Origin of the sequence: Rhizobium sp. Nf11,1 (genome assembly GCF_050587665.1) — a bacterium.
Classification (GTDB): domain Bacteria; phylum Pseudomonadota; class Alphaproteobacteria; order Rhizobiales; family Rhizobiaceae; genus Rhizobium.
This window is the reverse complement of record NZ_JBOBHU010000010.1, coordinates 111093-222734: the sequence shown is the minus strand read 5'-3', so window position 1 is coordinate 222734 and position 111642 is coordinate 111093. Positions and strand designations below refer to the sequence as shown.

The 111642-nt window shown below is 61.5% G+C and carries 113 protein-coding genes, 6 pseudogenes and 1 riboswitch (2 of these 120 running past the window's edge); of the genes and pseudogenes, 72 read left to right on the top strand and 47 right to left on the bottom strand.

The window, feature by feature from the left end; all coding sequences use genetic code 11:
- The 6 genes and pseudogenes from ACQ7C1_RS17215 to ACQ7C1_RS17190 all read left to right on the top strand — a co-directional run.
- Positions 1-1102: the 3' portion of an extensin family protein gene (locus ACQ7C1_RS17215; protein ID WP_430959140.1), read on the top strand. 245 nt of this gene lie to the left of the window's left edge; the window shows 1102 of its 1347 coding nt (coding positions 246-1347); its start codon lies off the left edge, out of view; its stop codon occupies positions 1100-1102.
- A gap of 116 nt (positions 1103-1218) precedes the next feature.
- Entirely contained in the window at positions 1219-1566 is a 348-nt protein-coding gene (locus ACQ7C1_RS17210; RefSeq protein ID WP_097600024.1) for a CAP-Gly domain protein, read from the top strand.
- Between the two features lie 101 nt (positions 1567-1667).
- Positions 1668-2288 (top strand): hypothetical protein, encoded by a 621-nt coding sequence (locus ACQ7C1_RS17205; RefSeq protein ID WP_430959139.1) that lies wholly within the window; start codon positions 1668-1670, stop codon positions 2286-2288.
- Positions 2289-2484: 196 nt separating this feature from the next.
- Entirely contained in the window at positions 2485-2880 is a 396-nt protein-coding gene (locus ACQ7C1_RS17200; RefSeq protein WP_097600022.1) for an Ohr family peroxiredoxin, read from the top strand.
- A gap of 107 nt (positions 2881-2987) precedes the next feature.
- Positions 2988-4058: a DUF3095 family protein gene (locus ACQ7C1_RS17195; RefSeq protein ID WP_430959138.1), complete on the top strand. Its 1071-nt coding sequence runs from the start codon at positions 2988-2990 to the stop codon at positions 4056-4058.
- 8 nt (positions 4059-4066) lie between these two features.
- A pseudogene (locus tag ACQ7C1_RS17190) lies at positions 4067-4440 on the top strand (epoxide hydrolase); the annotation flags it as partial.
- 21 nt (positions 4441-4461) lie between these two features.
- Here the strand turns inward: ACQ7C1_RS17190 and ACQ7C1_RS17185 are convergent.
- Both ACQ7C1_RS17185 and ACQ7C1_RS17180 read right to left on the bottom strand, forming a co-directional pair.
- Complete coding sequence (locus tag ACQ7C1_RS17185) at positions 4462-4875, bottom strand: NUDIX hydrolase (RefSeq protein WP_430959137.1); 414 nt, start codon at positions 4873-4875, stop codon at positions 4462-4464.
- A gap of 69 nt (positions 4876-4944) precedes the next feature.
- Positions 4945-5445, bottom strand: coding sequence for a MarR family winged helix-turn-helix transcriptional regulator (locus tag ACQ7C1_RS17180; protein ID WP_430959136.1), 501 nt, complete (start codon positions 5443-5445; stop codon positions 4945-4947).
- 245 nt (positions 5446-5690) lie between these two features.
- Between ACQ7C1_RS17180 and ACQ7C1_RS17175 the strand changes: the two genes are divergently transcribed.
- The 3 genes from ACQ7C1_RS17175 (at position 5691) to ACQ7C1_RS17165 (ending at position 8377) form a co-directional block, all read left to right on the top strand.
- Positions 5691-6086 (top strand): Rap1a/Tai family immunity protein, encoded by a 396-nt coding sequence (locus tag ACQ7C1_RS17175; RefSeq protein WP_430959135.1) that lies wholly within the window; start codon positions 5691-5693, stop codon positions 6084-6086.
- Between the two features lie 606 nt (positions 6087-6692).
- Entirely contained in the window at positions 6693-7652 is a 960-nt protein-coding gene (locus tag ACQ7C1_RS17170) for an acetylxylan esterase (RefSeq protein ID WP_430959134.1), read from the top strand.
- Positions 7649-8377 carry an esterase family protein gene (locus ACQ7C1_RS17165; protein ID WP_430959133.1) on the top strand — a complete coding sequence of 243 codons (729 nt, stop codon included), beginning with the start codon at positions 7649-7651 and terminating at the stop codon, positions 8375-8377. Before ACQ7C1_RS17170 ends, ACQ7C1_RS17165 begins: the two co-directional genes overlap by 4 nt.
- Positions 8378-8390: 13 nt before the next feature.
- On the opposite strand, the gene dhaK is transcribed toward ACQ7C1_RS17165, so the two are convergent.
- The 13 genes from dhaK to ACQ7C1_RS17100 form a co-directional block, all read right to left on the bottom strand.
- The gene (gene dhaK / locus ACQ7C1_RS17160) at positions 8391-9383 is read right to left on the bottom strand and encodes a dihydroxyacetone kinase subunit DhaK (protein ID WP_430959132.1); all 993 of its coding nucleotides are present in this window, start codon (positions 9381-9383) and stop codon (positions 8391-8393) included.
- A 51-nt stretch (positions 9384-9434) separates the two neighbouring features.
- The gene (locus tag ACQ7C1_RS17155; protein WP_097600013.1) at positions 9435-9848 is read right to left on the bottom strand and encodes a hypothetical protein; all 414 of its coding nucleotides are present in this window, start codon (positions 9846-9848) and stop codon (positions 9435-9437) included.
- A 1-nt stretch (position 9849) separates the two neighbouring features.
- Positions 9850-11415 (bottom strand): putative PEP-binding protein, encoded by a 1566-nt coding sequence (locus ACQ7C1_RS17150; RefSeq protein WP_430959131.1) that lies wholly within the window; start codon positions 11413-11415, stop codon positions 9850-9852.
- Positions 11399-11743: an HPr family phosphocarrier protein gene (locus ACQ7C1_RS17145; protein ID WP_097600011.1), complete on the bottom strand. Its 345-nt coding sequence runs from the start codon at positions 11741-11743 to the stop codon at positions 11399-11401. Before ACQ7C1_RS17145 ends, ACQ7C1_RS17150 begins: the two co-directional genes overlap by 17 nt.
- On the bottom strand, positions 11743-12141 hold the full coding sequence (dhaM, locus tag ACQ7C1_RS17140; protein WP_037175071.1) for a dihydroxyacetone kinase phosphoryl donor subunit DhaM: 399 nt from the start codon (positions 12139-12141) through the stop codon (positions 11743-11745). The genes ACQ7C1_RS17145 and dhaM overlap by 1 nt, the downstream gene beginning before the upstream one ends.
- A gap of 14 nt (positions 12142-12155) precedes the next feature.
- Positions 12156-12770 carry a dihydroxyacetone kinase subunit DhaL gene (dhaL, locus tag ACQ7C1_RS17135; RefSeq protein WP_097600010.1) on the bottom strand — a complete coding sequence of 205 codons (615 nt, stop codon included), beginning with the start codon at positions 12768-12770 and terminating at the stop codon, positions 12156-12158.
- A gap of 52 nt (positions 12771-12822) precedes the next feature.
- Positions 12823-14463, bottom strand: coding sequence for a dihydroxyacetone kinase subunit DhaK (locus ACQ7C1_RS17130; protein ID WP_430959130.1), 1641 nt, complete (start codon positions 14461-14463; stop codon positions 12823-12825).
- A gap of 52 nt (positions 14464-14515) precedes the next feature.
- Positions 14516-15523 (bottom strand): ABC transporter ATP-binding protein, encoded by a 1008-nt coding sequence (locus ACQ7C1_RS17125; RefSeq protein ID WP_430959129.1) that lies wholly within the window; start codon positions 15521-15523, stop codon positions 14516-14518.
- Positions 15516-16613 (bottom strand): ABC transporter ATP-binding protein, encoded by a 1098-nt coding sequence (locus ACQ7C1_RS17120; protein WP_430959128.1) that lies wholly within the window; start codon positions 16611-16613, stop codon positions 15516-15518. Before ACQ7C1_RS17120 ends, ACQ7C1_RS17125 begins: the two co-directional genes overlap by 8 nt.
- Positions 16614-16616: 3 nt before the next feature.
- Positions 16617-16835, bottom strand: coding sequence for a hypothetical protein (locus ACQ7C1_RS17115; RefSeq protein ID WP_085778512.1), 219 nt, complete (start codon positions 16833-16835; stop codon positions 16617-16619).
- Complete coding sequence (locus tag ACQ7C1_RS17110) at positions 16832-17785, bottom strand: carbohydrate ABC transporter permease (RefSeq protein WP_430959127.1); 954 nt, start codon at positions 17783-17785, stop codon at positions 16832-16834. Before ACQ7C1_RS17110 ends, ACQ7C1_RS17115 begins: the two co-directional genes overlap by 4 nt.
- Positions 17782-18750, bottom strand: a complete 969-nt coding sequence (locus tag ACQ7C1_RS17105; RefSeq protein WP_183704425.1) for a carbohydrate ABC transporter permease — start codon at positions 18748-18750, stop codon at positions 17782-17784. The genes ACQ7C1_RS17110 and ACQ7C1_RS17105 overlap by 4 nt, the downstream gene beginning before the upstream one ends.
- Before the next feature lie 116 nt (positions 18751-18866).
- The gene (locus ACQ7C1_RS17100) at positions 18867-20192 is read right to left on the bottom strand and encodes an ABC transporter substrate-binding protein (RefSeq protein WP_430959126.1); all 1326 of its coding nucleotides are present in this window, start codon (positions 20190-20192) and stop codon (positions 18867-18869) included.
- Between the two features lie 524 nt (positions 20193-20716).
- Between ACQ7C1_RS17100 and ACQ7C1_RS17095 the strand changes: the two genes are divergently transcribed.
- The 5 genes from ACQ7C1_RS17095 (at position 20717) to ACQ7C1_RS17075 (ending at position 27212) form a co-directional block, all read left to right on the top strand.
- Positions 20717-22162: an MFS transporter gene (locus ACQ7C1_RS17095; RefSeq protein ID WP_430959125.1), complete on the top strand. Its 1446-nt coding sequence runs from the start codon at positions 20717-20719 to the stop codon at positions 22160-22162.
- A gap of 130 nt (positions 22163-22292) precedes the next feature.
- On the top strand, positions 22293-23357 hold the full coding sequence (locus ACQ7C1_RS17090) for a sensor histidine kinase (protein WP_430959124.1): 1065 nt from the start codon (positions 22293-22295) through the stop codon (positions 23355-23357).
- Between the two features lie 271 nt (positions 23358-23628).
- On the top strand, positions 23629-24180 hold the full coding sequence (locus ACQ7C1_RS17085; protein WP_430959123.1) for a DUF924 family protein: 552 nt from the start codon (positions 23629-23631) through the stop codon (positions 24178-24180).
- 136 nt (positions 24181-24316) lie between these two features.
- Positions 24317-26833, top strand: coding sequence for a mechanosensitive ion channel family protein (locus ACQ7C1_RS17080; protein ID WP_430959122.1), 2517 nt, complete (start codon positions 24317-24319; stop codon positions 26831-26833).
- Between the two features lie 112 nt (positions 26834-26945).
- Positions 26946-27212, top strand: coding sequence for a hypothetical protein (locus ACQ7C1_RS17075; RefSeq protein ID WP_430959121.1), 267 nt, complete (start codon positions 26946-26948; stop codon positions 27210-27212).
- Between the two features lie 27 nt (positions 27213-27239).
- Here the strand turns inward: ACQ7C1_RS17075 and arsC are convergent, their stop codons facing one another.
- From arsC to ACQ7C1_RS17055, 4 genes are read right to left on the bottom strand one after another with little or no spacing between them, the layout of a single operon-like run.
- Positions 27240-27662 (bottom strand): arsenate reductase (glutaredoxin), encoded by a 423-nt coding sequence (gene arsC / locus ACQ7C1_RS17070; RefSeq protein ID WP_430959120.1) that lies wholly within the window; start codon positions 27660-27662, stop codon positions 27240-27242.
- A complete protein-coding gene (locus ACQ7C1_RS17065; RefSeq protein ID WP_285195685.1) occupies positions 27659-28360 on the bottom strand; it encodes an MIP/aquaporin family protein in 702 nt (233 codons plus the stop codon). Before ACQ7C1_RS17065 ends, arsC begins: the two co-directional genes overlap by 4 nt.
- Positions 28360-28890 (bottom strand): arsenate reductase ArsC, encoded by a 531-nt coding sequence (locus ACQ7C1_RS17060; protein ID WP_430959119.1) that lies wholly within the window; start codon positions 28888-28890, stop codon positions 28360-28362. Before ACQ7C1_RS17060 ends, ACQ7C1_RS17065 begins: the two co-directional genes overlap by 1 nt.
- Positions 28887-29243, bottom strand: coding sequence for an ArsR/SmtB family transcription factor (locus ACQ7C1_RS17055; RefSeq protein ID WP_430959118.1), 357 nt, complete (start codon positions 29241-29243; stop codon positions 28887-28889). Before ACQ7C1_RS17055 ends, ACQ7C1_RS17060 begins: the two co-directional genes overlap by 4 nt.
- A gap of 42 nt (positions 29244-29285) precedes the next feature.
- Between ACQ7C1_RS17055 and ACQ7C1_RS17050 the strand changes: the two are divergent.
- Positions 29286-29809 (top strand): annotated as a pseudogene (locus tag ACQ7C1_RS17050) (DUF6428 family protein).
- Positions 29810-29974: 165 nt separating this feature from the next.
- Here the strand turns inward: ACQ7C1_RS17050 and ACQ7C1_RS17045 are convergent.
- Positions 29975-30611: pseudogene (locus tag ACQ7C1_RS17045) on the bottom strand (squalene cyclase); the annotation flags it as partial.
- A 390-nt stretch (positions 30612-31001) separates the two neighbouring features.
- On the opposite strand from ACQ7C1_RS17045, the gene ACQ7C1_RS17040 reads away from it, so the two are divergent.
- Positions 31002-31832 (top strand): response regulator, encoded by an 831-nt coding sequence (locus ACQ7C1_RS17040; RefSeq protein ID WP_085778499.1) that lies wholly within the window; start codon positions 31002-31004, stop codon positions 31830-31832.
- A gap of 186 nt (positions 31833-32018) precedes the next feature.
- On the top strand, positions 32019-33350 hold the full coding sequence (locus ACQ7C1_RS17035) for a GGDEF domain-containing response regulator (RefSeq protein WP_221113936.1): 1332 nt from the start codon (positions 32019-32021) through the stop codon (positions 33348-33350).
- A gap of 30 nt (positions 33351-33380) precedes the next feature.
- Here ACQ7C1_RS17035 and ACQ7C1_RS17030 read toward each other — a convergent pair whose 3' ends face one another.
- Together ACQ7C1_RS17030 and ACQ7C1_RS17025 are read right to left on the bottom strand one after the other, a co-directional pair.
- Positions 33381-34400: a GlxA family transcriptional regulator gene (locus ACQ7C1_RS17030; RefSeq protein ID WP_041678677.1), complete on the bottom strand. Its 1020-nt coding sequence runs from the start codon at positions 34398-34400 to the stop codon at positions 33381-33383.
- A gap of 282 nt (positions 34401-34682) precedes the next feature.
- On the bottom strand, positions 34683-34883 hold the full coding sequence (locus ACQ7C1_RS17025; RefSeq protein WP_430959117.1) for a hypothetical protein: 201 nt from the start codon (positions 34881-34883) through the stop codon (positions 34683-34685).
- A 430-nt stretch (positions 34884-35313) separates the two neighbouring features.
- Between ACQ7C1_RS17025 and ACQ7C1_RS17020 the strand changes: the two are divergent.
- From ACQ7C1_RS17020 to ACQ7C1_RS17010, 3 genes and pseudogenes are all read left to right on the top strand, one after another.
- Positions 35314-35668: pseudogene (locus ACQ7C1_RS17020) on the top strand (DUF2955 domain-containing protein); the annotation flags it as partial.
- Between the two features lie 126 nt (positions 35669-35794).
- Complete coding sequence (locus ACQ7C1_RS17015; protein ID WP_430959116.1) at positions 35795-36028, top strand: DUF2171 domain-containing protein; 234 nt, start codon at positions 35795-35797, stop codon at positions 36026-36028.
- Between the two features lie 79 nt (positions 36029-36107).
- A complete protein-coding gene (locus tag ACQ7C1_RS17010) occupies positions 36108-36293 on the top strand; it encodes a DUF3008 family protein (RefSeq protein WP_085778495.1) in 186 nt (61 codons plus the stop codon).
- Positions 36294-36314: 21 nt separating this feature from the next.
- Here ACQ7C1_RS17010 and ACQ7C1_RS17005 read toward each other — a convergent pair whose 3' ends face one another.
- Entirely contained in the window at positions 36315-37034 is a 720-nt protein-coding gene (locus ACQ7C1_RS17005) for an MgtC/SapB family protein (RefSeq protein ID WP_430959115.1), read from the bottom strand.
- A 239-nt stretch (positions 37035-37273) separates the two neighbouring features.
- On the opposite strand from ACQ7C1_RS17005, the gene greA reads away from it, so the two are divergent.
- Both greA and ACQ7C1_RS16995 read left to right on the top strand, forming a co-directional pair.
- Positions 37274-37756, top strand: a complete 483-nt coding sequence (gene greA / locus ACQ7C1_RS17000; protein WP_430959114.1) for a transcription elongation factor GreA — start codon at positions 37274-37276, stop codon at positions 37754-37756.
- 129 nt (positions 37757-37885) lie between these two features.
- On the top strand, positions 37886-38245 hold the full coding sequence (locus ACQ7C1_RS16995) for a hypothetical protein (protein WP_430959113.1): 360 nt from the start codon (positions 37886-37888) through the stop codon (positions 38243-38245).
- 62 nt (positions 38246-38307) lie between these two features.
- Here ACQ7C1_RS16995 and ACQ7C1_RS16990 read toward each other — a convergent pair whose 3' ends face one another.
- Positions 38308-39201, bottom strand: coding sequence for a LysR family transcriptional regulator ArgP (locus ACQ7C1_RS16990; RefSeq protein ID WP_430959112.1), 894 nt, complete (start codon positions 39199-39201; stop codon positions 38308-38310).
- A 100-nt stretch (positions 39202-39301) separates the two neighbouring features.
- Between ACQ7C1_RS16990 and ACQ7C1_RS16985 the strand changes: the two genes are divergently transcribed.
- The gene (locus ACQ7C1_RS16985) at positions 39302-39910 is read left to right on the top strand and encodes a LysE/ArgO family amino acid transporter (RefSeq protein ID WP_430959111.1); all 609 of its coding nucleotides are present in this window, start codon (positions 39302-39304) and stop codon (positions 39908-39910) included.
- Between the two features lie 60 nt (positions 39911-39970).
- Here ACQ7C1_RS16985 and ACQ7C1_RS16980 read toward each other — a convergent pair whose 3' ends face one another.
- Positions 39971-40183, bottom strand: coding sequence for a hypothetical protein (locus ACQ7C1_RS16980; RefSeq protein WP_085778490.1), 213 nt, complete (start codon positions 40181-40183; stop codon positions 39971-39973).
- Between the two features lie 113 nt (positions 40184-40296).
- Between ACQ7C1_RS16980 and ACQ7C1_RS16975 the strand changes: the two genes are divergently transcribed.
- A complete protein-coding gene (locus tag ACQ7C1_RS16975) occupies positions 40297-41196 on the top strand; it encodes a LysR family transcriptional regulator (RefSeq protein ID WP_085778489.1) in 900 nt (299 codons plus the stop codon).
- A 98-nt stretch (positions 41197-41294) separates the two neighbouring features.
- A complete protein-coding gene (locus ACQ7C1_RS16970; protein ID WP_011425752.1) occupies positions 41295-41450 on the top strand; it encodes an entericidin A/B family lipoprotein in 156 nt (51 codons plus the stop codon).
- Between the two features lie 44 nt (positions 41451-41494).
- Here the strand turns inward: ACQ7C1_RS16970 and ACQ7C1_RS16965 are convergent, their stop codons facing one another.
- Both ACQ7C1_RS16965 and ACQ7C1_RS16960 read right to left on the bottom strand, forming a co-directional pair.
- Positions 41495-41842 carry a hypothetical protein gene (locus tag ACQ7C1_RS16965; protein WP_430959110.1) on the bottom strand — a complete coding sequence of 116 codons (348 nt, stop codon included), beginning with the start codon at positions 41840-41842 and terminating at the stop codon, positions 41495-41497.
- Between the two features lie 32 nt (positions 41843-41874).
- A complete protein-coding gene (locus ACQ7C1_RS16960) occupies positions 41875-42873 on the bottom strand; it encodes a glycine betaine ABC transporter substrate-binding protein (RefSeq protein WP_430959109.1) in 999 nt (332 codons plus the stop codon).
- Positions 42874-43515: 642 nt separating this feature from the next.
- Between ACQ7C1_RS16960 and ACQ7C1_RS16955 the strand changes: the two genes are divergently transcribed.
- Together ACQ7C1_RS16955 and ACQ7C1_RS16950 are read left to right on the top strand one after the other, a co-directional pair.
- The gene (locus ACQ7C1_RS16955; protein ID WP_430959163.1) at positions 43516-44970 is read left to right on the top strand and encodes a cobyric acid synthase; all 1455 of its coding nucleotides are present in this window, start codon (positions 43516-43518) and stop codon (positions 44968-44970) included.
- A 285-nt stretch (positions 44971-45255) separates the two neighbouring features.
- On the top strand, positions 45256-46461 hold the full coding sequence (locus ACQ7C1_RS16950) for an adenylate/guanylate cyclase domain-containing protein (RefSeq protein ID WP_430959108.1): 1206 nt from the start codon (positions 45256-45258) through the stop codon (positions 46459-46461).
- A gap of 70 nt (positions 46462-46531) precedes the next feature.
- Here the strand turns inward: ACQ7C1_RS16950 and ACQ7C1_RS16945 are convergent, their stop codons facing one another.
- The gene (locus ACQ7C1_RS16945; protein ID WP_430959107.1) at positions 46532-48322 is read right to left on the bottom strand and encodes a chloride channel protein; all 1791 of its coding nucleotides are present in this window, start codon (positions 48320-48322) and stop codon (positions 46532-46534) included.
- Positions 48323-48574: 252 nt separating this feature from the next.
- Positions 48575-48971: riboswitch (cobalamin riboswitch) on the top strand.
- Positions 48972-49372: 401 nt separating this feature from the next.
- Here ACQ7C1_RS16945 and cobU point away from each other — a divergent pair.
- Genes cobU through cobO form a run of 4 tightly spaced genes read left to right on the top strand, consistent with a single transcriptional unit; the run spans position 49373 to position 55782 of the window.
- Entirely contained in the window at positions 49373-49882 is a 510-nt protein-coding gene (cobU, locus tag ACQ7C1_RS16940) for a bifunctional adenosylcobinamide kinase/adenosylcobinamide-phosphate guanylyltransferase (RefSeq protein ID WP_430959106.1), read from the top strand.
- Positions 49883-49888: 6 nt separating this feature from the next.
- Positions 49889-50938, top strand: a complete 1050-nt coding sequence (cobW, locus tag ACQ7C1_RS16935; protein WP_430959105.1) for a cobalamin biosynthesis protein CobW — start codon at positions 49889-49891, stop codon at positions 50936-50938.
- 9 nt (positions 50939-50947) lie between these two features.
- Positions 50948-55153, top strand: a complete 4206-nt coding sequence (gene cobN, locus ACQ7C1_RS16930) for a cobaltochelatase subunit CobN (protein WP_430959104.1) — start codon at positions 50948-50950, stop codon at positions 55151-55153.
- The gene (cobO, locus tag ACQ7C1_RS16925) at positions 55150-55782 is read left to right on the top strand and encodes a cob(I)yrinic acid a,c-diamide adenosyltransferase (RefSeq protein ID WP_430959103.1); all 633 of its coding nucleotides are present in this window, start codon (positions 55150-55152) and stop codon (positions 55780-55782) included. The genes cobN and cobO overlap by 4 nt, the downstream gene beginning before the upstream one ends.
- 117 nt (positions 55783-55899) lie before the next feature.
- On the opposite strand, the gene ACQ7C1_RS16920 is transcribed toward cobO, so the two are convergent.
- The 3 genes from ACQ7C1_RS16920 to ACQ7C1_RS16910 all read right to left on the bottom strand — a co-directional run bounded on the left by ACQ7C1_RS16920 (position 55900) and on the right by ACQ7C1_RS16910 (position 57947).
- Positions 55900-56694, bottom strand: coding sequence for a helix-turn-helix domain-containing protein (locus tag ACQ7C1_RS16920; protein WP_430959102.1), 795 nt, complete (start codon positions 56692-56694; stop codon positions 55900-55902).
- Positions 56694-57059, bottom strand: a complete 366-nt coding sequence (locus ACQ7C1_RS16915) for a nuclear transport factor 2 family protein (RefSeq protein ID WP_430959101.1) — start codon at positions 57057-57059, stop codon at positions 56694-56696. Before ACQ7C1_RS16915 ends, ACQ7C1_RS16920 begins: the two co-directional genes overlap by 1 nt.
- A 102-nt stretch (positions 57060-57161) precedes the next feature.
- Positions 57162-57947: a TSUP family transporter gene (locus ACQ7C1_RS16910; protein ID WP_430959100.1), complete on the bottom strand. Its 786-nt coding sequence runs from the start codon at positions 57945-57947 to the stop codon at positions 57162-57164.
- 99 nt (positions 57948-58046) lie between these two features.
- On the opposite strand from ACQ7C1_RS16910, the gene ACQ7C1_RS16905 reads away from it, so the two are divergent.
- From ACQ7C1_RS16905 to ACQ7C1_RS16870, 8 genes are all read left to right on the top strand, one after another.
- Entirely contained in the window at positions 58047-58466 is a 420-nt protein-coding gene (locus tag ACQ7C1_RS16905) for a cobalamin biosynthesis protein (protein ID WP_430959099.1), read from the top strand.
- Positions 58467-58536: 70 nt separating this feature from the next.
- Positions 58537-59487 carry a nucleoside hydrolase gene (locus tag ACQ7C1_RS16900; RefSeq protein WP_430959098.1) on the top strand — a complete coding sequence of 317 codons (951 nt, stop codon included), beginning with the start codon at positions 58537-58539 and terminating at the stop codon, positions 59485-59487.
- Between the two features lie 321 nt (positions 59488-59808).
- Positions 59809-60648, top strand: a complete 840-nt coding sequence (gene cobA, locus ACQ7C1_RS16895; RefSeq protein WP_221113930.1) for a uroporphyrinogen-III C-methyltransferase — start codon at positions 59809-59811, stop codon at positions 60646-60648.
- Positions 60645-61952 (top strand): cobyrinate a,c-diamide synthase, encoded by a 1308-nt coding sequence (locus ACQ7C1_RS16890; RefSeq protein ID WP_430959097.1) that lies wholly within the window; start codon positions 60645-60647, stop codon positions 61950-61952. The genes cobA and ACQ7C1_RS16890 overlap by 4 nt, the downstream gene beginning before the upstream one ends.
- The gene (gene cobD / locus ACQ7C1_RS16885) at positions 61949-62968 is read left to right on the top strand and encodes a threonine-phosphate decarboxylase CobD (RefSeq protein ID WP_430959096.1); all 1020 of its coding nucleotides are present in this window, start codon (positions 61949-61951) and stop codon (positions 62966-62968) included. The genes ACQ7C1_RS16890 and cobD overlap by 4 nt, the downstream gene beginning before the upstream one ends.
- A complete protein-coding gene (cbiB, locus tag ACQ7C1_RS16880) occupies positions 62965-63945 on the top strand; it encodes an adenosylcobinamide-phosphate synthase CbiB (RefSeq protein ID WP_221113927.1) in 981 nt (326 codons plus the stop codon). Before cobD ends, cbiB begins: the two co-directional genes overlap by 4 nt.
- Before the next feature lie 93 nt (positions 63946-64038).
- Positions 64039-64242 carry an ECs_2282 family putative zinc-binding protein gene (locus ACQ7C1_RS16875; protein ID WP_221113926.1) on the top strand — a complete coding sequence of 68 codons (204 nt, stop codon included), beginning with the start codon at positions 64039-64041 and terminating at the stop codon, positions 64240-64242.
- Between the two features lie 153 nt (positions 64243-64395).
- Positions 64396-64824 carry a L,D-transpeptidase gene (locus ACQ7C1_RS16870; protein WP_221113925.1) on the top strand — a complete coding sequence of 143 codons (429 nt, stop codon included), beginning with the start codon at positions 64396-64398 and terminating at the stop codon, positions 64822-64824.
- Between the two features lie 78 nt (positions 64825-64902).
- On the opposite strand, the gene ACQ7C1_RS16865 is transcribed toward ACQ7C1_RS16870, so the two are convergent.
- On the bottom strand, positions 64903-65622 hold the full coding sequence (locus ACQ7C1_RS16865; protein WP_430959095.1) for a Crp/Fnr family transcriptional regulator: 720 nt from the start codon (positions 65620-65622) through the stop codon (positions 64903-64905).
- 291 nt (positions 65623-65913) lie between these two features.
- On the opposite strand from ACQ7C1_RS16865, the gene ACQ7C1_RS16860 reads away from it, so the two are divergent.
- From ACQ7C1_RS16860 to ACQ7C1_RS16830, 7 genes are all read left to right on the top strand, one after another.
- Complete coding sequence (locus ACQ7C1_RS16860; RefSeq protein WP_003540486.1) at positions 65914-66192, top strand: acyl carrier protein; 279 nt, start codon at positions 65914-65916, stop codon at positions 66190-66192.
- A 198-nt stretch (positions 66193-66390) separates the two neighbouring features.
- Positions 66391-66873 (top strand): 3-hydroxyacyl-ACP dehydratase FabZ family protein, encoded by a 483-nt coding sequence (locus ACQ7C1_RS16855; protein WP_221113923.1) that lies wholly within the window; start codon positions 66391-66393, stop codon positions 66871-66873.
- Positions 66870-68075, top strand: a complete 1206-nt coding sequence (locus ACQ7C1_RS16850; RefSeq protein WP_221113922.1) for a beta-ketoacyl-ACP synthase — start codon at positions 66870-66872, stop codon at positions 68073-68075. Before ACQ7C1_RS16855 ends, ACQ7C1_RS16850 begins: the two co-directional genes overlap by 4 nt.
- Positions 68076-68085: 10 nt before the next feature.
- Entirely contained in the window at positions 68086-69372 is a 1287-nt protein-coding gene (locus ACQ7C1_RS16845; protein WP_430959094.1) for a beta-ketoacyl-ACP synthase, read from the top strand.
- A gap of 56 nt (positions 69373-69428) precedes the next feature.
- Complete coding sequence (locus tag ACQ7C1_RS16840; RefSeq protein ID WP_221113920.1) at positions 69429-70457, top strand: zinc-binding dehydrogenase; 1029 nt, start codon at positions 69429-69431, stop codon at positions 70455-70457.
- Between the two features lie 6 nt (positions 70458-70463).
- Positions 70464-71399 carry a lipid A biosynthesis lauroyl acyltransferase gene (locus tag ACQ7C1_RS16835; RefSeq protein ID WP_430959093.1) on the top strand — a complete coding sequence of 312 codons (936 nt, stop codon included), beginning with the start codon at positions 70464-70466 and terminating at the stop codon, positions 71397-71399.
- 179 nt (positions 71400-71578) lie between these two features.
- Entirely contained in the window at positions 71579-72271 is a 693-nt protein-coding gene (locus ACQ7C1_RS16830) for a PAS domain-containing protein (RefSeq protein ID WP_198175447.1), read from the top strand.
- Between the two features lie 108 nt (positions 72272-72379).
- Here the strand turns inward: ACQ7C1_RS16830 and ACQ7C1_RS16825 are convergent, their stop codons facing one another.
- From ACQ7C1_RS16825 to ACQ7C1_RS16815, 3 genes are all read right to left on the bottom strand, one after another.
- A complete protein-coding gene (locus tag ACQ7C1_RS16825) occupies positions 72380-72739 on the bottom strand; it encodes a VOC family protein (protein ID WP_011425727.1) in 360 nt (119 codons plus the stop codon).
- Positions 72740-73138: an SRPBCC family protein gene (locus ACQ7C1_RS16820; RefSeq protein ID WP_430959092.1), complete on the bottom strand. Its 399-nt coding sequence runs from the start codon at positions 73136-73138 to the stop codon at positions 72740-72742.
- A 68-nt stretch (positions 73139-73206) separates the two neighbouring features.
- A complete protein-coding gene (locus ACQ7C1_RS16815; protein ID WP_430959091.1) occupies positions 73207-73998 on the bottom strand; it encodes a helix-turn-helix domain-containing protein in 792 nt (263 codons plus the stop codon).
- A 206-nt stretch (positions 73999-74204) separates the two neighbouring features.
- On the opposite strand from ACQ7C1_RS16815, the gene gndA reads away from it, so the two are divergent.
- The 4 genes from gndA (at position 74205) to ACQ7C1_RS16795 (ending at position 77544) form a co-directional block, all read left to right on the top strand.
- Positions 74205-75656 (top strand): NADP-dependent phosphogluconate dehydrogenase, encoded by a 1452-nt coding sequence (gene gndA / locus ACQ7C1_RS16810; RefSeq protein ID WP_430959090.1) that lies wholly within the window; start codon positions 74205-74207, stop codon positions 75654-75656.
- A 166-nt stretch (positions 75657-75822) separates the two neighbouring features.
- Positions 75823-76317, top strand: coding sequence for a GNAT family N-acetyltransferase (locus tag ACQ7C1_RS16805; RefSeq protein ID WP_430959089.1), 495 nt, complete (start codon positions 75823-75825; stop codon positions 76315-76317).
- 14 nt (positions 76318-76331) lie between these two features.
- On the top strand, positions 76332-76841 hold the full coding sequence (locus ACQ7C1_RS16800; protein WP_183704365.1) for a GNAT family N-acetyltransferase: 510 nt from the start codon (positions 76332-76334) through the stop codon (positions 76839-76841).
- Between the two features lie 85 nt (positions 76842-76926).
- Positions 76927-77544 carry a class I SAM-dependent methyltransferase gene (locus tag ACQ7C1_RS16795; RefSeq protein ID WP_430959088.1) on the top strand — a complete coding sequence of 206 codons (618 nt, stop codon included), beginning with the start codon at positions 76927-76929 and terminating at the stop codon, positions 77542-77544.
- A gap of 275 nt (positions 77545-77819) precedes the next feature.
- Here the strand turns inward: ACQ7C1_RS16795 and ACQ7C1_RS16790 are convergent.
- From ACQ7C1_RS16790 to ACQ7C1_RS16775, 4 genes and pseudogenes are all read right to left on the bottom strand, one after another.
- Positions 77820-78352: pseudogene (locus ACQ7C1_RS16790) on the bottom strand (AAA family ATPase).
- Between the two features lie 3 nt (positions 78353-78355).
- The gene (locus ACQ7C1_RS16785; RefSeq protein WP_430959087.1) at positions 78356-79432 is read right to left on the bottom strand and encodes a D-alanine--D-alanine ligase family protein; all 1077 of its coding nucleotides are present in this window, start codon (positions 79430-79432) and stop codon (positions 78356-78358) included.
- A gap of 33 nt (positions 79433-79465) precedes the next feature.
- Positions 79466-80080 carry a C39 family peptidase gene (locus ACQ7C1_RS16780; RefSeq protein WP_430959086.1) on the bottom strand — a complete coding sequence of 205 codons (615 nt, stop codon included), beginning with the start codon at positions 80078-80080 and terminating at the stop codon, positions 79466-79468.
- Positions 80081-80813: 733 nt separating this feature from the next.
- Complete coding sequence (locus ACQ7C1_RS16775; protein ID WP_430959085.1) at positions 80814-81857, bottom strand: LacI family transcriptional regulator; 1044 nt, start codon at positions 81855-81857, stop codon at positions 80814-80816.
- A gap of 453 nt (positions 81858-82310) precedes the next feature.
- On the opposite strand from ACQ7C1_RS16775, the gene ACQ7C1_RS16770 reads away from it, so the two are divergent.
- The 12 genes from ACQ7C1_RS16770 (at position 82311) to ACQ7C1_RS16715 (ending at position 97092) form a co-directional block, all read left to right on the top strand.
- Positions 82311-83543, top strand: coding sequence for an ABC transporter substrate-binding protein (locus ACQ7C1_RS16770; RefSeq protein ID WP_085778455.1), 1233 nt, complete (start codon positions 82311-82313; stop codon positions 83541-83543).
- A 151-nt stretch (positions 83544-83694) separates the two neighbouring features.
- Entirely contained in the window at positions 83695-84600 is a 906-nt protein-coding gene (locus ACQ7C1_RS16765) for a carbohydrate ABC transporter permease (protein ID WP_097599962.1), read from the top strand.
- Entirely contained in the window at positions 84593-85537 is a 945-nt protein-coding gene (locus ACQ7C1_RS16760; protein ID WP_183704355.1) for a carbohydrate ABC transporter permease, read from the top strand. Before ACQ7C1_RS16765 ends, ACQ7C1_RS16760 begins: the two co-directional genes overlap by 8 nt.
- A 4-nt stretch (positions 85538-85541) precedes the next feature.
- A complete protein-coding gene (locus tag ACQ7C1_RS16755; protein ID WP_430959084.1) occupies positions 85542-86648 on the top strand; it encodes an ABC transporter ATP-binding protein in 1107 nt (368 codons plus the stop codon).
- 231 nt (positions 86649-86879) lie between these two features.
- Positions 86880-89339: a beta-mannosidase gene (locus ACQ7C1_RS16750; protein ID WP_430959162.1), complete on the top strand. Its 2460-nt coding sequence runs from the start codon at positions 86880-86882 to the stop codon at positions 89337-89339.
- A gap of 39 nt (positions 89340-89378) precedes the next feature.
- Positions 89379-90140 carry a sugar phosphate isomerase/epimerase family protein gene (locus ACQ7C1_RS16745; RefSeq protein ID WP_430959083.1) on the top strand — a complete coding sequence of 254 codons (762 nt, stop codon included), beginning with the start codon at positions 89379-89381 and terminating at the stop codon, positions 90138-90140.
- Positions 90141-90148: 8 nt separating this feature from the next.
- The gene (locus ACQ7C1_RS16740; RefSeq protein WP_430959082.1) at positions 90149-91282 is read left to right on the top strand and encodes a Gfo/Idh/MocA family protein; all 1134 of its coding nucleotides are present in this window, start codon (positions 90149-90151) and stop codon (positions 91280-91282) included.
- Between the two features lie 307 nt (positions 91283-91589).
- On the top strand, positions 91590-92621 hold the full coding sequence (mgrA, locus tag ACQ7C1_RS16735) for an L-glyceraldehyde 3-phosphate reductase (RefSeq protein WP_430959081.1): 1032 nt from the start codon (positions 91590-91592) through the stop codon (positions 92619-92621).
- A gap of 113 nt (positions 92622-92734) precedes the next feature.
- On the top strand, positions 92735-94348 hold the full coding sequence (locus ACQ7C1_RS16730; RefSeq protein WP_430959080.1) for a glycoside hydrolase family 43 protein: 1614 nt from the start codon (positions 92735-92737) through the stop codon (positions 94346-94348).
- 556 nt (positions 94349-94904) lie between these two features.
- On the top strand, positions 94905-95831 hold the full coding sequence (locus ACQ7C1_RS16725; protein WP_430959079.1) for an ABC transporter ATP-binding protein: 927 nt from the start codon (positions 94905-94907) through the stop codon (positions 95829-95831).
- On the top strand, positions 95828-96589 hold the full coding sequence (locus tag ACQ7C1_RS16720) for an ABC transporter permease (RefSeq protein ID WP_064803152.1): 762 nt from the start codon (positions 95828-95830) through the stop codon (positions 96587-96589). Before ACQ7C1_RS16725 ends, ACQ7C1_RS16720 begins: the two co-directional genes overlap by 4 nt.
- 77 nt (positions 96590-96666) lie before the next feature.
- Complete coding sequence (locus ACQ7C1_RS16715) at positions 96667-97092, top strand: hypothetical protein (RefSeq protein WP_430959078.1); 426 nt, start codon at positions 96667-96669, stop codon at positions 97090-97092.
- A gap of 6 nt (positions 97093-97098) precedes the next feature.
- Here ACQ7C1_RS16715 and ACQ7C1_RS16710 read toward each other — a convergent pair whose 3' ends face one another.
- Together ACQ7C1_RS16710 and ACQ7C1_RS16705 are read right to left on the bottom strand one after the other, a co-directional pair.
- Positions 97099-97536 (bottom strand): EamA family transporter, encoded by a 438-nt coding sequence (locus tag ACQ7C1_RS16710; protein WP_430959077.1) that lies wholly within the window; start codon positions 97534-97536, stop codon positions 97099-97101.
- 78 nt (positions 97537-97614) lie between these two features.
- The gene (locus ACQ7C1_RS16705; protein ID WP_430959076.1) at positions 97615-97965 is read right to left on the bottom strand and encodes a hypothetical protein; all 351 of its coding nucleotides are present in this window, start codon (positions 97963-97965) and stop codon (positions 97615-97617) included.
- On the opposite strand from ACQ7C1_RS16705, the gene ACQ7C1_RS16700 reads away from it, so the two are divergent.
- Positions 97964-99247 carry an MFS transporter gene (locus ACQ7C1_RS16700; RefSeq protein ID WP_430959075.1) on the top strand — a complete coding sequence of 428 codons (1284 nt, stop codon included), beginning with the start codon at positions 97964-97966 and terminating at the stop codon, positions 99245-99247. The genes ACQ7C1_RS16705 and ACQ7C1_RS16700 overlap by 2 nt on opposite strands.
- A gap of 14 nt (positions 99248-99261) precedes the next feature.
- Here ACQ7C1_RS16700 and ACQ7C1_RS16695 read toward each other — a convergent pair whose 3' ends face one another.
- The 3 genes from ACQ7C1_RS16695 to ACQ7C1_RS16685 are packed head-to-tail and all read right to left on the bottom strand — an operon-like array spanning position 99262 to position 100970.
- Entirely contained in the window at positions 99262-99957 is a 696-nt protein-coding gene (locus ACQ7C1_RS16695) for a TIGR02281 family clan AA aspartic protease (protein WP_430959074.1), read from the bottom strand.
- On the bottom strand, positions 99954-100169 hold the full coding sequence (locus ACQ7C1_RS16690; RefSeq protein ID WP_430959073.1) for a DUF1289 domain-containing protein: 216 nt from the start codon (positions 100167-100169) through the stop codon (positions 99954-99956). The genes ACQ7C1_RS16695 and ACQ7C1_RS16690 overlap by 4 nt, the downstream gene beginning before the upstream one ends.
- A gap of 18 nt (positions 100170-100187) precedes the next feature.
- The gene (locus ACQ7C1_RS16685) at positions 100188-100970 is read right to left on the bottom strand and encodes an adenosylcobinamide-GDP ribazoletransferase (RefSeq protein ID WP_430959072.1); all 783 of its coding nucleotides are present in this window, start codon (positions 100968-100970) and stop codon (positions 100188-100190) included.
- A gap of 136 nt (positions 100971-101106) precedes the next feature.
- Here ACQ7C1_RS16685 and cobT point away from each other — a divergent pair, with 136 nt between their 5' ends.
- The gene (gene cobT / locus ACQ7C1_RS16680; RefSeq protein ID WP_085778438.1) at positions 101107-102123 is read left to right on the top strand and encodes a nicotinate-nucleotide--dimethylbenzimidazole phosphoribosyltransferase; all 1017 of its coding nucleotides are present in this window, start codon (positions 101107-101109) and stop codon (positions 102121-102123) included.
- Positions 102124-102258: 135 nt separating this feature from the next.
- Complete coding sequence (locus ACQ7C1_RS16675) at positions 102259-102648, top strand: diacylglycerol kinase (protein WP_430959071.1); 390 nt, start codon at positions 102259-102261, stop codon at positions 102646-102648.
- A gap of 15 nt (positions 102649-102663) precedes the next feature.
- On the opposite strand, the gene ACQ7C1_RS16670 is transcribed toward ACQ7C1_RS16675, so the two are convergent.
- The gene (locus ACQ7C1_RS16670) at positions 102664-104199 is read right to left on the bottom strand and encodes a sensor histidine kinase (protein WP_430959070.1); all 1536 of its coding nucleotides are present in this window, start codon (positions 104197-104199) and stop codon (positions 102664-102666) included.
- A 106-nt stretch (positions 104200-104305) separates the two neighbouring features.
- Here ACQ7C1_RS16670 and ACQ7C1_RS16665 point away from each other — a divergent pair, with 106 nt between their 5' ends.
- From ACQ7C1_RS16665 to ACQ7C1_RS16645, 5 genes and pseudogenes are all read left to right on the top strand, one after another.
- Positions 104306-104863, top strand: a complete 558-nt coding sequence (locus ACQ7C1_RS16665) for a thermonuclease family protein (protein ID WP_430959069.1) — start codon at positions 104306-104308, stop codon at positions 104861-104863.
- Positions 104864-104867: 4 nt separating this feature from the next.
- A complete protein-coding gene (locus ACQ7C1_RS16660; RefSeq protein WP_430959068.1) occupies positions 104868-105500 on the top strand; it encodes a uracil-DNA glycosylase family protein in 633 nt (210 codons plus the stop codon).
- 69 nt (positions 105501-105569) lie between these two features.
- Positions 105570-106058, top strand: a complete 489-nt coding sequence (locus tag ACQ7C1_RS16655; RefSeq protein WP_004678404.1) for an Lrp/AsnC family transcriptional regulator — start codon at positions 105570-105572, stop codon at positions 106056-106058.
- Positions 106059-106747: 689 nt separating this feature from the next.
- Positions 106748-107818: a porin gene (locus ACQ7C1_RS16650; protein WP_430959067.1), complete on the top strand. Its 1071-nt coding sequence runs from the start codon at positions 106748-106750 to the stop codon at positions 107816-107818.
- A 398-nt stretch (positions 107819-108216) separates the two neighbouring features.
- Positions 108217-109114: pseudogene (locus ACQ7C1_RS16645) on the top strand (LysR substrate-binding domain-containing protein).
- A 36-nt stretch (positions 109115-109150) separates the two neighbouring features.
- On the opposite strand, the gene ACQ7C1_RS16640 reads toward ACQ7C1_RS16645, so the two are convergent.
- Positions 109151-109834 carry a DNA alkylation repair protein gene (locus tag ACQ7C1_RS16640; RefSeq protein WP_430959066.1) on the bottom strand — a complete coding sequence of 228 codons (684 nt, stop codon included), beginning with the start codon at positions 109832-109834 and terminating at the stop codon, positions 109151-109153.
- Positions 109831-110700, bottom strand: coding sequence for an NAD(P)-dependent oxidoreductase (locus ACQ7C1_RS16635; protein WP_430959065.1), 870 nt, complete (start codon positions 110698-110700; stop codon positions 109831-109833). Before ACQ7C1_RS16635 ends, ACQ7C1_RS16640 begins: the two co-directional genes overlap by 4 nt.
- A gap of 164 nt (positions 110701-110864) precedes the next feature.
- Between ACQ7C1_RS16635 and ACQ7C1_RS16630 the strand changes: the two genes are divergently transcribed.
- Entirely contained in the window at positions 110865-111236 is a 372-nt protein-coding gene (locus tag ACQ7C1_RS16630) for a hypothetical protein (protein ID WP_430959064.1), read from the top strand.
- A 281-nt stretch (positions 111237-111517) separates the two neighbouring features.
- Positions 111518-111642 carry the 5' end (the start) of an ArsR/SmtB family transcription factor gene (locus ACQ7C1_RS16625; protein ID WP_430959063.1) on the top strand. Its footprint extends 199 nt past the window's final position, so only the first 125 of its 324 coding nucleotides appear in the window; its start codon is at positions 111518-111520; its stop codon lies off the right edge, out of view.

Genomic DNA, 111642 nt, shown 5'->3' with positions numbered 1-111642 from the left:
TACCAGCCAGAGTTCGGTCGATTATCTCGACACGCCGAATCTCGCCGGCGCCGGTCACACGGCAGAGGCGCCGCAGACACTGGCCGCGCCGGCAGGCCGCGGCCGCAAGCTGCCGATGATCGACAGCGATGAAGCGCTGGCGGCCGGCCAGCCGAACGGCAACTGGGGCGGGACGCAGAACCTCGCTGTCCCGTCCGGTGGCGTCAATATGGATGAAGAGCTCGGGGCCGAACCGGTCGTGGGGCTGGCGCAGGAACAACAGCAGCAGATCGCCGAGGGCAATGCCAGCGAACCGGTGGTCGACGGCATCGGCACCGACAATCCGGCTCAGATCAACCAGCCGATGCGCCAGCCGGCGCAGCGGTCAATGCCGCAGCCGGCAGCACAGGCCGAGATGAGCCGGACTCCCGCCTGGAACGACGGCAGCCCGGTCTTGGAGCCAACCCGCGTTCCCGAAGAGGACGAGAGCGAAGAAGTCGCGATGCTGCGGCCGAACAACCCGATGATGAGCGAGCCCGTCGCGCCGGTCGATCCGAGCGTCATGCCGGCTTCCGAGCTTGCCTGCCGGCGGGAGTTGAAGCGCATGGGCGTGCTGTTCGACGAGAAGCCGCCGATCTCGCAAGGGCCGGCCTGCCAGGTGCCCTATCCGGTATCGCTGAAGGGGCTTTCCGGCAATATCGGCGTCAAGCCGGCCGTGACGCTGAACTGCCAGGTGACGCTCGCCTTCGCCAAATGGGTGAAGAACGAGCTGGCGCCGTCGGCCCGCTTTCGCTACTGGAGCGGCATCAAGACGATTCAGCCGCTCGGCGGCTACTCCTGCCGGCGCATGAACAACAGCCGGCAGAGGTATAATCCGATGTCGGAACATGCCCGCGGCAACGCGATCGACGTCGGCAAGTTCGTGCTGAAGAACGGCCACGCGATCGACGTGCGCAAGAAGGGTCTGTTCTCCTATCGCGAGGGCCGGCTCCTGAAAGCGGTGCGCACCGACAGCTGCCGCTATTTCAATACCGTGCTCGGGCCGGGCAGCAACCCGGAACACTGGAACCACTTCCACTTCGATCTGCGTTCCCGCAAGAGCGGCAAGGTCTATTGCGATTAGGCGAAGGCGCGGCTGCCCGCCGCGGCAATTGGGCCCTGGTTCAAGAAAAGAGTTCATCCCAGCCGCCGGACGCGCTATGGACCGGCGAGGCGGATTGCTATTGGAAAGTCTGATCCATGAGCTATGAATTCCATGTCGGCCAGAAGGTCGTCTGCATCAACGATACCTTCAAGCATGTCAGCATCGACCAGCTCATTCGCAAAGGCGAGATCTACACGATCCGCTGGGTCGGCGAATATACCCACTATGTCGACGGCACCTTCATCGGCGTCAAGCTCGCTGAAATCCACCGAGGCAATGATGACGGCCCGGAAGGCTACGGCGCAGCCGACATGCCCTATCGCGCAACGCGGTTCCGGCCGCTGGTGAAGGACAAGATCGCCTCCCTGCGCAAGCTGCTCGCCCCGACACCGGATGCGCCGGTGGAGCCGAAGGAAAAGGTTCGGAACAAAGAGAACGTCTGAGCGCCGGTCTCACCTCAACGGCTCCAATGCTGCGGCGACATGATTGTGCCCTCTGGTCGCCTATGCGACAGTCGGCAGCGTGACACGCCGAGGAGGGGCCGGTGCGGACGATTCCGATGATCCTGGGGCTTTGTGCCGCCATCGCCATCAGTGTTGCAACAGCAGGAGTGGCGGCCGCCGATCCGCTCGTTTTCAGCTATCATGGATGGCGGGTCGATCTCACCAATGCCAGAGGTGCGGAGCCCGACAAGGAGATGGTCGCGGCCGTCAAAAGGCAGCTCGACATCGTCGAGCATGTCAATCTGAAGCCCGATGTCCTCGCCTTCATGCGGACGATTCCGATCTGGGCCAACGCCGCCGCCGCCGGCTTCGGTCCCGGCCATTACAGCAGCAAGACCGGCATCGACCTGCGGGTCAGGAGCCTCGATCCCGACAAACCGATCATCCTGCACGAGCTTCTGCACGCCTATAACGACCGGATGCTGCCCGGCGGATTCGGCAATGGTGATGTCGGGCAATTCTTCAACAACGGCCGCGGGCTTTGGCCCGGCGATTCCTACATGATGAGCAACGAGCGGGAATTCTTCGCTGTCACGGCGAGCGTGTACCTGTTCGGCGATATCGAACGGCCGCCCTATTCGCGCAGCCAGTTGCGACAGAAGCAGCCGCGATATTATCAGTGGCTCGCCACCCTGTTCGACGACGGCCGGCCGCGGTCTTGAGACCCTAACGCCAATCAGGGCGTTTTCCGGCTCAGCAACAACGCGCTCTTCCACGAGGCAGCCTTCCACCTGCGGTCAAAATAAATAAATCGTATCCGATTAAATCGGAATGGTGTTGACATCGATTTCCAACAGGCATATTAAGGCGCATCCGAATAAAGCGGATGCGATATAAATCCATCGAAAGGACAACATCATGACCGAGAAGCTTCTTTTCACTGGCAAGACCCACATCGCCGGCGGCCGCGAGGGTTATGCACGCAGCAGCGACGGCACGCTCGACATCAAGCTGCCGCAGCCGCATCCGGCGGCCGAGAACCTGTTCGGCGCCGCCTGGTCGGCCTGCTATATCGGCGCCATCGAGCTTGCCGCCTCGCAGCGCAAGATCGCGCTGCCCGCCGGTCCCGAGGTCGACGCCGAGATCACTCTCAATACCGACAACGGCTCCTTCTTCCTGCGTGCGCGCCTCAATGTCAGCCTGTCCGGTATCGAACGCGACGTCGCCGAGGAACTGATCGAGGCAGCCCATGGCATCTGCCCTTATTCCAAGGCGACGCACGGCAATATCGACGTCGAAACCCGGCTTGTCTGACCGGAAGGGCCGGCGCATTTCGCCGTCATCTTCGAAGCGGGGGTCTGCCGATTTGCGGCAGACCCGTTCCTGAACCAGCCTCTATCGACCGATCCGGAGAATATGCCATGATCGACAGCCATGCAGAGCCACACCGGGCCTATGACGAGTTTTCGCTCGTGGTCGACCCCGATGTCTACGAGCCGCTGCCCGATGATTGGCTGATCGGCATCACCGACGTCGTCAGTTCGACGGCGGCGATCGGTGCAGGGCGCTATGAAGACGTCAATTATGCCGGCGCCTCGATCATCGCGGCACTCGGCAATGCCTGGGGCTCGTTCGATTTCCCCTTCGTGTTTCGCGGGGACGGAGCGGCCTTCGCGTTGCCGCCGCACGGGATCATGGCCGCGACATCGGCCTTGCGGCAGGTCGCGAGTTTCGCCACGACTGATCTTCACCTCGACCTTCGTGTCGGACTGCTGAACGTGCGCGAGATCCGCGCCGCCGGTCGCGATGTGAAGATCGCGCACTATGCCGCCTCCGAGAGTGCGACTTATGCGATGTTTGCAGGCGGCGGCCTCAAATGGGCGGAGCAGCAGATCAAGAATGGCCGCTATCTGGTCAAGCCGGGGCGCTACGCAACGAGGCCGGACCTCACAGGCCTCAGCTGCGATTGGGCGCCGTTCCCGAGCCGGCAGGGCGAGATCCTGTCGCTGTTGGTCGAGCCTCGCGACCACACCAGCCCGGAGATTTTTGCGGCGCTGGCGAAGCGCGTGCTTGCTGTTTTCGATACTGCATCGCGCCGGTCTTATCCGATTTCGGCAGAGAGCGCGGTGCCGAGGGATGGCGCAAAGCAGGTCAGTGCGACAGCCTGGTCCGAAGTCGCCTCCAATTCGGATTTCCGCAAATTCGACGACGGCCTGCGCCTGACGCTGGACTGCACGCCGGAGGAGATCGACAGCGTCGAAGCCATTCTGGTCGCGGCAAGAGCGCGCGGTGAGATCGATTTCGGCCTGCACCGTCAGTCGCATGCGCTGATGACCTGCCTGGTGCCGTCGGGCCGCCCGGATTCGCACCTGCATTTCCTGGACGGAATGGGCGGCGGTTATGCGAAAGCGGCCGAGATGATGGAGGAGGGCGCGCTTGCAGCAATGGGGTCGCGCCAGCCTGAAAGTGCAGTCAGGGCAGCAGAGGCATAGCCCGACCGTGGATGCTCGACCACGACATCCGCAGCTACCGGATGATCGCGCGGGTGTTCGACGGAGAGGGCGAGGGGCTGACGAAGGACGATATTCTCGACAATGTCACGCTCTACTGGCTGACGAACACGGCAATCTCGTCGGTACGCTACGCGCATCATCCGACGGGAGGTTTCTTCGCCCCAGGGGCATCAAGATCCTGGTCGCCGTCAGTGCTTTTCCCGACGAGATCTACCAGGCGCCGCAGAGCTGGGCGGAGAAGGCCTATCCGAAGCTCATTCACTACAACAGGCTGGAGAAGGGCGGTCACTTCGCCGCATGGGAGCAGCCGATGGCTTTCGCTGCCGAACTCAGGACGGCATTCCGGCCGCTGCGGCAGTAGATCACGAAGCGCGCCGCGCTTTCAGTCCTTGCCGCTTCCTCGTATCGCGAGGCTTGAGAGGATGTCGCCGAGCTGGGACGGCGCCAGCTCGGTTTCCTGTTCGATCTCGGCGGCAGTGAACCATCCGAGTTCGGTATGTTCATCGCCGACGAGTTGCGGCAATCCCTGCCATTGATCGACGTGATAGACGTGAAAGGTGGCCGATGACTCAGGCGGAACTTGCGATACGAACTTTGCCGCTAGCCGCCACCGCTCCGGCGTGATGCCTATTTCCTCCATCAATTCCCGGCGCATCGCCGTCTCGGCGTCTTCGCCATCCTCGATATGGCCGCCGGGGAGGCTCCAGCGACCCGGATAGATCCTGCGCTCCGAATTACGCCTTGCGAGAAGCAGCATCCCATTGCGGCTCAAGGCACCCATCGCGATCTCGGGCATGTGGTCTCCTCGCTGCGGAAGAAAATGCGTCGCCGCAAGCATGTCACCAGCTTGTGACTGCTGTCGCCATCACGGCTTTTCCGGTTCGGCCTGCGCTCGCAACAGGTTGTCGCGCAACCTCGTCACCGATTGCCGTACGACGGGGAAATCATCGCCGAGGCCACTGGCGGCAATCAGCGTGCCGCCGGGGTCGACCTCGACGAGGAGATCGCGCCCAGCCGGCGTCAGGCTTACGCGGACCTGCCGTTCATCGGCGGGATCGCGATGGCGCGTTAGATAGCCTGCCGATTCCAGCTTCTTGAGGATCGGTGTCAGCGTGTTGGATTCGAGGAACAGTTTTTCCCCCAGCATGCTGACCGTCTGGCCGTCCTCCTCGGAAAGGGCGACCAGGGCGATATATTGCGTGTAGGTCAGGCCAAGCTCGTCCAGGATCGGCTTATAGGCGCGGCCGAAGGCGAGATTGGCGGAATAGACGGCGAAGCACAGGAAGTTCGAAAGCTTCTTGCCGCTCTCGCGGGGTTGCGGGGAGGCGGGCATGTCGGGTGCTTTTGTGTTTTTGGATGCGGGCATGGATCTATCCGTCCAGCTTGTTGAGTGCCGGTATCTATATATCGCATCCGATTAAATCGCAAGCCTCACGTGCCGGTTTCTGCGTGAAACAGCGCAACGGACGCTGCCGCCAGACAGCCTCGCAAGAGCGCTGGCGGTCGGGATCTGCAACTTTCGACTGCGGCAGAAAAGATGACACTTTTAAAGCTAATTTCCGACACCTTTCCGATCAAAGCTCCGCGCTATTGCGAGCTTCGGGAGGGATTATGTCGGGCATTCTTATCGCCACCTTGCTGGCCACGGTTTCAGCAAAGATTCCCTTGGACTTTTCAAGCGGTGACCTGCTTTATTCTGATTGCAGCGGCTCCCGGCAGTTCGTCGTCGGATATGTTGCCGGTTGGTTGGACAAGTGGAACCGGGACGATTATCTCGCCCGCCGTATTTTCACCGAAGTCGTTCCTGTCCCGAAAGCAATGGTGAACTCCGCTTATTTTTTCAATTCCGTCGGAGCAAACTTCTGTGTGCCGGTTGGAACCACCGCGGAATCGATCGGCAATACGCTGTGCACATTCCTCGAACAGAATCCCGGCATACGCGACGCCAGTGGTGACGAACTGATGACGACCTTGATCGCCTACAAATATCGCTGCCCCGCGCCGTAGGAGCCGCGGACTCGCACCGACTCGACGGGAATTTCGACCTCGCTCACAAAGTCCGGATCGCCCCGGCCGACAAGCATTCCGAGCACCTGCGGATGGGCATGCGTCGTTTCCGTCGTCGTCTGCACATCCGGATGTGCGTCGATCCACAAGACGCCGAGCGCTTTCATAGCGCTTGTTGAAATAGGCGATCGGCGCGAGATCGACGAGGCAATCGCCGCCGATGGTGAGAACCTTGGCCGGCTGGTGCTTTTCTATGGCCCGGCGGGCCGAGCGCGCCTGTTCGAGAACCGCTGTCTTCGCGAGAATACCGTCTTCAATCGTGAGGTCACGGCCATCCGGCGGAGGGACCGGAACACTTTCCTCAAGAGCCTCGGCGAGCGGAAGAAGCCAGGAGAGCAGTTGGGCGCTCAGATGATATTCGCTGAGATTGCCATCCTGCCATTGCGGCATGCGCAATCGAAGGGTCTTCGCGCTTGAACCCGTTATTGGCCATCCCGAGTTAGCGTTCTGTCAGGATATGGGAGCGCGGCGACCGATGCCAATGGCCGCTTCGGGATAGGAGCGGCAAGGCTTGCACGCCCGGCGCTTTCACGCGACAAAGCCCGGATGAGCATTCCCAAGACACATCCTTTCGCCTTCGACCCAACCTACGGCATGCGGCTCGAAGAGCTTCTGGCGATCGAACCGCCGGAGGAGCCTGCGGGCTTCGACGCGTTCTGGGAGGCGCGGTATTTGAAGGCGCTTGATGTCGATCCGCGGCCGGTGCTTTCCCGGAGCAAGCTCAGCCACCCCGACTGGCACGTGCTCGATCTCGTCTATCTCTCGACCGATGCGTTCAAGATCGGCGGCTGGCTGCTGTTGCCGCGCGAGGGGCAAGTGAAGCGAGGTCTCGTCGTCGGGCATGGGTATGGCGGGCGGGATCAGCCTGACTTCAATCTGCCGGTCGAGGAAACGGCGGTGATCTTTCCCTGCTGCCGGGGGCTGTCGCTGAGCAGGCATCCGCCGATTTCAGAGAACCCGTCCTGGCATGTGCTGCATGATATCGACAAGCGGGACGCCTATATTATCGGCGGCTGCGTCGAGGATATATGGCTTGCTGTCTCGACGCTCGTTGCGCTCTATCCTTGGCTCTCCGGCCATATCGGCTATAGCGGCATCAGCTTCGGCGCCGGCGTCGGGGCGATGGCGATCGCCTACGACGAGCGCATCGATCGCGGGCATCTGGCGCTTCCGAGCTTCGGCCACCAGCCGCTGCGACTGAAGCTGCCGAGTGTCGGCAGCGCGCAGTCGGTGCAGGAATATCAGGCCGACCACGGCAACGTGCTGGAGACGCTGCGCTTCTACGATGCAGCGACCGCGGCGCAACGGATCGACGTGCCGATGCTGACGGCGGTGGCGCTTTTCGATCCTGCCGTTGCGCCGCCCTGCCAGTTCGCTGTCGCAAATGCGATACGGAAATATAATGAAACCTTCATCCTGGACGCCGGTCATTTCGATTACCCTGGAGGCGCTGAACAAGAGGCGGCGCTTCGCGACAAGATCGGACAGTTCCTCAGGGTGACATGAACCGCGAATATCTCAGCTGGTACAGTCCGCGCCTGCATCGGGAGATGGAGATCTTGGTGTTCGGACATGCCGGCGCCAAGGTGTTGGTGTTTCCGACGCGGGAAGGGCGCTTCTTCGAATATGAGCAGCTCGGCCTGGTTGCGAGCCTCGCCGACAAGCTTTCGGCCGGTCATTTGCAGCTCTATTGCATCGAGGGACTGGCCGCCGACAGCCTCTATGGTTTCCACCATCATCCGGCCGAGCGCATTCGTCGGCATGCGGCGCTGGAAGATTACATCCTCCACGAGGTGCTGCCGCTGATGGCGGCGAAAAATCCGCACGATTGCACCATCGTGCATGGATGCAGCCTCGGCGCCTTCCAGGCGGCGAGCCTCGTCTTCCGCCACCCGCATCTCTTCCGCAAGCTCGTCGCCTTTTCCGGCCGCTACGACCTGACGACGAAGGTGGAAGTCTTCGGCGACCTGTTCGACGGCTACTACGACGACAGCGTCTACTTCCACACGCCGCCGCATTTTCTGCCAGGGCTCGGCACCGACTGGCGGCTCGACCGGCTACGCGAGATCGACATCGTGCTGACCATCGGCGATGCCGATCCCTTCCTCGGCAATAACCGCTATCTCAGCCGGCTGCTGGGCGAAAAGAACATTCGCCACCAACTGCATGTCTGGGACGGCCGCGCCCACAGCGCCGGGGCCTGGCGCAAGATGGCGCCGCTCTACATCTGATGTGGGAAGGCGGTCACGGCCAGCGCAAAGCCGCCGTCGCCACCGGTGCGTCCCAGAGCGCGATCTCCTCGTCGCTCAGTAAGGCGAGGGTGACGGACAGGCCCTGCATGTCGAGCGAGGTGACGTAGGTTCCGACAAGCGAGCGCTCGATCGGGACGGCTATCTCCTCGATGACACGGCGGGCAGAGGCATAGGCGAGGTAGAGTTCGGCAGGCGGCGTGCCGCCGAGGCCGTTGATGAAGAGCAGCGCCCGGGCACCCGGCGTGACCGTGATGTCGGCGATGATGGTCTCGCAAAGATGCCCGATGATGGCGTCCGCGGCGGTGAACGGCTGCCTGGCATGGCCGGGCTCACCGTGGATTCCGACGCCCATTTCCATCTCGTCGGATCCGAGCGAAAACGTCGTGCGCTCGGTCTGCGGCACCGTCACGCCGTTCAGCGCGACCCCCATCGAGCGGATGCGGGTGTTCAACCTCTCGCCAAGCTGCTTCAATTCGGCGAGCGGCATGCCGCGTTCAGCGGCGGCACCCAGAATCTTTTCGACAATCAGCGTCCCCGCAACGCCACGCCGGCCACGGCCTTCGCCTGTTCTCGACGTCTCGATATCGTCGCTGACGACGATCATGTCGAGGCCGTGGCGGTCACCGGCCATCTCGATCGCCATTTCGAAATTCATCAGGTCGCCATCATAGTTCTTGACCACGAGCAGGCAGCCGGCGCCGGTATCGGTCTCTTCGATGGCGGCAATGATCTGGGCGGGCGTCGGCGAGGTGAAGATGTGGCCGACGCAGGCGGCGTCCAGCATGCCCTGGCCAACGAAGCCAATATGCATCGGCTCGTGGCCGGCGCCGCCGCCTGATATCAGCGCCACCTTGCCTGATGTCAGTTGGCGGCGGCGGACGCATTTGCGCTCGGCCCCGAACACCACCAAGGCCTCATGGGCGCGCACAAAGCCTTCGACGCTTTCGGCGACCATGGTTTCCGCGGTGTTCATGAACTTCTTCATCAAGCCCCTCCCAAGGCCAAAAACATTACGCTACGTCAGCCCGGTCACTCTTCACTGCTCGCTCGCCCCTGATATCGCGACGATCTTCTGCACCAGATCGGAGATCGCTTCTTCCAGGAGGCGGTTTTTCCTGTCGTCGCCGAAGTCGGGCACCATCAGCGACAAGTGCCGCAATTTCTCGGAATGGCCGAGATCCGGGAGCTTGCCGGGATGGGCGGCCTGATAGGCTTCGAGAAAGCGTTCTTCCTCAGTGGCGCTGAAGTGGCAGACGCGCACGATTGTCGCGAGATGGCGCGCCGGCAGCGGCGTCGCATAAGTCGGGCTGGTGATCTGCGTGACGAAGCTGCGGTGCTTGCCGAGCGCCGTCGCCAGGCGCTGGCGCGTGCCGGACGGCCTATTGTCGATGATCTGCGCCAGAATGGACTTGTAGGCGATTATGGCGTCTTCGGTGTCTTCGCGCGCCATCCTACTCTCCGGCTGCCCTGGTGCCATCGGCATTAAGGCCGACGATTGCCGATCTTATCGCGGGACGGCGGGCCGGCGCCACGGAAAAATGCCGGAGACCGGCGGCAAGCAGCCCTGGGAGATAGCGGGGATCGCCGGCCATGTCGCCGCAGATGCTGACGGCCTTGCCGCCGGCAAGTTTTACCGCCTGCTCAATCAGCCGGAGCACGGCGGGTGCCGCCTTGCCGGCATCGGCCTCGTTGCCGTCGCGGGCGGAGGCGGCGAGATATTGCGTGAGGTCGTTGGTGCCGAAGGAGAAGAAGGCCGCCGATCCGAAACTGTCGAGCATCAATGCAGCAGATGGCACCTCCACCATCATGCCGATCGGCGGCATCCGGTGCGGCAGGGCGCGGCGGCCGAGCTTTTCGGCTTCCTCGCGGAACAGTTCGCGCATCCTGTCGACCTCGTCGGGAAAGGTCACCATCGGCAGCATTACCGAGAGTTTGCCGAAGACGGCGGCGCGCAACAGGGCGCGGGCCTGGACGCGGGCGATTTCCGGCCGGGCAAACAGCAGCCGGATGCCGCGCAGGCCCGGCTCGAGAGCCGGCAGGTCTTCGAGGCCGGCAAGCGGCTTGTCTCCGCCTATATCCAGCATTCTGATGATCACCGGCTTTTCGCCCGCCTGCTCCAGCACGCGGCGATAGATCGCCAGTTGTCGCTCTTCATTGGCGGCATCGGCGATCGAGGTGACTGAAAATTCCGAACGCATCAGGCCGACGCCCGCCGTTGCCGGATCGAGCGCATCGATCTCGGCGGGATCGTTGATGTTGATGGAGATAAGGATCGGTACGCCGTCCGCCGTGAGCAGCTCGCCGCTTTCCGTCTTGATGTCGCCGGCCGGCGCGAGCGGCGGGATCAGCATGCCGCCCGCCTTGAGGATGACGGCGCCGGTGTTGCCATCGACGCCGACAGGATCGCCCCCTGCTGCCGAGAAACGGCCTGTGCCGACCACCATCGGCACAGATTTCGCCCGGGCGAGCAAAGCGACATGGCCGGCGGTGCTGCCCGCAAACAAGGCGATACCGCCGCCCTTCGACCAGTCATGAGCGAGGAAGCGGCTCGGCTCCATGTCCTTGCCAACGAAGACCGAGCCGGGCGGGAAATCGGCGACCGGGGTGCCGGCGAGCGCCCCGAGCACACGGTTCTTGATGTCGAGAATGTCGATGGCGCGCGCCCGCATCTGTTCCTCGTCGGCCGCTTCGAGTTCGTCGATATAGGCGTCGAGCGTGGCGACCCAGGCGAAGACGACATTCTCGTCGGCGTGCATGCGGGCACTCGTTGCTTCCGCGATGCTGGGATCGCGGAGCACCTCGATCTGGAAATCGATGATATCGCGGCTTTCGGCATCGGCGCCTTCGGCGAGGCGCTCGAGTTCGCCGATCGAGATATCGATCGCCTTCTCAAGCGCGCCGTAGCCGCCGGCGGTTCCGGGCGCGGAAGCAGCTTTCGGCTCTTCGGCGAGGAAGGCCGGGCCGGACGCGATGCCGGGGGATGCGCTCTTTGCTTTCAGCCTAAGCGGTTCTGCCATGTTTCTTTTCCTCATCGAAATTGCGCTCGATGAGTTCCTTGAGCGCACGGATCGCCTCTTCGGCAAGAATGCCGTCTGCCCGTATTCTGAGGATAGACCCTTTGCGGATTCTGGCACCCATGATCTTGATGATGCTCTTGCCGTTCAGCCAGACGTCGCTGCCGTTGACGGCGACCTCGATCGAACAGGGGAAGGACTTGGCAAGCCGCGTGAAGGTGACGGAGGGGCGGGCATGCAGCCCGACGCCGTGCTTGACTTCCACCTCCGTCTGGCAATTCACGTGCAAAGGATCAGGCTCCTGTTTCTCAATACGCAGTCTGCTCGTCATCAGGGGGACAGTTCCTCGGCTGTGGCGACGACCTTGGCGAGCGACGCGCCCCCTGAGGCTTCGGCGGCGGCGATGACTGCGCCTTCGACGAGCGGGGCGTTGCAGATGGAGACGAGGGCCGACCGAGGAAGGCCCAGCATTTCGATCGCCATCTCGCTGTTGGTCTCGGCACCGCCGAGATCGACGAAGACGGCGACGCCGGCATCGGACCAGGCGGCCTCGATCGCCTTCAGGATACCGCCGGCATCGGTGCCGAGTTCGCCATGGACGTTACCACCAGACCAGGCAAGCGGCACGCAGTCGCCGACCATTTGCCGCACCATGTCGGCGATGCCCCTTGCCACCAGCGGTGAGTGGGAGACGATCACGATACCCACGTTTGCGGTCTTTCCATTCATGCCGGTCCTTTCATTCATTGGGGGCGGCGCTCCCCGAGATAGCGGCAAATCGCCGTGGTCAAGAGCGCGCAGCTCGACGCGCCGGGATCGACATGGCCGATCGAGCGGTCGCCGAGATAGGCGGCGCGTCCGCGCATCGCCTTCATCGCGGCGGTCCTGTCGGCGGAGCGTTCGGCCTTGCGGGCGACGTCACCGAGCGGAGACCGCTTCGCGAGCGCCGCATGGACGGGATAGAGCACGTCGAGCAGCGTCTTGTCGCCGACGTGCGACCGCCCGCGTTTTGCCACGGCGTCGATCGCCTGTTTCAGCACCAGGGAAAAATCGGCCTTGTCCTCACTTTTGCGAAGCTCGCGGCCGATCTCGATCAGCAGCGTGCCATAGAGCGGCCCCGCCGCCCCGCCGACGTTCATCACCAGCGTCAGGCCGATCTTTTCCACGGCGTCGGGGAAGGGCAGGCTGGACAGGCTCTCGCCCTCGGCGCTCACCGCCTCGCAGCCACGCCGCATATTGGTTCCGTGATCGCCATCGCCGATGGCGCGATCGAGTGCGCAGAGGTGATCGGCGTTTTCCGCGATCGTCGCGCGGCACACCTCGATCAATCCCGCCACAAGCACCGGTTCCGCCTGCACTGCCTTCCTCCCTGTCGCCCTCTCTCCCGGGGGGCTTTCGAACTTCACCCGGTCAGGCAAGACTTGCCGCTACGCCGAACGCGCCGGCAACCGCGACCGCGCCGGGATCGGCGACACCCGCCAGATCCCTTTCGCCGACATAGGAGGCGCGTCCGGCTCTCGCCTTCGTCATCGTCTTGGTCGACTCCGCACCTGATGCCGCTGCCCTTGCCGCGGCAGCGATATCGCCTGACGCGAGCGCCTGCAGGGCAGGTGACAGAGCATCGACCATCGTCCGGTCGCCGACTCCAGCTCCTCCATAGAACGTCATCCTGTCGAGCCCCGCAAGAAGAGCCGCTGATATATCGGCTTTATCGGCCATCGCCTTGGCCGCGGCGGTGAAGAAGATCGACAGCAGCACGCCGCTCGATCCGCCCATGCTGGTGCCGAGGATGTCGCCGAGCGAGGCAAGCGTTGCCGCCGGCTTGTCGAGCGGCAACGTGTCGAGGCGGGCGAGCACGCTGCGGGCGCCGGCGGCCACCGTCGAGCCGGTATCGCCGTCGCCGACGCGGCCGTCCAGCCGGTTGAGTTCGTTTTCCTGTTCGATCAGGTGCTCGCAGAGTGCCGTGATCAGGCGTCGGTTGCGGCTGTTCTCGCCTGGTGTGGCTGCGCCGTTCAAGTGGCTCGCCGTTCTCGGCGCGACGATGACCTTGATCTCGTGGCGTTCGACGGCCGGCTTCCAGGCATGCGGCTCGACCGCAGCCGTCAGCGCCGCTTCGCGCACGGCATCCAGCCGGATCAGCGACAGCGAGAAGCCGTTCATGTTGAGCGCGGTCATCATCGGCGCCGGGCCGACGATCAGCCTGATGTGGCGGCCAAGCGGCGAGGACAGCACTGTCTTGGCGATGACGGTCATTTCGAGCGGCGGCACGGCGCCGAGATTGTTGATGAGGAGGGCGTGGTCTGCCCCTTCGCGCAAGGCAGGGGTCAGGCGCGCCGCCATGGTGGCGACGATATCGGCAACCGGCTGCAGCGCAATGCGCTCGGCGCCGGGTTCGCCATGGATGCCGAGGCCGAGTTCGCCTTCATCAGCGCCGAGGCGATCCTCGTGCGCCTGTCCGGGCACGCTGCAGGTGGAGAGCGACATGCCGAGCGAGACGATATCGCCGGCCGCGGCTGCGGCATGGGCCGCGACCGTCTTCAGCTCCTCGCCCCTTTCGGCGTGATAGCCCGCGATCTTGTGGACGAACAGCGTGCCAGCGACGCCGCGCGGCTGGTTGATGCCGGGGATGGCGATGTCGTCGGCGACGATGACCATTTCGACGTCGAAGCCTTCGGCGCGCGCCTTTTCGGCGGCGAGGCCGAAATTCAGGCGGTCGCCGGTATAGTTCTTGACGATCAGCAGGGCGCCCTTCGGGCCGGTCACGGCGCGGATCGCCGTCAGCACCGCATCGACGCTCGGCGAGGCGAAGATCTCGCCGGAGACGGCCGCCGTCAGCATGCCCTTACCGACGAAGCCGGCATGGGACGGTTCATGGCCGGCGCCGCCGCCCGAGATGATCGCCACCCCAGACTTGTCCCAGTCCGCGCGCAGGATCACCTTGATGTCGGGAAAGCTGTCGAGACGGGCGAGACGGCCGCTGCTCGTCGTCAGAAGCAGGCCGTCCAGAGCTTCGGTGACAATGGTTTCCCTGCGGTTGAAGAAGTGTTTCATCGATTGAGACCCGTCCCTTTGTTTTTTATGCGATCATCATTTTGTTTGCCGGTCACGATAGCCGCTGTCCAGCCGCATCGAAATAAAGCGGATCGCGCAGCGTCAGGCTGATCCGGTCGCCCGGCGCGATCGCCAGATATGGATCCGCGAGTGTGACGAGTTTGTGATTGCCAGCCCTGATGTGCAGGTGGTTCTGGTCGCCGAGATGCTCGATCCAGTCGACCTCGGCATTGGCATCCTTGCCAACGACGATATCGAGATGTTCGGTGCGCGCGCCGACGGTTTTGGTGCCGGAGGGCGGACGGCCGCCGGGCAGCAGGTCCGCCGGCAGAAGGTTGATATGCGGCTGGCCGAGGCGGGCGGCGACATGCAGGTTAGCGGGATTGCCGTAGATCTCGCGCGGCGTTCCCACCTGCATCAGCCGGCCCTCGGCGACGATGCCGATGCGGTCGGCCATGGTCATGGCTTCCACCTGGTCGTGGGTGACGTAGAGCAGCGTCGAGCCGAGCTCCTTCTGGATGCGCTTCAGCTCCAGGCGCAGTTCGGCGCGCAGCTTGGCGTCGAGCGAGGAGAGCGGTTCGTCCATGAGATAGATCGCCGGCCGGCGCACCAGCGCCCGGCCGATCGCGACGCGCTGCATCTCCCCGCCGGAGAGCCTGGTCGAGCGGTTTTCCAGCTTGTGGTCGATGCGGACCATGCGCGCGACCTCGCGCACGCGCCGGTCGATCTCCTCCGCACTCAGCTTGCGCACCGGCGCCTTCAGCGGGAAGGCAAGGTTCTCGTAAACCGTCATGTGCGGATAGAGCGAATATTGCTGGAAGACGAAGGCGACGTCGCGCCCGGCCGGCGCTTCTGCCGCAACATTGCGGCCGCCGATCTCGATGCGGCCGCTGTCGGGTCTTTCAAGCCCGGCGATCAGCCTGAGCGTCGTGGTCTTGCCGGCGCCTGTGGGACCGAGCAGCACGACGAACTCGCCGTCGCGTATAAAAAGATCGAGCCCATCAAGAGCCTGGGTGTCGCCGAAGCGCTTGCTGAGATTTCTGAGGACGACATCAGCCATGCCGGGTCTCCTTATAGAGCTGGGATGGCACCGCGCGGCCCGAGACGCAGTCGAAGAGCGCGAGGTTCGCCGGATTGAATTCGAGGCCGACGGTCTCGCCGATCCGGAAACTGCGACTGGCGGGAACGCGGGCCTTGATCAGACCGCCCGGGGTTTCCACGGCAACAACCTGGTTGGTGCCGAGATATTCGCTGCCATAGACGGCGCCGCGAAGGGGCGAGGCGTCGCTGAAGCGGATATGCTCGGGCCTGACACCGAGCGCCAGTTCGCTTTCTGCCATGTCCTGATGAATCTCGGGAACGGCGACATTGACGCCGTCGAGCAGGATGGATGTGTCGCCGCTCTTCAGGCCGGAGGTGAAGCGCATGAAGTTCATCGGCGGCGAGCCGATGAAATCGGCGACATACATGGTCGCCGGCTTGGCATAGATCTCCTGCGGCGTGCCGAACTGCTCGATGACGCCATGGTTCATCACGGCGATCTTATCGGCCATCGCCATCGCCTCGTGTTGATCGTGGGTCACGTAGACGGTGGTGGCATGGATGCGGTTGTGCAGCTCGCGGAGCTCGTGAACCAGGATCTCGCGGAACTCGGCATCAAGCGTGCCGAGCGGCTCGTCCATCAGGAAGCATTTCGGGCGGCGGACGATGGCGCGGCCGAGCGCCACGCGCTGCCGATCGCCGCCGGCAAGGCCCGAGACCGAGCGGTCGAGAATATGATCGATCTGCAGCAGGCGGGCGGTCTCTTCGACGCGCTGACGGATCTCGGCCTTGGGCATGCCCTGCGACAGCAGCGGGAAGCCGATGTTTTTGCGCACATTCATATGCGGGTAGAGCGCAAAGAGCTGGAAGACGAAGGCGATGTCGCGGGCGCTGGCGCGGTTGAAGGTGACGTCCTCGCCGTCGAGATGAATCTTGCCGCTCGAGGGCAACTCGAGGCCGGCGATCATGCGAAGCGTCGTCGTCTTGCCGCAGCCGGAAGGCCCGAGCAGCGCCAGGAATTCGCCGTCATGGACGCTGAAGGTCGAATTATCAACGGCGACGAAGCTGCCGAATTCCTTGCGGAGATTTTCGATCCGGATGTCCGCCATGGTTTACTCCGGGAATTTCGAGACGATGATGAACATGACGGTGCCGATCAGCAGGGTCACCAGCGAATAGGTGTAGAGCACCAACAGGAAGGGCTGGAACAGCATCAGGAAGCCGAGCCCGATCAGCACGGTGGCGATATTCTCCATCGGACCGCGGCGCAGCAAGAATGGCCGTTTCGGGCGGGCAGGGGTGCGGGTGCGTGTCTCGATCAGGTGGCTCATTTGCGGACGGCTCCGAAGGTGATGCCGCGCAGCAGCTGCTTGCGCAGGAGAATAGTGAAGACGAGGATCGGGATCAGGAAGATCGTCGTGCCGGCGGCGACCGCCGGCCAGTCCTGCCCGCCTTCGCCGATGATCGTCGGGATGAAAGGCGGCGCGGTCTGGGCCTCGCCCGAGGTCAGAAGGGCGGCGAAGGCATATTCGTTCCAGGCGAAGATCAGGCAGAAGATCGCAGTCGCGGCAATGCCGGTGGTCGCCTGCGGCAGCACGACCTTGCGGAAGGCTTGCAGCCTCGTATAGCCGTCGATCATCGCCGCCTCCTCGTATTCGCGCGGGATCTCGTCGATGAAGCCCTTGAGCAGCCAGACGGCGAGCGAGACGTTGACGGCGGTATAGAGCAGGATCATGCCGAGCGCCGTGTCCGACAGGCCGAGCTCGCGATACATCAGGTAGATCGGGATGGCGACGGCGATCGGCGGCATCATGCGCGTCGACAGGATGAAGAACAGCAGGTCGTCGGCGAGCGGCACCCTGAAGCGGGAGAAGCCGTAGGCGGCGAGCGTCCCGAGGAAGACCGCCATGAAGGTGGAGCCGAAGGCGATGACAAGCGAGTTGACGAAGCGCGGCAGGAAGTTCGACGGGCCTGCGATCACCATGTTGCGCTTGCGTGTCACCTCATCGCAGGTGCCGACCGGCGCCGGCAGCGAGGCGATGTAATCAGGTGTCTGCCGGGTGCGCGTGGTGAAGAGATTGCAATAGCCTTCGAGCGACGGCGTGAAGACGATCTTCGGGGGATAGCTGATCGAATCCGGCGGCGATTTGATGCTGGTCAGGAAGATCCAGACGAGCGGGATGAGGGTGATCAGCGCATAGAGGACGACGATCGTGCCGGCGATGCGCTTGCTGGTGAGGCTCGGCTCGACGACCGAATGGGCTGTATTGGCGGCGCTCATCTTTGCTTCACCTTGTTCAATGCCTTGACGTAGATGTTGGCGAGGCCGAACACCGCGACGAAGAGGACGATGGCGAAGGCCGAGGCCCGGCCGGTCGCCCAGCTTTCGAAGGCGGCGCGTTTCAGCGTAATCGAGGCGACCTCGGTGACCGAGCCCGGTCCGCCGCCGGTCAGCAGCGTCACCATGTCGAACATCTTGAAATTCTCGATGCCGCGGAAAAGCACCGCGAGCATGATGAAGGGCAGGGCCATCGGCACGGTGATCGACCAGAACTGACGCCAGGGCGATGCACGATCGACCTCGGCCGCCTCGTAGATATAGTCGGGGATCGAGCGCAGTCCGGCGAGGCAGATCAGCATCACGTAAGGCGTCCACATCCAGGTATCGACGATGATGATCGCCCAGGGCGCCAGAGAGACATTGCCGAGCATCTGCACATCGGATGTCGGAATGCCCGACACCAGCGAGACGGCATAGGCGAAGAGGCCGATCTGCGGCTCGTAGAGAAAGCGCCAGAAGTTGCCGACCACGGCGGGCGACAGCATCATCGGGATCAGGATAATCGTCGTCCAGAAGGCATGGCCGCGAAACTTGCGGTCGATCAGGTAGGCGAGCGAAAAACCGATCACCGTCTGCAGCAGGATCGTCCAGAAGACGAAATGGGCGGTGGTCTGCATAGCCTGCCATATATCGGGATCGTTGAGAACGCGTTCGTAATTTCCAAGGCCGACGCCCAGGACCGGCGCATTCGGCCGGTTGGCGCGGTAATTGGTAAAGGAGAGATAGACCGCCCAGATGAGCGGGAAGATGTTGATCGCCAGGAGCAGGGTGATGGCAGGCGCGATGAACAGCCAGGCGATCGCCCTGTCGGAGAGGCCGCGGACGCGCCGGGCAAACGAGGCGGGCGTTGCCCTTGCTGTCGCGTCGGCGGCTTTCTCGACAATGGAGGGATGGGAAATGGTCAAGTTTTCACCCGGTCTTTTCGGAGATGAAAGATCCGGCGGCCCGGCTCGTCTGCCGATCCGGGCCGCCATCCTGGTGAGGATGGCGCGCAGAGGGATGCCACCAGTCCCGTCAGGCACTAGATTTTGCCGTCGTCCTTGAAGACGTCGCTCCAGTCTTTCACCAGGCCGTCGAGCGCTTCCTTGGCAGTGCCGTTGCCGGCGACGACGTAGTTATGGACGCGCTTCTGCATGGCCTGCAGCAGCGAGGCGTAGCTTGGCTCGGCCCAGAAGTCCTTGACGATCGCCATCGAGTCCAGGAAAGCCTGGGCATAGGGCTGGCTCTTGGCGAACTCAGGCGCGTTGACGACGGAATTCAGGCACGAGAAGCCGCCGAGTTCCCACCATTTGGCCTGCACCTCAGGCTGTGCGAACCATTTGATGTATTGCAGGGCGGCGTCGCGCTTGTCGGAATAGGAAACCACCGAGATCCCCTGACCGCCGAGCTGGGCGAAATGCGCCTTCTCCGCCGGATTGGGGAAGAAGCCGATCCTGTCGCCGCCGACCTTCTCGTCCTTGTAGAGGCCGGGCCAGGTGAAGGCGAAGTTCATCTGCATGGCGACCTGGCCGGATTTGAAGGCGTCGGCGGATTCGACCATATAGACGTTGGAGCTGCCGGGCGGCGTGCAGCAGTCATAGAGCGACTTGTAGAATTCGAGGCCCTTGACCGCATCGTCCGAGTTGACGAAGCCTTCCATCTCGTAGGGCTTCTTCGGGTTGTCGTATTGGAAGCCCCAGTCGTACAGGACGTTTGTGACGCCCATGGTGATGCCTTCGGACCCGCGTTCGGTATAGATCGAGGCTCCATAGACGGTCTTGCCGTCGATCTCGCGCTTCTGGAAGAACTCGGCGATCTGCTTCAGCTCATCATAGGTCTTCGGAGCTGCGAGATCGTGGCCGTATTTCGCCCTGAATTCCTTCTGGAGTTCCGGCTTTTCGAACCAGTCCTTGCGGTAGGTCCAGCCGACGACGTCGCCCATGGCGGGCAACGCCCAATAGTTCGGCGTGTTCTTCGGCCATTCCGAGTAGCCGACGACAGTCGCCGGCACGAAGTCATCCATCTTGATGCCTTCCTTGTCGAAGAAGTCATTCAGCTTGACGTAATGGCCGTTCTCGGCCGAGCCGCCGATCCACTGGCTGTCGCCGATGATGAGGTCACAGAGTTTGCCGTGAGAATTCAGCTCGTTAAGGAAGCGATCGGCGTAGCTCGTCCAGGGAACGAACTCGAACTTCATCTGCGTGCCTGTCTTGGCGGTGAAGTCCTTCGAGAGCTCAACGAGTGCATTGGCAGGGTCCCATGCGGCCCAGCACAGCGTAAGTTCATCGGCTTTGGCGAGATTGGGCAATGCCGACGACATTACGAACGCCGTGGCCAGCCCCAAAAGGGCTTTCGATGTTTTCTGCATAAGTTCCTCCCAGAACCAAGACCGGCTCCCCACCGGCGTCGCATATTCACCCGTTTCAGAGAATGCTCACATGAACTCCTCAATCATCATGTTTAGCAATGTGTTTAGTGATAGCGCATTTTATAAACATTGCAAGTGATATTAGTTACTGCGGCGCACCAGGTGCTGCCGGCCGGGTTTCGACCGATCTCCTGGCAACTCGTGAAAATTTCCCGCGCAGGCGTACCGATACGACGAAATCCGGCCTCGCTGGCGGATGGACCGCAGGGTATGGACCTCGACGCCGCTCCTGTTTTCCCGGGAGCGGTTCAAACTTGGCCTCGCCTCCGGTGAGGCCTTCTTCTTTTGTCCATGCCGGCCATCTCGGGAAATTCCGGTGCAGTGCGAGATTTAGCCTTTCGGGCCTGATGCAACAGGCGTATTCAGCCAGTGCGTGGTTCAACCGCGCTCCCCTCGCGGCAGATCTCCGATCGGCTTCCTCCCGCTTCCCTGCCGCGTCATCCGGAATTTTCATTGGCGGATCCATGACCACGGCAGAGACGAGCGAGCAGGGACAAGAGGCGGCAAACGGCCGCCAGGCGAAGATCGTGGCTCTGGTCGTTGCCGTTTCCTTCTTCATGCAGATCCTTGACGGCACGATCGTCGCCACCTCGCTGCCGCAGATGGCGGCAAGCTTCGGCGTGCAGCCGGTGTCGATGAGCATCGGCATCACCGTCTACATGCTGACGATGGCGGCCTTCATTCCGCTGTCGGGCTGGCTCGGCGATCGCTTCGGCGCGCGCCGCGTCTTCCTGGTGTCGATCGGCGTCTTCACCGGCGCCTCGCTGTTCTGCGGGCTCTCCGGCAGCCTCACAGAATTCGTGCTGTGGCGGGCGCTGCAGGGGGCAGGGAGCGCGCTGATGACGCCGGTCGGGCGCATCATCGTGCTGAAGAATGCCCGCAAGTCCGAACTCGTCCAGGCGATTGCGCTCATCACCTGGCCGGCGCTGACGGCGCCCGTGGTCGGCCCTGTGCTCGGCGGCTTCATCACCACCTATGCCAGCTGGCACTGGAACTTCCTGATCAATATTCCGATCGGCATCGTCGGCATGGGGCTGGTGCTGCGCTTCGTGCCCGAACAGCGGGAGGCCGATCCCGGCCGGCTGGATATTCTTGGCTTTGTCCTGAGCGCGGCCGGATTGACCCTGCTGCTCGCGGCCCTGGAGCTTTCGGTCAAATGGGAAGGCGGGATTTGGCCGGTCATCTCCATGCTGGCGGCCGGCGTCGTATTATCGGTTATGGCGACGCGGCATTTCCTTGCCGTCGACAATCCGCTGCTCGATCTTTCGGCTTTCCGCGTCCAGACCTTTTCGATGTCGACGCTCTCGGCGGGCACGGCTTGCCGAACGGCCATCAATGCGACGCCTTTCCTGCTGCCTCTCTTGTTCCAGCTCGGCTTCGGACTGAGCTCGATTGCCGCCGGCGCCTATCTGCTCGTGTATTTTCTCGGCAATTTCAGCATGAAGGCGGTGACGACACCGCTCTTGCGCTTCTTTGGCTTCCGCACCGTTCTCGGGCTCAATGGACTGATTGCCGCGCTTTCGATCGTTGCTTGCGGTTTCCTGACGCCGGAGACGCCGCCGTTTTTCATCCATGCGCTGCTCTTTCTCGCCGGCCTGTCGCGGTCGATGGAATTCACGGCGCTGAACACGCTCGCCTTTGCCGATATCGGCCCGGCGCAGCGAAGCTCGGCCTCGACGCTGTCGAGCATGCTGCAGCAGATGTCGATGCTGCTCGGCGTTGCGGTGGCAGCCGCCGTGCTCAATATTTCCTCTGCTCTCAGAGGTGCTGATAATCCCGTCATGGCCGATTTCCGATGGGCCTTCGTCGTGGTCGGCGCAATCGGCATCGTCTCGTCGCTGCGCTTTCTGCAATTGCCGAAGGAGGCGGGCGCCGAAGTTTCCGGCCACCGGAAATTCAAGAAGCGCTAACGTCGCCTGCGACAAGAGCGAGCGATGAGCGATGTTTACCTCAGGCGGTCAATGCAATACGACAGTGCTCATGCCGACGACTCGGACGCTTGCGGGCGGTCGTTGCTTAGAGAGAACGCCGGGAGACGGAATGAGCAATTCTAGCGGCGATGCGGATGCCCTGATCCACATCCTCTATATCGACGACGACGAGGGGCTCGCGCTCCTGATGCAGAAGAACCTTGCGCGGCGCGGCTTTTCGGTCGAGTGGGCGCGGAGTAGTGCTGCCGGCCTGGCGCGGATCGCCGAAGGCGGCATCGACGCGGTCGTGCTCGATCATCTCCTGAGCGGCGAGACCGGACTCGACATTCTGCCCTGCATCACGTCCGTGCCGGATCATCCGCCGGTCATATATGCAACGGGGTCGGACGACACCAGCATCGCGGTCGCGGCGCTGAAGGCGGGTGCCGATGACTACATGCTGAAGGGGATTTCGGCCGACTATTTCGACCTGCTCGCCGCCGCCCTGGAACAGGCGCTGGAGCGGGCCCGCTTCCGCCGCGAGACGGCGCAGGCGCAGGAGGTGATCCGCCAGCAGCGCGACCATGCCGAGTTGCTGCTTGCCGAAGTCAACCACCGCATCGCCAATAGCCTCGGCCTCGTCGGCGCGCTGATCCGCATGCAATCCTCGATGACCCAGGACCAGGTGGCGATCGATGCGCTGCACGAGACGCAGATGCGCATCAACGCGATCGCGAGCGTCCACCGCCGGCTCTACACCAACCGGCAGGTCGGCTCGGTGCAGGTCGATGAATATCTGGACAGCCTGCTGACCGAGCTTGAAGCTTCGATGCGCGACGACAAGCGGCCGCACCGTATCGTGCTGACCGCAAAACCGGTCAATCTGGCGACCGACAAGGTGATCACGCTCGGGTTGATCGTCAATGAACTCGTCACCAATGCTTTCAAATATGCCTATCCCGACGGCGTCTCAGGCGAGATCCGCGTTGTTGTCGATCAGATCGACGGCGAATTGCGCCTGATCGTCGAAGATGACGGAGCGGGGTTTGCGCCAGAGAACTCGGCGAGGGGAACGGGCCTCGGCACACGGATTTTGACGGCGATGGCCGCGAGCTTGAAATCGGATTTCGCTTACGATCCCGGGCATGATGGGACGAGGGCGATGCTGGTGTTTTCGTTGCATGAGGAGAAGTAGATAGAGGTGGAAGGTCACGATGAAGGGTGTGTGCCTGCGGCCCTCTCATCTGGCTGCCGGCACCGACGACCGGGGTCGAGCCACGGGTCTCGACCCGTCCTTCGGCCCCCCTCTGGGGAGAAGAGATTGGCGGCAACGTCTCGACTCCCTCTTCTCCCCAACGGGGAAGGTGCCCGTAGGGCGGATGAGGGTGCCGCAGGCACACCTTGTCCTATTTTTACTAGAGCTTGCCGGCATAACGTCATCGAACCTAACGCGGCGGGAGGAAAGCATGACAACGATCCGCACACCTCGCGAAGTCTACGATTTCTGGTTCGTTCGATGTGGCCGCGACCTATGGTTTCGCCCCCCGCGGGAACTCGATGTCGAGATCCGGAATGTTTTCCGCGATACGCATCTGGCGCTTGCCGCGGGCGTCGGCGATGAATGGCGGGCCGATCCGGTGAGCCGGCTGGCGGCCGTCATCGTGCTCGATCAGTTTCCCCGCAACATCTATCGCGGCACGGGGCTTGCCGTTGCTACCGACGGGCTTGCCCTTCGGGAAGCCAAGCTTGCGCTTGCGGCCGGTGCCGACCAGGCGGTTGAACATGCTTGCCGGACCTTCTTCTACCTGCCCTTCGAACACGCCGAGAACCTCGACGAGCAGGACCGTTCGGTGGCCCTGTTCACCGCGCTCGGTGACGAGGAATATCTCGATTATGCGATCCGTCACCGCGAGGTAATCGCCGCCTACGGGCGCTTTCCTCACCGCAATGCCATGCTCGGGCGGGAATCGACGGCAGCAGAACTCGACTATCTCTCCAAGCCCGATGCAGGGTTCTGAGCTGTTTGGACGAATGAGCGCGGCATGGACAAGCTCGGTGGGCAGGGCGCTTTAGGCATCTCCCGCCTTTCTGTCGCCTTTCTTTGCGATGAAAAGCGAGCATTCAATTTCGATGACAACCTTTTCGGAGGCTTTTTTGCGGCTGAGATCCATCCTGCTTCGCACCATTCTTCTCGTGACGCTGGCGCTCGCCGGTGCGCATTTCGAGAGCGCAGCAGCCTTCGCGCAGGAACCGCAGCCGCAGGGGGCAGCAGCAGAGGCGTCGCTTGTCGATACGCCTTCCGCCCAGGCGGCGAAGGAGATCGAGAAGGCGAAGGTCCAGCTTGGCTCACTTCAGGACAGCGTCAAGGCGAACGCCGATAATGACGATGCGCTGGTCGGGCTTGCAACCAAGGCCGACGAGCTCAGCCGCGCCGTCATCACCATATCGGTCAACCTGAGGCCGCGTTTCGACCAGATCAAGAACCGGCTGGCCGAGATCGGCGAGCCCCCGAAGGATGGGCAGCCTCCCGAGGCGCAGATCGTCACGGACGAGCGGAATGCGCTCGCCGCCGAGCGCGCGCAGATCAACGCGGTGACGGGCGATGCGGAAAACCTGTCGATCGCGGTGACGAAGCTCATGAACGAGATCATCGAGATGCGGCGGCAGCTGTTTGCCGATACGCTCTTCAAGCGCACCGAAATCTCGGTTTCCGTCCTCGACGATGCGGCGACTGCCTTCGTGCGGGAGACTGGCGAATTTGCCACGGCGCTGTCGAGCTGGGCCACCTTCGTCTGGAAGTTCAAGCGCTTCCCGCTTTTTGCGGCGATCTTCCTGTCGCTCGCTTCGGCACTCATTCTGCTTTCCGGCAGCTACCGGCTGTTCGGCTCATATCTGCGCCGGGACGAGGCTGTCGAGAACCCGTCCTATATCGGCCGGCTGTCGATCGCCTTCTGGTCGACGCTGATCCGCACCCTGGCGCTCTCGGTGCTGCTCGTCACGTCCTTCTTCTTCCTGAACAGTTTCAACGTGCTGCGGCCGGATATCGCGCCCGTCATCGGCGCTCTGTTCGGGACGATCGGGCTGGTCTATTTCGTCGGCCGCTTCGTCAATGCTATCTTCGCGCCGCACGAACCGCGCTGGCGATTAGTCAAGCTTTCCAACCTAGGCGCGCGCTCAATCGGTTATTGCCTCCTGGCGATGGCAGTCATCAACGGACTCGACTATCTCTTCAGCAGCATCGGCGAAGCGATGGGCTCGCCGCTGGTGCTGACCGTGGTCAGAAGCCTGGTCGCCGCGCTCATCATCGGCATCATCCTGATCGTAGCCTCCTTCGGCAAGCCGATGTTGGCGAGGAACGGTGATCCCGACGCGCCGGGCCGACATTGGCCGCGCGGCATGGCAATCATCCTGCGCGTCGTCGGCACTGCCCTGATCGTTTCAGCGCTCGCGGGTTATGTGGGGCTGGCGCGTTTCGTCGCCACACAGCTCATCATCACCGGCGCAGTCGTTGCCACCATGTATGTCGGTCTGCTCTCCGGCAAGGCGATATCTCGGCAGGAGAGCTTCGGCGATACTTTCTTCGCGCGCTTCCTGACACGCCGTTTCAACCTCGGACCCGTGGCGATTGATCAGGTTGGCCTGCTCGTCGGCCTTGCCATCTATGCGGTGGCGCTGCTCGTCGGCATTCCGCTGATCCTGCTGCTCTGGGGCTTCCATGTACAGGATCTGCAGCTTATCGCCTTTCGCCTGTTTACCGAGGTCAAGCTCGGCGGCATCAGCATCTCGCTGCTCGGCATCTGCACCGGCATCCTGCTCTTTGCCGGCGTCTATCTGCTGACGCGCTGGCTGCAGCGCTGGCTGGACGGCAATGTCATGGCGCGAAGCCATGTCGATCTCGGCGTGCGAAACTCGGTCAAGACAGGCATCGGCTATCTCGGCGTCGGCATTGCCGCGATCATCGGCGTCTCCGCCGCCGGCATCGATCTGTCGAGCTTCGCGCTTGTCGCTTCGGCTCTTTCGGTCGGTATCGGTTTCGGCCTGCAGAACATCGTCTCCAACTTCGTGTCAGGCCTGATCCTGCTGGTCGAGCGGCCGTTCAAGGTCGGCGATCACGTCGTCTCCGGCACGGCCGAAGGGATCGTCAAGCGGATCTCGGTGCGCGCTACCGAGATCGAGACTTTCCGCAAGCAGGCGATCATCGTGCCGAATTCGGAACTGATCAACGGCCTCGTCGGCAACTGGACGCACCGCAACAAGATCGGTCGCTCGGAAATCCCGGTTTCCGTCAGCTACGACGCCGATCCGCAAAAGGTCATGGATATTCTCTTAGAGTTGACGGCGAAGATACCGCTCGTCATGCGCAATCCCGAGCCGCATGTCGAATTCCTGCGCTTCGGCCCCTATTCGCTCGATTTCGAGCTTCGCTTCTTCCTCGCCGACATGGGCGACGGCCTGACGGTGCGCAACAACCTCCGGATCGAGATTCTCAAGCGCTTCAAAGCGGAAGGCATAGAGATCCCACTGCCACAGAGCGACCTTACCATCCATCGAGAGGCTGCCCCCGTCCTTCCCAATGCGGTCAAGCATGCGGACGGCCATGAGAAGAATAGACCGGTGGAGGAAGAAGAGCGGCCGGTGCGCCAGCTGCGCGGGCGCGCAGCGGAGAGCTGAACAGCTTATTCAGCCATCATTCACAGGTCTATGTGCATGATCCCTTCCATCGGGATCGCTGCCGAGGGCAGCACCGATCTTTCGAGGGGAGGGCGCGTTAGCGCCGCCGCACATGATGGCAAGATTTGCCGCCGTTCTGCTTGTCCCGCTGCTTGCCGCGCCCGCGGTCAATGCCGCATCCATCACGAATACCGATTCTGCCGCCGTGGTGCTCGTCATCACCGAGGGTGGGCAGCGCGTCGAAGTCGTGGTCGATGCCGGCGCTTCCGAAAGTCTCTGTTCCTCCGGCTGCTTCATGACGACACCCGACGGCGACCGGATCGGGCTCGATGGCGGCGAGACGATCGACATCGTCAAAGGCTCGGCGGTCGTCAAGTAGGATTGCGGACCTGTCAGGCTGGACGGCTCAGATAACGCGCTTGCCGTCCGCATCCAGGACCTTCTCGCCGTCTTCCTTGGTGAAGGCACCCTTGTGCGTCTCCGGCAGGATTTCCAGGACCACCTCGGACGGTCGCGACAGGCGCGTGCCGAGGGGCGTGATGACGAAGGGTCGGTTGATCAGGATCGGTTGCGCCAGCATGGCGTCGAGAAGCTGGTCATCAGTCAGATCAGGATTGTCGAGGCCGAGTTCGCCATAAGGCGTATCCTTCTCGCGAAGGGCTTGGCGCACGGTGAGACCGGCGTCGGCGATCATTCTCGCCAGCTCCTCACGCGATGGCGGGTTGTTCACATAGTCGATGATATCAGGCTCGATGCCGGCATTGCGGATCATGGCCAGCGTGTTGCGCGAGGTGCCGCAGCCGGGATTATGGTAGATGGTGACGTTCATAGCTTCGCCTCTGATGGCAGGCTCGATGAGGATGTCTCGGCTGACTGCAGCAGCCAGGTGAACAGAAAAAGAGCGACGGCCGCGCCCAGGATTTCAGCGATCCAGAAACCCGGAAGATCGACCGGGCGAATGCCGGAGAATGTGTCGGTCAGTGAGCGGGCGAACGCAACGGCCGGATTGGCGAATGACGTCGAGGCGGTGAACCAGTAGGCGGCGGTGATGTAAAGACCGACCAGCCATGGCACCGCCTTCTGCTCGAACTTGATGCCGGCGAGAATGACCGCGACCAGGCCGAAGGTCGCCAGACCTTCGGAAAACCACTGCGCGCCGCCGGTCCGGACCTTGCTCGATATTTCCAGAAGGGGGAGCGCAAACATCAGATGAGCGGCGATCGTCCCTGCGATGCCGCCGGCGATCTGCGCGAGCACATAGCCGCCCAGATCACGTCTCGGCAGCGAACGCGACATGGCGAAGACCAGCGAGACGGCCGGATTGAAATGTGCGCCGGAGATCGGTCCAAGGGTGGTAATCAGAACCACCAGGATCGCGCCGGTCGCAAGCGTGTTGCCGAGGAGAGCGAGGCCGATATCGTCAGTCAGCGATGTCGCCATGATGCCGGAGCCGACGACGGTTGCGACAAGCATTGCAGTGCCGAGCGCCTCTGCGACCAGCCGGCGTGATAGATCGAACGGCGCCATCAGCCGTCCCTCGCCGGTTTCGCGGTCGTGCCTTCCATGCCGCCGATCTGGCGCAGGTGCTGCTCCAGTGCCAACTTGTGCATCGACGACAGCGGCAGGCTGAGGAAGGCAATGATCCGGTTCTTGAGGAAGCGGGCGGCCTGTGCGAAGGCGCGGGCTTTCTCGACCTCGCTGCCCTCGACGGCGGCCGGATCCTCGACGCCCCAGTGAGCGGTCATCGGATGGCCGATCCAGACAGGGCAGGCTTCGCCGTGGGCGGTGTCGCAGACGGTGAAGATGAAATCCATCTCCGGTGCGTCGGGCTTGGCGAACTCGTCCCAGCTCTTCGAGCGGAAGCCGGTCGAGGGATAACCTAGTGCCGCAAGCTCCTTCAACGCCAGGGGATTGACCTCGCCCTTCGGCTGGCTGCCTGCGGAATAGGCCCTGAATCGGCCCTTGCCTTCGGTCTCGAGGATGGATTCGGCCAGGATTGAGCGGGACGAATTGGCGGTGCAAAGAAAGAGCACGTTGTAAACACGGTCAGCGGTCATTGCAGTTCCTCCTTGATTGCAGACACACAGCATGTGGCCATGGCGACGGCGGGCGCGCAGATTTGCGTATTTCCGCCGCAACAATCCTCCATCAGGAAACGGATCAGGCCGCCGAGCGCTTCGTAGTTGGCGGTGTAGATGATCGAGCGGGATTCCCGCTGCTGGGTTATCAGGCCAGCTCGCTCCAGCTCCTTCAGGTGGAAGGAGACGTTGGACGGCGAAACATCCGCTTTTTCCGCGATGGTGCCCGCTGCCAATCCCTCCGGACCCGATACGACAAGCATGCGAATGATATGAAGGCGCGTTTCCTGCGAAAGCGCGCCGAAGGCGGCGAGGGCTTGACGTTGATCCATATTTCAATAATCCTTGAATAATTGAAACGAGGATTAGCGCAAATGAACGCCATCGACAACTCGAAAGTTCATGCTGAGGACATCAATCTCGGCCTGTTGCTCACTGCGCTCGCCGGCGACAAGGATGCGCCCTGGTTTTCTATTACGACGGCCGGCCGGTGAAGCCGGGTTGTCATATCACCGAGGTCAAGGCGGGCCAATTCTCGGGCCTCGATTGCGGCGTCAATCCCGAGGCATGGACTGAGATCTTCATCCAGCTGTTAGATATCGAGGAAGGCGACCGCACTCACCTGCCGGCCGGCAAGTTTTACTCCATCATCCGCAAGGTGACGGAGCATATTCAACTCGACGGTTCAGCCAAATTGACCTTCGAGGTCAGCGACGGCGTGGGGCCGCTGCAGCTTTATAGCGCGGCGATGCCGGTTTCGCGCGCCGGCGCAGTGCATGTCGAGTTGTCGCCGCGGCCGGCAAGCTGTAAGCCGCGCGATCGCTGGCTGGCGGAAGAAAACAAGAAAGCGGCGGCTTGCTGTGAGCCGGCAGCGGCAAGGAGCGGTTGCTGCGCATAGAATGCATGAGACTTCGCGCAGGCGATGTGAAGATTTGATGACTGAGCGGCGGCATGTAGATGGAACTCGTCGATTTAATGTCGGCGTCGTCCGCTTCACCGTGTGGTACGTTGGGAATTGCTGGAGAAGATCGAGGCGCACTTCCTGCGTTTGCTGGGTTTGCCGTCAGTGTCTGATTGATGCCTGGCTATCCCACCATCTGAGCACCCGCATCGCCCGCAGTGTGATCCAGCGACGGCTGGCCTTGAGCCTCGTTGACATGGAACCAGACGCGCCCGGGCAGGGTCCAGTCCAGCAGCCATCGGCCGTCATTCGAGCGCCTTGAGCGAAGGTGGCCGATCGCCTCACCGAGACGTGGATCGGGATCGGCGCCGGTCAACATGGCGCTTGAGCGGAAATAATCGAGCGCACGCAGGATGTCGTAGCGCCAGCGATTGGGGTGGAGGAAGCGCAGGAAGCGTTCGTCCGCCGGTTCGCCGGTGCCGAGGCGGCGGAAGAGATTGCGTTCGAGCAGGAACTTCTCGCCGGTGCTGCGCGCCTCGCGAGACTGGGGCGTGCCGCCCGTCGATCTTTCGAATTCGAGCAAGCCTTCCAGCACGTTGATCGTGCTGGCGAAAGAGGAGCGAAGGGAACCGCGGGCTCGTTCGCAGTTCCAGCCGCCGTCGTCGAGGCGCTCGCCGGTGAGCCTCTCCACGATGCGGGAGACGTCGATGCCGAAATAGGCGCCGTCTGCGACGGTCCGGCCGTTGATGCATTCCTCGACTTCACCCTCCCAGTAAGGCTGACCGCCTTCTTCCCATCGGCGCCGGCGCCGAGCGATGCCACGGTACGCGCGACCAGTACCCATAACCCGCGCTGCCGCATTGATTCTCAATCATATCTGCAAGAAATTGGAGGCGGCCCATCGGACGTCAAGGCCGGTGACACGCAGAACGCGCGACGTCATCCTCGGTCCTCTCGAGGATCTGTTTCACGTCCATTAAGTATCTGAGAACAAATGTTTTCCCGTCAAGCAATGGCTGTGGCCAGATACTCGGCAGAAGGCCGAGCATGACGGAGGAGACTTTGTCAACAAAGGGTGACCTCGCCCGGCCGCTTCTTCGTTTTATACCGGGACGTGCCGATTAATAATTAGTCAAATCAATTGATGTATCAGTTCGGCTGGGGACGGATTTTAATTTAAAGGTTTACCATGGCGTTTTTGGGTATTTCGGGGATGCAATATTCCGGAGAGATGTTTGCCGGCGCGCGTATTATCGTCGCGGAAGATTCAAACGTATTCACCTCGATGATCAGCAAACGTCTCAAGGAGTTGTTCGACATTGATGTCGAGATCTGCCGTAACTTCGAGGATCTGCAGTTTTCCTACGACAAATCGTCCGATCCGATCACGCTGGCGATTTCGAACATCAACCTGCCCGGTGCCGAAAACGGCGAAGCGCTGGAATATCTGGTTGACCTCTCCATCCCGACCATCGTCTTTACCGGCACCTTCCATGAGGGCATGCGCGACAAGCTGATCGCCAAGGATATTGTCGACTACATCCTCAAGGACAATATTTTCGCCGTCGACCTTCTGGCGGAGTCGATTTGCCGGTTCCTGACCAATCATCGCCATCACGTGCTGATCGTCGACGACAGCGCGACGGCGCGCGCCCTGCTGTCGAGCCGGCTGAAGCGCTATAATTTCCGAGTGAGCACCGCCGAAAATGGCGCCAAGGCGCTGGAGATCCTGAAGTCCAATCGCGACATCGGCCTGATGATCACCGATTACAATATGCCCGATATCGACGGCTTCGAACTGACGCGGCGCATCCGGGCCCATATCGGCTCGCACGAATTGCGCATCATCGGTGTTTCCTCGTCCTCGAACCGGCTGCTTTCGGCGCGGTTTCTGAAGGCCGGCGGCAACGATTTCATGCTGCGTCCCTTCATCGACGAGGAGTTCTACTGCCGCGTCAACCAAAATCTCGACACGCTGCTGCAGATCCAGTCCATGCGCAAGGAGCGGGCAGTTGCCTGATGGCTCTTCCAGGATCAGGGTTGAGATGAAGCCCGTGGCGATGGTCGCTGCAGGGCGCCGGATTTTTGCAATTACAGGTAACCCTAGTATTTGTCCCCTTCACGTGGACGAGGGTCTCGGTTATCGTCCGCCGCGCCGTAGGCAGGGCCGAGTCGAGCTCGTCAGGCGCATGGGGGAGTAGCGGCTGTGGCTTTTCAGGCGGATTTTCAGCGGGATGGGCTAGGGCTGCGTTCCGGCGGGCTCAAGATACTTCTGGTTGAAGATTCCCGGATGTTTTCCGCCGTGCTTTGTCATCGGTTCCAGACGGAACTTGGCCTTGCCGTCAAATCCTGCTCGTCGCTGAAAGCGCTTCGCAGGGAACTTGCCGAAGACGGTCACGGCTACACCATGGCCGTCGTTGATCTCAACCTGCCGGATTCGCCCTATGGCGAGGCGCTCGACTGTACGATCGAGCACGATATTCCAGCAATCGTCTTCACCGCCACGTTCGATCTCAACACGCGCAACAAGATCATGGAGCGCAATGTCATCGATTACGTGCTGAAAGACAATGAGTTCGCGCTCGACAATCTGGTCGCCACCGTCCGCCGCGCGATCTCCAACCGCAAAACCCGGGTGCTCGTCGTCGACGATGTGGTCTCGGTACGCCAGGTTCTCGTTGATCTCCTGAAGGCACAGCAATATCTGGTCGTCGAGGCAACCTCGGGGCTCGAGGCGCTGGCGGCGCTCGAAGCCTATAGCGATATTGAACTCGTCGTCACCGATCATCACATGCCCGACATGAGCGGTTACGAGCTGACGCGGCGCATCCGCCATCGCTTCGGTTCAGACCGGTTACGCGTCATCGGCGTCTCCTCCTCCAACGATCGTATGCTGTCCGCGAGTTTCCTGAAAGCCGGCGCCAGCGATTTCGTCTATCGGCCCTTCGTGGCCGAGGAGCTTCAATGCCGCATCGCCAACAATGCGGAAACACTGGCGCAGATGCGCCAGTTGAGGGCCGCTGCAGCCTGCGACTATCTCACCGGCCTTTATAACCGCCGCTATTTCTACGACAATGGCCCGAAGCTGGTGAACGAATGCCTGCGGCTGAAAGTGCCAAGCTCGGTCGCCATTCTTGATATCGACCATTTCAAACGGCTGAACGACACATACGGCCACGAGATCGGTGACAAGGTGCTGAAGGCGGTTGCAAACAGGCTGTTCACGATCTTCGATGGCAGCGACAACCTGCTCTCGCGCCTCGGCGGCGAGGAGTTCGCCATCCTGTTCCCGCAGATGGATTCGGCCGCCGCCACCAAGCTCTGCGACGAGATCCGCTCGGATATTTCGCGGCTGAAGGTAACGGCCGACGACGAGGAACTCGGCGTCACCATCTCGATCGGGATTGCCGAAATTGGCAGTTACGAAACCTTCGAAAACTACCTCAACGCCGCCGACCAGTTCCTCTACATGGCCAAGCATCGCGGCCGCAACCAGGTCTATTCCGACGCCAAGATGACGGAGGAGGCGGCGCAGTAGGTTGCTTGCGCTTACTCGGCGTCATCAGCCTCACGCCGCAACGGCCTGCCTTGCCGTTGCCATGGTCATCTTGCGCTCGGCGCGTTCCTGCTGCGGCGAGCGGTGGTAGAGTTCGCGATAACACTTGGAGAAATGCGAGGCCGAGACGAAGCCGCAGGCGACGGCGACCTCGACAACCGGCATCGAGGACTGAACCAGCAGGTGGCGCGCACGGTCAAGTCGGATTTCGAGATAATAGCGGGCCGGCGAACGGCCCATCTCCTGGCGGAACAGCCGTTCGATCTGGCGTCGGGAGAGGCCGGCGCCATCGGCGATCTCGATCAGCGACAGCGGCTCGGCGAGATTGCCTTCCATCAGTTCGATGATCGACAGGACCTTGGCGTTCTGCACACCGAGGCGGGCGCGCAGCGGCAGGCGCTGGCGGTCGTGCGGGTTTCGCACGCGGTCGGTCAGGTGCTGTTCGCAGATGCGGTTGACCAGGCTTTCGCCGAAATCCTCACCGATCAGGTTCAGCATCATATCGAGCGAGGCGGTGCCGCCGGCGCAGGTATAGAGATTGCCGTCGACCTCGTAGAGATCGGCATAGACCTCTGCCTGCGGAAAGGCTTCGGAAAAGCCGGGCAAGTTCTCCCAGTGGATGGCGCAGCGCTTGCCGTTCAGAAGACCGGCCTGCGCAAGCACATGCGCGCCCGTACAGAGGCTGCCGACGGCGACGCCGCGATTGTAGCATTCGCGTAGCCAGGCATTGACGGATTTGTTGTTGAATTCCTCGATATCGATGCCGGAACAGACGAGCACCATGCCGGGACGGTTTTCGCCGCCGAGATGCCGGCGTTCCTCGGCGAGCGAGGAATTCGCCTCGATGCCGATGCCGCAGGAGGAATAGACCTTTTCTCCGTCGACCGAGGCAAGCCGCCAGGTATAAGCCTGGTAGCCGAGCATGCGGTTGGCGATGCGCAAGGTGTCCACCGCTGCCGAAAAGGGCAGCATGGTGAATTGCGGTACCATAAAGAAGACGAGTGAGCGCTTCTTGATCTGCATCCTGTTCATAGCGAAATCCATGCTCGAGGGGCGATGACATATTCGTTGCGCGGAATGCGTCGCGCTGATGTCCTAAAAGCGACAGTGGCATGGAAAAATGCGGCCGGTAAGAGCAAATATGCGACATTGACCGGAATTTGACCGGTCAGATCGCCGGTCGGGGCAGAAACAAGGCTCACAGATGGCTGAAATTCGAGATTGAAGACGGCGGGGCACTGCACAGCGTGCACGAAAAAGGCGGCGTTGCGCGAGGCAGACGCCGCCCTCATCTCAGGAGGAGTGTCGCATTCATTACATGGTCCGGTGTTTGCTGTCGTCGGTGCTCGGCCAGCCGATATCCTTGCGGACGTCAAACGGCATGGCTTCAATTTCACGGGCGGTCCGCCAGCGCGTCCAGGCAAGCACGAGCTTGCGGGCGTAGTGGCCCAGATCGAAGCGGCCTTCGCCGGAGGTGAGGGTCTTGCCACCACCCCGATAGGTGAGCGTGGTCATTGTCCAGTTCCTTTCCTGGTCAGAGGCATGGTCGTCGATGGGAGGCTCGTCCATGTCCACGCTGTTAATATGGGCGCCGGGAACTCATCATTCAAACGAATAGAGCTTATGGATAGCATCAACGATATTGAATGATCTCAGCGCCTTCCCACAATGGCCTACGGCTCGCACTGTTGGGAATAAGGACAGCTGGCGACCTTGCAAAGCGGCATGCGCTACACTCTAGGTTCATAATCGAATGTCTCGCTGCGTGTCGGCGGCGAGGCCAGCGTCACGGATTCATAAACTTGTCATAGGTCTTAGCGACGAACGGCACCTAATCTTCTTAAAGAGATGCACAACGGCATAGCACGGCGCTGAGTCTTCGGGCCTTGCCCCTCACTCCCGATAACCCCAGCGGAGCGGACATGCCGAACCACAGCAACTGGCGGCGATCGCACGGGTGTTCGTCAATCTCTTCAGCGGCGTGCTGGCCCCCGTTGCATATGCCGCGCTATCGCTGCGCCCAAGCCTTCTCTCTATTTTCCTGATTCTGCTGGTCGTCGCCCTGCTCGTCGGAGGGCGCGCTGCCGCTCCCTCGAAGGACGCTCGCGTGTTCGCGGGCGTCCTGGATACTCCTTATCCTGTTCGGTATCAGGGTATCTCCGCTGCCGGGCAGCGCCGCGGAATCCTTGGCGAGCCGTATTGCCTATGTCGCGGCAGCCTTGATCGATGCGCTGCTCCTACCGACGATTCTGTGGCCGCCGGCAGAGGGAAGCAAACCGGCTGCATCAGGCCGCTCTTAAGTCGAAGGTCGATCGCCCATAGAAAGCCGTGCTCATGTCGGTAAGCATGCGGCAAAAAGCTTTGGAACCATGTCCCTCCCACTCCGTTGCCGCTTGGTAACTGCCAATGATGCAAAGGAGGAAACGATGATTTCCGCAGATCAGATCCGTGAACATATGGAAGTGCGGGCTGCCGACGGCACTCACGTCGGAACGGTGGATCAGCTTGACGGTCGGACCCGCATCAAGTTGACGAAAACCGACTCGGAGGACGGCAAACATCATCTGATTCCGCTCGATTGGGTCGATCACGTCGACGCCCATGTTCACCTGTCGAAGAATGCCCGGGATGTCCGCAGCCAGTGGGCCACCATCAATTGAGGAGTGCGAGGCTGCGGCTTAGGCTGCGGCCTCCTCCTGCAAGGGGCCTCATTCCTCGTCCGGACGAGAGGAGATCGAAATGCCAGCCAAATCCAAGGCCCAGCAGAAGGCGGCTGGTGCCGCACTTTCAGCCAAACGCGGAGAGACGCCCAAGAAGGAACTCAGGGGCGCTTCGAAGCAGATGGAAAAATCCATGAGTGAAAAACAGCTCGAGGAATTCGCGTCGACTAAGACCAAGGGCAAACCCGAGCATGTCTCCAAATGATCGTTCAAGACCCCGCGAGACCTATGTCGTGGTCGAAAGCATCGAAAATCCTGCGACGTCATAGGCCTCTGAAAGGGCATCGAAAATCGCGCGGGCGGAGCCGTCGCGGTCTTTGGCCATCCATCGCAGCTCAAACGTGACGCCAGGGCGGCCCTCGCTGGTCTTCCCAAAAGAAACGAATTGGGCAGCGCAACCGAACGGTCCAAGCACCTCCGACAGTTCCGGCAACTCGGCTTCGGAGCAGTGAATGACGAGTGTTGCTTTCTGTTCGCAACGCAGCCACATGTCCAGCTGCTTCATCGGCGACAGGATAATAAAGGCGACCGCGGTCGCTGCCGTTCCGGTCAGAATCTGGCCGCCGCCGAAGCAGAGACCGACGACGGTCATGAACCACATGGTCGCGGCCGTGGTGACGCCGGTCATCGTGTCTCCACGCCTCAGGATGGCGCCGCCGCCGATGAAGCCGACGCCCGTCAGCACGCCGAGGGGAAAGCGCAGCACGTCCATCTGAGTGAAATAACTAAAGGTTTTTCCGTAGGTCGATAGAAGGAGGTTTGCCTGGATCATCGCCAGGCAGGCGGCAAGAGCCACCAGGATCGTAGTCCTGAAGCCCGCCGCGTGACCGCCGCGCTCGCGATCGAGGCCAATCAGTCCGCCTGCGATCACTGTCAATATGATCCGTAAGGCGATCTCCCACCAGCTTGGCGTGAGCGGCATCGCTTCCGTCAGGAATGAAGGCATGGTCTGATCCTGACTGTGTTGCCGCTCTTTCGCTGCCGGCCGGGCATTCGTTCCTCCTGCGCTACAGTGCATCTGGATGAAGTAAACGCAACGTCGGCCAGGACGTTCCCGGAACGCCAGGAGCGTTGACGTTTGCAACAGGGCAAGATTGGCGGTTTGTCGGTCATCGGTGTATGGTTCGGGCGGGGCAATTCCCCACCAATCATAAGAGTGCGTAGCGTCTAAAACGGAGACATCGATTGGCTGTTGCCTTCACCAAAGAAGAGAGTTTCGAAACCGCTTCGGAAACCCTGTTGCCGGACCGGCCAATTTCGCCGCATCCTAACCTCGTCACGGAAGCGGGATTGAGGGCTCTCGAACTGCAGTTTCAGCAGGCGCGCGCGGCCTATGATACGGCGAGCGCCATCGAAGACGTAAACGAACGGCGGCGCCAGGCTGCCAATCCCTTACGTGATCTCCGATACTTATCGGCCAGACTTCGCACGGCGCAGCTCATACCGGACCCTACGTCAGCCCATGTGGCTGCCTTTGGCAGCACGGTCACTTTCAGCCGCGACGACGGACGCGTTCAGACTTATCGGCTCGTCGGAGAAGACGAAGCAGATCCTAAGGCGGGATCGATTTCGTATGTCTCGCCAGTGGCGCGGCTGCTGATGGGCAAGGCTGTCGGCGATGTGGTGGACACGGGCGGCCAGGAGCTGGAGATTATCGCCATTTCCTAGCGAAGATCGTCAAAGTTGCCGAATTCGGAAACGCCGAGATTATTGCCACGAAACGGTACCAACGGGTACTTTATTTATCGGACGTTTACTGACCGTGGGCTAGAAGGTGACAATCCGTCATCGAAGGTCATGTTCATGGTTAGCCCAATTTCCAGTTCTGCATCCACCATTCTAAGTTCAGCCGCTTCGACCTCGTCTTCCGGTTCATCTGATCAGCTTGCTTCTCTTGAGGCGCAGCTTGCCGAAAAGCAGGCAGCCCTATCGCAGACGCAAGACGAGCAGGAAAAGGCGGCGATTGAAAAATCGATCGAGACGCTGGAAGCCAAGATTGCCAAGCTCGAATCCAGCGAGAGCAGCCAAACTCAGTCATCCGCCGTATCAAAGCCCGTCGGCGAAACTCCGAAAGAACTTTCGGGCGAAAGCCAGCGTATTGGCACCAAGAACTTTGACGAGACCAGCGAGTTCGGCAGCCGCACGGCCTACATGTGATCGTCCGACCGACTAAATCCCTCTGCCGGGTGGAGCCTGGAGAAAAGGCATCTTGACGGTCATTAAAGCCGACGCTTCGCCACGGCGACGACCTCGCGCGTCAACTCCGCCAGGCGGTCGGCGGCGAGGCGGTTTATCTGCCAGTAGAGTGGGACGTCCAGCGGCGTGTCGGCAACAAGTTCGACGAGCCGCCCCGATGCGAGATGATCGCGGGTGAGCTGGGTCGGGTTCATTCCCCATCCCATTCCGGAAAGAGTGGCTTCGACGAAGCTTTGCGGCGAGGGCAGCCAATGTGTGGGGTAGTCCAGATCTTGGCTGAAGGTTTGCCTTACCCAGCTGCTCTGAAGCCTGTCCTTTTGATTGAAGGTCAGGGCCGGAGCGTTGCGGATCGCCTCCGATGTCACGCCGTCCGGGAAGTGGCGGGCGACAAAATCGGGTGTCGCGGTGGCGTTGTAACGGAGAGTTCCAAGGGCGAAGCGCCGGCATCCCCGGATCGGCTTCTCCAGACTGGTGACGGCTGCGATCACCCGTCCCCGCTGCAGCCATTCGGCGGTGTGATCCTGATCGTCGACGGCGATATTCAACAGATAGGACGAGGTCTTGGAGAAATTCGACATGGCCTCCACAAACCATGTGCCGAGGCTGTCGGCGTTAGTCGCGATCTGTAGCGTAACCCTTTGGCGTGGCTCGTCGGGATCGACGAGAGCCGGGAGCTGCCCGAAAAGCTCAACCTCCAGCATGCCGACATTCTCCACGTGACGACAGATCCATTCCCCTTTTTCGGTCGCCGTACAGGGGGTGCCTCTGGCGATCAGGATGACTCCGAGGCGTTCTTCGAGCTGCTTCACCCGCTGCGACACCGCCGACGGCGTCACATTCAACACGGTCGCCGCCCTTTCGAAGCTGCCGGTCTGGACGACGGTTGCAACGGCGCGAAGAGCGGGATAGTCGAGCATGGATTAGTTTCGCTTAACTAAGGTAAGATGGATTAATTAGACTAAGCCAACTTCACGCGATACCGCAACTCTGTCGAAGCTGAGAGCGGTTGGCGAAACGATGAATTTTTCAATTTATATCACGGGTCTAATGATGGGCCTCAGCCTGATCGTCGCGATCGGCGCGCAGAACGCCTTCATTCTTCGACAGGGCCTGCGTAGTGAACATATCTTCGCCGTCTGCCTTACCTGCGCCTTGTCCGACGCGGCGCTGATCATGCTCGGCGTGACCAGCCTCCGGCAAATCGCCGGATTGCTGCCTTGGCTCGATCCGGTCATGCGCTACGGGGGAGCCGCGTTTCTGGCCTGGTACGGAGCCAAGAGCTTCTATTCCGCCTTACGGTCGTCCGCTGTGCTCACAGTTACGGAAGCCGATACGGCAAGCTTTTCCCGGACGCTTGCGACTTGTCTCGCGCTGACCTGGCTTAATCCGCATGTCTATCTCGACACGGTCGTGCTGCTCGGCACGATATCGACGCGCTATCCGGGGCAGCAGGCTTCCTTTGCCGCAGGCGCCGTTTCCGGCTCCTTCCTATTTTTCTTTGCGCTCGGATATGGCGCGACGTGGCTGCGACCGATCTTTTCCAGGCCGGCCTCCTGGCGGATGCTCGAGACGCTCGTCGCTGCGACGATGTGGATTATCGCCTTCAAGCTGATAGGCGGGATGTGAGTCGATCGCCGTGTGAGGCGATCGGCCCGGCGCCTGTCGGAACCGAGCCAGAGATCCGCATTATGCGCGCGTTTCCACGAGTCTCAGACCCCGCTTTGGTCGGGCAGCGACGTTAAGGAGCGGCAACTCCATTTCTCGCTGGCAGTCGGCCAAGAGGTGCGACGGAAATCGCTTCAGTTCCCGGAGCGCATGTTCGTGATTCGCATCCCTGCGCCGGCGCGTCTTGAATGCGGAAACGGCCTGTAGGATATTCCAGGTGCTTGATTGCGCCATGTCTAGCCTCCTTTGCTGCATCAGTTCCGATGCGTAGACTATGGGGAGCGATTGACATTCAATCAAACAAAATGATATGCGGTTAAGGATCAGAAAAATTGAAAGATGCGACGATGAGCCTTCCCTTTCGCCGTCCCATTCCTTTGCTTGACAACGATGTGTTGCGCACCTTCGTCGCCATCGCCGAGACGGGCAATTTTTCCACCGCCGCCGAAGCGGTCTTCCGGACGCCGTCGGCGGTCTCCATGCAGATCAAGAAGCTCGAGGAGCAGCTCGGAGCGACGCTGTTTTTACGCGATGCCCGCTCGGTGTCGCTGACGCGCCATGGCGAAATGCTGCTCTCTTACGCCCGCAACATCCTGGCGCTGTCGAACGAGGCGGTGTCGCGCTTCATCATGCCGGAACTGACCGGGGTCGTCCGGCTCGGCGCGCCGGAGGATATCGGCGAGCGGCTGCTGCCCAGAATCCTAAAGAGCTTCGCCGAGAGCTATCCCGGCATCATGGTCGATGTGACGATCGACATGAGCGTCGGACTGAAGAAGCGCATGGAAGAGCAGAGGCTCGACCTAGCGCTGATCAACTGCGCGACTCGGCCGTTTCCGACCGGTGGCGAAGTGGTGTTTCGCGAGCGGCTGGTCTGGGCCGGCGCAAGGTGCGGCTCGGCGCATCGGCGCGATCCCCTGCCGATTTCGATCTGGGAGGATGGCTGCATCTGGCGGCAGGAGGCACTTGCCCAGCTTGAACGCAACAAGCGGCCTTATCGCGTCGCCTATCTCAGCGGCCACACGATGGCGCAACGCGCCGCCGTGCTCTCCGATCTCGCCATTGCGCCGCTGCCGCTCTCCTATGTCAGCGAGGACATGTCGATCCTTGGCCTGCAGGAAGGGCTGCCAGAGCTCGGCTCCTTCGATATTCGCCTTCTGACCGCCTCGCAGATGTCCGGTCCGATCGAGACGGTGGCCGACAGCATCCGCAGCGCGTTTGCCGAGAGAGCGAAGGCTGTCGCCGCCTGAGGATGTCTTTCAACCGTGAACTTTTTCGCCACTTGTGCGTTAGGGGCGCGGATGGCATGAGTGCCGTTCGGGGTTGATTTCAAACAAGGATATTCGAAATGACGACAACGGCCAAAATTGCCGCAGCCTTCATGGTTCTTCTTGCTCTTTCCTCCTGCGGCAACACGATCCGCGGTATGGGAAAAGATACGGCGAACGCCGTCAACGCCACCCAGGATGCAGGCCGCTCGGTCGACCGGGCTGCGAGGAAGTAATCGGCCGGCAGCTTTGCCGGACTGAAAGGCCATCCGAGGCCGGATCAAGGCACCGGAGGATATGCCTTTTCGAGGCCGCCGGATCGGCTAAGACCGGTCCGGAAGGCTTGGTAGGCGGGATGCTGGCTCGAGCGAGCGGTTTCCATCAGCCGAATCTGCAGGCGATGCGGCGCCTTGATCCCGAGCCACAATCCGAGATTTTCAAGCTTCAGCGAGTTCAGGAAATGCGACTTCGCGGCAAGGTCGAGATGGCGTCGCAGGCCGTCGAGCAGGTTGTCGTCCTGGGCGGCATTTTCCATGAGCAGGGGCAGATATGATTTATCGGCTTCCGACAGCGCGGCGAGCTTTTCCGCAACGGTATCGCGGTCGGGAAAGGGAAGGTTGCCTGTCATTCGAATCGTCCGGTCGTTGGCGCCATCTGCCGTTATAGGCTCGCTTTGACTTTTTCGGCTACATCGGCCGGCACCCATTTCATCCACAGGTTCTCGTAATTGCGCAGGAAATAGATCGCGGCATCCTCGTTGCTTTCGCGATTTTCATCCTGCCAGGCGAGCACTTGGTTGATCGTCTCATTGTCCCATTTGCGGGTCTTGAGATAGGTCGTGACAGGTCCGGCGCGGCTGGCGAAAGACCTGGTCATCAGCGTGAAGGCGCGCGAGACCGGATAGGAATTGAGCTCAGGCCTGATACAGCCGGCAACCGCGGTGCAGCGGTCCCATTCGGCCTTGTTGTGACTGACGCCGAAGCTCAGCCGCGTCATGTCGTATTTGCCGAGGATGGCGGTCGGCGCCCAGTAATAACCGAGCCAGCCGATCTTCTTGTCGAAAGCCCGAGCGATCGAGGCATCGAGCCGCTGAGGGCTGCCGGTTTCAACAAGTTCGAAGCCTTTCTTGTCGGCGGCGAGGGCCTTGAAGAGGTTGGTGGTCGATATCTGGCAACTCCAGTCGGCGGGACAGTTGTAAACCGCGCCTTTCGACGGGTCATCCTCGGCAGGGAAAAGCTCGGGGTGCTTCAGCGCGTCCTCGACCGAGCGAATATCGGGATTGGCGTCGGCAATGAATTTCGGGATAAACCAGCCCTCAACCGCGCCATCGGCGAGTATCTCGGCGCCCTGCACCAGCCGACCGGTGTTGACGGCCTGATCGAGCAGGGCCCTGACGGAATTGATCCAGTATTCCGAAGCGATATCGGGGGTACCTTTTTCGTTCATCGAGGCGAAGGTCGGAAGAGTGTCGCCGTCGACGATGGTGACGGAGCAGCCGTAGCCCTTTTCCAGGATGATCTTGTCGAAGTTTGCGGCAATGCCGGCCGAGGCCCATTTCATCTCGGCGATCGAAACTTTGCCGCACTCGGCGGCTTCGGCCGGCGCGGTCGCGCTAAAAAGAGCCGCGGCAAAGACGGCCGAAATCAAAAGCGTCTTCATCGTCTTCCCCGAATTGTTCTTGGGCAACGTGCTGCCGGGATTCACCAGGCGGCGATGCCGCAACAGGCGTTTCCCATTCACGGGCGCCGTACGACCGGCTCCGGCAACGCGTCGCAGACCATATTTCAATGGCGTATTTTGTCGAAGCCTACGCGTTCGTTCGCAGAAATCAACCGTCTTCTGCTCGTGGTTGCGGTGCTAAATTATTGAATTCGAATAATATAGTTCGCTGCTGAAATTTCCTCGGATCGAAGAGAGACGCTGTCTGCGAACGCCGGCTCAATGGTGATGGAAACCGCCGAGCAGATCAAAAAAAGTCAAAATTAACTTTTGCGTAAGCCTTCAATAACTCTCCGGTAAGAATGTGCCGTTATCAGTTGGGGCGTGGCGGCAACGACCGCTGCTTCTCCGGTTCAGGTAGTGCGTACCGGAGAAAGCGAGCTTCGCCGTGTAGGGGCGAAGACGCCTGAGTTTTCGGCAAACCGCGCAGAGCCAAGGCCATGCGCGGTTTTCGCGCTTTCGCGAGAATAGTCGAAGTCTTGACCCGGGATCGGCGGCCATTGTAGGCCTCCGGCTCGTGCATCGGCCTGAAAATCTGAACCGATTTTCGGAAGCGCGATGCCTCAGGGAAAGGCGGCCGCCATGGCAAGAGCGATCATGCTGCAGGGAACCGGCTCGGATGTCGGCAAGACGGTGCTGGTTGCGGGTCTCTGCCGGCTTGCGGCAAATGCCGGGCTCACCGTGCGGCCGTTCAAGCCGCAGAATATGTCGAACAACGCGGCGGTCGCCGATGACGGCGGTGAGATCGGGCGGGCGCAGTGGCTGCAGTCGATGGCTGCACGCACGCCCTCTTCGGTGCATATGAACCCGGTGCTGCTCAAGCCGCAATCGGAAAACGGCAGCCAGATCATCGTGCAGGGCAGGGTGTTCGGGCAGGCGAAGGGGCGGGATTACCAGCGGCTGAAGCCGCAACTGCTCGGCGCCGTGCTCGGGAGCTTCGAAAAAGTGGCCACGGGCGCCGATCTCGTCGTCGTCGAGGGGGCGGGATCGCCGGCCGAGATCAATCTACGAGCCGGCGATATCGCCAATATGGGCTTTGCGACACAGGCCGGCGTGCCCGTCGTGCTCGTCGGCGATATCGATCGCGGCGGTGTCATCGCCTCGCTTGCGGGCACGCATACGATCCTCGCAGACAGCGACCGGGCGACGATTTCGGGCTATATCATCAACAAGTTCCGCGGCGACGTCTCGCTCTTTGACGATGGCATCCGCGCCATCGAGGGCTTCACCGGCTGGCCGTGTTTCGGCGTCGTGCCGTGGCTGCAGGCCGCCGCGCGCCTGCCGGCCGAAGATTCGGTCGTGCTCGAACGGCTGGCGAGGGGCGGGGCGGGTGCCCTGAAGATCGCCGTGCCGATGCTGCCGCGCATTGCCAATTTCGACGATCTCGATCCGCTGAGGGCGGAGGCGGATGTCGAGCTGGTCTTCGTACGCTCAGGCGAGCGGCTGCCTGTCGATGCGGGCCTTGTCATTCTGCCCGGGTCCAAATCGACGATCGCGGACCTCGCCGATCTGAGAGTCCAGGGCTGGGACCGCGATCTTGAGGCGCATGTCCGGCGCGGCGGCCGGGTGATAGGCATCTGCGGCGGCTACCAGATGCTCGGCCGCAGGGTCCACGATCCGCTGGGAATCGAGGGCGGAAGCTCAGAGGTGCCGGGGCTTGCGCTGCTCAACGTCGAGACCCAGATGGCGCCGGAGAAGACCGTGCGCAACAGCCAGGCCCGCTCGACGGAATTCGATGTGCCGCTTGCCGGATACCAGATCCATCTCGGCATCACCCGGGGACCGGATTGCCATAGGCCGTCGACGATTATCGACGGGGCACCCGACGGGGCGCTGTCGGCTGACGGTCGGATCATGGGCACCTACCTGCACGGGCTCTTTGCCAGTGACGCCTACCGCACCCGGCTGCTTCAAAGCTTCGGCTTGTCCGGTGAACGGCAGAACTATCGTGAGAGCGTCGAACAGGCGCTCGACGAGATCGCCGGGGAATTGGAACGTCACCTCGATCCACGCTGGCTGGCGGGACTGATGGGTTAGCCGTCGGGGACAGCGACCTTCAAAGAGCCGGGCCAGACGGTGCATGATGGTATAGATCCTTCAAGGCCGCGCCTGCGGCTTCGCGCCTCAGGGCGAGGTGCGTTGAAGAATGCCGTCGAATGGGCCATTTGAGAGTGCCGGAGTCCGATGGCCGATGTCTGAGAAACCTCCCTCGAGGCGCGCAGGCCGACGGTCGCGTCGCAAAGGGTGCGGCGGAATGCTGCAGTCCTGGTCGCATCGCTTTTGCGCTCAAGGGTAGTGTCGATATGCGAATTGGACTAATGTATGGTTGTTGACCCTCAAGCGGAGGCTTGGAAAATTACAGATCATATTCAGTGGCTTATTGAGCAGGGAATCACGAGCGAGCATATTGGCGATCTCGTCGCCGGCCTGTGCGACCGGCTAATCGCGGAAGGGTTTCCGATCTGGCGGGCAAGCATCCGCATGCCGTCGCTTCATCCGATGTACCGCGGCATAGCGGCCAATTTCGTCAGGGGTGGCGTCACGACCATCGAAATGGCCGGACATGGCAGCGCAGCGGATCGCGTCTTCGAGGAGACGCCGATATTCTACCTTTTGAATCGCGGCGAGAAAACCGGTCGGTGGAATCTGGCGAAGGGCGAGGGTCTCCAGTATGCCGAGCTTTCCGAATTTGCGCTTGCCGGTGGCACGGATCACGTGATCAATCTTTTCGAGTTCCCGAAGGAGGTCGCGCTGCGCGGGCTCGGTTTTTCCCTGACCAGCGATGCACCAGGCGGATTCTCCGACAATCAGCTGGCCATCGTCGATAAACTGTTCCCGGCACTGGGACTTGCGGCCTACCGCGTGGCGGTTTCGAAGACCGCGACCGATATCCTTGCCGTCTATACCGGCGCCAGGACCAGCGCCCGCATCCTTGCCGGCGAAACCCGCAGGGGAATGGGCGGATCCATCGATGCGGCTATCCTGCTTGCCGACCTCCGCAACTTTACGGCGCTGACCGAGGTCTATCAGCCGGGGGAGATCGTCGGCTTTCTCAACGAGCATTTCGAGCTGATCGACCGGCATGTCGAGGAAAATTCCGGCGAGATCCTTAAGTTCATGGGCGATAGCGTACTGGCGATCTTTCCGACGGATGCCGAGGATCCGCAAAAGGCCTGCATGGCCGCATTGGCGTCGGCCCAGAACCTGCTGCGGGCAAACGAAGAGCTCAATCGTGAGCGGACGCGCAACGGCGGTCCGCATATCGGCATCGATGTCGTGCTGCATCTCGGCGAGGTTTTTTACGGAAATGTCGGTGCTCACGGCAGGCTCGACTTCACGGTGATCGGCAGGGCCGTCAACGAGGCCTCGCGGCTTGAAAAGCTTTGCGGAACGCTTGAGCAGCACCTGCTGCTGTCGGAAAGCTTCGCGGCGACCTGTGCCGTGCCCTGTGATCATCTCGGCTCGTTCGAACTGCGCGGCGTTTCGAAGAGAGCCGACGTCTTCCGGCTTGCCGGCGCCGCCTCATAGAGCGCCGTGCGTCCTTTCGGGACGCTCTAATGCTATAAATCTACGCATCGGCCGATGCGCTAGTGTCCGCTCAGATTTCGCCAGACACCTCGCGGCGGCGGCGGTCGAGTTCTTCACTGTAGCGGCGCAGCGTATGGCTTTCGCTGAGTTGTCCGACCACTTTGCGCTCGATCAGATTGTTGACGACGGCGAGCGCTTCGCTTTCGCTTTTGTCGAAGATCGCCGCCGCCTGTTTGGCATTCATCTGCGGCTGCAGGAAATCATTGCGATAGCGGACGAAATCGGCAAGCGTCTGGCCCTCGTCCTGAGCGTCGGTCGGGTTAGCGTAGATCTCCGGGACTAGTACGAGGCCAGCATATTTGTCGTTCTCGTCGACGAGAATGACGCGCTGGGTCGAGCCGATCGGGAAGGCCTTCTTGAAGTCGTCCAGCGAGATATCGGCCCTTGCCGTCTTCACGTCGGCGCGCATCAGCTTGTTCACGGTGAGATTGCGGATCCAGCCGACGTCGTGGGCGCTGCGGATGCTCTCGCCGCGCAGATGGAAGCGCCATGTGGCGAAGGAGTAGCCGAAGGTCGAGCGCACGACGAGCGAGGAGGTGATGACGGCCGCAAGAACCAGTGCCGTGATCGGGAAATCGCCGGTGATTTCGAGCGCCAGAAAGGTCATCGTCAGCGGCCCGCCAATGACGGCGACGGCCAGGGAACTCATCCCGACCACAGCATAAATGACCGGCGTCAATGTCGCATCGGCAAAATAGGGGCCGCAATAAGCAAAGAGCTTGCCCAGCAGGGCGCCCATGAACAGCGAGGCGAAGAACAGACCACCCCTGAAGCCGGAGCCGATCGAGATTGCCGAAGCCAGCGATTTCAGAAGAAAGAGACCGATCAGCGCCGGGATCGCCACGTCGCGGGACAAGTTGAGATGCAGCGCCCCGTGGCCGGCCGAAAGCACCTGCGGCGAGATCATCGCGAGAAGCCCGACGATGATGCCGCCGAGCGCCGGGCGAAAGGGCGGAGCGATCGAGCTTTTGCGCGCCACCTCCTCGATGAAGGCCACGCCCTGCATGAGGAGAATGCCAACGCCGGCGCAGAAGACGCCGAGCAGCAGCGCCGGGACATAATCGGCCGGCACGACCGAGCCGAAGCTGCCGATATCGATGGTGAAATCGCCCTCGGCAAGCAACCTTGCGATGAGGGTCGAAACGAGGGCGGAGACCACAACCGGGGTTAACGATACGATGGTGTAGGTGCCGATGATCAGCTCGAAAGCGTAGAAGGCGCCCGTCAGCGGCGCGTTGAACGCGGCGGCAATGGCGCCGGCCGCACCGCAGCCGACAAGGATGCGCAGGTCCGAACGGCGCAGCTGCAGCTTCAGGCCGAATTTCGAGGCGAGGCCGGCGGCAAGCTGGGTGTAGCCGGCCTCCAGGCCGACCGAGGCGCCGAAGCCGTTGGAGATCAGATTCTGTACGGCAACGATGATGCTGTCGGTTAGCGACAGGCGGCCGCCATGCAGCGCATTGGCCTCGATCGGGTCGACCATCGGTTTCTTGCGCCGCTTGGCGAGCACCAGGAGCAGCAGGCCGAGCAGGGCGCCGCCGATGACCGGGGCGGCGAGCAGCAGCATCTTGTCTTCGATGACCGAGGCGCTCAACCTTTCACTGTCGGCGATGCCGAACACCTGCTGGTGCAGCTCGTTGGAGACATAGCTCATGCAGGTCACGGCAAGTCCCGAGGCGATGCCGACGATGGCGCCCGCCAGCGAGAGGCCGACTTCGCTGCGGCGAGTGAGGGCGCGCAACCGCCCCGGATCGAGGAAAACTCGCAGCGCACGCAGGCGGCGCCGATCCAATTTCATAAGCATGGCTAGACAACTAGGCGGGGAGAGGCCCGGTCAAGGGCGATGGCGCAACCGGCTTGCAGCGCAATTGCGGCGAAAAGCCGGCGGGCCGGTCAAATATTTATTACGTAAATTACTGATAAAAGACGATATTTCCGGTAGAGTCAGTGGTATTGGCGTGACCTTTCGCCCCCTCGCGCTAGAGGAGGGCTGCGAAGGTCGATTGACTTCAGCCCCCGGCTTGCCTAACCATCCCTCAACGGATGGTCGCTTGACCATCCTGACATAACGGATGGTTCCGGATCGGCGTTGCGCCCTTCCGGATGAAAAGGGAATGTGACGGGGCGGACCCAAGCCGGGCGCCCTTATCACAGCCGACCCCGCGACTGTAGAGCGGTCAGGGTCTTCCATCCGGCATCGAGCCCTTCCGGCCGGCAGCCCGCAATCGTGCAGGCGAGCAGGATGGGCGACATGTCGGAAAAGCCACTGGACATGCATGGTGATCAACCGGGGTCGGACGCCTCTATTTCTACGAATCGTCCACCTTTTCACCGATGCAGCCGGGAAGGCGAGGCGGATCCGCTGGCACGATGCGGGGCGACCGGTTTCCGGTCCGCCCCGATCGCGGCCGATACCCGCGAGCCAGGAGACCTGCCATGCGCGCCGGGCGACGAGCCCAATCCTGGGCCAGAGGTCCACTGCCAGCACGGAGGTTGTTTTGGCTGAACGATTGAATTCAGCGCTGCCTTCGGTGGCGCGATGCAGTGGCGGCGGTGCGGTGCTTTCGGCCGCCTGTGTCGAGTATGCGGTACCCCCCTCTGTCCTGCCCGACTGCCGGGGTCGAGCCGCGGGTCTCGACCCGTCCTCCGGACCCTCCACAAGGGGGGAGACCGGCAAGAAGCGAGACCTTCGCCCTACATCGGTTGTTTGGGAAGACCCGTGCCGCGATTCAATCTCCCCCCTTGTGGGGGAGATGTCCGGCAGGACAGAGGGGGGTGTCGCACCCTCAGCCGTCAAGGAATACCCACCCGAAACAAGCCTCGATTATGCCTTCTCTCCCAGGAGCGGCCGAGCATGACCGCTACCCTCATCCTCGGCGGCGCCCGCTCCGGCAAATCCCGTTTCGCCGAAAATATCGTCATTTCCACCGGCCTCGAGCGGCATTACATCGCGACCGGCCGCGCCTGGGACGACGAGATGCAGGCGCGTATCGACCAGCACCAGGACGATCGCGGTCCTTCCTGGACGACGCATGAGGAGCCGCTTGATCTCGTCGGCAAGCTTGCAGCTATCGACAGTGAGGGCAGGGCGATCCTGGTCGATTGCCTGACGCTGTGGCTCACCAATTTGATGATGGAGGGGCGCGATATCGCGGTTCAGGCTGCTGCGCTTGCCGGCTGGCTGCCGCAGGCGAAGGCGCGGCTCGTCATCGTTTCCAACGAAGTCGGCCTCGGCATCGTGCCTGACAATCGCATGGCGCGGGAATTTCGCGATCATGCCGGGCGGCTGCATCAAATGATCGCGACGAAGGCCGCCGAAGTCTATTTCATCGCGGCCGGTCTGCCGCTGAAAATGAAGGGTTGAAGTTCCATGAAACAGCAGAAAATCCCCGCAACCGTCATCACCGGCTTTCTCGGCGCCGGCAAGACGACGATGATCCGCAACCTGCTGACCAATGCCGGCGGCAGGAAGATCGCGCTCATCATCAACGAGTTCGGCGATCTCGGCGTCGACGGCGATGTGCTGAAGGGCTGCGGCGCGGAGAACTGCACCGAGGACGACATCATCGAACTCACGAACGGCTGCATCTGCTGCACCGTGGCCGACGATTTCATTCCGACCATGACCAAACTTCTGGAGCGCGACCAGCGCCCCGACCATATCGTCATCGAGACCTCGGGTCTTGCCCTGCCGCAGCCGCTCGTCGCCGCCTTCAACTGGCCCGATATCCGCAGCGAAGTCACCGTCGACGGCGTTGTCACCGTGGTCGACAGCGCTGCGGTTGCCGCAGGCCGTTTTGCGGATGATCATGATGCCGTCGATGCGCGCCGCGCCGAGGATGAATCGCTCGATCATGAAAGCCCGATCGAGGAGCTCTTCGAAGATCAGCTGACCTGCGCCGACCTGATCGTGCTCAACAAGACCGACCTGATCGACAGCGATGGCCTTGGACGCGTCAAGAGCGAGGTTGCCTCGCGCATCGCCCGCAAACCCGTGATGATCGAGGCCAGGAATGGCGCGGTGCCGGCAAGCGTGCTGCTCGGCCTAGGCATCGGCACGGAAGACGATATCGGCAACCGCAAATCCCATCACGAGCTGGAGCATGAAGAGGGCGAGCCGCATGATCACGACGAATTCGACAGTTTCGTCGTCGAACTCGGCGCCATCTCCGATACGGCAGGTTTCGTCGAGAGGCTGAAGGCCATCATCGCCGCGCATGACGTACTGCGCCTCAAAGGCTTCATCGACGTTTCCGGCAAGCCGATGCGCCTGCAGCTGCAGGCCGTCGGTGCCCGCATCGATCAGTATTTCGACCGCGCCTGGGCGCCTGATGAAGCGCGCAGCACCCGCCTCGTCGTCATCGGCCTGCATGAGATGGATCAGGACGCGGTGCGCAAGGCGATCGAAGCGCTCGCTTAGGGATAGTCGATGCATCTGCTTCTGGCCCAGCAAGGATCGATCAGCGACGGCGAAGAGGCGATCGACCTCGGGCAGACGCCTGGCGATATCTTGTTCCTCTCGGCCGCCGACACCGAGCTTGCAGCGATCGCCGCGGCGTATGCCGGCGGAGTGGCGGGCTATTCGCTGAGGCTTGCAAGCCTGATGAGCCTGAAGCATCCGATGTCGGTCGATACCTATGTCGAGCGGACGGCGCAGCATGCGAGGCTGATCATCGTGCGGGCGTTGGGCGGGGCGAGCTATTTCCACTATGCGCTGGAGGCGCTGCATGCGGTTGCTGCGCGGAATGGCGCGCTGATTGCAGTGCTGCCGGGGGATGCCAAGCCAGATGCCGGACTGACGCCGTTTTCCAATGTGGCGTTGGAGGATCTCAATGCGCTGTGGGGCTATCTGATCGAGGGCGGCGACGCCAATGCGCGGGGCTTTCTTGCCTATGCAGCGGCGATGCTTTCGGGGGAGGAGAAGCCGACGCCGGCCGCGCCGCTGATGAAGGCGGGGATCTGGTGGCCGGGGAGAGGGCTGGTTGGGATTGAGGGATGGAAGAGGCTTGTTTCAAGCGCGTCTTCCTTGGCTGTCGAAGTCGTGACACCCCCCTCTGTCCTGCCGGACATCTCCCCCACAAGGGGGGAGATCGGCAAGGGGCGAGATTATCGCCCTACATCGGTTGTTTGGGGAGAGACCTTCCACGATTCGATCTCCCCCCTTGTGGGGGAGATGTCCGGCAGGACAGAGGGGGGTACCGCGTACTCGACGGCAGACCAGAGCACCGCATATTCGACGGAGAAGGTGGAAATCGAACCCACCATTCGTCCTATCATCGCCATAGCCTTCTACCGCGCCCTCGTGCAGAGCGGCGAAACCCGCCCCGTCGAAACCCTGATCGAAGCCCTGCGGTCGCGGGGTCTTCGCCCGTTGCCAGTCTTCGCCTACAGCCTCAAGGACCCGATCTCCAAAGGCATCCTCGAATCCATCTTCGCCGACCTCAAACCCGACGTCGTCATCAACACGACGGGCTTCGCCGTCTCCGCCCCTGGGGCCGATCGCGAACCGACGGTGCTGGAGGCCAATGACGCCATCGTTCTGCAGGCGATCTTTTCGGCCTCGTCGCGGGAAGCCTGGACGGCCTCATCGCAAGGATTGTCCGCCCGCGATCTCGGCATGAACGTCGCGCTGCCGGAGGTGGACGGCCGCGTCCTGTCGCGCGCCGTCTCCTTCAAATCTGCCGCCCGCTACGATGCTGCGGTTGAGGCCAATATCGTTTCCAGCGAGCCGGATGTGGGGCGCATGGCCTATGTGGCTGCGCTTGCCGCCAACTGGGCGCGGCTGCGGCAGCGGCCGGTTTTGGAGCGGCGTGTTGCGCTCGTCATGGCGAATTATCCGAACCGCGATGGACGGCTCGGCAATGGCGTCGGTCTCGATACGCCTGCCGGCACCGTCGAGGTGATGCGGGCGATGGCGGAGGCCGGTTATCCCGTTGCCGATATTCCCGCCGATGGAGATGCGCTCATGCGGCATCTGATGGCCGGGCCGACCAATTCCGGCTTTGACGGCAAGGTGGTGCGCGAGCGGCTTTCCCTGAGTCGATACAAGCGCTTCTTCGCCTCTCTTCCCAATCAGATTCAGGAGGAAGTGACGGCGCGTTGGGGTGATCCCGAAGCGGATCCTTATCTGCGGGATGGCGCTTTCGCGCTGCCCTTTGCCCGGTTCGGCGGGTTGCTGGTGGGGATCCAGCCGGCGCGGGGCTACAATATCGATCCGAAGGAGAGTTATCACTCGCCGGATCTCGTGCCGCCGCACGGTTATTTCGCCTTCTATGCCTTTCTGCGCGAAGAGTTCGGCGCCGATGCTGTGGTTCACATGGGCAAGCACGGCAATCTGGAATGGCTGCCCGGCAAGGCGCTGGCGCTGTCCGACACTTGCTATCCCGAGGCTATCCTCGGACCCTTGCCGCATCTTTATCCCTTCATCGTCAATGATCCCGGCGAGGGCACGCAGGCCAAGCGCCGTAGCGCGGCGGTTATCATCGATCACCTGACGCCGCCGCTGACGCGGGCCGAAAGTTACGGGCCGCTCAAGGATCTGGAGGCGCTGGTCGACGAATATTACGAAGCCTCGGGCGGCGATCCCAGGCGTATCCGCTTGCTCAGTCGGCAGATCCTTGAGCTTGTTAGCGATATCGGGCTGGACCGCGACGCGGGCATTGCGAAGGGAGAGAGTGAAGGCGAGGCGCTGAAGAAGCTAGATGCCTATCTCTGTGATCTCAAGGAGATGCAGATCCGGGATGGGTTGCATGTGTTTGGGGTGTCGCCGGAAGGGCGGTTGCTGACGGATCTCACCGTGGCCTTGGCGCGGGTGCCGCGTGGGCTCGGTGAGGGCGGGGATGGGAGTCTGCAGCGGGCGATTGCTGGGGATGCTGGGTTGGGCGTTGAGCCCGTGACACCCCCCTCTGTCCTGCCGGACTACCGGGGTCGAGCCGCGTGTCGCCACCCGTCCTTCGGACCCCCCACAAGGGGGGAGATCGACGGGGGGCCAGACCGCCGCCCTACATCAGTTGTTTGGGGAAGCGCTATCGCCGATCCAATCTCCCCCCTTTTGGGGGAGATGCCCGGCAGGGCAGAGGGGGGTAATCCCACCTTCGACCCTCTCGATTGCGACATGGCCGCCCCCTGGGCCGGCCCATGCCCGGCAATCCTTGCAGATATCCTCGACGCCCCCTGGCGCAGCAATGGCGACACGATCGAGCGCATCGAGCTGCTCGCCGCCAAGCTCGTTTCGGGCGATATGGACTGCCCAACCCTCTGGTCCCAAACCAGAGCCGTACTCGACGAAATCGAGGCACGCCTGAAGCCCTCAATTCTCGCCTGCGGCCCGGCCGAAATCACCAGTTTGCTGCGCGGCCTCGACGGCCGTTTCGTGCCGCCCGGCCCATCCGGCGCACCGACGCGCGGGCGGCCGGATGTGCTGCCGACGGGACGGAATTTCTATTCCGTCGACAGCCGCGCGGTGCCGACGCCGGCGGCCTATGAGCTGGGAAAAAAATCCGCGGAATTGCTGATCCGCCGTTACGTGCAGGATCACGGTGAATGGCCCGTCTCCTTCGGGCTGACGGCCTGGGGCACCTCGAACATGCGCACCGGCGGCGACGATATCGCTCAAGCTTTGGCGCTGATCGGCGTCAAGCCGGTCTGGGACATGGCCTCTCGGCGTGTCACCGGCTACGAGATTATCCCGCCGGCCATGCTGCGGCGGCCGCGGGTGGATGTGACGTTGCGCATTTCCGGCTTCTTCCGTGACGCTTTCCCGGAGCAGATCGCGCTGTTCGACAAGGCGATCCGCGCCGTCGGTGCGCTGGAGGAGGATGCGGCTGACAATCCGATCGCCGGGCGCATGCGCGGTGAGGCGGCGCGGCTTGCCGCAGCCGGGCTCGATGCGAAGGCGGCGGCGAAGCGTGCGGGTTATCGCATCTTCGGCTCCAAGCCGGGGGCCTATGGTGCCGGCCTGCAGGCGCTGATCGATGAGAAGGGCTGGGAGCGGCGGGCCGATCTGGCCGAAGCCTATCTTGTCTGGGGCAGCTATGCCTATGGCGCGGGTGAGGAAGGGCAGGCCGAGCGCGGGCTCTTCGAGGAGCGGCTGCGTTCCATCCAGGCCGTCGTACAGAACCAGGACAATCGCGAGCACGACCTGCTCGACAGCGACGATTATTACCAGTTCGAAGGCGGTATGGCGGCGGCGGCCGAAGCGCTCGGCGGTGTGCGGCCGGCGATCTATCACAATGATCATTCCAGGCCGGAGAAGCCTGTTATTCGCTCTCTGGAGGAAGAAATCGGGCGGGTAGTGCGTGGGCGCGTCGTCAATCCGAAATGGATCGTTGGCGTCATGCGTCATGGCTACAAGGGCGCTGCCGAGATCGCAGCGACGGTCGATTACCTCTTTGCTTTCGCGGCGACCACCGGCGCTGTCGGCAATCATCATTTCGAGGCTGTCTATCAGGCCTTTATCGCCGACGTGAGAGTGCGCGACTTCATGGCCGAGAAGAATCCGGCAGCACTTTCCGAAATGAAAGAGCGGCTGATGGAGGCGATCGAGCGGGGGCTTTGGACGCCGCGCAGCAATTCGGCGCAGTTCAATCTCACAGACATCAACGAAGCCAGGAAAAGAGCAGGCAGCCAGCCATGACCGAAGAGCCAGTCGTACCAGTCGAAAAAGACGATGCCCGTCACGCCGAGAAGATGGCGAAGAAGAAGGCCGCCCGTGACAAGATCATGGCGACCAAGACGGATGAGAGGGGCTTGATCATCGTTCATACCGGCAAGGGCAAGGGCAAGTCGTCGGCCGCTTTCGGCATGATCTTCCGGCATATTGCGCATGGGAAGCCGTCGGCCGTCGTGCAGTTCATCAAGGGTGCGATGTGGACGGGCGAGCGAGATCTGATCGAGAAGCATTTTTCCGATCTCTGCCAGTTCCATACGATGGGCGAGGGCTTTACCTGGGAGACGCAGGACCGGGCGCGGGATGTCGCGGCGGCAAGGGCTGCCTGGGAAAAGGCCAAGGAGCTGATCCGCGACGAGCGCAATTCCATGGTGCTGCTCGACGAGATCAATATCGCGCTGCGTTACGACTATCTCGATATTAACGAGGTTGTCGAATTCCTGAAGAACGAGAAGCCCTACATGACGCATGTCGTGCTGACGGGACGCAACGCCAAGGATGAACTGATCGAAATTGCCGATCTCGTCACCGAGATGGAGCTGATCAAGCATCCCTTCCGCTCCGGCATCAAGGGGCAGCCGGGTGTGGAGTTCTAAAGCAATTCCAGCAAAAGTGTGCGCGGTTTTGCGTTCGGAATTGCGTGAAAAGGAGGGCAATTCCAGCAGGAGTGTGCGCGGTTTTGCGTCCGGAATTGCGTGTAAGCAAAGAGATCGTCAGTTGAGGGCGAGGCTGCGCAGGATGGCGGCCGTTTCCTGATCGGCCGGAAAGAAGGATTCGACGGCCAGTTCCGACAGGGTGATATCGACAGGCGTGCCGAAGACGGTCGTTGTCGAGATGAAAGAGAGCAGGCCGGCTTTCGTCGATAGTTTTAGCGGAACGACGATGCCGGCATGGTCGGCATGGGCCTCGCCGGTGGATTCGGGCGCGGGGTAGGAGAGCAGATCCTTCAGCAGCGTTTCCAGCACCGGGTCGCCCGAGACCGATATCTGCTGCTGCAGCCGGTCGAGAAGATGGGCGCGCCATTCCGGGAGGTTAGCGATCTGAGGTGCAAGGCCCCGCGGATGCAGGCTGAGGCGCAGCACGTTGATGGGCGGTTCCAGCAGCGATTCATCGGCAACGGCTTCGAGCAGCGGCGTGATGGCGGCGTTGGCGGCAATGAGCGCCCAGTGACGGTCGATGGCGATGGCCGGGCAGGGTTCGTGGCCCTTCAGCACCATGTCGATGGCGCGCCGCGCCGGCTCAAGGGCGGGATCGTCCAGCTTGCGTTCGGCAAAGACCGGGGCGAAACCCGCAGCCAGCAGCAGCGGGTTCCGGTCGCGGAGCGGAACGTCCAGACGCTCGGCCAGATGCAGCAGCATCTCGCGGCTCGGCGTCGAGCGCCCGCTCTCGATGAAGCTCAGGTGCCGTTGGGAGATATCGGCTTCGAGCGCGAGATCCAGCTGGCTCATGCGGCGGCGCTGGCGCCATTCGCGCAGGTGATCTCCGAGAGAGCGGGCGGTCGGGGTCATCAGGCGGCTTCCGGCAATTGGTCGATGAAGCCATGGACGGATTTTAACCTGCCGTCTTCGAGTTCGGCGAAATCCGTGCCCTTGATCAGCGCTTCGCCATTTTCAGGGCCGAGGCCCCAGGAGAAGCGTAAGTTATCGCCGTAGCCGTCGGCCGTGCCGATCAGTGCGAAGCGAAAACCGGGGAAGCGGTTCTGGACAGCCTCGACCAGCGCGTTGATCTGCTCATGGCCTTGCCCGCGCATCAGCGGATCGACATAGATTGCTGCTTCAGCCCAGCTCTCGGCGATGAGCGCGCGGCGGCGCTCATCATCCGTCTCGTTCCAGATGGCGAGGTAGCGCTCGGCGGTGGTCGTTGCGTCGTTCATTGGGTCATCTCCTTTTGATCGCCGGTCAATTCCAGGCAGGGCGATCATGGGCGAAGGCGGTGCACCCTATCAATTACGCCAGAGGTAATGAAAGGCGTTTGGCTAGAGTCCGATCCAGACACGTAGCGGATTTGCCGGGTCGGCGAGCAGCTTCACCGCGAGAGCGATGCAGACGATGACGAGCAGCGGCTTGATGAGCTTTGCGCCGATGCGCATGGCAAGCCGTGAGCCCACTTGTGCGCCGAGGAATTGGCAGACGCCCATCAGCAGGCCGATCTTCCAGAGGATCGCGCCGAAGCTTGCGAAGACGATCAGCGCACCGAAATTCGAGCCGAAGTTCAAAAGTTTGGTGTGGGCCGTCGCCTTCAGCACGCCGAAGCCGGCGAGGGTGACGAAGGCGAGCATGAAGAAAGAGCCGGTGCCGGGGCCGAAGACGCCGTCGTAGAAGCCGATGGCCGGCACCAGCGTCAGGCCGAAGGCGAAGGGCGTGATGAGGCGGTGTTTGTCAAGATCGTTGAGGTTCGGCTTGACGGCAAAGAAGATCGCGATTGCCAGCAGCAGCACAGGCATGATCGCTTGAAGCACCTGGCCTGGTACGATCGTCGCAAGAGCGGCGCCGAGTGCCCCGCCCATGAGGGCCATCAGAGCCATCGGCAACTGTTCGGAAAGCTCCACATGGCCCTTGCGGGCATAGGCGAGCGTCGCGGAAGCTGCGCCGAAGATCGATTGCACCTTGTTGGTTCCGAGCGTCTGCAGCGGCGGGATGCCGGCGATCAACATGGCGGGAACGGTGATGAGACCGCCGCCGCCGGCAATTGCATCGACGAAACCGGCAAAGAAGGCAGCAGCGCAGAGCAGCAGAAGCAGATGGAGGGCAATGTCAGGCAAGATGCTATTCCAGAAGGGCTTTCAGCCGGTCTTGTTGCATTTCCCTCTCCAAGCTGCAATGGCTGCAAGGACACAGCAACGGCACATTCGGCTGCTTCCATGAGCGACATATCTTTCAATCCGGCACGGCGCCATGTGCTCGGTCTTGGCTGCGAGCGCGGGACGCCGGCTGCGGAGGTGTTGGCGCTCGCCGTCGCGGCGCTTGGGGCGGTCGGGATCAGCGCGGATGAGCTCGCCGCCATTGCTTCCATCGACAGCCGCCGGAAGGAGGCGGCAATCCTGGCAGTCGCCAGGCATTTTGCCGTGCCGGCTCTATTCTTCGACGCTCCGCGACTGGAGCGGGAAACGCCGCGGCTCAGAAATCCATCGGCCGTCGTCTTTGCTCGCGTCGGCTGCCATGGCGTTGCGGAATCGGCGGCGCTTGCTGCGATCGGCGACGATGCCGAACTGGTGCTTGGCAAAATCAAGTCGGCGCAGGCGACGGCGGCAGTCGCCCGAGGCGGGTTGCAGAAAGCCTGACGGTCGCTATGGTGGCGGCAATTCGCGGCGCCAACCGGCAGGCTCGCGATTCACATTTAGAGGATAAATTATGCACAAGGTCATTTATGACACTGACCCGGGCGTTGACGACGCCATGGCGCTTCTCTTCCTGCATCGCCATCCCGAAATCGATCTGATCGGCGTCACCACGGTCTTTGGCAATGCATCGGTGGAGACGACGACGCGCAATGCGCTCTTCCTCAAGCGTGAGTGGAATATTCCCGCGCCGGTCGCCAAAGGCGCCAGCGTCACCATCGATGCCTCGCGCGCCGAGCGGGAATGGCCTTCCATGGTGCATGGCGACAACGGCCTCGGCGATATCGAGGTGCCCGCAGCGATCGACCTGCCGCTCGATCCGCGCCCGGCGCACCGCTTCATCATCGACACTGTGCGTGCCAATCCTGGCGAGGTGCGTCTGGTCGCGGTCGGACGGATGACCAATCTGGCGATGGCGCTGAAGGAGGATCCCGAGATTGCGACTCTGGTCAAGGACGTCGTCATCATGGGTGGCAACTTCTATGTTCCCGGCAATGTCTCGCCGGTCGCCGAGGCCAATATTCACGGCGATCCCGAGGCCGCCGACATTGTCATGACAGCGCCGTGGAAGGTCGCAGTCATCGGCCTCGACGTCACCTCGATCACCACCATGAGCCGCAGTTATCTCGGCAGGATGGCGGCCGAGGGAGATGGCGCCGTGAAACTGCTCGATGCACTCTCGCAATCCTACATCGACTTCTACCAGCATGCGGTCGAGGACGGCATGATGGTGCATGACAGCTGCGCCGCAGTCTACGTCGTGGCCCCGGAACTGTTCTCGTCGATATCGGGGGCGGTGCGCGTCGTCTGCGGCGGCATTGCCGACGGTCAGACGATCGTCAAGCCGGATGGCCGCCGCTTCCCGCCCGGCGATTGGGATGATCGGCCGAGCCAAATCGTCACCACAGGGATCGAGTCGGAAAAGGTCCTAAAGCTGATCCGCGATACGCTGCTTCGCGGCTGAGTGTCTTGAAGGACTGATTGCAGCAGGCGCCAACTTTCGACTTGCTTTTTTTGGCATCACACCCTCGGCCTTGTGTCGAGGGTCTGCCGCGGCTGCCACAAATACTCGGGACAAGGCCGACCATGACGAAGAGGAGTTGGACGACTTTGTCAGCCGTCGGTGCAGCGGGCGGGTATACTATAATATATTCATGCTGTTGCGTCGTTTTGTTGCGATACTGAGTCCGCTGTTTGCAAGGTGAGTCATCGTCATCTCAGCAACTTGCAGTGAGGTGGCGCGGGCGGCGTTGACCTTGGCCCTCGCTGGGCCTAGATCAACAAAATGTCGAATAGCGCATTCTCCCATTTGCCGGCATTGGAGCCGGGCAGCGTCTGGCTCGTCGGGGCCGGTCCGGGTGATCCGGGTCTGCTGACGCTCTTGGCCGCCAAGGGGCTCGCCGAGGCCGATGTGATCGTCCATGATGCGTTGGTCAATGAGGACTGTCTGAGGCTCGCGCACGCCGGCGCCGAACTCGAATATGCCGGCAAACGCGGCGGCAAACCCTCGGCCAAGCAGCGGGATATTTCGTTGCGCCTGGTGGAACTGGCGCACACCGGCAAGCGGGTGCTGCGGCTGAAGGGTGGCGATCCCTTCGTCTTCGGGCGCGGCGGGGAGGAGGCGCTGACGCTGGTCGAGCACAATATCCCTTTCCGCATCGTGCCGGGGATCACCGCCGGTATCGGCGGGCTTGCCTATGCCGGCATTCCGGTGACCCATCGCGAGATCAATCATGCGGTGACGTTTCTCACCGGCCATGATTCCTCCGGCATCGTGCCCGACAGAATCAACTGGGAAGCGATCGGCAAGGGTTCGCCGGTGATCGTCATGTATATGGCGATGAAGCATATCGCCCAGATTAGCGCCAGCCTCATTGCTTCGGGCCGCTCGCCGTCCGAGCCCGTAGCTTTCGTCTGCAATGCGGCGACCGGTGCGCAGCAGGTGCTGGAGACGACGCTGGGGCAGGCGACCCAGGCTGTTACCGCCTCCGGGCTCGAGCCGCCGGCGGTGGTCGTCGTTGGCGAGGTGGTGCGGCTCCGAGCCTCGCTCGATTGGGTCGGCGCTCTCGCCGGACGACGGCTGCAGCCCGATCCGTTCCGCCAGTCCGGCCAGGTGCTGGCATGAGCGGCCTGCTGATTGCAGCTCCTTCCTCCGGTGCCGGCAAGACGACGGTGACGCTCGGCCTGCTCAGAGCCTTGCGTCGGCGCGGCATCGCGGTCGCGCCGGGCAAGGCCGGCCCGGATTATATCGATCCCGCCTTCCATGCGGCGGCAAGCGGCACGCCCTGCCTGAACTTTGATCCCTGGGCGATGCGGCCGGAGCTGATCTCGGCCAATGCCACGCTGCACCGCTCCGGCGACCGCATTCTCGTCGTCGAGGCGATGATGGGGCTGTTCGACGGAGCGGCCGACGGCAAAGGGACGGCAGCGGATCTGGCCGCCCAGCTCGGCCTTTCCGTGGTGTTGGTCGTCGACGCCTCACGCATGTCGCAATCGGTCGCGCCGCTGGTGGCGGGCTTCGCCGGTTTCCGCGCGGATGTCCGCGTGGCCGGGGTCATCCTCAACAAGGTCGGCAGCGACCGGCACGAGGCGATGCTGCGTCAGGCGCTCGAGGCGATCCGGATGCCCGTGATCGCCGTAATCGGCAGCGACAAGGCGCTTGCCTTGCCGGATCGCCATCTCGGCCTTGTTCAGGCCGGTGAACATGCGAGCCTCGAAGGGTTCATCGAGCATGCGGCGGATGCCGTCTCCGAGGAATGCAATTTCGAGTTTCTGCTGCGCATCGCGAGGCAGGGGCTCAACCGGCCGTCGGCTGCCAATATCGATCGCCTGCCGCCACTCGGCAGTCGCATTGCAGTGGCCCGCGATATCGCCTTTGCCTTTTCCTATGAGCATATGCTGCTTGGCTGGCGGCGGCGGGGGGCTGCGATTTCCTTCTTCTCGCCGCTCGCCGACGAGGCGCCCGCTGCCGATGCGGATGCGATCTATCTGCCCGGCGGCTATCCCGAGCTGCATGCCGGAAAGCTCTCACGGGCGCCGACTTTCCGCGCCGGCCTTCTCGATGCGGCGGCACGCGGCATCCGGATCTTTGGCGAGTGCGGCGGCTATATGGTGCTCGGCGAAGGGCTGATCGACGCAGACGGCAAACGTCACGAGATGCTCGGTCTGCTGCCCGTCGTCACCAGCTATGCTGCGCGCAAACGCCATCTCGGTTATCGCCACGTCACGCCGCTCGACGATGCGATCTTTCAGCGGGCAATGACGGCGCATGAATTCCACTATTCCACCCTCGTCTCGGAAGGCGAGGGCGAGCGGCTGTTTCAGGTCCGGGATGCGCTCGGAACCGATTTCGGCCCGGCGGGGCTCCGGCGCGGGCAGGTGGCGGGCTCCTACATGCATCTGATCGATCTCACCGGGATTGCCGCATGAGCGCTCCGGTCGTCCATGGTGGCGGCGTGACCGCCGCTGCTGCCGCCTTTGGCGGCAGGCCGGAGGAATGGCTCGACCTTTCCACCGGCATCAACCCATGCCCGGCGGCTTTGCCCGAAATCCCGGCGCGGGCTTGGCACCGTCTGCCGGACAGCTATCTAGTCGATGAGGCAAGGCGGGCTGCGCGCGATTATTACGGGAGCGGCGAGATCCTGCCGCTGCCGGTGCCCGGCACGCAGTCGGTGATCCAACTTCTGCCGCGGCTGCTGACAAAGGGTGAGGGCGCCATGGTGGACGACAGGGTCGCGGTCGTGGCGCCGACCTATGGCGAGTATGCGCGCACTTTTATTTCGGCCGGTTTTGCCGTCGATACCCTCGATGGTGTCGCTGCGATCGGCGCCGAGCATCGGCTTGCCGTCGTCGTCAATCCGAATAATCCCGATGGGCTGACATGGCCTGTGGAAACGCTGATCGCCCTGCATGACAGGATGAAGGCGGTCGGGGGACTCCTCGTCGTCGACGAAGCTTTCGGCGATGACATTCCGGCGCTGAGTCTCGCCGGCCATGCTCAGAGGCTCTCAAATCTGGTGATCTTCCGCTCCTTCGGCAAGTTTTTCGGGCTCGCTGGCCTTCGGCTCGGTTTTGCGATTGCAGGTGACGATATTCTCAAGCGTTTCGAGGAGTGGCTCGGACCCTGGGCAGTGTCCGGGCCGGCGCTTTCGATAGCAGGCTCGGTACTGCGTTCGGACGTTTCCCCCATCCGCCGGCTCATCGATGAACGCTGCGCCGGGCTTCATGCGGTGCTGAGCGGGGTCGGGCTGCAGATCACCGGGGGAACAGGGCTGTTCGCCCTTGTCGACGATGCCAGGGCGAGCGACATTTACACGCATCTCTGTCGGCATCATATTCTCGTCCGCAAGTTCGACTATGCGCCCGGATGGCTGCGTTTCGGGCTGCCGCCCGATCGGGCGGCGGACCGGCGGCTTGGTGAAGCCCTTCAGAGATTTGAGCGATGACGATCGACCTAAACCTTCTCGTGCTGCTTCTGGCGCTGCTGCTCGACCGGATCGTCGGCGATCCGCAATGGCTCTGGTCGCGCGTGCCGCATCCTGTCGCGATGTTCGGAGCGGTGATCTCCTATGCCGACCAGCAGCTCAATCCTTCAAGCCTCACGGGGCATCAACGGCGGATGAACGGCATTGCCGCCATCCTGGCGCTGATGTTGCTCGCTCTCGCGGCAGGCTTCGTGTTCGACCGGTTTTTCGCGCTGTTCGGCCTCGCCGGCATCTTGCTGGAGACCGGACTGGTGGCGGTCTTTCTGGCGCAGAAGAGCCTTGCCGACCACGTCGCCGCCGTTGCCGTCGCCCTGCGTGAGGAGGGGCTTGCCGGTGGGCGGACCGCCGTCGCCCGCATTGTCGGGCGCGATCCCGAGACGCTGGATGAGCCGGCCGTCTGCCGTGCTGCGATCGAAAGCCTTGCCGAGAACTTTTCCGATGGCGTCGTCGCGCCGGCGATTTGGTATGCTATCTTCGGCCTGCCAGGGCTTTTCGCCTACAAGATGCTGAACACGGCAGATTCGATGATCGGCCATAGATCGGAAAAATATATCGATTTCGGCTGGGCGGCCGCCCGGCTCGACGATCTCGCCAACTGGCCGGCCGCGCGCCTTTCGATCCTGCTGATTGCTGCAGGCGCCTGGATCCGGCGCGGGACCAGCGCCTGCCGCGACGCGATCCGGGTGGCGATGCGCGACGGCGGCCTGCACCGTTCGCCGAATTCCGGCCGGCCGGAAGCGGCAATGGCGGGTGCTCTGAATGTACAACTCGCCGGACCGCGCATCTATGGCGGCGTGCTCGTTACCGAACCGATGATCAACAATCCCGGCCGCGATGTCGCCACATCCGGCGACATCGAAGACGGTGTCTCCGTCTTTCAGGCGAGCTGCATGGTGCTTGCCGGCCTGACGTTCGGATTGTTTTTGTGCTTCCTGTGAGGAGCTTACCGTAGCAGCTCATGCCCCGGTGGACAGTCCCGCTGCAAAGGTTTATGCGAAACGCCTCAAATCCATCAGACCGGAAGCAGAGCGATGACAGTTCAGGTTGAACTACCGTGCCCGAAGTGCAAAAGCACCAAGATGAAATTCGAGCGTCCCGAGATTCGCGAGACGGACATCATAACTTGCGCTGCCTGCGGCCATAATCTCGGCACCATGGCCTCCATCCGCCAAAAGATGAACAAGGCCTATCAGCAGCTCAAGCAGAGGTCGGCGGCGCCACCCAAGCTTCAGTGAGGCGAAGCGGCCGCCCGCCCGTGCGCGTAGACCCGTCATTGCTCTGTTAGAATTGTGATTACCATTCGGGTTAAAGCTATATAATCAAGTATCGTCATAGTCTCTCTGTCGTGAGGGCGCAGTCAAACTGCGTGGGTGCGAAGAGGGGTTATCATGAAGACGATTTTTGCCGCCGCGGCGGCAAGCTTGTTGCTGCAGCTTTCTCCAGTTGCGGCTGAGGCGGCAACGCTGGTTGCAAATATCAGCATCGGCAAGCAGACAATGACCGTCACCGAGAACGGCTTCGTCAAATATCGCTGGAAGGTTTCGACCGCGCGCAATGGTTATGTCACGCCCACCGGCTCCTGGAGCGCCAAATGGTTGTCGCGCGATCACCGTTCGCGCAAGTACGACAACGCGCCGATGCCGTATGCCGTATTTTTCAACGGCGGTTACGCCGTTCACGCCACCTTCGATCTGAAGCGCCTCGGCACACCGGCCTCGCATGGCTGCGTTCGCCTGCATCCCGACAATGCGGCCGAGTTCTTCTCACTGGCGCGGCAGGCAGGTCTTGCCAATACCCGCGTCGTCATCACGCGCTGATCCCGGATCAGCGCTTGAACCTGAATTCGGCGTCTGATCTCGGATCAGTACCTGATCCGAATTCAATGTCTGATCGCGTTACGCGCTGATCCTTTCCAGCTCATCCAGATCGGGAACGACGATATGTCTGGAGTTCTCGATCAGGATAACACCCCGCTTGCGCAGCCTTGTCATTTGCCGGCTGACGGTTTCGATCGTCAGTCCGAGAAAATCGGCGATCTCGGCGCGCGACAGCGGCAGGTCGAAGGCCGTGCTGATGGCGGTTTGCGGCTCGGCATGGGTTGCGATGAGGTGGAGCAGGCTTGCAACCTTTTCCTCAGCCGTGCGGCGGCCAAGCGTCAGCATCCAGTCGCGCGCGGCGTCCAGCTCGTTAAGCGCCTGATCGTGCAGCCTGCGCTGCAGCTCCGGCGTCTCCCCGATCATGCGGTCGAGCAGGTTGCGCGGGAAGACACAAATTTCGGCGTCGGTTGCCGCCTCCGCCGATAGTGTGCTTTCGCGGACGAAGGGTCTGCCGACGAAATCGGGAGCGAACTGCAGGCCGACGATCTGCTGGCGTCCGTCCGGCATCATCTTGCAGAGCTTCACCACGCCGCGCATGATGTTCGAATAAAACGAACTTTCCGATCCTTGCGCAATGATCTCCGAGCCGGCCTCGATCTTGCGGCGCAGGGAGTGGCGGTTGAACTCCTTCAACTGAGCGTTTGACAGGGCGCCGCAGACGACGCCGTGTCGCGCCTGACAGGAACGACATGCGACGGGCGTGCCTGTCTCGAAAATCTCGCTGCTGGCAACGTCCATCGTCGTGATCCTTCAAAAAGCCGGACAATACTGGAGCGCGATCGCAATTCCCTTCCAGCGCAGCTTGATGATTATCAAATGCCGGCGCGCATAATTTGATTCAGATCAAAGACCGGTGCGGATGTTGAACAGCCGCATCCTTGTTTTCGACGCCAGCACTCGCCGGCGTTCCATTGCTGTTTAGGCAACACCTTATTGTCAAATTGCCGCGACGCTCGGACGAAAGCATTGGCTTTTGAAAAGGATTTGCCTATGAGGGGGTTTAAATCGTCATTTCATGAGGTACAGCGCGTGACCGCTACATTCGATAAAGTTGCCGACATTATTGCAGAAACCAGCGAGATCGATCGCGCCACGATCACGCCGGAGAGCCATACGATCGACGACCTCGGTATCGACAGCCTCGACTTCCTCGACATCGTCTTTGCGATCGACAAGGAATTCGGCATCAAGATTCCGCTCGAAAAGTGGACGCAGGAGGTCAACGAAGGCAAGGTTTCCACTGAAGAATATTTCGTGCTGAAAAACCTCTGCGCCAAGATTGACGAGCTCAAAGCGGCCAAGGCCTGAGCGACACACCAGTCTTTTTCGAACGCCCTGCCGCCCTGTCTATGGCGGCCGGGCGGTTTCGTTCCTAATTAGTGCACGCCGCCCAAAAGTGTGCAGCGGTTTTGGGACAACGGCAGGCACAAGAACAAAGACCTGAAGTGCGACGCGCTTCAGGCGTCACCGGCGGGCGGATTCGGCCTGTCGGGCCGGAGGATCCGAATGCTGCTGGAATATTTCCAGATGATTGACCACGTCGAAGCGGTGGACCTGAAGAAGGCTACGCTGACGGCGCGATCCGTCGTGCCGGCCAAGAGCCCCGTCTTCGAGGGCCATTTTCCCGGTATGCCGCTCGTTCCCGGCGTGCTCCTGATCGAAACCATGGCGCAGGCTTCCGGCATGCTGGTGCTTGCCGCCTCCGACTTTGCCGCCATGCCCTTCCTGATGTCCGTCGACGGCGCCAAGATGCGCACTTTCGTCGAGCCGGAAGCCGTGCTCGATATCGAGGCGGTGTTGGAGCATGACGGGTCAGGTTTTGCGGTCACCAAAGCCAAGATCACCAGCGGCGGCAAGAAGGTCTGCGATGCGCAGCTGAAACTGCGCACCATGCCCTTTAGCGAAGTTCCGCTCGGCGATATCGTGAAAAAACGCGCCGGCGAGGTCGGGCTTCTGGAAGCGATCGCAGCGCAGGGAGTGATTGGATGAGCAAGGCTGCAAACGACGTCGTCATTTCAGGCGTCGGTATCGTCACCTGTCAGGGCGTCGGCAAGGACGCGCATATCGCGCTGCTTTCTGCCGAAAACGCGCCGAAGGCGATCGTCGAGACCGAGAAGTTCAAACCCTATCCGGTGCATCCGCTGCCCGAGATCGACTGGTCGCAGCAGATCGCCAAGCGCGGCGACCAGCGCCAGATGGAAAACTGGCAGCGCATCGGCGTCTTCGCCGCGGGGTTGGCGCTCGACGATGCCGGCTTCAAGGACAATATCGAGGCCTGCGGCACGATGGACATGATCGTGGCGGCCGGCGGCGGCGAGCGTGACATCAATGTCGATACGTTGATCGTCGACGAAGGCCTGAAGCGCAACGACCGCGAACTGCTACTCAACGAAAAGCTGACTACCGAGCTCCGGCCGACGCTGTTTCTGGCGCAGCTTTCCAACCTGCTGGCCGGCAACATCTCCATCGTTCACAAGGTCACCGGCTCCTCGCGCACCTTCATGGGCGAGGAAGCCTCAGGCGTCTCCGCCGTCGAGACGGCCTTCTGGCGCATCCGTTCCGGCGAATCCACCCATGCGCTCGTCGGCGGCGCCTTTGCCGCCGAACGTCCCGACATGATCCTGCTCACCGAGGCGATCGGCGCGCATACGCGCGACGAATGGGCGCCGCTCTGGTCGCGCTCCGGCCTCCAAGGCGGCGGCATGATCACCGGTTCGGCCGGCGCATTCCTGGTGCTGGAATCGCGCAAGCATGCGGAAGAGCGCGGCGCGCATATCTATGCGTCGATCACCGCCGTCGAAGGCGACCGCGGCAACCGCGCCGCCGGCAATTTCGAAGTGCGCATGGAGCGGCTGCTGAAGCCAGCCGCCGAGCTGCCGCCCGAGGCGACGGCGATCTTCTCCGGCTCGACCGGCATGCACGAGATCGCCGCCCGTGAGAAGGCGGTGCTGGAGCATCAGCTTCCTGGCGCCGCGATCCGCGGTTTTGGCGGCGTTTCCGGTCATACGATCGAAGCGCAGTTCCCGCTGGGGCTGGCGCTCGCTGCCCTTGCCATCGATGCCAAGGCCAAAGTTCCGCCCTTCGACGCCGCTCATGAAGCGCCGATGAAGGCGGGCACGAAGGCCGCCGTCGTAACGACAGTCGGACACCAGCGCGGCGAAGGCGTCGCCGTTCTTTCCGCAGAGGCGTGAGGAGAGAGATATGACAGATTCCGCTTACAAGGATCATCTCGGCCGGCCGATCGTCGCAGTGACCGGCATGGGTATCATCACGTCGCTCGGCCAGGGCCTGAAGGACAACTGGGCGGCCCTTTCCTCCGGCACCTCGGGTATCCACGCGATCAACCGCTTTCCGACCGAAGGCCTGTCGACACGCATCGCCGGCACCGTCGATTTCATCGAAATTCCGGTGCCGAACGCCGTCGAGCGTTCCTATGCCTTTGCCCGCGAGACCACCATCGAAGCATTGGCTGACGCCGGTCTTTCAGGCGATTTCAACGGTCCGCTGTTTCTTGCCGCGCCGCCGATCGAGCCGGAATGGAGCGCCCGCTTCGAACTTGCAGACCGTTCGCCGGCCGCCGACCATCCAGGCGACGCCTATGAGCGCTTCCTGACGGCGCTGCGCCAGCGGCCCGACCCTGCCTTCCACGAGGCGGCGCTGTTCGGTGCGATTTCCGAGCGTCTGGCCGACCGGTTCGGCACGCGCGGCCTTCCCGTGACGCTGTCGACGGCCTGTGCCTCCGGTGTCACCGCGATCCAGCTCGGCATCGAGGCGATTCGTCAGGGGCGCACCGATCGCGCATTGACGGTTGCGACCGATGGGTCGCTCAGCGCCGAGGCGCTGATCCGCTTCTCGCTTCTGTCGGCTCTTTCGACGCAGAACGATCCGCCGACCAAGGCCTCCAAGCCGTTCAGCAAGGACCGCGACGGCTTCGTCATCGCCGAGGGTGCGGCGACGCTGGTGCTGGAATCGCTGGAAGCGGCAGTCGCCCGCGGTGCCAAGGTGCTCGGCATCATGAAGGGCGCCGGCGACAAGGCCGATAGCTTCCACCGTACCCGGTCGTCGCCGGACGGCGGACCGGCTATCTCGACGATCCGCGCGGCCCTTGCCGACGCCGGCATCGACGAGAGCGGCATTGGCTACATCAATGCGCACGGCACCTCGACGCCTGAGAACGACAAGATGGAATATGGCGCGATGTCGGCTGTCTTCGGCGAACGACTCGTCGGCATTCCCGTCTCGTCGAACAAATCGATGATCGGCCATACGCTGACGGCGGCGGGTGCGGTCGAAGCGGTGTTCTCGCTGCAGACGATGCTGACCGGCACGTTGCCGCCGACGATCAACTACACCAATCCCGATCCGTCGATCGTGCTTGATGTCGTGCCGAATAAGAAGCGGGAAGCCCAGGTTTCGGCCGTGCTTTCCAACTCCTTCGGCTTCGGCGGGCAGAATGCCAGCCTTGTCATGGCGCTCGAACCGGCTTAAGCGGTTCCCGACAAATTCAAGACGAGACGAACGCCTTCGAGGCGAGGGATTTTGCCATGCGCGCTTTGCAACTGATCGATGACCGCAAGCTTGAGATCACCGACCTGCCGGAACCGGGCGCACCCGCTGCAGGCGAGGTGACGCTGCGCGTCAAGGCGGTGGCCCTCAACCATATCGACGTCTGGGGCTGGCGCGGCATGGCTTTCGCCAAGCGCAAGATGCCGCTCGTCATCGGCGCGGAAGCCTCAGGCGTCGTGGAAGCGATCGGGCCGGGTGTCGCCAATGTGCTGCCGGGTCAACTGGTTTCGATCTATGGCGCGCGCACCTGCGGCCTCTGCCGACCCTGCCGCGAAGGCCGAGACAATCTCTGCGAACATGTTTCCGGCGTGCATGGTTTCCATCTCGACGGTTTCGCGCAGGAAAAGGTGAACCTGCCGGCGCGCCTGCTCGTTCCCGCACCTCCCGGTGTCGATGCGATCGGCGCAGCATTGGCACCCGTCACCTTCGGCACGGTCGAGCATATGCTGTTCGACAATGCAAAGCTCGAGCCCGGCGAAACGATCCTCGTTCATGCCGGCGGCTCCGGCATTGGCACTGCGGCGATCCAGCTTGCCAAGAAGATCGGCTGCACCGTGATTACCACGGTCGGTTCCGATGACAAGATCGAGAGGGCCAAGGCTCTCGGCGCCGATCACGTCATCAACTACCGCACCGACCGCTTCGAAGGCGTGGTGCGCAAGCTGACCAAGAAGAAGGGCGTCGACGTCGTCTTCGAACATGTCGGCAAGGACACCTGGGCAGGCTCGATGCTCTGCATGAAGCGCGGCGGGCGCCTCGTCACCTGCGGCTCGACCTCGGGCGTCTCGACAGAGATGAACCTGATGATGCTGTTCCAGCAGCAATTGAAGCTGCTTGGCTCCTTCGGCTGCCGCATGGAGAACATGGCCGATGCGATGCAGAAGATGGGCCGCGGGCTCGTCCATCCCGTCATCGATACGGAAGTCGGATTCGACGATATCGACCGGGCGCTGGAGCGGATGGAAAGCCGCCAGATCTTCGGCAAGATCATTCTGAAGATGGACTGACCTCACGTGAAGCTGTTCATTACCCGGGTCGTTCTGGCGCTCAGAAATTTCCAGCAATGGCTGGTGGCGCAGGTGATGTTCGGCTTCCTGAACGTGCTGAAGCTGTTTCCGGCCGATGGCGCGATTCGCTTCGCCGACCGGGTGATGCGCCGCCTCGGCCGGCGGACGCGCCGCCATAGACTGATGCTTGTCAATCTGCGCAACGCTTTCCCTGAGAAGAGCGAGGCCGAGATCGAAGAGATCGCGCTCGGCAGCTGGGGAAATATGGGCCGGCTTGCGGCCGAATACGTCTTCCTCGACGAATTGTTCGACTACGACCCCGAACGGCCGGAGCCGGGCAGGGTGGAGGTGTCGGGCATCCCCATTTTCCTCGACCTGCGCGACAATCCGCGTCCCTTCATCGTCTTCACGGGGCATACCGCCAATTTCGAGCTGCTGCCGGTGGCAGGGGCTGCCTTCGGGCTCACCGTCACCGTACTATTCCGCCCGCCGAACAATCCCTATGTCGCCAAGAAGGTGTTCGACTTCCGCAGTGCGCGCATGGGCAAGCTGGTGCCCTCGCATGCCGGCTCCTCCTTCGCGCTCGCACGCCAGTTGGAGGCGGGCCAGGGGGTGGGGGTGCTCGTCGACCAGAAATTCGGCAAGGGGCTGAAAGGCACCTTCTTCGGGCGAGAGGTGAAGACCAATCCGCTGTTGCCGAAGCTGGTGCGCCAGTTCGATTGCGAGGTCTATCCGGCGCGCTGCATCCGCCTTCCGGGGAATCGCTACCGGCTGGAAATCGAACCGCGGCTGGAGATGCCGCGCGACGCCAAAGGCAATCTCGACCTGCCTGCCGCCGCCCAGCTACTCAATGACAAGGTGGAAAGTTGGGTGCGGGAATATCCGGAACAGTGGCTTTGGTATCACGACCGCTGGCAGATCAAGAAGACGCTCGCGCCTTGAAAATCAAACCCTGATTTATCAGCGGTGAAAAGCGGCAGGTGCTCTCGGATTGAAAACGAGTAAACTTCATGTTAGCCGTCACTACCAAGGCGAGAATAATATCCACCTCAGGGCGCATTTGTGAAATGCAGCCACACAATTTGGACACGCCACTTGGGACGATGGGAGTGGGAGGCGTCTTGCTGGAGCTTTTTCGAGCCTTTTCCTTGCGCTGCGCGCAAATAGAGGAAGCCATACGCCAAGGCGACGATCAGCGCGTCATGTTGCTCGACCGTCATGTCGAGCCGTTGGTCGAGGCCATCCTGGCCTGCCGGGCGGCCAATCTGCTCGAAGTCTACATGCAATTGCAGTTCGTCAGCCATCTTGTCGCCCGGGACGCGGACGACAGCGCCAGTGTCAGAGAACATGCGGCGGTGCTTTCCTATCTGCTCGACTGTTATTTCGGCACGCATGCGCCGGACTGGCGGGTGCCTTCGCCGCAGGATGTGCGCATCGAGCCGCCGGCAGCCTATGTGCCCGACACCGACAATGGCCACTTCCTCAACGCCGCGATCCTCGAAAGCCTGCCGGATCGGGTGGCGGTGCTGACCAGGGACTACCGCTACCTCTATTCCAACGCGGCCAACAGCGCCCATCTGGACAGGAAGCCGATGGAACTGATCGGGCGTCACCTTTCCGAATTCATCGGCGAGGAGCGATTCGCCGAATGCGCCAAGCATAAGCTGGACGTCTGTTTTGCCGGCGGGGAGGTCGACTACACTTATGAGCGCCGGACCGGCGGCGGCGTATCCCGCCAGGTGCGCTGTCGCATGTCGCCGCTGCGCGATGCGGGCGGCATTGTCATCGGCGCTCTGATCGTGATGGATCGGTAGTCTAGAGCAATTCCGTTTTTCTTCGAATCACGGAATTGTTCTATCTCTTTGTTTTCACGCAATTCCGGACGCAAAACCGCTGTACACTTTTGCTGGAATTGCTCTGATTTACGCCGTCGCCCAGACGGCGAGCTCGTAGCCATCGCGGTCGAGGAAATGGAAGCGGCGGCCGCCGGGAAAATCAGTAATCGGCCGGCAGATCGTGCCGCCGGCCCTTTCGACCGAAGTCAGCACTTCTTCCAGATCCCTGGCGTAGACGACGACGAGGGGACCGCCCGGCCGGACGGGGCCGAAATCGGTGAAGCCGCCCTTCAGCCGGCCGTCGTCAAATTCGCAGTAGTTCGGGCCGTAATCGGTGAAACGCCAGCCGAAGGCGGAACCGTAAAAGGCTTTGGCGGCGGCGATGTCGGAAACGTTGAATTCGACATAGTCGATGCGGCGGTCGTTGTGTTCGGAGTTTTCAGCCATCTATCTCTCCATCAGGGCTTTCAGCATGACGAGATCCTTCTCGATATGCGCGGCATCGGCGGCAAATTGCGCGTCTGTCATGCCGGGCAGGCGCAGCAGCGTGAACATGACCTCGCAGCCATCGCCGTTCGGTACGATACGCAGGGCATTATAAACCCGGAGCCCGGATTCGATTGTCACCGTATGATCGATCACGCCGAATTCATTGGGGGGAACGAAGCTCACCTTGATGGTGCCGAGAGGACCATGGGCGATCCAGTCGGCGCCGTTGGGCTCGAAGCCGGTGGCAAGGCCGGAGGCCCAGAGCGGCATGTTCTCCGGCTTGCCGGCGAAGTCGTAGACATCCCGCCAGTCGCGCTCGATCGACTGGTGGATGATTTTTGCAGGCATTGTCGCCATGGTGCAGGTCCTTGTATTTGGGTTTCCCTGAATAATAAGGCCGGCCGGCGGTGTCTTGAACAAAACGGTCAGCCGGATCCTTCCCGCGTGCCGAGTTGGTCAAGAATGATCGCAGGGGTAAGAGTCGAGAGTTCTGCAACCTCGCGTGTCATGTGGGCCTGGTCGGCAAAGCCTGCTTCGAGCGCGATGCGGGCGAGCGGCATCGTGTCCACCCTGCGGCAGAGGTCGAGGAAACGTTGGAACCGGCGGATGCGTTCCAGTGTCTTTGCGCCATAGCCGAAATGATGGTGGCAGCGGCGGCGCAGTTGCCTTTCGCTCATGCCGAACTGGTCGGGCAGGCCGGAGGTTGGGCGGCCGCTGTCGGCGGCGGCGAAGATCATGGCGGCGTCGCGGGCAGGCTCCTCTTCGTTGCGCGCAGCCTCTTCAAGCAGACGGCCGAACAGCGTCGCGGCGGCCGCGGGGTTCTGGCAATCTTGCAGCCGCGCCTCGAATTCGCTCGTGTCCTTCCGGCCGATGTCGGCAAGCGGCACCGAGAGGCCGACCAGCGCCGAGAGCGGCGTCTTCAGCCAGGATGCTGCGGCGCCCGGCGCAAAGCGCGCGCCGATGACGGTCGCGCCCGGCCTTATGATCGGGAAGGCCGCGATCCGGTCGGGACCGGCGACGACAAGCCGCCCGTCGATCCAGAGGAGATCACAATAACCATCCGGCACGATCGCCACCGTCGCCGCCGGCCCGTCCCTAAGTGTATGCGACCAGAGGCAGCTGAAATGGCGCCGTAGCGCTGGCGGCGGCGCATATTCGCGGTAGCGGCCGGCGCGGGCCGCAAGCAGCGCCATGTCTTTTCGTCTTTTCGAAACCAAAGGATATCTCCCGAGGCCCGCATCATAACATGACATAGGGCGGTACGGGCGATCGCGAATATTTTGCGGCTTCCGGATCGGGCTACAGATGAAAAGTTGTCGGACAAGTCAGACGACCAAAGCTGCATTTCAATGGCTTTTGCGAACCGATTAGACCCTCGCGAGACTTGCCGTTTGAGCGAGACAGTGCCACAACACCGGTCCAAATGACACATCGGAGGTTTGTCGTGGAAAAGGCAGAAATCGGACTGATCGGCCTTGCGGTCATGGGCTCCAACCTGGCGCTCAACATCGCGGAGAAAGGCAATAAAATCGCGGTCTTCAACCGCACGCCTGAGAAAACCGACGAATTCTACGAGAGCACCGGCGATCTGAAAAAGCAGATCATTCCCTGCAAGACCATCGAGGAATTCGTCGATGCGATCCGGCCGCCGCGCCCGATCATCATCATGATCAAGGCGGGTGACGCCGTCGACCAGCAGATGGAGGCGCTGCGCCCGCATCTGTCCAAGGGCGACATCATGATCGATGCCGGAAACGCCAATTTCCGCGACACCGTCGCCCGCTTCGACCGCCTCAAGAATACCGATCTGACCTTCATCGGCATGGGCGTATCGGGCGGCGAGGAAGGTGCGCGCCACGGCCCGTCGATCATGGTCGGCGGCACAGAGGAATCCTGGAAGCGCGTCGAAAAGGTGCTGACCTCGATTGCCGCTCGCTACAATGACGAGCCCTGCGTCGCCTGGCTCGGCAATGACGGCGCCGGCCATTTCGTCAAGACCATTCATAACGGCATCGAATATGCCGACATGCAGATGATCGCCGAAATCTACGGCATCCTGCGCGACGGCCTCGGCAAGAGCGCCTCCGACATCTCCGCCATCTTCGGCGAGTGGAACAAGGGCCGGCTGAACTCCTACCTGATCGAGATCTCCGAGAAAGTGCTCGCGGCGAGCGATCCCGTCTCCGGGGGGCCGATGGTCGACATGATCCTCGACAAAGCAGGCCAGAAGGGCACCGGCAAATGGTCGGCGATCGAGGCCCAGAACATGGGCATTCCGGCAACGGCGATCGAAGCCGCGGTCGCCGCCCGCAGCCTCTCCTCAATGAAGTCTGAGCGCGAAGCCGCCGAAAAGATCTTCGGTAATCTCGGCAGCGTCTTCCCGACCGCCTACGGCCCCGAACTCAACAAGGATCTGGAACTGGCACTGTTTGCCGGCAAGATCGGCGCCTATGCGCAGGGCTTCGCCGTGATGGCGGAAGCTTCCAAGGAGTTCAACTGGTCGCTGCCGATGCCTGTTATCGCGAAGATCTGGCGCGCCGGCTGCATCATCCGCTCGCAGTTCCTCGATGAGATCACCAAGGCTTTCACCGATGCGCCCGATGCGGCGAACCTCATCGTCACGCCGGCCTTCTCGTCCATGGTCAAGGAATCGATCCCGGCACTGCGCCGCGTCGTGACCGCCGCTCTCGCCGCCGGCCTGCCGGTGCCGGCGCTGACCTCGGCGCTCAGCTATTTCGACGCCTACCGCCAAGGCAGGGGGACTGCCAACCTCATCCAGGCCCAGCGCGACTTCTTCGGCGCTCACGGCTTCGACCGCCTTGATGGTAAGGATTTCCGCCACGGCCCCTGGGGCAGCGGTGCGGCGACCTTCTGAGATTCATCAAATGATTGAGGAAAAGCCCGGCCGTTGCGCCGGGCTTTCTTGTGAGATCGCTGCCTGACCCGACAACTGTGTTGTTTCTGCCTGTGCAAACTGGCTTGTTGATTTCCGACTTTCCCTTCATACCATTTGCGGAAGACCGTTCCGGAGAACTAAAGGAATGCTCATCCGATACGAGACGCCGGCAGATATCGAAGCGATTCAGAATTTGACCTCGGCCGCCTTCAAGCCGATGCCCTATAGCGAGGGTACGGAAGCGGAGATCATCCGGAGGCTTCGCTTGAGCGGCGATCTGGCGATATCGCTGATTGCCGAGGAGGATGGCGAGATCCTGGGGCACGTCGCGTTCTCGCCGGTGACGGTCAACGGAGTACATGACGGCTGGTTCGGGCTGGGGCCGATAGCGGTCACGCCGGAGAGACAGCGGCAGGGCATCGGAAGGGCGCTTACGGGGAAGGGGCTCGAATTGCTGAAGGAGATGGGCGCGAGGGGGTGCGCGCTGATCGGCAATCCCGAGGTCTACAGCGGTGCGGGCTTCAGCAGCGACGGCCAATTAACATATCATGATCTCGATACGCGGCTCGTGCAGCGAATTGTTTTTCACGGACCGGCGCCAAGCGGGGTGCTTCGGTTCGCTCCGGCGTTCGAAAACTAGCGGAAGGGCGAGACATGTCAGAGGCGGGCGCTATTAGCCTCCGAACCAAGCGTCTGAAGCTTCGTATGCCTGACATCGACGACTTCGATGCCTACGCCCGGATAATGGCCTCGCCACGGTCCGCCGGGATGGGCGGCCCCTTTGATCTGCGGGCGGCGTGGGGGATGTTCTGTCACGACGTCGCTCTCTGGCAGCTTTTCGGGCACGGCGCGATGATGATCGACCTCAGCGAAACCGGCCAATGCATCGGCCAGGTGGGGATCAACCATGGGCCGCTCTTTCCGGAAAAGGAGCTGGGCTGGTTCGTTTTTGACGGGTTCGAGGGCCGCGGCTATGCGACCGAGGCGGCTTCGGCGCTGCGGGACTGGGCCTTCCAGACGCTCAAACTGTCGTCGCTCGTCAGTTATATCGCGCCTGACAATTCTGCATCCGTTGCCGTTGCCGAACGGCTGGGGGCGCGTCTTGATCCGGCAGCGCCTCGAACTGATCCTGCCGATCTCGTCTATCGTCACCTAGCTTCCTAAGACCGGGCGGTAAGCGATCGAGGCATGTCTCAATCCTTACATCTTGATAGGTCAGGATCGGTGCTGCAAGAAATGGGAATAGCGGATGACGGCCGCAAAACAGGAACATTGGGACGAGGTTTACCGCACGAAAGCGGCTGACAACGTCAGCTGGTATCAGCCGACGCCCGCGCCTTCGCTCAGGGCGCTTGACGAGCTGCATCTGCCGGTTACGGCCGCGCTGATCGATGTCGGCGGCGGCGCGTCGAGCCTTGTCGACCATCTCCTCGAGCGCGGCTGGTCCGACCTCACGGTTCTCGATATCGCTGCGCCGGCGTTGGATGTCGCCAAGGCACGGCTGCATGGTGACGCCGCCCGGGTCGCCTGGCTCATGGCCGATGTCACCGAATGGCGACCAGGGCGGTGCTACGACATATGGCACGACCGCGCCGTCTTTCATTTCCTCACCGAGCCGGAGCAGCGGATCTTCTATCGACGCGCCCTGGAAACCGGCACGGCGCCGGGCAGCGTCGTGATCATCGCCACCTTCGCACCTGACGGGCCGGAGCGGTGCAGCGGTTTGCCGGTTCAGCGTTACGATGCGGCGGCGCTCGCGTCGGAATTCTCCTCCGCATTCGTCCTGGAAAGCGAGTGGCGTGAGGAGCATAGGACGCCTGCCGGGAGCCAGCAGTCGTTTCAGTGGTGCGTCTTTCGTCGGCGCTAAGGCGACTAGAGCTTTTCCGGGTTAGATTGAAGCATCCTGGCGGAAACATGCCCGGCCCACCGGCCGCACCGCTTCGCCGTGGCGAAGCGATAAGTGCGTCCGGCGATTCTGAAGTCTTGCAGATTTGCCAGGCAATCTGCGGGGGGTTGGCTGAAACGGGCCGGCTGATCGACCAGCCGGCTTGGCCGTAGAGCTGGGCTACGACACGCGCCGGCCGGTCGACCATCCGACTCCGTTTGAGCCAGCAGAATGTTTCAATCTAACCCGGAAAGGCTCTAATTCGCCCCAAGGCAATCGAGGATGAAATCGGCCCGTTCGGCAAGCCCGATTTTTGGCAGCATGACGACGTCGTAACCGAGTGTCGGATAGATCGCGGCGAGCCGATCATATTCTCCGACGGCCTCTTCGAAGCCATGGCGGCGCTCAGGGTCAGTCGTGTAGATCTCGGGCCGTGGCGGCGTCAGAAAAACGCTTCTGCTGTATCGATGGGCGGCGGTCATTCGTTCCAGGACCGGTTCGCCGGTCATGTGCTGCAGCGCCGAGGCGGCATCGATCAGCCCGCGGTCGAAAAACGTCCAGCCCGTCCATTTGCGCGCCGCCGTGTAGTCGGCCATCGCCATCTCGATCGCGCGGCGGGAAAAGGCAATCGCGTCGATCCAGGCAGGGCGTTTCCACCACTCTCGAGCTCCTGCTTGACGATCCGCCGGCCAGGCTCTTCGACGATCCCAGGACCGCGACGGCCAAGCTCAGCAAGCAGCGTCGATTTTCCGCCGCCGGAACATCCGGAAATCAGAACCGACCTGTTCATGAACTAGCCTGCCCTGCGGGCGCGCGCCATGCCGTGGTCCACCAGCCGGTCGATGACCTCGGCATAGCTGACGCCGCTTGCCCCCATTGCCTTGGAATACATGCTGATATCGGTGAAACCGGGAATGGTGTTGAGCTCGTTGATGACGAAGCGCATGTCTGATGTCAGGAAGAAATCGACGCGTGCCATGCCGTCGCAGCCGACGGCCCGGAAAGCCCGTGCGGCCACATCGCGCATGACAGCCTCGATCTCCGCCGGCAGGTCGGCCGGCACTTTCAAGGCGGCGCCGTTCTCATCGATATATTTAGCGTTGTAATTGTAGAAGCCGTGGCTTTCCGCCGGCACGATTTCGCCCGGCCGGGAGACGAAGAGCTTGCCGTCGGTACCCTCCAGCACGCTAAATTCGATCTCGCGGCCGGCGATGAATTCCTCGGCAAGCAGGATGTTATCGTGGCGGAAGGCCTGCTCGAGCGCTGCGGCGAATTCCTGGCTGGCATGGACCTTGGCGACGCCGACTGACGATCCCTGTCGCGCCGGCTTGATGAAGAGCGGCAGGCCGAGGTCGTCTTCGAGCGCGGAAAGTGAAGGGGCGGCGCCCTCATGGATCGTCACGGCGCGCGCCACCGGCAGGCCTGCCGCCCGCAGCAGGCGCTTGGCGATGTCCTTGTCAAGGGCCGTGGCCGAACCGAGGATGCCGCAGCCGGCGAGCGGCACGCGCGCCACTTGCGCCACGCCCTGCACGGATCCGTCCTCGCCATGCAAGCCGTGCAGCACAGGAAACAGGACGTCGATTTTTGGCAATTCATGCGGCGCGCCATGAGAGGGGGTGGCCAGCATGCGCCCGCGGCCGCCCGGCACGAGGCAGATTTCCGTGCCTGACGAGGGTGTGGCGAGCCTGCCGTCCTTGAAACTGCTCAGCAACCATTGTCCCTCGCGGGTGACGAAGACGGGAAAGGCATCGTATTTCTGCGGCTCCAGGGCGGCCATCACGTTGGTCGCCGAGAGGATGGAAACTTCGTGCTCGGCCGAAGGGCCGCCGAAGAGTACGGCAATGCGCAGCCTGTTGGGGGAAGGGGTCATGAAAGCCTCCGAAGCGAAAGAATGTCGGAAAGATCAGGCCTCGACCGATATGCCGCGATTGGCAAAAAAACGATCGAAGACGGCAAGCGGCAGCGTGACATCGGCTTGGCTGGCCCCGTCATGGCCAGACGGATTGTGGAATCGGATCGTCTCCTGCGAGGCTGATGTCACCAGCACGAGATGTCCGCCCTTTGCCGGCGGCTCCCGATCAGGCCAGCGGATGGCCGAATGCACCGAGGCGATGAAGAACCGGCGTTTCGCGAGAAGTTCCGGGATGGCTGACGTCTCGACGTTGGTCATCGTCTCGGCGCCGAGCCCGAAACGTTCGCTCACAAAGCGGACGAAGGGAGCGTAGATCAGTCCCTTGATCGAGCCTTCGATCTCGTTGACGACATAGCCGCCGTAAACCGTGCAGGCGCGGGCAAGCTCGAGAGTAGGATGGATCTCACCGCGCGCAGCAAGGATCATCTTCAGGCAGGCCATGCCGCAGACATTCACCGCCCAGTGCGCATATTCCTCGATGGTCGCGGCTCCCGAATGGCGCCAGAGCGGATCGCTGAGCAGCGCCAGCGACCCCTCGGCAAGCACCGGCAGCGTCATGCCAGGTGTTTCCCATTGGCTGAAATAAGGCACGCTGCTTTCATGCATTCTGTCGATTTCCCCGTGGCTCACCTGCGGGATGGCTGGCAATCAAGGCTTTTTTCGCGCTTGTCGAAGCCGGCTGCTCGAATTTTGGTGGTGCCGGGCCTGGCGCTTCGCGATTTCCGCGGCAGGGTGATCGTCAAACCGCTTGCCCCACCTGCTTTTCGCGGCATCCACTCGATCACGCGACGCCGCGGCGAGGGCTGCAATCCGAAGATCAAGGCTGTGCAGGAGCAATTGGCGAGGAGCGGATCGAGGGATGCAGGCGAGGTTGATACAGGGTTTCCAGGTCGGCCTTGACGTCGATGAAAGCCGATCATTGCGATCTGGCGATGGTCCGTTTGCGCCAGTAGCGGACAGTGTGGTCTGGTGTATCGATACAGGGATGAAAATAACAGGTAGAAAGCCATGGGTGGCAAATGGATTTCAGAAGAAGTTTGGCGTGACGCACTCTGGGTCGCCCGTGAGCAGCTACGTCACCTGAAAAGGGATGGTGGTGACCCGCGCCAAATTGCTCGGAAGCACAGACAGATTGACCGTATCCGATCTGCTGGTCTTCCGGACTGGCAGGAACGGGTTGAATGGGCAGGGTTTAAATTTCCGTCTCATTCGGACTGAGCAGTCCGCCTCGGGCCGAGAGTAGCCACAGGCGGGTTTTACCACTAATGGCCGGTGAACTACACCGCAGCCGCCAGTCAACCGCGCCGCGGCTTTTCTCCGCCTGTATTCCGCCATCGCCCTATCTGGTGTTTTCCGGCCAGATTGGTTGGCTGATACTCTGCAGCAGTTCGGGTTCGACGCCGTCGATGCGGGCGATGACGGCTTTGGCCATTTCGCGGCCGGCCTGACGCACGTCCTCCTGAGCGGTGATGATTTCGGGGCGGATCCAGTTGAGGATCGGCACCGACTGCTTGGAGACCATGTCGAGATCGCGCCCGAGCGCCTTGCCGGCGGCTTCTATGCCGGCATTGACAGCGATCGCGGCGCTGCCGGCCGAGCAGACGATGCCATCAGGCGCATTGGCCGAGCGCATCATCACCTCGACGATGTCGCGGATATCGGCAAGCGCTGCGTCGGTGTTGACGCGCAACGGCACCTCCTCGGCGCCGTAGTCGTGCAGGCCGGTCTGAAAGCCGATGCGGATATGGGCGTAATAGGTGAGCTTACTCGGCGGCTGCAGCAGGGCGATGCGGCGCCGGCCTCGTTTGACGAGGCGTTCCACCGCCTGATGGGCGAAGGCCTCGTTGTCGAAATCGTGGAAGGGGTGGATGAGACCTGCATCGGTGCGCCCGTGCGTGGCAAAGGGCATGCCGCGCTCGGACAAGAGCCGCACGCGCGGATCGTCCGGTTCGATGCGGGAGATGATGACGCCGTCGGCCGAACCGGTCTCGAGGATATAGCGCACCGGCAGCATCGGGTCCTTGCTGTGCGAATGCGGTGTCACGACGATATGATAGGGCGTGCCGGACAGTACTTCCGATATGCCGAAGACCATCTGGCTCGAAAAGCCCATGATCTCCTCGTCGATGCTGAGGACAAGGGCGATGACGTTGGTCTTGCCGGTGCGCAGGCGCACGCCCGCCCGGTTCGGTTGGTAGCCGAGCTGGCGGGCGACCATGCGCACCCGCTCCTTGGTTTCGGCGCCGATATCCGGCGCGTCCTTCAGCGCACGCGATACCGTTGTCACGCCGAGGCCGGTCATGAAGGCAATCGTCTTCAATGTCGGGCGCTCGCGCGTCACCGCCGTCGATGTCGCCTGTCCGAAATTTCCCTTGTTTCCCATCCCTGTAGGCCGCCTTGCGCGAATTGGTCTCGCTTATAGAGGCTTTTTCAGGCGCGGTAAGCCCGCCGCCTGCCAAAATCGCGCCTCCCTGAGGATTTCAATCTGTAACGATACAGTAGAAATGTCGAGCGGTTTTTCTTGTGTGCGTCGCAGTATCATTCTCACAGGTTGAATCGGCCGTACTTGGAGATATTTTCTGCAGCTGCGAAAAAGGCAGCGCGAGGCTCGACGTTAAAACCTTAAAAATTTTATGCGATATCAAATAAATAACCGGAGAAAGCAGGTGCGGAAAAGTCTGCCCAATTGCCGGTTTTCCGGGTGTGAAGAGCTCTTCTGAAGCAGCCAGAAGTAGCAATAAGGATCTTTAAAGAAAAATTTACGGGCGGGCAGTTGCGTGGGGAAATCGATTGATCTAAGTTTTTCCGGCAACGTTTCAGTGAGGGAGGAGAACTCATGAAAATCCGTATGATGGCGGCTATGCTCGCCGCTTCAGCAGCACTTCCGATCAGCGCCAGCGCCACCGACCTCGAAGTCACCCATTGGTGGACGTCCGGCGGCGAGTCCGCTGCTGTCGCCGAGCTGGCAAAGGCATTCGACGCTACCGGCAACCACTGGGTCGACGGCGCTATCGCCGGTTCCGGCGGAACTGCGCGCCCAATCATGATCAGCCGCATCACCGGCGGTGACCCGATGGGCGCCACCCAGTTCAATCATGGCCGCCAGGCGGAAGAGCTTGTCCAGGCGGGCCTGATGCGCGACCTGACCGATGTCGCGACCGCGGAGCACTGGAAGGACATTATTCGTCCGTCTAGCCTGCTCGATTCCTGCACGATCGACGGCAAGATCTACTGCGCTCCGGTCAACATCCACTCCTGGCAGTGGCTGTGGCTTTCGAACGCTGCCTTCAAGAAGGCCGGTGTCGAGGTTCCGAAGAACTGGGACGAATTCGTCGCTGCCGCTCCGGCGCTTGAAAAGGCGGGCATCATCCCGCTCGCTGTCGGCGGTCAGCCATGGCAGGCGACAGGCGCCTTCGACGTGCTGATGGTCGCGGTCGCCGGCAAGGACGTGTTCAACAAGGTCTTCAAGGACAAGGATGCAGAGGTCGCCGCCGGACCCGAGATCGCCAAGGTCTTCAAGGCTGCCGACGACGCCCGCCGCATGTCCAAGGGCAGCAATGTCCAGGATTGGAACCAGGCGACCAATCTCGTCATCACGGGCAAGGCCGGCGGCCAGATCATGGGTGACTGGGCGCAGGGCGAATTCGCACTCGCCGGTCAGAAGGCCGGCACCGACTATACCTGCCTTCCGGGCCTCGGCGTCAACGAGATCATCTCGACCGGCGGCGATGCCTTCTATTTCCCGCTGCTGAAGGATGAGGAAAAGTCCAAGGCACAGGCCGTGCTCGCCAAAACCCTGCTCGATCCCAAGACCCAGGTTGCCTTCAACCTGAAGAAGGGTTCGCTGCCGGTTCGTGGCGATGTCGATCTTGCCGCCGCCAACGATTGCATGAAGAAGGGTCTCGACATCCTGGCGAAGGGCAATGTGATCCAGGGCACCGACCAGCTGCTTTCGGCCGACAGCCAGAAGCAGAAGGAGGACCTCTTCTCCGAATTCTTCGCCAACCCGTCGATGACGCCGGAGGCCGCGCAGAAGCGTTTCGCCGAAATCATCGCCTCGGCTGACTGATCGGCAGATTCACTGCCCTTGCGATCCGGCTCCGCGGAGCCGGATCCTCCCGCAAGTTTCGATGGTCTTGCCGGCCCATCCGGCCGATCCAGCGGGCAGGGGTGAGAGACGGCCGTCACCGGCCGCAGCTGCGATTTGAGGAGAAGTGTTCATGACGGGTCAAGCGCAAGCAGGCCGGCCAAACAAGTTACTGCGCAATCTGAACGCCAAGATTGCGTCCATCCCAATGATCCTGACAGCGCTGGTGATCTTTGTCGGCGGCACGTTCTGGACGGTCTTTTATTCTTTCACCAATTCCAAGCTCCTCCCGCGGTTGAGCTTCGTCGGCTTTGACCAGTATCACCGTCTCTGGGCGGCACCCCGCTGGGTTACTGCGATCGAAAATCTGGCGCTCTACGGCGTCCTCTCGCTGATCTTCAGCCTGGTCATCGGATTTGTGCTCGCCGCACTCATGGATCAGAAGATCCGTTTCGAAAACACTTTTCGCACCATCTTTCTCTACCCCTTCGCGCTGTCCTTCATCGTGACCGGTCTCGTCTGGCAATGGGTTCTGAACCCGGATTTCGGCGTCCAGTCGGTGGTGCGTTCGCTCGGCTGGACAAGCTTCACCTTCAATCCGCTCTATACGCCCGAAATCGTCATCTACGGGATTCTGATCGCGGCGCTTTGGCAGGGAACGGGCCTCGTCATGTGCCTGATGCTTGCTGGTCTGCGGGGCATCGACGAGGATATCTGGAAAGCGGCCCGCGTCGACGGCATCCCGATGTGGAAGACCTACCTGCTCGTCGTCATTCCGATGATGCGGCCCGTGTTCATCACGACGATCGTCATCATCGCCTCCGGCATCGTCAAGGTCTACGACCTCGTGGTGGCGCAGACTTCGGGCGGTCCCGGCATATCATCGGAAGTGCCGGCCAAATACGTCTACGATTACATGTTCCAGGCGCAGAATCTCGGTCAGGGCTTCGCCGCATCGACGATGATGCTGGTCACAGTCGCGATCATCATCGTTCCGTGGGCCTATCTGGAGTTCGGAGGAGGGCGCAAGCGTGGCTGATATCGAAACTCTCAACACCACGGCTGTCGGCCTCGACGCCGTCTCACGGAGGCTCGGCGACGGGCCGAGCGGTCCGAAGCCGCGCCCGACGCTGTCAGCGCGCAACATCATGCTCTACGGAACGTTGACGGTTGCAGCGCTCTATTATCTGCTGCCGCTCTATGTGATGGTCGTGACTTCACTGAAGGGCATGCCGGAGATCCGTCTCGGCAACATTTTCTCGCCGCCGGTGGAGATCACCTTCCAACCTTGGGTCAAGGCCTGGGCGGAGGCCTGCACGGGCCTCAACTGCGACGGCCTTTCGCGCGGTTTCTGGAACTCGGTGCGCATCACGGTTCCGTCTGTCATCATCTCGATCGCCATCGCTTCGGTGAACGGCTATGCGCTGGCAAACTGGCGCTTCAAGGGTTCGGAGCTCTTCTTCTCGATCCTGATCATCGGAGCGTTCATTCCCTATCAGGTGATGATCTATCCGATCGTCATCATCCTGCGTGAAATCGGCATCTACGGCACGCTGACCGGCCTCGTCATAGTGCATTCGATCTTCGGGATGCCGATCCTGACGCTGCTCTTCCGCAACTACTTCGTGTCGCTGCCGGAGGAACTGTTCAAGGCGGCGCGCGTCGACGGGGCGGGCTTCTGGCAGATATTCCTGAAGATCATGCTGCCGATGTCGCTGCCGATCTTCGTTGTCGCCATGATCCTGCAGGTCACCGGCATCTGGAACGACTTCCTGTTCGGCGTGGTTTTCACCCGGCCGGATACCTATCCGATGACCGTGCAGCTTAACAACATCGTCAATTCCGTCCAGGGTGTGAAGGAATACAACGTCAACATGGCAGCGACGATCCTCACCGGTCTGGTGCCGCTGATCGTCTATTTCGTCTCCGGGCGGCTTTTCGTTCGCGGCATCGCCGCTGGCGCAGTGAAGGGGTGATCACATGAACATGAATTCAACTGTCTCCAATTCCAGCGTCTCGATCAAAGATCTGTCGCTGAACTTCGGATCAGTCAGCGTGCTCAAGGATCTCAACCTTGAGATCAACGACGGCGAATTCTTGGTGCTGCTCGGATCGTCCGGCTGCGGCAAGTCGACCTTGCTCAACTGCATCGCCGGCCTGCTCGACGCTTCGGAAGGGCAGATCTTCATTAAGGGCAAGAATGTCACCTGGGAAGAGCCGAAGGATCGCGGCATCGGCATGGTCTTCCAGTCCTATGCGCTCTATCCGCAGATGACCGTCGAGAAGAACCTCTCCTTCGGCCTTCGCGTCGCCAAGGTGCCGCAGGCCGAGATCGACAAACGCGTGGCGCGTGCGGCCGAAATCCTGCAGATCCAGCCGCTCCTGAAGCGCAAGCCCGCCGAACTATCCGGCGGCCAGCGCCAGCGCGTGGCAATCGGCCGGGCGCTGGTGCGCGATGTCGACGTCTTCCTGTTCGACGAGCCGCTGTCCAACCTCGACGCCAAGCTGCGTTCAGAACTGCGTGTCGAAATCAAGCGCCTGCACCAGTCGCTACAGAACACGATGATCTACGTGACGCACGACCAGATCGAGGCGCTGACGCTGGCCGACCGCATCGCCATCATGAAGAGCGGCATCATACAGCAGCTCGACGACCCGACGACGATCTACAACCGGCCGCGCAACCTCTTCGTCGCCGGCTTCATCGGCTCGCCGTCGATGAATTTTCTGCGCGGCGAACTGGCCAAAACAGGTGACGGCATCGCTTTTACCGCAAACGGCGTCAACTTCTCGCTCGCCGCCTATGGCGCCAACGAGACGCTGCAGCCCGGCCGCAGGGTGGTACTCGGCGTCCGCCCCGAACACATCAAGGTCAACGAGAATGCTGGCGGCGAAGAACATGACGCTACCGTCGATATCGAGGAACCGATGGGGGCGGACAACCTTCTGTGGCTGAAACATGCAGGTCACACGATGTCGGTCCGCGTCAACGGCGCACGCCGCTTTGATGTCGGCGCCAAGGTGAAGCTCAGCTTCGACATGGCGCTGGCTTCGGTGTTCGATGCGGAGAGCGAGCTGCGTCTTTAGGAGATTCTCCGGGCGGGCGAATTCGGCGAGAAGGCCTACCCCACCCTCCGTCATCCTCGGCCTTGTGCCGAGGATCCATGCCCGTGGCTGCTGGTGGATGCGGTGAGGATCCTCGGGTCAAGCCCGAGGATGACGGAGGCGGGGCAGGCGGAAGGAGCCGTGACGAACGACAGCTACCGGATGGCGATCATGCGCCGTCCTCTTCAAAAACTGCAATTCGGAAATGAAATCGTGACGCAACAATCGACCCCTTCCAGCATCGACCTTTCCGGTTCGTGGCAGCTCACCTCCGTTGATGGCGAGATCAAAAGCGTCATCACCCTACCAGGCGACGTGCACACGGCGCTGCATCGGGCCGGCCTGATCCCCAATCCCTATTTCGGTCGCAACGAGGAGAAGGTGCAGTGGGTTGCCCAGCGTGAATGGGCGGTCGAGCGCAGCTTTACGCTGCAGGAGGTCGAAGGCGACTGGTATCTCGATATCGACTATCTCGACACGGTCGCCAGCGTCCACGTCAACGGCTTTCTGGTGCTCGAAGCTGACAATAGCTTCCGCCGCTACCGGCCGGATGTCTCGAGCATGCTGAAATCGGGCGACAACTCCATCCGCATCGTCTTTGCCTCCAACCCCGGCGTCGGCGCCGAACGGCAGAAAAAGCAGCCCTTCTACATTCCCTACAGCACCGGCAATTCGCCGATCCCCGATGGCAACATGCTGCGCAAGCCGCAATGCCATTTCGGCTGGGACTGGAACATCGCCATTGCGCCGCTCGGCATCTACGGCACGGTTGCTCTGAAGAAGCTCGAAACGGCGCGCATCGAACATGTCGTCACCCGCCAGGTCCACAATAATGACGGCTCGGTCGACCTGACGGTCACCGCGAGTCTCTATTCCAAGCATGCCGGCGTCGCCCAGATCTATTTCGAGTTTGACGGCGAACGGGTGCGCCTCGACGTCGGCGTCAAGGGCGAGACTGATGTCAATTATCTCTTCCATATCGACGAGCCGCGGCTCTGGTGGCCTTCCGGCAGCGGCGAGCAGGCGCTCTACACGCTGTCGGTGGAAGTGTCCGACGAGGTGGTGACCAGGCAAATCGGCCTTCGCACCATCGAGCTGGTCACTACGCCGGATGCAGCAGGCGCCCGCTTCGCCTTCAGGATCAACGGCCGCGAGATCTTTAGCCGCGGCGCCAATTGGATTCCGGCCGATGCGCTATATTCGCTGTCTTCGCCCGAGAAGACTGAAGATCTGCTGCAATCGGCAAAAGCCGCCAACATGAACATGATCCGTGTCTGGGGTGGCGGTTTCTACGAGCAGGATCATTTCTACGATCTCTGCGACCGGCTCGGCCTCTTGGTCTGGCAGGACTTTATGTTCGCCTGCAATCTCTATCCCTCGACCGACGACTTCCTCGACAATGTGGCGGTCGAGGTGGATTACCAGGTTCGCCGGCTTTCGTCGCATCCCTCCATCGCGCTATGGTGCGGCGATAACGAGCTTGTCGGCGCGCTGACCTGGTTCGAGGAATCACGGAAAGACCGCGACCGCTACCTCGTCTCCTACGACCGCCTCAACCGGACGATCGAGCAGGCGGTGAAGAAGGCGCTGCCCGGTGCGCTGTGGTGGCCTTCGAGCCCGGCTTCCGGCTATCTCGATTTCGGCGATGCCTGGCATGCGGACGGGTCCGGCGACATGCACTACTGGTCGGTCTGGCACGAGAACAAGTCATTCGATAATTACCGGTCGGTACGGCCGCGCTTCTGCTCGGAATTCGGCTTCCAGTCCTATACCTCGCTGCCTGTCATCAGGACTTATGCCGAGGAGAAGGATATGAATATCGCTTCTCCCGTCATGGAACTGCACCAGAAGAATGCTGGCGGCAACGAGCGCATCGCCGGCACGATGTTCCGCTATTTCCGCTTTCCCAAAGATTTCCCGAATTTCGTCTACCTCTCCCAGATCCAGCAGGGGTTGGCGATCAAGACGGCGGTGGAATATTGGCGATCGCTGAAGCCCCATTGCATGGGCACGATCTATTGGCAGCTCAACGACACCTGGCCGGTCGCCTCCTGGTCGAGCCTCGATTATGGCGGCCGCTGGAAGGCGATGCATTATCTCGTCAAACGTTTCTTCCAGCCGGTCGCGGTCGCCGCCGTTCCCGCCGAGGACGGCAAGACGATCCGCTTCTCGCTCGTTAACGACACGCTTTCAGATGTCAGCATCGATCTGTCGATATCGCTTCTGACGATGAAGGGCGAGCGGAAGCATCTGAAAGACGTGCAGGCCATGTGTTCGCCGGATGCGGCGGTGACGGCTGCGACAATCGATGTGTCCGAGATTGCCGAGGGAACATTGCTTGCCTGGCATTTCACCGCGTCGAACGGCATGGGCGGCGAGGGGCACTATGTCAACGGCACCTATAAGGCGCTGGAGCTGGAGCCGTCGGGCCTGACCGTTACCCATGAATATGTCGAGAAGAGCGGCGCCGTCGACATCAACGTCACCGCTAAGGGACTTGCGCTCTTCGTGATGATCGAGAGCGAGACGGACGGCAAATATTCCGACAATGCGTTCGATCTGGCGGCAGGCGAGAGCCGCCGCATCACCTTCACCCCGGCACGTCAACTCGAACGCGGCAAGCTGCCGGAATTCCGCTTCTACGACCTGCATTCCTGCCAATCGGCGGATTGATCCTTCCAAGAAACGGGTACGAGGCCCAAGGAGAATAAGATGACGAAACTCAGCTACCAGCTCTACAGCGCGCGCAACTTCCAGCCCTATTCTGTGATTTTCGAAAAGCTCGGCAAATCAGGCTATGCCGAAGTCGAAGGCTTCGGCGGCATCTACGCCGATCTCGACGATGCGGGACTGAAGAGCCTTCGCGCCGATCTCGACAAGAACGGCCTCGTGATGGCGAGCGGCCATTTCAGCCCCGACTTCCTGGATAAGGAAGTTCAGAAGTCGCTCAACATCGCCAGAATACTTGGCATGGATTCGATCTATGCCCCGCATCTGGCGGCAGACCAGCGCCCCTCGGACGGAGCCGGTTGGCTGGCTTTCGGCAAGCGTCTGCAGGAAATGAGCAAGCCCTATAAAGATGCCGGCTACGAGTTCGGCTGGCACAATCACGATTTCGAATTCGTCAAGCTGGCTGACGGCTCGCTGCCGATCGAGCGCATCTTCGAAGGCGCGCCCGATATCTCCTGGGAAGCCGACATCGCCTGGGTCATCCGCGGCGGCGCCGATCCCTTCGCCTGGATCGACAAGCTCGGCTCGCGCATCACCGCAGTTCACGTCAAGGACATCGCGCCGGCCGGCGAGGCGACAGATGAAGATGGCTGGGCCGATGTCGGCCATGGCAGGGTCGAGTGGGCTAAGCTGATTGCCGCACTTCGTGGCACCAAGGCGAAGCACTTCGTCGTCGAACATGACAATCCGAAAGACATCGACCGCAACATCAGCCGTTCGAGTGCATCCTTCCAGACTTATTGAGGTACATCATGACCAGGGAACTTGGCGTCGGCATCATCGGATGCGGCAACATCTCCACCACCTACTTCTCGCTGGCACCGCTCTTCAAGGGGCTGAAGGTGCTGGCCTGCGCCGATATCAATATTCAGGCTGCCGAGGCGCGCGCCAAGGAATACGGCGTCAAAGCGCAGACGATCGACGAACTGCTCGCCAGTGACGAGATTGACGTCGTCGTCAACCTGACGATTCCGGATGCGCATTTTCCGGTATCGAAGGCGATCCTTGAGGCCGGCAAACACGTCTATTCGGAAAAGCCGCTGGTGCTTTCGCTCGAGCAGGGCGAAGAGCTTCGCCGCATCGCCAAGGCGAAGAATCTTGCCGTCGGCTGCGCGCCGGACACTTTCCTCGGCGGCGCCCATCAGCTTGCCCGCAAGTTCATCGATGACGGGGGCATCGGCCGGGTTACTTCGGGCGCCTGCTATGTCATGAGCCCCGGCATGGAGATGTGGCACCCGAACCCTGATTTCTTCTTCCTGCCGGGCGGCGGTCCGATCCTCGATCTCGGCCCCTATTACATTGCCAATCTGATCAACCTGATCGGCCCTGTGAAGCGCGTCGGCGCGATGACCTCGATGGCATCGGAAACCCGCACGATCACTAGCCAGCCGCGCTATGGTGAGATCATCCCGGTGAAGACGCCGACAACGATCCAGGCGCTGCTTGAATTCGTCAGCGGCGCCACCGTGACGCTGTCGGCGAGCTGGGATGTGTGGTCGCACCGCCATGCCAATATGGAGCTCTACGGCACCGACGGCTCGCTTTACGTGCCGGACCCGAACTTTTTCGGCGGCACCGTCGAAGCCAGCGGCCGCGATAAGGACATCAAACCGCTGGAAGACTGGGATCATCCCTTTGGCAAGATCAACCAGGAAAACCCGAACGGGGCGCGCGCCAACTATCGCACGGCCGGCCTTGCCGATATGGCGATGGCGCTGATCGAGGGACGCGACGCGCGCTGCTCGCTCGACCGCACGCTGCACGGGGTCGACGTCATGACTTCGATCCTGAAATCGGGCGAGGAGGGCCGTTTCATCGAGCTCACGACGACCTGCACGCAGCCGGCCGCGCTTGGTATCGAAGAGGCGCAGGCGCTGTTGAGGTAGAGCGCGTGCGCCTTGGCGCTTGCCGGATCGGCGCGTTTGATCCAATAGTTTCGTCACGTTCGGGCATGTCCCACGGCTGTCCGGCTCGCTCCGATGGCTGCCCCTCACCCTAGCCCTCTCCCCGTTGGAACGGGGAGAGGGGACGTGCCAAACGCAGTTTTGAGTTTGGAGGAAGCCGGTGCGGCATCTCCCTTCGCCCCGTTTAGGGGAGAAGGTGCCGGCAGGCGGATGAGGGGCTGCCGTCGGCGATCTCTTGGGTCGAGGTGTGGAATGACGACAATATTGTATTTTATCAGGAGTTATTCAGATGAGCTGGCAACCGGCCGCAGACCGCTATTCGAAAATGAAATATAACCGCACGGGCCGCTCCGGTCTGAAGCTGCCGGCCGTCTCCCTCGGCCTTTGGCATAATTTCGGCGATGACACGTCGCATGACCGCAAGATCGACATGTGCCGCACGGCCTTCGACCTCGGCATCACCCATTTTGACCTCGCCAACAATTACGGGCCGCCTCCTGGAAGCGCGGAAACCGCTTTCGGCGAGATACTGCGCACCGAATTTTCCGGGCTTCGCGACGAGCTGATTATCTCCTCGAAGGCCGGCTACGATATGTGGCCGGGTCCCTACGGCGAGTGGGGCAGCCGCAAGTACCTGATCGCTTCCTGCGACCAGAGCCTGAAGCGCATGGGCCTTGATTATGTCGATATCTTCTATTCGCATCGCTTCGATCCGGAGACGCCGCTCGAGGAAACCTGCGGCGCGCTCGAACATATCGTCCGCTCCGGCCGGGCGCTCTATGTCGGCATCTCCTCCTACAATTCGCAGCGCACCCGCGAAGCCGCCGCGATCCTCAAGAGCCTCGGCACGCCCTGCCTGATCCACCAGCCGAGCTATTCGATGCTCAACCGCTGGGTCGAGGATGACAAACTGCTCGATACGCTCGATGACGTCGGCATGGGTTCGATCGTATTCTCCCCGCTCGCCCAGGGCATGCTGACGACCAAGTATCTCGCCGGCATTCCCGACGACAGCCGAGCGGCGCAGAATCATTTCCTCAAGCGCGATTTCATCCGTCCCTCGATCATCGACAATATCAGGAAGCTGGACGAGATCGCCGAACGGCGCGGCCAGACGCTGGCGCAGATGGCGATTTCCTGGGTGCTGCGCGGCGGACGCGTGACTTCGGCGCTAATTGGCGCCAGCCGCTCCTCGCAGATCGTCGATTGCGTCAAGGCATTGGATAATATCGAGTTCTCGGCTGAGGAACTGAAGGAGATTGATGTCTATGCCAAGGAGGCAGATATCAATCTCTGGGCGAAGTCGGCGGAGCGGGACTAAGAGAGAGATGGGAGTGCTGCTTGCTCCCTCTTCTCCCCGCTGGGGAGAAGAGGGAGGCGAGATAGCCACGCCTATCTGACGTACGTACCACATTTTATTTCGGAGGAGCCGCCATGATCCGCAATCCCATCCTGCCCGGGTTCAATCCCGATCCGTCGATCTGCCGCGTCGGCGACGATTATTACATCGCCACCTCGACTTTCGAATGGTATCCGGGTGTGCAGATTCATCATTCGCGAGACCTGGTGAACTGGACTCTGGTGCGCCGGCCGCTGGAGCGCGCCTCGCAGCTCGACATGCGCGGCAATCCCGATAGCTGCGGCATCTGGGCCCCGTGCCTTTCCTATGCCGACGGGCAGTTCTGGCTGGTCTATACCGACGTTAAGCGTTTCGACGGCAATTTCAAGGATGCGCATAATTACATCGTGACCTCTCCCTCGATCGAGGGAGAATGGTCCGAGCCGGTCTATGCAAATTCTTCCGGCTTCGATCCCTCGCTCTTCCACGACGATGATGGCCACAAATGGTTCGTCAACATGCAGTGGAACCACCGTACCGAAAGCTTCGGTGGCTCGCCGAAATCGCCGGCCTTCGACGGCATCCTGCTGCAGGAATGGGATCCGGAGGCGAAGGTGCTGAAAGGTCCGATCCGCAACATCTTCGCCGGGAGCCCGCTCGGCCTCGTCGAAGGCCCGCATCTCTTCAAAAAGAACGGCTGGTATTATCTGACGACCGCCGAGGGCGGCACCGGCTATGACCACGCCGTCACCATGGCGCGTTCGCGCCGCATCGACGGGCCCTATGAGATGCATCCAAACATGCATCTGATCACCTCGAAGGATCATCCGGGTGCGGTGCTGCAGCGGGCAGGGCACGGCCAATATGTCGAGACGCCCAATGGTCAGGCCTATCACACTCATCTCAGCGGCCGGCCGCTGCCGCCGAAACGGCGATGCACGCTGGGGCGCGAAACGTCCCTGCAGAAATGCGTCTGGCGCGACGACGATTGGCTCTATTTGGAAAACGGCACCTCAGTGCCCGATGTCGATGTGCCGGCTCCCTTCGGTGCTGTGCCGGTGGAGAAGCCGATGCGCAGCGAGTACAGTTTCGATGGAGGCAAGCTGCCGGCTGATTTCCAGTGGCTGCGCACGCCCGAGCCCGGGCGCATCTTCAGCCTGACGGATCGACCCGGCCATCTCAGGCTGATCGGACGCGAGAGCATCGGCTCCTGGTTCGAGCAGTCGCTGGTCGCGCGCCGGCAGGAGCATCATAGTTTCCGCGCTGAGACTGTGATCGAATTTTCGCCCGACACCTATCAGCAGGTTGCGGGGCTGACGCAGTACTACAATCGCCATAAGTTCCACGCGATTGCCGTGACGCTGCACGAAACGCTCGGCCGCTGCGTGACGATCCTCTCCTGCAATGGCGACTATCCGAACGGTCGCCTGAGCTTTCCCGCTGAAAGCGGTATAGCGATCCCGGCCGAGGGGCGTGTCCAGCTTGCGATGGAAATCCGCGAGAATGACCTGCAATTCTTCTGGCAGACGGAAGGCAAGGGCGCCTGGCAGCCGATCGGCCCTGTCCTCGACGCCGGCGTGATTTCCGACGAGGGCGGACGCGGCGAGCACGGCTCCTTCACAGGCGCCTTTGCCGGCGTGTTCGCCTTCGATACGTCGGGGCGAGGGAAGACGGCGGATTTCGATTGGTTCAATTATGATGAATTGTGAGGGTTAGCATCTACTGCCTCCCAACCGCCCTCGTCCTTCGAGGCTTCGGGTTTTGGCCGACGCCTCGAAGGACGAGGGCGGCCACCTGCTGCAACGACACATCAAAAAGAAAAGCCGGCGCAGAGGCCGGCTGAGACGAACGCGGCTGCACAGGGATACTGGCCGGTTCCAAACGCTTGGTGACTGAACAATAACTTTCATTACACGCCGAGGCAGCGGAAAAGGGCGCAACGAGAACGCCGGTAAGACGGCTCCGCAAAGGAATGGGCGGCGGGGCGGTTGCCGGTGCTTGCCTCGGCTCTCTTATCAGGCATGAATATCACCGGATGATGACATCCGGAGCCGACCGATGCCTTTCTTTCAGGGAGAATTGCCGGCGGGCGACGGCAATCGGAAGCCGGCTATCGCCGGCTTGTCGCCGATGGGTGATCGGCTTCACGAAGGCGAGGGTGTTGGCGAGGCGTGAATGCAGTGTTCATGTTCCCGAAGGATGTCAAAGCGTCACAGAGTGACTATATAGCGGCCGAAATACTTCGAGCATCTGCAAGAGTCCTGCATGACCCCAATTATTTCCGTTCAGAACCTGACGAAGACTTATGCCAACGGGTTCGAGGCCCTGAAGGGCATCAACCTCGATGTCGAGAAGGGCGAGATCCTGGCTCTGCTCGGGCCGAACGGCGCCGGCAAGACGACCCTGATCTCGATCATCTGCGGCATCGCCAATCCGAGCGGCGGTCGCGTGCTGGTGGCCGGCCAGGATGTCGTAAAGGATTTCCGCGCGACCCGCTCGATGATCGGACTGGTGCCGCAGGAGTTGACGACCGACCAGTTCGAGACGGTGTTCAACACGGTGAGCTTTTCGCGCGGGCTGCATGGCAAGAAGGCCAATACAGCGCATATTGAGAAGGTGCTGCGGGCGCTCTCGCTTTGGGACAAGAAGGACAATACGCTGCGTCAGCTCTCCGGCGGCATGAAACGACGGGTGCTGATCGCCAAGGCGCTTTCCCACGAGCCGGATATTCTTTTCCTTGACGAGCCGACCGCTGGCGTCGACGTGACTCTGCGCAAGGACATGTGGCATGTCGTCGAAGAACTCCGGGCTTCGGGCGTCACCATCATACTGACGACCCATTATATCGAAGAGGCAGAGGAAATCGCCGACCGTGTCGGCGTCATCAATGGCGGCGAGCTGCTGCTCGTCGAGGAAAAGGCGGCGTTGATGGCCAAGCTCGGCCGCAAGCAGCTCATCCTCGATCTGGCGGAACCGCTGAGCCGGCTGCCGGACTGCTTTGCCGGCAATGGCCTCACTCTCGAAGCGGACGGAAGCCGTCTGACTTATGATTTCGACGCCGATAACGAGCAGGAAAGCATCGCGACGCTGCTGACCCGGCTCGGCGAGAACAATATCCATTTCAAGGATCTCTCGACGCGGCAGAGTTCGCTCGAAGATATCTTCGTAGCGCTGGTGGGAGCGGGCAAATGAACTTCGAAGCGGTCAAATCGATCTACTTCTTCGAGATGGCGCGCACGCGCCGCACGCTGCTGCAGAGCGTCATCTCGCCTGTCATCTCGACCTCACTTTATTTCATCGTCTTCGGAGCGGCAGTCGGTTCGCGTATTCAGGAAGTGGAGGGCGTATCCTACGGTGCTTTCATCACGCCGGGCCTCATCATGCTGACGCTGCTCGGCCAGTGTATCAGCAACGGCTCCTTCGGGATCTACTTCCCGAAGTTCACCGGCACGATCTATGAGGTGCTGTCGGCGCCGGTGGCGATGACGGAGATACTGCTCGGTTATGTCGGGGCGGCGGCCACCAAGGGCCTGATCATCGGCGTCATCATTCTGTTGACCGCCAATCTCTTCGTCGATGTCAGGATCGAACATCCCTTCATGATGATCCTGTTCTTCCTGCTGACCGCGATCACTTTCAGCCTGTTCGGCTTTATGATCGGCATCTGGGCCGGGAATTTCGAGCAGCTGAACCTCATTCCCATGCTTGTGGTGCCGCCGCTGACCTTTCTCGGCGGCAGTTTCTATTCCGTCAGCATGCTGCCGCCATTCTGGCAGGCGGTCAGCCACTTCAACCCGGTGCTCTACCTCGTCAGCGGCTTCCGCTGGAGCTTCTATGGGATCGCCGATGTCAATCCCGCGATCAGCCTGGCGATGATCACGGTGTTCCTCGCGATCTGCCTGGGAACGCTCGGTTGGATCTTCAAGACGGGGTATCGGCTGCGCAACTGAAGCGGTCCCAAAGGAGCGCCGCAATTTCACCATCAAGATTGCTCAGCAAGGCTTGGTCGGTTCATGGGGCAATCGGGATGGGTGGCAGCAATGTGTTCGGACGTTTTGCAATCGCCTCGATCTTCTGCCTAGCTCCGCAGCAGAGTCTGTCGGAGGAGGCCACCTATCCTATCAAGATTATCTATGCCGTGGCGATCGTGGGAAAGGAGCCTTTCTCTGCTGAGGTGTCATGCCTTCCTGACAGTACCTGCAGCCTCGCCGATCAAAACGATCCGACCATCAATCTTGCGATCACATTGTATTCGGGCTCAGGGGCGAATGGTGAATTGAGTATTTATTGCTCGCCGAATCCTTGCTCCTTTCAGAACTCGCGATCGCGGATCGAATTCTCCGGTCGGCGAGCTACTGTCGATATTCTGTCGGGTGAGGCTGACTCTGGTATCACGACTCTGCTGGTTGTAAGGCGACGCCAGTGGATCGGTGAGGTTCTGATCTCTTATTGATTACGCTCATGCACTGCTGACGAGCAGGGCGCCTGACAGGATGAGGAGGGTGCCTGTGGCAAGCTTGACCATTTCCAGTTCGGAGGCTTCGCCGAGAAAGACTGCGGCAATTGCCAGCGTCACCAGCACGTTGCAGCTCCAGATCGGAGCGAGTTTCGAGACGGGGACGCCATAAGCAAAGAGCGCGAAGCTGATGAGGCCGGTGCCGGCAGCGAAGCAGGCGCCTGCGATGGCGGCAAAACCAAGGCCCTCGACGGTCCAGGGCGCGGGCCGCCAGATCAGTACGGCGATCAGGCCAGCGAGTGCGCAGGCCGAACCGAAGGCGATCAGATAAACGGCGGAGCCGGTCGCGGCCGCGGCACTCTGCTTCTGAAAGACGGCGGTGATGCCCCAGAAAAAGGCGGGCAGAATGCCGCCGACAATGATCGGCCAGAATGAATTCATCGCGAAACTCCTGTCGCACCCATGGGCAAGGCCTTCGCCTGAAGCGAGAGCCGGTCGGACATGCGGGGTGCCACCAGACTAGGCGTTTCTTTTTGCTCTTTGTGGTCTTGTTGTTTTGCGCTTGAAGGTGCCAGATCTACCTATCGCCGTAAAGCCGCATCGCGACGGCGCGGTTTGCCGGCTTGCATTTTCTGCGAGCATTGAAACCGCACGTTGACGAGATGGCAATTTCTGTCTAGCTGTACGATCATGAAGATCGCAATGGTTCTTGTCGTGGTGATAGGGCGCATGGGCAGGATGGTGTAACCATCCGGCGATCAGCCCCATGCGCAGTAAATCAAGCTCCTGACGGGGCTTTTTTTGTGCCCTGAATTCGCGCTGCGCCTCGTCAGATTCCCACAATTTCCCTGACACCTTGGACAAGAGCATGTCACGCGACAATTCTGCGCAGACTTCCGATAGCCGCCTGACCGAGGAAGCGGCTGCGATTTCGACGGCGACGCCCCGGCGTACGATCCTTCTCCTGCTGACGGCGCTTTCGGTATTGCCGATCAATATATATCTGCCGGCGTTGCCAAATATCGCCGCCACGTTCCAGGCCGATTTCGCGATCGTCAATCTTTCGGTCGCGGGTTATGCGATCATCAACGCCCTGACGGAAATTGTCGCCGGCGCGGTGTCGGATCGTTATGGGCGCCGGCCAGTGGCGCTGACCGCCGTTTCCATTTTCATCGTCGCGTCGATCGGCTGCGCGCTGGCTCCCAATATCGGCATCTTCCTGTTGTTTCGCGTGATGCAGGCGTCGATCGCCGCCTGCTTCTGCGTCGCTCTCGTTGCCATCAAGGAGACGGCGGGCGAGCGCGGGGCCGCTAACAGGATCGGCTACGCCGCCATGGGATGGGCTATCGCGCCGATGCTCGGCCCGAGCGCCGGCGGCATTCTGGACGAAGCGTTCGGATGGCGGGCGATCTTCATCGCTCTTGCGCTGATAGGCGCTGCCATCCTCGCCATTTCCATGCGCGAGCTGAAGGAAACAACCGGACTCGCGTCGAGACCAAAAGGCAATTACTTTGCTTCCTACCGGCAGCTTCTCGGTTCGGCGCGGTTCTGGGCCTATACGCTGTGCATGGCCTGTTCCACCGGCACCCTCTATATCTTCCTCGGAGGCGCATCCCTGGCAGTCAGTTCCTCGCTCGGCGGATCGAGCGCGAAACTGGGCTTCTTCATCGGAATGGTTCCCGCGGGATTCATTCTGGGCAGTTATCTCGCTGCCCGATGGACGAGGAAATCGCTCAGCACCACGCTCGTCATTGCGCGTTTATCGACGTGCATGGGTCTGCTCTTGGGGCTGATCCTGTCGATCTCGGGCGTCACGCATGTCCTGGCTTTTTTCGGCCCCTGTGTGTTCATCGGCATCGGCAATGGCTTGACCTTTCCAGCCGCCAATCTGGGTGTGATGTCGGTTCGCGCCAATCTCGCCGGCACCGCTGCAGGCCTTGCCGCAGCCATGTCGATCGCCGGCGCCGCGCTGATCGCTTCGATCGCCGGGCTGTTTCTCCGAGAGGCCGGCGCAGTGTCGACACTGTTCGCGATGTTGCTGACATCGGCGTCACTTGCCTTGTCGGCAGCGTTTTCTGCAGCTTTTATCGACCGGCGACTTGCGGTCCGTATGCCCAATGGAGAGCCGGCCGAGAGCGGATCGGGGGCATGATTTGTTCTGTCGGATCAATCCCGCATGCGCAATTCGTCCGTCTGCATCTGCAAGGAGCCCAGCGTCTCCAGGAAGCTCATGCCGAGCAAGCTCTGGTCAAGCCGCCCGTCCTCGGCGACGCTGGCTGCGACATTGTTGCGGATGATCGGACCGATCGCCACCTGGTCGAGCGTAATGGGGGCCGCGCGGCTGCGGCCGTTGGCGGTCATGACCGTCATCGAGTAGGTGAGGCCCGTGAGATCGATGCCGATGCGTTCAGCATCCTCGTGTGAGAGCGCGACCATGCTGGAGCCGGTGTCGACGAGCATCTCGACAGTCCGGCCATTCACATTGACGTCCGCTTCGAAATGGCCGTTCAACAGCTTGTGCAGGATGATTTCCGCGCCACCTTCGCTGGTCGCGACGACGACGGCGCGGCCAGGAATGAGACCGGCGAGCACCCGGTTGCCGACGCCGATCGCTTCCTGACGATAGAGATAGACGGTCACGAGCGCCAGGATGATGACCAACCAGATCATCATCTGGCGCATGGTTTCACCGACGCTGCGCGCCCAGATCCCGGCCGACAACATCAGTGCGATCGGCAGCAGGTAAACGAAGCGGCCGAACTCGTCACTTTGCAAGCCGAGAATGCGGCCGCTGTCGCCGTTGAGGATCAGCACGGCAAGGCCGATGCCGATCACGACGAGAATGACGGTGAAACGGATCATGAAGGCCGCCCCGGCCGCTCGGCGAGGCTTGTTTTCATCCGGCCCGTCGTCGCGGCCGTTGCGAGCCTCGCCGGCAGTTGCGCCATGATCCGGCGCCTTTCGGCATCGGTATAGTTCATCCAGCCACCGATTTCCTGAAGAGTGCGGCCGCAACCGGCGCAAAAACCGGTGGTTGAAACCAGGGAGCAGACGTGAATGCAGGGTGTTTGCATGGCTGATATATCGGAGTTTCAAAGAGTGGTGGCAAGGGCGCAAAGGGTGGCGATTTCGCAAATCTGCTGCGTCGCGCCCAGCGTGTCGCCGGTGTGGCCGGCAAGCTTGCGACGGATGACGGCGGTGAAGGCGAATCCTGCGACACCGGTGGCGAGCAAGCTGGCGACGAGCGGCCGCAAGCCGAATGCCGGCCAGATCAGAAGTGCTGCGAGCAGACCGGCCGAGACGAGCGCAAAATGCATCGCCGCCTCATTCGGCTGGCCGGTCGAGGCGGCCACGCCCTCGGCCTTTGCGGCCGGCAGCCGTTGCCAATGCCAGGCGATAGCGCCACGGCTGAGTGCTGCGACGGCGGCAACGGCAAGCGCTGCGGCGAGCGGTGAGGACTGGCGGACAATGGCGGCGAGTGCGGCCGCACGGATCGCGAAGGAGAGGATTAGCGCTATCGCGCCATAGGTGCCGATCCGGCTGTCCTTCATGATGATGAGGCTTTGTTCGCGGTTCTTGCCGCCGCCGATGCCGTCGGCCGTATCGGCCAAACCATCTTCGTGCAGCGCGCCGGTGGCAAGAACCTGGATCGAGAGCGCAAGCAGGGCCGCCATCAGGGGATCGGCGCGCAGGCCTGAAAGAAGGAGGAGGGCGAGCGCCGGGACGAAGCCGATGACAAGACCGGCGAGGGGAAAGGCGCGCACCAGGCGGCCGAGCCTGCCGTCATAGCCTTCGAACAGCGCTGGGGGCATCGGAAGGCGGCTCAGAAAGGCGACGGCGCGGGCGGTGTCGACCGCATAGTCCTTGATCTTCATTCTGTTTCATTCTGCCGGAGGGCTACGGCGCTTTAGGTGTTGTTCGCTTCGCCCGCCGGCTTTAAGAGAGAGCCACCGCAAAGAAGCTGATTTGCGTCAAAAAAACAAGAATAGCCATTCATAGGAATACGCACCGATGAGCGTTTCAGGCCTGCCTTTCGACGATTTCCGTACCCTGCTCCGGGACCTGCCGGGGCCGGATGCCCGCGCGCTGGTGGCCGCACGCGAACGCGACGCGCAGCTGACCAAGCCGCCGGGCGCGCTCGGACGGCTCGAGGAGATTGCTTTCTGGCTTGCCGCCTGGACGGGCCGTCAACCGGCCGTCAACCGGCCGCTGGTGGCGATCTTCGCCGGCAATCACGGTGTCACCAGACAGGGCATCACACCCTTTCCGCCCGCGGTGACGCAGCAGATGGTCGAGAATTTTGCAGCCGGTGGAGCTGCGATCAACCAGATCTGTGTCGCTTATGATCTCGGGCTGAAAGTCTTCGATCTGGCGCTCGACTACCCCACGGGCGACATCACCGAGGAAGCCGCGCTTTCCGAACGCGACTGCGCCGCAACCATGGCCTTCGGCATGGAGGCGATCGCCGGCGGCACCGACCTGCTCTGCATTGGCGAGATGGGCATCGGCAACACGACGATTGCAGCAGCGATCAACTATGCGCTGTACGGCGGGTCGGCGCGCGACTGGGTAGGCCCCGGCACCGGCTCGGAAGGCGAGATGCTGGAGCGCAAGATTGCGGCGGTGGAAAAAGCGGTAGAGCTGCATAGCGACCATCTCGACGATCCCCTGGAGATCATGCGCCGGCTCGGCGGACGCGAGATTGCCGCAATGGCAGGCGCCATCCTGGCCGCCCGGATGGAGCGCATCCCGGTGCTGATCGACGGCTATGTCGCGACTGCCGCGGCGGCGATCCTGAAAGCCGCCAATCCCTCCGCGCTCGATCATTGCCTGATCGGCCATGTCTCCAGCGAGCCCGGCCATCTGCGCGCGGTCGAGATGCTTGGCAAGACGCCGCTTCTGGCGCTCGGCATGCGGCTCGGTGAGGGCACTGGTGCGGCGCTTGCCGCCGGCATCGTCAAGGCCGCTGCTGCCTGCCATTCCGGAATGGCGACCTTCGCCCAGGCGGGTGTGAGCAACAAACATTAAGGCCGCGGCCGGCGTAGCCGACCCACCGGGCTTTGCTTGCGCCGCCCGGGTGGATTCGCTATTGGCTGGTCAACAAAGGGGAGATGGTACAGCTTTTCCCCGCTCCGTGGTGCAACGGGAAGAGGATGGGGCGTCTTGACGAAGCCTGCGGTGACGAAAGAGACCGGGTTTCGGCATTTCATCGCCGCCGCCAGCTATTCCTGGGCCGGCTTTCTGCGCGTGCTGAAAGAGGCGGCCTTCCGCCAGGAGCTCGGCTTCTTCGTCATTTCAATGGCAGCGCTGGCGCTGGTAGGGGCGAGCATCGGCGAGATTGTCGTCGCGGTGCTGTTGTTTCTCGGGCTTTTTTCGATGGAAGCCATGAATACCGCCGTCGAAGAGGTGATCGACAGGATTTCGCCGGAGATTTCGATTGTCGGCAAACATGCCAAAGATCTCGGCTCTTTTGCGGTGACCTGCATGATCGCCGCCTGCTCTCTTTATCTCGGCTTCGTCATCGCCAAGCACCTCTTCTTCGGCGCCGCGTGACATGCCCGAGCTGAATCAGGCAAAACTCTTGCGCTTGCGCGCGACGGCCTGAGCCTCTTCGACGGCGGGCAGGCTCTGGAGGACGCGCTTGGCCGGCAGGATGGCGATAACCTCCGTGCCTTCACGCAGCTTCGATTTCAGCAGGAACTGTCCGTCATGCTTGGCGAGGATCGCCTGGACGATCGGCAGGCCGAGGCCGGTGCCCTGTTCGGCGCTCTTGATGGCGATCGAACCCTGGCCGAACGCCGAGAGGACGACGGGAATCTCTTCTTCCGGAATGCCGGGGCCGTTGTCTTTGATCGAGATGTATTGTCCGCCGCCGGCCGTCCAGCCGACCTTGACGTGGATTTCACCTCCCTGCGGCGTGAATTTGACGGCATTGGAGAGGAGGTTGAGCACCACCTGGCGCATCGACTTCTCGTCCGCCCAGATAGCCGGCAACTGCCGTTCGAATTGATCCGAAATGGCAATGTTCTTGGCGCGGGCGCGCAGCTGCACCATGCCGATGCAATCCTCGGTGATATCGAGCAGCGAGATCGCTTCCTCGCTTAGTTCGTATTTGCCGGCCTCGATACGGGACAGGTCGAGGATTTCGTTGATGAGATCGAGCAGATGCTGGCCGGAGCGATGGATATCGCCGGCATATTCCTTGTAGGTCGGATTGGCGAGTGGTCCCATGACTTCGGCCGACATCACTTCGGAGAAGCCGAGAATGGCGTTGAGCGGCGTCCTGAGTTCGTGCGACATCGAGGCAAGGAAGCGGGACTTGGCGAGGTTTGCCTCTTCGGCGCGGCGGCGCGCCTCATCAGACATCGATTTCGCCACTTCCAGCTCGGCGATTAAGTCGTCCTTCTCCGACTGGTAGGAGAGGATCCTGAGGTTCGATTTGAAGAGCCGGTCGCTGATATAGTTGAAGAAGACGAGCGTGGTGGTGAAGAGCCCGGTCAGGCTGATTTCGAGGAGGTCGCGTGACAGGCCGCTCTTGGCGCCAAGCGCCAGGACCGTCGGCGCGAAGGCCACCAGCACGGCTGGCGTCAGCATGAAGTTCGACATCGCGGTGACGGAAAGCGCAATGAGCAATGTTGCGCCCTTGTAGAGAATGAAGCTCGACGGCTCGCAGGTGTCGCACCCCTGCAGCGCAAAGACGGCCCAGCAGCAGCCGACCAGGAATTGGCCGGCGAGCAGCAGGCGGCGCCATTTGCGGGCGCTCTCGGAGGTGATCTCCTGTCGGCGCGCGCGCCGGGCGAGCAGGATGTTGCCGGTGTGACAGGTGAGCGTCAGCAGCGCCCAGGAGAGCAATTGGGTATCTTGAGTGAAATAGACGCCGAGGGCGGTGATAATGACGACGAAGAGCGGCATGATCGTCGCGCCCTGCATCATCGACGCTATATACATCTTGAGTACGTCACGGTCGAAGGCGGAATTGGACGCATGACCGGACTGCAGGCGCTCGCGCGTCTGCCGCACAGCCTTGGAAACGGCCTTGTTGCGGTGGCTGCGCGACCTGTCGACGATAATCTTGTCGGTCGATGTGCTTACGCCGGTACTCATGTGCACGTTGAAACTTCACCCCTGGGTGGATAAGAGCTTAACCGGCAATTCTTAAGAAGATGTTTGCCATCTTTGCCAAGGATTTGTTTTTTAAGGAGGCGAAAGCGTGACACGTGGCCTGCGCCTGATTCGTGACGGCGTGACCGCTTTTGCCCTGCTGGTACTCCTGGCGCTGATTGCCGCCAAGATCAACGATCGAGCAACAATCAAGCGTGCAGGCGCCTTTCATGCTGCCGATGGCGACAGTCTGACATTGGGCGGGGAGCGCTTCCGCCTCGAAGGCATTGACGCGCCGGAGCTCAACCAAAGCTGTGAACGGGCGGGAAAGGCCTGGGCTTGCGGGCGCGTGGCGCGGGAGGTGTTGCAGGAGATGGTTCTGGCATCGGAAACGCTTTGCCAGGGCGATCGGCGCGACCGCTACGATAGGCTGCTTGTCGTCTGCCGAAGCGGGACGGACGGCGACATCAATGCCAGCATGGTGCGCCGAGGCATGGCCGTTTCCTATGGTGGCTACGGCAAGGAGGAGGCAGAGGCGAGGGGAGCGAAGGCGGGGCTGTGGGCCGGGACTTTCGAGCGGCCGCGCGATGTGCGCGATCATGCCCGTCACGAATCCGGTTACGGCGACGCGCTGCGCTTCCTCAGGTGGATCGTCGGATGGGAATAAGGTGATGAGCGATGAAGCCAAGCTGGAAACTCTGCGGCGGGAAATTGCCGCCTGTCGCGTCTGTCGGGACGCCCCGGCAAGCGGACCTCAGCACCGGCTGCCGCACGACCCGCGGCCGGTGGCGGTGATCTCTTCGCGTGCACGCATCCTGATCGCGGGGCAGGCGCCCGGCCTTCGAGTGCATGAGAGCGGTCTGCCGTTTGACGATGCATCGGGCGACCGGCTGCGGTCATGGCTCGGCGTCGACAGAGCAAGCTTTTACGACCGCAGCCGCTTCGCCATCGTGCCGATGGGCTTCTGCTTTCCTGGCTACGACGACAAGGGCGCTGACCTGCCGCCGCGCCGTGAATGCGCTCCGGTCTGGCGGCAAAGGGTGATCGCGGCAATGCCGCAGATCGAGCTGGTGCTGGTCATCGGCCAATATGCGCAGGCTTGGCATATGGCTGACGAGAGACGAGGGAATATGACGGAGACCGTGCGGGCTTGGCGTGACAGCCTCGTGTCCGGCCGGTCGCCCGCTGTGCTGCCGCTGCCGCATCCGAGCTGGCGCAACAGCGGCTGGCTGAGACGCAATTCCTGGTTCGAGCAAGAATTGCTTCCTGTGTTGCAGGAGCGGGTAAAAATGCTGCTTTCCTGAAACAAAATTCTTTTCCTCGCGCGGAATCGGGTTATACAAAGAAAATAATTCGAAAGGACTGACGTGCGCATGGACCGCCTCGACCGAAAAATACTGCGTCTGCTGCAAGAAGATTCGACCCTTGCCGTTGCTGACCTCGCCAAGAAGGTGGGGCTTTCGACGACGCCCTGCTGGCGACGCATTCAGAAAATGGAGGAAGATGGCGTCATCAAGCGTCGGGTCGCCATCCTCGATCCGGAGAAGGTCAACACCAAGGTCACGGTTTTCGTGTCGATTCGCACGGCGACTCATTCGATCGAGTGGCTGCGCCGCTTTTCCGAGGTGGTCGCCGAATTCCCCGAAGTGGTCGAATTCTATCGAATGAGCGGCGATGTCGACTATCTCCTGCGAGTCGTCGTGCCCGATATCGCCGCTTACGACGCTTTCTACAAGCGAATGATCGCCAAGATCGAGATTCGCGACGTCTCCTCCGCCTTTGCGATGGAGCAGATCAAGTATTCGACGCAACTGCCGCTCGACTACATGATTCTTGAGAACGCCAAATCCAACGAAGATTGAAAACGCCAATAGGTTGCGACGGACCGCTGGCCGGCAGTCGCATATACCGCGTGGGATTCGCCCCGGAACCCGGGTCTCTGAGGCGATTCGCCCGCACGCAGGAATGCGGCGCCTGGAAGCGGCTTTCGAAGAATGTGGCTCTAGCTGCAAAAGAAAGCCGGAAAAATCGCGAAAAAACGCTTCAGTTTCACCAAAATGCTAGAAAAATACATAGCCTGGTAACGATTGCACGGCTATGATGTGTGGCATCAATGAGCATTCTGTCATCATTTTGACTCATTGGTATCGAAATCAGAACACCATGTTCTACACCGCTACCTTGTATAGGTTCATTAGTCGGCGGTAGAGTTTATGTGCTTCACCATTATGTTCGGCTGGGTCGAGCGGTGGAGATTTGAGAATGCGGCATAGCGTTTGCGGCTTGCAATGGAGATTTCCATTGCGAGGCCGTTTTGTGCGTTTGCCATCTAATTATTTGAATTGTTGTATAAAAATCACGTTGCTGGCGAAAGTTGCTCCAGCGAACCCCTCTCAGATATATCGAGAATTGCTTGAATGCGCCTTCTGTGTGATGACGGTTCGGCGGTTCGATCGATCCGCACGCCGAGATGGCTGTTCAAACTGGGCCGGCTTCAAATTGACTACCCGACGAGACGTCAGCCCCGATCGACAAAGGAATGGATTGGTAAATGAACATCAGAATGGTTTTGCTCGCATCAGCAGCTGCATTTGCTGCATCGACGCCGGTTCTTGCAGCTGACGCTATCGTTGCTGCTGAGCCGGAACCGGTTGAATATGTTCGCGTCTGCGACGCTTACGGCACCGGCTACTTCTACATCCCCGGGACCGAAACCTGCCTCAAGATCGAAGGCTACATCCGTTTCCAGGTCAACGTTGGCGACCAGCCGGGTGGTGATAACGACTCTGATTGGGATGCAGTTACCCGCGGCCAGGTTCAGTTCACGGCCAAGAGCGACACCGAGTATGGTCCGCTGACTGGCGTCATCGTCATGCAGTTCAATGCTGACAATGCCTCCAACCAGGAAGCCATTCTCGATTCCGCTTACCTCGACATCGCGGGCTTCCGCGCTGGTCTGTTCTACAGCTGGTGGGACGATGGCCTCTCCGGCGAAACCGACGACATCGGTTCTGTCGTAACGCTGCACAACTCCATCCGCTATCAGTACGAAAGCGGCGACTTCTACGCTGGCCTCAGCGTCGATGAGCTGGAAGACGGCGTTTACCAGGGTGACGTGGATCCGGTCACCGGTCTCCTCGTTCCGGACGATGGTCCGAACAATGTCGGCGTTGCCTTCGGCATCGGCGGCAAGGCTGGTGCCTTTAGCTACCAGCTCACTGGCGGCTGGGACGTCGACAACGAAGACGGCGCAATCCGCGCTATGGGTACGGTTGACATCGGCCCCGGCACGCTCGGCCTCGCAGCCGTATACTCGTCCGGCCCGAACTCCTACTACTCGACGGCTGAATGGGCAGTGGCTGCCGAATACGCCATCAAGGCAACGGACAAGCTCAAGATCACTCCTGGCGTCCAGTACTACGGCAACTACATTGGTGGTGCCAGCGCGGGTGACACCGTTCCCAGCGACTACGACGGCGCCGGCGATGCTTGGAAGGTTGGTCTGACGGTTGATTACCAGATCGTCGACAACTTCTACGCCAAGGCTTCGGTTCAGTACCTCGATCCGGATGATGGCGACGACTCCACTTCGGGCTACTTCCGCCTGCAGCGTTCGTTCTAATCCACCTGGTGAGCGTCCCCGGTCTTCTGATCGGGGACGCTTCAAATCAGTTTCTGATCCGAGTGACCTCCGATCAGCTACGGGGACGGGTCCGGTCTTCCCTGCCGGACCGTCCTTGCAGTGTTTTTGACACGCGCTCTTGTGGCTGTATTTTCAGAGCGCCATCCAGGTAAGTCGAACCGGCATGTTGTGTATCGCACGTCGGCATCCTGCAGGCCTTGATTGAGGCCATTCTTATTCTCAAGAGAGTTTGGGTTGACATTGGGCATTGGTTGGCTTTGCCGCGACGGTTCGTGGAAAGAAGAATCCAATGCCGACAATGTGATTACAGCTTTGCTGGAGAGAGGATACAACCCTTTCGGGGCGGCATTCATTCATACTCTCGGATAGCTGTTCGCATGGACGATCTCAGCAACTTTTATATTTTGCAGCCGTCGTTTCCAGCGGTGGTTTTGCTTCTGCCAGAAGCAATCTGAAAATACCGCGCTCAAAATTGAGTAGGCGGGTCAGTCGCATCGAGGGACGGGCTTGCGCGCGGCTGATAGAGCGTTCGACCCGTCACTTCCGGGTGACAGAGATCGGTCAAGCTTTTTACGAAAGATGCCAGACCATTCTGCAGGAGGCCGATCGCGCCAAATCGATCGTCACCGAGGCCCAATCCGACCTTCAGGGTGTGGTGCAGATGGGTTGCCCGCTTGGTCTGGTCGACATTTCCGTCGGAGGCATACTGCCTGAAATTCCTCGAACGCTATCCGAAGATCAAGCTACAGATTATCGGCTCCGACCGCCGCGCCGACCTCATCAACGAACGGATCGATCTTGAGGTGAGGGCGACCAACGAGCCGGAGACACAGACGAGCCTGACGATGCGCAAGCTCGACAGGGCGCGGCGAATCCTGGTCGCAAGTCCGTCGCTCATTCGAACGCATCGGCGGTTTAAATTGCGTCGACGAGCTCGCCGATCTTCCGACGCTGGCGATGACCCCGTCGGTGTCGTTCCATACTTGAGAACTCATCGGTCCGAATGACGACAAACGGGTAGTCCGGCATCAGCCGAGGCTGACCTGCCGCAGCATGACCGCCATTCTCGATGCAGCCCGCGCCGGCCTCGGCTTCGGGCTTCTGCTCGAAAGCGCGTGCGAGGCGGATCTGCAGGCCGGCAGGCTGGTGCGGGTGCTGCCGGAATGGCAGTCGGAAGAAAGCCAGTCTTATATCGTCTTCACGACGGCCGAGGGCATGCCGCCGGCTGTCAGAGTGCTGATCGATTTTCTGGTGGAAAAATCCAAGGATCATTGACGACGAGGCGAAAGCCTCAGCCTTGGACGCATCGCGCTATTTCAGCCGCGCCAACAGCTTTTCACCGCTCAGCTCCCTGACCGCATCCCTGCCGATCCAGCGGGCGGTTTTATCTGGACGTTCAGCCAGCAGCTTCGCCAACCCCAGCGCCGGCCCATGGCAGGTGCGATTGCGCTTGCCAATGCTGCGCAGTGCCCAATTGACCGCCTTGCGAACGAAGTTGCGGGAATCGCCGGAATGCGCCTCGATCAGCGGCAGCCAGGAAAGAATGGCCCTATCGGTCTCTCCCTTTCGATGGACGGCGGCGCCAGCGATCATGGCAAAAGCGGCGCGACGGACAAATTCGCGCTCTTCGGCAGCGAATTCCGGAATGAGCTCGTCCAGGCCCGCCTCGACGAAGAGATCGGCGGCGCAGTCGACGATTTCCCAGGAGTCGAAATCATGAGCCCAGGTTCTTGCCTCTTCTGGCATCAGCCACTTCGGCTCGGCGGTATAGAGAGCGAGCAGCCGAGCCTCGCGGATATTGCTTCGCCAGAGCTGCATTGCCCTGAGGTGATTCCTCTTCGCCAATCTCGCGACTGCCCTGATATCAGGATTGGAAATTCCGAGGGCGCGGTCGGTGACGATGCCGAATCGCGCCATTCCGGCGGCATTCTCCTCCGAGCGCAGCGTTTCGAGATGCGCGATCAGTTCAGCCGGATCGGAGGAGGGACCGATCATTTCTCAAGCCGGGCGAGCAGCGAGGAGGTGTCCCAGCGATTGCCGCCCATTGCCTGCACGTCGCCGTAGAACTGGTCGACGAGGGCGGTGACCGGCAGCTTGGCGCCGTTGCTGCGGGCTTCGGCGAGCACGATGCCAAGATCTTTCCGCATCCAGTCGACTGCGAAGCCGAAATCATATTTGCCGGCATTCATGGTCTTATGGCGGTTTTCCATTTGCCAGGAACCCGCCGCACCCTTGGAAATCACTTCAACGACTTTTTCAATGTCGAGCCCGGCGCGCTTGCCGAAATGCAGCCCTTCGGCAAGCCCCTGGACGAGGCCGGCGATGCAAATCTGGTTGATCATCTTGGTCAACTGCCCGGAGCCTGCCGGTCCCATCAGGCCGACCATGCGGGCATAGCTTTCGATGACGGGCCTAGCGCGCTCGAAGACCGCTTCGTCGCCGCCGCACATGACGGTCAGAACGCCGTTTTCGGCACCGGCCTGGCCGCCGGAGACCGGAGCGTCGATAAAGTCGACGCCTCTTTCCTTTGCCGCGGCATAGAGTTCGCGAGCAACCTCGGCGCTGGCTGTGGTGTTGTCGATCAGCACCGAACCCGGCTTCATGCCGTGCAGGGCGCCGTTCTCGCCCGAGGTCACCGACCGGAGATCTTCATCATTGCCGACGCAGACGAAGACGAAATCGGCACCTTCCGCCGCCTCGGCCGGAGTGCGGGCGGATTTGCCGGAGAATTTCTCGGCCCATGCCACGGCTTTTTCGGCGGTACGGTTGTAGACGGTGACATCATGGCCGCCCTTCGTCTTCAGATGACCAGCCATGGGGAAGCCCATGACGCCGAGACCGATGAACGCGACTTTTGCCATATGTCCTATCCTTTTCCTGAGTGAGAGGCCCTGAGGATTAACCGAAACGGCGCAAGCAGAAAAGCCGTGAAGAGGGACTTCCTTCCGGTTGGCGCATGTGAGGCTGGTCGCCATTCAGTCGAGCCCTAGATGGGAACGACGAATAACGTTTGCCGAGGGATGACATGAACGAAATTCCAACGATCGAGCCACGTCGCAAGGGCCGCAGCGGCACCCAGGCGATGCTTATTCCGTCGCGGCAGATGATCGAAGAGCAGATTCGATTGGCGCCTGAAGGTGTTCTTACTGAGGCCAGCGTCCTGCGCCGCCGGCTCGCGGCCCAGTACGGAGCGGATGCCTGCTGTCCGGTGACGGTCAAGCGGCATTTGCGTGCGATCGCCGAATTGTCCTTTGGCGCGCTGGAGAAGGGCGAACCGCTTTCGACGGTGACGCCATATTGGCGCATGGTCGATCCGGCGAGCCCGCTTGCGAAACGTCTTGCCGGCGGGCCCGGCTTCATTCGCGAGCGATTGGCCGCCGAATGCCGAGAGCGGTAGCGAAGCAGGCGAGAGGTGGTGATCTTCGGCATGCGCCGGCATTTAAGCCGTCTGCGGCTTCCGGCGTTTCTTTGCCTGTTGGTTGTCCTCGAGGCCAGCGGCTCATGTTATGTATAGCCGATGGGCTATGCTGCGTGTTCATGGTCTTTTCGATTATCGTATCCGCGGGCGGGTTGGCTACAGATTTTTCCGATCGATCTGTCGCTTTCTGTTCGTCGCTTGACATACGCATATCTCAATGGCTATAGGTTTATTCATAGCTTTATAGGTATGGGTCTTCAATGTCGAACGTTCAGGACGTGCTCTTTAGGACGCTTGCGGATCCCACCCGGCGCGCGCTTTTCGAGCGGCTGTGCCGGGAAGGGGAGAAGACGGTCGGAGCGTTGACGGCGCAGGCCGGGGTCTC

Bases quoted from the DNA above. Each gene is read 5' to 3' on its own strand.
- ACQ7C1_RS17210 (WP_097600024.1), top strand. From the start codon at position 1,219: ATGAGCTATGAATTCCATGTCGGCCAGAAGGTCGTCTGCATCAACGAT.
- ACQ7C1_RS17200 (WP_097600022.1), top strand. From the start codon at position 2,485: ATGACCGAGAAGCTTCTTTTCACTGGCAAGACCCACATCGCCGGCGGC.
- ACQ7C1_RS17195 (WP_430959138.1), top strand. From the start codon at position 2,988: ATGATCGACAGCCATGCAGAGCCACACCGGGCCTATGACGAGTTTTCG.
- ACQ7C1_RS17185 (WP_430959137.1), bottom strand. From the start codon at position 4,875: ATGCCCGAGATCGCGATGGGTGCCTTGAGCCGCAATGGGATGCTGCTT.
- ACQ7C1_RS17180 (WP_430959136.1), bottom strand. From the start codon at position 5,445: ATGCCCGCATCCAAAAACACAAAAGCACCCGACATGCCCGCCTCCCCG.
- ACQ7C1_RS17175 (WP_430959135.1), top strand. From the start codon at position 5,691: ATGTCGGGCATTCTTATCGCCACCTTGCTGGCCACGGTTTCAGCAAAG.
- ACQ7C1_RS17170 (WP_430959134.1), top strand. From the start codon at position 6,693: ATGAGCATTCCCAAGACACATCCTTTCGCCTTCGACCCAACCTACGGC.
- ACQ7C1_RS17165 (WP_430959133.1), top strand. From the start codon at position 7,649: ATGAACCGCGAATATCTCAGCTGGTACAGTCCGCGCCTGCATCGGGAG.
- dhaK (WP_430959132.1), bottom strand. From the start codon at position 9,383: ATGAAGAAGTTCATGAACACCGCGGAAACCATGGTCGCCGAAAGCGTC.
- ACQ7C1_RS17155 (WP_097600013.1), bottom strand. From the start codon at position 9,848: ATGGCGCGCGAAGACACCGAAGACGCCATAATCGCCTACAAGTCCATT.
- ACQ7C1_RS17150 (WP_430959131.1), bottom strand. From the start codon at position 11,415: ATGGCAGAACCGCTTAGGCTGAAAGCAAAGAGCGCATCCCCCGGCATC.
- ACQ7C1_RS17145 (WP_097600011.1), bottom strand. From the start codon at position 11,743: ATGACGAGCAGACTGCGTATTGAGAAACAGGAGCCTGATCCTTTGCAC.
- dhaM (WP_037175071.1), bottom strand. From the start codon at position 12,141: ATGAATGGAAAGACCGCAAACGTGGGTATCGTGATCGTCTCCCACTCA.
- ACQ7C1_RS17130 (WP_430959130.1), bottom strand. From the start codon at position 14,463: ATGAAACACTTCTTCAACCGCAGGGAAACCATTGTCACCGAAGCTCTG.
- ACQ7C1_RS17125 (WP_430959129.1), bottom strand. From the start codon at position 15,523: ATGGCTGATGTCGTCCTCAGAAATCTCAGCAAGCGCTTCGGCGACACC.
- ACQ7C1_RS17120 (WP_430959128.1), bottom strand. From the start codon at position 16,613: ATGGCGGACATCCGGATCGAAAATCTCCGCAAGGAATTCGGCAGCTTC.
- ACQ7C1_RS17115 (WP_085778512.1), bottom strand. From the start codon at position 16,835: ATGAGCCACCTGATCGAGACACGCACCCGCACCCCTGCCCGCCCGAAA.
- ACQ7C1_RS17110 (WP_430959127.1), bottom strand. From the start codon at position 17,785: ATGAGCGCCGCCAATACAGCCCATTCGGTCGTCGAGCCGAGCCTCACC.
- ACQ7C1_RS17100 (WP_430959126.1), bottom strand. From the start codon at position 20,192: ATGCAGAAAACATCGAAAGCCCTTTTGGGGCTGGCCACGGCGTTCGTA.
- ACQ7C1_RS17095 (WP_430959125.1), top strand. From the start codon at position 20,717: ATGACCACGGCAGAGACGAGCGAGCAGGGACAAGAGGCGGCAAACGGC.
- ACQ7C1_RS17090 (WP_430959124.1), top strand. From the start codon at position 22,293: ATGAGCAATTCTAGCGGCGATGCGGATGCCCTGATCCACATCCTCTAT.
- ACQ7C1_RS17085 (WP_430959123.1), top strand. From the start codon at position 23,629: ATGACAACGATCCGCACACCTCGCGAAGTCTACGATTTCTGGTTCGTT.
- ACQ7C1_RS17075 (WP_430959121.1), top strand. From the start codon at position 26,946: ATGATGGCAAGATTTGCCGCCGTTCTGCTTGTCCCGCTGCTTGCCGCG.
- arsC (WP_430959120.1), bottom strand. From the start codon at position 27,662: ATGAACGTCACCATCTACCATAATCCCGGCTGCGGCACCTCGCGCAAC.
- ACQ7C1_RS17065 (WP_285195685.1), bottom strand. From the start codon at position 28,360: ATGGCGCCGTTCGATCTATCACGCCGGCTGGTCGCAGAGGCGCTCGGC.
- ACQ7C1_RS17060 (WP_430959119.1), bottom strand. From the start codon at position 28,890: ATGACCGCTGACCGTGTTTACAACGTGCTCTTTCTTTGCACCGCCAAT.
- ACQ7C1_RS17055 (WP_430959118.1), bottom strand. From the start codon at position 29,243: ATGGATCAACGTCAAGCCCTCGCCGCCTTCGGCGCGCTTTCGCAGGAA.
- ACQ7C1_RS17040 (WP_085778499.1), top strand. From the start codon at position 31,002: ATGGCGTTTTTGGGTATTTCGGGGATGCAATATTCCGGAGAGATGTTT.
- ACQ7C1_RS17030 (WP_041678677.1), bottom strand. From the start codon at position 34,400: ATGAACAGGATGCAGATCAAGAAGCGCTCACTCGTCTTCTTTATGGTA.
- ACQ7C1_RS17025 (WP_430959117.1), bottom strand. From the start codon at position 34,883: ATGACCACGCTCACCTATCGGGGTGGTGGCAAGACCCTCACCTCCGGC.
- ACQ7C1_RS17015 (WP_430959116.1), top strand. From the start codon at position 35,795: ATGATTTCCGCAGATCAGATCCGTGAACATATGGAAGTGCGGGCTGCC.
- ACQ7C1_RS17010 (WP_085778495.1), top strand. From the start codon at position 36,108: ATGCCAGCCAAATCCAAGGCCCAGCAGAAGGCGGCTGGTGCCGCACTT.
- ACQ7C1_RS17005 (WP_430959115.1), bottom strand. From the start codon at position 37,034: ATGCCTTCATTCCTGACGGAAGCGATGCCGCTCACGCCAAGCTGGTGG.
- ACQ7C1_RS16995 (WP_430959113.1), top strand. From the start codon at position 37,886: ATGTTCATGGTTAGCCCAATTTCCAGTTCTGCATCCACCATTCTAAGT.
- ACQ7C1_RS16990 (WP_430959112.1), bottom strand. From the start codon at position 39,201: ATGCTCGACTATCCCGCTCTTCGCGCCGTTGCAACCGTCGTCCAGACC.
- ACQ7C1_RS16985 (WP_430959111.1), top strand. From the start codon at position 39,302: ATGAATTTTTCAATTTATATCACGGGTCTAATGATGGGCCTCAGCCTG.
- ACQ7C1_RS16980 (WP_085778490.1), bottom strand. From the start codon at position 40,183: ATGGCGCAATCAAGCACCTGGAATATCCTACAGGCCGTTTCCGCATTC.
- ACQ7C1_RS16975 (WP_085778489.1), top strand. From the start codon at position 40,297: ATGAGCCTTCCCTTTCGCCGTCCCATTCCTTTGCTTGACAACGATGTG.
- ACQ7C1_RS16970 (WP_011425752.1), top strand. From the start codon at position 41,295: ATGACGACAACGGCCAAAATTGCCGCAGCCTTCATGGTTCTTCTTGCT.
- ACQ7C1_RS16965 (WP_430959110.1), bottom strand. From the start codon at position 41,842: ATGACAGGCAACCTTCCCTTTCCCGACCGCGATACCGTTGCGGAAAAG.
- ACQ7C1_RS16960 (WP_430959109.1), bottom strand. From the start codon at position 42,873: ATGAAGACGCTTTTGATTTCGGCCGTCTTTGCCGCGGCTCTTTTTAGC.
- ACQ7C1_RS16955 (WP_430959163.1), top strand. From the start codon at position 43,516: ATGGCAAGAGCGATCATGCTGCAGGGAACCGGCTCGGATGTCGGCAAG.
- ACQ7C1_RS16950 (WP_430959108.1), top strand. From the start codon at position 45,256: ATGGTTGTTGACCCTCAAGCGGAGGCTTGGAAAATTACAGATCATATT.
- ACQ7C1_RS16945 (WP_430959107.1), bottom strand. From the start codon at position 48,322: ATGCTTATGAAATTGGATCGGCGCCGCCTGCGTGCGCTGCGAGTTTTC.
- cobU (WP_430959106.1), top strand. From the start codon at position 49,373: ATGACCGCTACCCTCATCCTCGGCGGCGCCCGCTCCGGCAAATCCCGT.
- cobW (WP_430959105.1), top strand. From the start codon at position 49,889: ATGAAACAGCAGAAAATCCCCGCAACCGTCATCACCGGCTTTCTCGGC.
- cobN (WP_430959104.1), top strand. From the start codon at position 50,948: ATGCATCTGCTTCTGGCCCAGCAAGGATCGATCAGCGACGGCGAAGAG.
- cobO (WP_430959103.1), top strand. From the start codon at position 55,150: ATGACCGAAGAGCCAGTCGTACCAGTCGAAAAAGACGATGCCCGTCAC.
- ACQ7C1_RS16920 (WP_430959102.1), bottom strand. From the start codon at position 56,694: ATGACCCCGACCGCCCGCTCTCTCGGAGATCACCTGCGCGAATGGCGC.
- ACQ7C1_RS16915 (WP_430959101.1), bottom strand. From the start codon at position 57,059: ATGAACGACGCAACGACCACCGCCGAGCGCTACCTCGCCATCTGGAAC.
- ACQ7C1_RS16905 (WP_430959099.1), top strand. From the start codon at position 58,047: ATGAGCGACATATCTTTCAATCCGGCACGGCGCCATGTGCTCGGTCTT.
- ACQ7C1_RS16900 (WP_430959098.1), top strand. From the start codon at position 58,537: ATGCACAAGGTCATTTATGACACTGACCCGGGCGTTGACGACGCCATG.
- cobA (WP_221113930.1), top strand. From the start codon at position 59,809: ATGTCGAATAGCGCATTCTCCCATTTGCCGGCATTGGAGCCGGGCAGC.
- ACQ7C1_RS16890 (WP_430959097.1), top strand. From the start codon at position 60,645: ATGAGCGGCCTGCTGATTGCAGCTCCTTCCTCCGGTGCCGGCAAGACG.
- cobD (WP_430959096.1), top strand. From the start codon at position 61,949: ATGAGCGCTCCGGTCGTCCATGGTGGCGGCGTGACCGCCGCTGCTGCC.
- cbiB (WP_221113927.1), top strand. From the start codon at position 62,965: ATGACGATCGACCTAAACCTTCTCGTGCTGCTTCTGGCGCTGCTGCTC.
- ACQ7C1_RS16875 (WP_221113926.1), top strand. From the start codon at position 64,039: ATGACAGTTCAGGTTGAACTACCGTGCCCGAAGTGCAAAAGCACCAAG.
- ACQ7C1_RS16870 (WP_221113925.1), top strand. From the start codon at position 64,396: ATGAAGACGATTTTTGCCGCCGCGGCGGCAAGCTTGTTGCTGCAGCTT.
- ACQ7C1_RS16865 (WP_430959095.1), bottom strand. From the start codon at position 65,622: ATGGACGTTGCCAGCAGCGAGATTTTCGAGACAGGCACGCCCGTCGCA.
- ACQ7C1_RS16855 (WP_221113923.1), top strand. From the start codon at position 66,391: ATGCTGCTGGAATATTTCCAGATGATTGACCACGTCGAAGCGGTGGAC.
- ACQ7C1_RS16850 (WP_221113922.1), top strand. From the start codon at position 66,870: ATGAGCAAGGCTGCAAACGACGTCGTCATTTCAGGCGTCGGTATCGTC.
- ACQ7C1_RS16845 (WP_430959094.1), top strand. From the start codon at position 68,086: ATGACAGATTCCGCTTACAAGGATCATCTCGGCCGGCCGATCGTCGCA.
- ACQ7C1_RS16840 (WP_221113920.1), top strand. From the start codon at position 69,429: ATGCGCGCTTTGCAACTGATCGATGACCGCAAGCTTGAGATCACCGAC.
- ACQ7C1_RS16825 (WP_011425727.1), bottom strand. From the start codon at position 72,739: ATGGCTGAAAACTCCGAACACAACGACCGCCGCATCGACTATGTCGAA.
- ACQ7C1_RS16820 (WP_430959092.1), bottom strand. From the start codon at position 73,138: ATGGCGACAATGCCTGCAAAAATCATCCACCAGTCGATCGAGCGCGAC.
- gndA (WP_430959090.1), top strand. From the start codon at position 74,205: ATGACACATCGGAGGTTTGTCGTGGAAAAGGCAGAAATCGGACTGATC.
- ACQ7C1_RS16805 (WP_430959089.1), top strand. From the start codon at position 75,823: ATGCTCATCCGATACGAGACGCCGGCAGATATCGAAGCGATTCAGAAT.
- ACQ7C1_RS16800 (WP_183704365.1), top strand. From the start codon at position 76,332: ATGTCAGAGGCGGGCGCTATTAGCCTCCGAACCAAGCGTCTGAAGCTT.
- ACQ7C1_RS16795 (WP_430959088.1), top strand. From the start codon at position 76,927: ATGACGGCCGCAAAACAGGAACATTGGGACGAGGTTTACCGCACGAAA.
- ACQ7C1_RS16785 (WP_430959087.1), bottom strand. From the start codon at position 79,432: ATGACCCCTTCCCCCAACAGGCTGCGCATTGCCGTACTCTTCGGCGGC.
- ACQ7C1_RS16780 (WP_430959086.1), bottom strand. From the start codon at position 80,080: ATGCATGAAAGCAGCGTGCCTTATTTCAGCCAATGGGAAACACCTGGC.
- ACQ7C1_RS16775 (WP_430959085.1), bottom strand. From the start codon at position 81,857: ATGGGAAACAAGGGAAATTTCGGACAGGCGACATCGACGGCGGTGACG.
- ACQ7C1_RS16770 (WP_085778455.1), top strand. From the start codon at position 82,311: ATGAAAATCCGTATGATGGCGGCTATGCTCGCCGCTTCAGCAGCACTT.
- ACQ7C1_RS16765 (WP_097599962.1), top strand. From the start codon at position 83,695: ATGACGGGTCAAGCGCAAGCAGGCCGGCCAAACAAGTTACTGCGCAAT.
- ACQ7C1_RS16755 (WP_430959084.1), top strand. From the start codon at position 85,542: ATGAACATGAATTCAACTGTCTCCAATTCCAGCGTCTCGATCAAAGAT.
- ACQ7C1_RS16745 (WP_430959083.1), top strand. From the start codon at position 89,379: ATGACGAAACTCAGCTACCAGCTCTACAGCGCGCGCAACTTCCAGCCC.
- ACQ7C1_RS16740 (WP_430959082.1), top strand. From the start codon at position 90,149: ATGACCAGGGAACTTGGCGTCGGCATCATCGGATGCGGCAACATCTCC.
- mgrA (WP_430959081.1), top strand. From the start codon at position 91,590: ATGAGCTGGCAACCGGCCGCAGACCGCTATTCGAAAATGAAATATAAC.
- ACQ7C1_RS16730 (WP_430959080.1), top strand. From the start codon at position 92,735: ATGATCCGCAATCCCATCCTGCCCGGGTTCAATCCCGATCCGTCGATC.
- ACQ7C1_RS16725 (WP_430959079.1), top strand. From the start codon at position 94,905: ATGACCCCAATTATTTCCGTTCAGAACCTGACGAAGACTTATGCCAAC.
- ACQ7C1_RS16720 (WP_064803152.1), top strand. From the start codon at position 95,828: ATGAACTTCGAAGCGGTCAAATCGATCTACTTCTTCGAGATGGCGCGC.
- ACQ7C1_RS16715 (WP_430959078.1), top strand. From the start codon at position 96,667: ATGGGTGGCAGCAATGTGTTCGGACGTTTTGCAATCGCCTCGATCTTC.
- ACQ7C1_RS16710 (WP_430959077.1), bottom strand. From the start codon at position 97,536: ATGAATTCATTCTGGCCGATCATTGTCGGCGGCATTCTGCCCGCCTTT.
- ACQ7C1_RS16700 (WP_430959075.1), top strand. From the start codon at position 97,964: ATGTCACGCGACAATTCTGCGCAGACTTCCGATAGCCGCCTGACCGAG.
- ACQ7C1_RS16705 (WP_430959076.1), bottom strand. From the start codon at position 97,965: ATGCTCTTGTCCAAGGTGTCAGGGAAATTGTGGGAATCTGACGAGGCG.
- ACQ7C1_RS16695 (WP_430959074.1), bottom strand. From the start codon at position 99,957: ATGATCCGTTTCACCGTCATTCTCGTCGTGATCGGCATCGGCCTTGCC.
- ACQ7C1_RS16690 (WP_430959073.1), bottom strand. From the start codon at position 100,169: ATGCAAACACCCTGCATTCACGTCTGCTCCCTGGTTTCAACCACCGGT.
- ACQ7C1_RS16685 (WP_430959072.1), bottom strand. From the start codon at position 100,970: ATGAAGATCAAGGACTATGCGGTCGACACCGCCCGCGCCGTCGCCTTT.
- cobT (WP_085778438.1), top strand. From the start codon at position 101,107: ATGAGCGTTTCAGGCCTGCCTTTCGACGATTTCCGTACCCTGCTCCGG.
- ACQ7C1_RS16670 (WP_430959070.1), bottom strand. From the start codon at position 104,199: ATGAGTACCGGCGTAAGCACATCGACCGACAAGATTATCGTCGACAGG.
- ACQ7C1_RS16660 (WP_430959068.1), top strand. From the start codon at position 104,868: ATGAGCGATGAAGCCAAGCTGGAAACTCTGCGGCGGGAAATTGCCGCC.
- ACQ7C1_RS16655 (WP_004678404.1), top strand. From the start codon at position 105,570: ATGGACCGCCTCGACCGAAAAATACTGCGTCTGCTGCAAGAAGATTCG.
- ACQ7C1_RS16650 (WP_430959067.1), top strand. From the start codon at position 106,748: ATGAACATCAGAATGGTTTTGCTCGCATCAGCAGCTGCATTTGCTGCA.
- ACQ7C1_RS16640 (WP_430959066.1), bottom strand. From the start codon at position 109,834: ATGATCGGTCCCTCCTCCGATCCGGCTGAACTGATCGCGCATCTCGAA.
- ACQ7C1_RS16635 (WP_430959065.1), bottom strand. From the start codon at position 110,700: ATGGCAAAAGTCGCGTTCATCGGTCTCGGCGTCATGGGCTTCCCCATG.
- ACQ7C1_RS16630 (WP_430959064.1), top strand. From the start codon at position 110,865: ATGAACGAAATTCCAACGATCGAGCCACGTCGCAAGGGCCGCAGCGGC.